Annotated in this window: 102 protein-coding genes (2 of these 102 only partly in view); 46 read left to right on the forward strand and 56 right to left on the reverse strand. The window is 75.0% G+C overall.

Annotation, left to right across the window (positions count from 1 at the left end):
• On the reverse strand, nt 1–846 hold the 5' portion of the coding sequence (locus EKG83_RS29875) for a carbohydrate ABC transporter permease (RefSeq protein WP_211269059.1). Its footprint begins 216 nt before the window's first position; the window shows 846 of its 1,062 coding nt (coding positions 1–846); the start codon lies at nt 844–846; its stop codon lies beyond the left edge, outside the window.
• Nucleotides 833–2,224: an extracellular solute-binding protein gene (locus EKG83_RS29880; RefSeq protein WP_033430213.1), complete on the reverse strand. Its 1,392-nt coding sequence runs from the start codon at nt 2,222–2,224 to the stop codon at nt 833–835. Before EKG83_RS29880 ends, EKG83_RS29875 begins: the two co-directional genes overlap by 14 nt.
• Nucleotides 2,225–2,367: 143 nt before the next feature.
• Between EKG83_RS29880 and EKG83_RS47150 the strand changes: the two genes are divergently transcribed.
• Nucleotides 2,368–2,526: a hypothetical protein gene (locus EKG83_RS47150; RefSeq protein ID WP_170191812.1), complete on the forward strand. Its 159-nt coding sequence runs from the start codon at nt 2,368–2,370 to the stop codon at nt 2,524–2,526.
• Nucleotides 2,527–2,728: 202 nt separating this feature from the next.
• On the opposite strand, the gene EKG83_RS29890 is transcribed toward EKG83_RS47150, so the two are convergent.
• From EKG83_RS29890 to EKG83_RS29900, 3 genes are all read right to left on the reverse strand, one after another.
• Nucleotides 2,729–4,606 (reverse strand): multicopper oxidase family protein, encoded by a 1,878-nt coding sequence (locus EKG83_RS29890; RefSeq protein WP_033430214.1) that lies wholly within the window; start codon nt 4,604–4,606, stop codon nt 2,729–2,731.
• Nucleotides 4,607–4,764: 158 nt separating this feature from the next.
• Nucleotides 4,765–5,616 carry a DUF4082 domain-containing protein gene (locus EKG83_RS29895; RefSeq protein ID WP_033430215.1) on the reverse strand — a complete coding sequence of 284 codons (852 nt, stop codon included), beginning with the start codon at nt 5,614–5,616 and terminating at the stop codon, nt 4,765–4,767.
• 148 nt (nt 5,617–5,764) lie between these two features.
• On the reverse strand, nt 5,765–6,670 hold the full coding sequence (locus tag EKG83_RS29900) for a hypothetical protein (protein WP_153278538.1): 906 nt from the start codon (nt 6,668–6,670) through the stop codon (nt 5,765–5,767).
• Nucleotides 6,671–6,924: 254 nt separating this feature from the next.
• Here EKG83_RS29900 and EKG83_RS29905 point away from each other — a divergent pair, with 254 nt between their 5' ends.
• The 3 genes from EKG83_RS29905 (at nt 6,925) to EKG83_RS29915 (ending at nt 10,455) form a co-directional block, all read left to right on the forward strand.
• A complete protein-coding gene (locus EKG83_RS29905; RefSeq protein WP_063741312.1) occupies nt 6,925–8,448 on the forward strand; it encodes a serine/threonine-protein kinase in 1,524 nt (507 codons plus the stop codon).
• Nucleotides 8,449–8,528: 80 nt separating this feature from the next.
• A complete protein-coding gene (locus EKG83_RS29910; protein WP_033430217.1) occupies nt 8,529–9,089 on the forward strand; it encodes an ArsR/SmtB family transcription factor in 561 nt (186 codons plus the stop codon).
• 4 nt (nt 9,090–9,093) lie between these two features.
• A complete protein-coding gene (locus EKG83_RS29915) occupies nt 9,094–10,455 on the forward strand; it encodes an alpha/beta hydrolase family protein (protein WP_228122275.1) in 1,362 nt (453 codons plus the stop codon).
• A 69-nt stretch (nt 10,456–10,524) separates the two neighbouring features.
• Here EKG83_RS29915 and EKG83_RS29920 read toward each other — a convergent pair whose 3' ends face one another.
• Nucleotides 10,525–11,256 carry an SDR family oxidoreductase gene (locus tag EKG83_RS29920; protein WP_033430218.1) on the reverse strand — a complete coding sequence of 244 codons (732 nt, stop codon included), beginning with the start codon at nt 11,254–11,256 and terminating at the stop codon, nt 10,525–10,527.
• 90 nt (nt 11,257–11,346) lie between these two features.
• On the opposite strand from EKG83_RS29920, the gene EKG83_RS29925 reads away from it, so the two are divergent.
• Nucleotides 11,347–12,093, forward strand: a complete 747-nt coding sequence (locus EKG83_RS29925) for a TetR/AcrR family transcriptional regulator (protein WP_033430219.1) — start codon at nt 11,347–11,349, stop codon at nt 12,091–12,093.
• Nucleotides 12,094–12,159: 66 nt separating this feature from the next.
• Here the strand turns inward: EKG83_RS29925 and EKG83_RS29930 are convergent, their stop codons facing one another.
• The 6 genes from EKG83_RS29930 to EKG83_RS29955 form a co-directional block, all read right to left on the reverse strand.
• Entirely contained in the window at nt 12,160–12,564 is a 405-nt protein-coding gene (locus tag EKG83_RS29930; RefSeq protein WP_033430220.1) for a hypothetical protein, read from the reverse strand.
• 3 nt (nt 12,565–12,567) lie between these two features.
• Entirely contained in the window at nt 12,568–13,152 is a 585-nt protein-coding gene (locus EKG83_RS29935) for a hypothetical protein (protein ID WP_153278539.1), read from the reverse strand.
• Nucleotides 13,153–13,159: 7 nt separating this feature from the next.
• Complete coding sequence (locus EKG83_RS29940; protein WP_033430222.1) at nt 13,160–13,861, reverse strand: WXG100 family type VII secretion target; 702 nt, start codon at nt 13,859–13,861, stop codon at nt 13,160–13,162.
• Nucleotides 13,858–14,181, reverse strand: coding sequence for a type VII secretion target (locus EKG83_RS29945; RefSeq protein WP_322746610.1), 324 nt, complete (start codon nt 14,179–14,181; stop codon nt 13,858–13,860). Before EKG83_RS29945 ends, EKG83_RS29940 begins: the two co-directional genes overlap by 4 nt.
• Nucleotides 14,178–14,681, reverse strand: a complete 504-nt coding sequence (locus EKG83_RS29950; RefSeq protein ID WP_084716289.1) for a YbaB/EbfC family nucleoid-associated protein — start codon at nt 14,679–14,681, stop codon at nt 14,178–14,180. Before EKG83_RS29950 ends, EKG83_RS29945 begins: the two co-directional genes overlap by 4 nt.
• Nucleotides 14,682–14,776: 95 nt before the next feature.
• A complete protein-coding gene (locus tag EKG83_RS29955; RefSeq protein ID WP_051765418.1) occupies nt 14,777–15,619 on the reverse strand; it encodes a DMT family protein in 843 nt (280 codons plus the stop codon).
• A gap of 137 nt (nt 15,620–15,756) precedes the next feature.
• On the opposite strand from EKG83_RS29955, the gene EKG83_RS29960 reads away from it, so the two are divergent.
• The 5 genes from EKG83_RS29960 (at nt 15,757) to EKG83_RS29980 (ending at nt 20,835) form a co-directional block, all read left to right on the forward strand.
• On the forward strand, nt 15,757–16,833 hold the full coding sequence (locus tag EKG83_RS29960) for a hypothetical protein (RefSeq protein WP_033430223.1): 1,077 nt from the start codon (nt 15,757–15,759) through the stop codon (nt 16,831–16,833).
• Entirely contained in the window at nt 16,830–17,408 is a 579-nt protein-coding gene (locus tag EKG83_RS29965; protein ID WP_033430224.1) for a DUF4129 domain-containing protein, read from the forward strand. The genes EKG83_RS29960 and EKG83_RS29965 overlap by 4 nt, the downstream gene beginning before the upstream one ends.
• A gap of 88 nt (nt 17,409–17,496) precedes the next feature.
• Complete coding sequence (locus EKG83_RS29970) at nt 17,497–18,588, forward strand: DUF4350 domain-containing protein (protein WP_033430225.1); 1,092 nt, start codon at nt 17,497–17,499, stop codon at nt 18,586–18,588.
• Nucleotides 18,585–19,550, forward strand: coding sequence for an AAA family ATPase (locus tag EKG83_RS29975; RefSeq protein WP_033430226.1), 966 nt, complete (start codon nt 18,585–18,587; stop codon nt 19,548–19,550). Before EKG83_RS29970 ends, EKG83_RS29975 begins: the two co-directional genes overlap by 4 nt.
• 4 nt (nt 19,551–19,554) lie before the next feature.
• Complete coding sequence (locus EKG83_RS29980) at nt 19,555–20,835, forward strand: DUF58 domain-containing protein (protein WP_033430227.1); 1,281 nt, start codon at nt 19,555–19,557, stop codon at nt 20,833–20,835.
• Here the strand turns inward: EKG83_RS29980 and EKG83_RS29985 are convergent.
• A complete protein-coding gene (locus EKG83_RS29985; protein WP_051765420.1) occupies nt 20,813–21,793 on the reverse strand; it encodes a stage II sporulation protein M in 981 nt (326 codons plus the stop codon). The two genes, EKG83_RS29980 and EKG83_RS29985, sit on opposite strands and share 23 nt — an antisense overlap.
• Nucleotides 21,794–21,826: 33 nt before the next feature.
• On the opposite strand from EKG83_RS29985, the gene EKG83_RS29990 reads away from it, so the two are divergent.
• Entirely contained in the window at nt 21,827–22,618 is a 792-nt protein-coding gene (locus EKG83_RS29990) for an RDD family protein (RefSeq protein WP_051765422.1), read from the forward strand.
• A gap of 171 nt (nt 22,619–22,789) precedes the next feature.
• Here the strand turns inward: EKG83_RS29990 and EKG83_RS29995 are convergent, their stop codons facing one another.
• Together EKG83_RS29995 and EKG83_RS30000 are read right to left on the reverse strand one after the other, a co-directional pair.
• Nucleotides 22,790–23,965: a trypsin-like serine protease gene (locus tag EKG83_RS29995; RefSeq protein WP_033430228.1), complete on the reverse strand. Its 1,176-nt coding sequence runs from the start codon at nt 23,963–23,965 to the stop codon at nt 22,790–22,792.
• Nucleotides 23,966–24,042: 77 nt separating this feature from the next.
• Nucleotides 24,043–26,697 carry an ATP-binding protein gene (locus tag EKG83_RS30000; protein ID WP_051765423.1) on the reverse strand — a complete coding sequence of 885 codons (2,655 nt, stop codon included), beginning with the start codon at nt 26,695–26,697 and terminating at the stop codon, nt 24,043–24,045.
• Nucleotides 26,698–26,849: 152 nt separating this feature from the next.
• Between EKG83_RS30000 and EKG83_RS30005 the strand changes: the two genes are divergently transcribed.
• The gene (locus EKG83_RS30005) at nt 26,850–27,329 is read left to right on the forward strand and encodes a hypothetical protein (protein ID WP_033430229.1); all 480 of its coding nucleotides are present in this window, start codon (nt 26,850–26,852) and stop codon (nt 27,327–27,329) included.
• A gap of 144 nt (nt 27,330–27,473) precedes the next feature.
• Nucleotides 27,474–29,288 carry a glycoside hydrolase family 5 protein gene (locus tag EKG83_RS30010; RefSeq protein WP_228122276.1) on the forward strand — a complete coding sequence of 605 codons (1,815 nt, stop codon included), beginning with the start codon at nt 27,474–27,476 and terminating at the stop codon, nt 29,286–29,288.
• Nucleotides 29,289–29,313: 25 nt separating this feature from the next.
• On the opposite strand, the gene EKG83_RS30015 is transcribed toward EKG83_RS30010, so the two are convergent.
• From EKG83_RS30015 to EKG83_RS30045, 7 genes are all read right to left on the reverse strand, one after another.
• Nucleotides 29,314–29,748 carry a YbaB/EbfC family nucleoid-associated protein gene (locus EKG83_RS30015; RefSeq protein WP_051765425.1) on the reverse strand — a complete coding sequence of 145 codons (435 nt, stop codon included), beginning with the start codon at nt 29,746–29,748 and terminating at the stop codon, nt 29,314–29,316.
• Between the two features lie 211 nt (nt 29,749–29,959).
• Nucleotides 29,960–31,312: an FAD-binding oxidoreductase gene (locus tag EKG83_RS30020; RefSeq protein WP_051765427.1), complete on the reverse strand. Its 1,353-nt coding sequence runs from the start codon at nt 31,310–31,312 to the stop codon at nt 29,960–29,962.
• On the reverse strand, nt 31,305–33,308 hold the full coding sequence (locus EKG83_RS30025) for an ABC transporter ATP-binding protein (RefSeq protein WP_228122277.1): 2,004 nt from the start codon (nt 33,306–33,308) through the stop codon (nt 31,305–31,307). The genes EKG83_RS30020 and EKG83_RS30025 overlap by 8 nt, the downstream gene beginning before the upstream one ends.
• A gap of 23 nt (nt 33,309–33,331) precedes the next feature.
• A complete protein-coding gene (locus EKG83_RS30030; RefSeq protein ID WP_051765429.1) occupies nt 33,332–36,157 on the reverse strand; it encodes a type 2 lanthipeptide synthetase LanM family protein in 2,826 nt (941 codons plus the stop codon).
• Nucleotides 36,158–36,159: 2 nt separating this feature from the next.
• Nucleotides 36,160–36,351: a DUF6229 family protein gene (locus tag EKG83_RS30035; protein ID WP_033430231.1), complete on the reverse strand. Its 192-nt coding sequence runs from the start codon at nt 36,349–36,351 to the stop codon at nt 36,160–36,162.
• Between the two features lie 90 nt (nt 36,352–36,441).
• Nucleotides 36,442–37,197: an AfsR/SARP family transcriptional regulator gene (locus tag EKG83_RS30040; RefSeq protein ID WP_033430232.1), complete on the reverse strand. Its 756-nt coding sequence runs from the start codon at nt 37,195–37,197 to the stop codon at nt 36,442–36,444.
• 114 nt (nt 37,198–37,311) lie between these two features.
• The gene (locus tag EKG83_RS30045) at nt 37,312–38,223 is read right to left on the reverse strand and encodes a LysR family transcriptional regulator (RefSeq protein ID WP_033430233.1); all 912 of its coding nucleotides are present in this window, start codon (nt 38,221–38,223) and stop codon (nt 37,312–37,314) included.
• Between the two features lie 73 nt (nt 38,224–38,296).
• On the opposite strand from EKG83_RS30045, the gene EKG83_RS30050 reads away from it, so the two are divergent.
• Complete coding sequence (locus tag EKG83_RS30050) at nt 38,297–39,199, forward strand: DMT family transporter (protein ID WP_033430234.1); 903 nt, start codon at nt 38,297–38,299, stop codon at nt 39,197–39,199.
• Between the two features lie 199 nt (nt 39,200–39,398).
• Here EKG83_RS30050 and EKG83_RS30055 read toward each other — a convergent pair whose 3' ends face one another.
• Nucleotides 39,399–39,581 (reverse strand): hypothetical protein, encoded by a 183-nt coding sequence (locus EKG83_RS30055; protein WP_033430235.1) that lies wholly within the window; start codon nt 39,579–39,581, stop codon nt 39,399–39,401.
• Between the two features lie 206 nt (nt 39,582–39,787).
• Between EKG83_RS30055 and EKG83_RS30060 the strand changes: the two genes are divergently transcribed.
• The 3 genes from EKG83_RS30060 to EKG83_RS30070 all read left to right on the forward strand — a co-directional run bounded on the left by EKG83_RS30060 (nt 39,788) and on the right by EKG83_RS30070 (nt 42,691).
• Entirely contained in the window at nt 39,788–40,156 is a 369-nt protein-coding gene (locus tag EKG83_RS30060; protein ID WP_153278541.1) for a hypothetical protein, read from the forward strand.
• 73 nt (nt 40,157–40,229) lie between these two features.
• Entirely contained in the window at nt 40,230–41,381 is a 1,152-nt protein-coding gene (locus tag EKG83_RS30065) for a hypothetical protein (RefSeq protein WP_153278542.1), read from the forward strand.
• A gap of 149 nt (nt 41,382–41,530) precedes the next feature.
• The gene (locus tag EKG83_RS30070) at nt 41,531–42,691 is read left to right on the forward strand and encodes a right-handed parallel beta-helix repeat-containing protein (protein WP_228122278.1); all 1,161 of its coding nucleotides are present in this window, start codon (nt 41,531–41,533) and stop codon (nt 42,689–42,691) included.
• Nucleotides 42,692–42,694: 3 nt separating this feature from the next.
• On the opposite strand, the gene EKG83_RS30075 is transcribed toward EKG83_RS30070, so the two are convergent.
• Nucleotides 42,695–43,687, reverse strand: a complete 993-nt coding sequence (locus EKG83_RS30075; RefSeq protein ID WP_033430238.1) for an XRE family transcriptional regulator — start codon at nt 43,685–43,687, stop codon at nt 42,695–42,697.
• Between the two features lie 433 nt (nt 43,688–44,120).
• Between EKG83_RS30075 and EKG83_RS47155 the strand changes: the two genes are divergently transcribed.
• The 3 genes from EKG83_RS47155 (at nt 44,121) to EKG83_RS30090 (ending at nt 47,089) form a co-directional block, all read left to right on the forward strand.
• Nucleotides 44,121–44,651 carry an RICIN domain-containing protein gene (locus tag EKG83_RS47155; protein WP_170191817.1) on the forward strand — a complete coding sequence of 177 codons (531 nt, stop codon included), beginning with the start codon at nt 44,121–44,123 and terminating at the stop codon, nt 44,649–44,651.
• Between the two features lie 308 nt (nt 44,652–44,959).
• The gene (locus EKG83_RS30085; protein WP_211269060.1) at nt 44,960–45,925 is read left to right on the forward strand and encodes an SGNH/GDSL hydrolase family protein; all 966 of its coding nucleotides are present in this window, start codon (nt 44,960–44,962) and stop codon (nt 45,923–45,925) included.
• A gap of 120 nt (nt 45,926–46,045) precedes the next feature.
• Complete coding sequence (locus tag EKG83_RS30090; protein WP_051765433.1) at nt 46,046–47,089, forward strand: LacI family DNA-binding transcriptional regulator; 1,044 nt, start codon at nt 46,046–46,048, stop codon at nt 47,087–47,089.
• A 41-nt stretch (nt 47,090–47,130) separates the two neighbouring features.
• Here the strand turns inward: EKG83_RS30090 and EKG83_RS30095 are convergent, their stop codons facing one another.
• Together EKG83_RS30095 and EKG83_RS30100 are read right to left on the reverse strand one after the other, a co-directional pair.
• Complete coding sequence (locus EKG83_RS30095; RefSeq protein WP_033430240.1) at nt 47,131–47,361, reverse strand: hypothetical protein; 231 nt, start codon at nt 47,359–47,361, stop codon at nt 47,131–47,133.
• Between the two features lie 240 nt (nt 47,362–47,601).
• Nucleotides 47,602–48,153, reverse strand: a complete 552-nt coding sequence (locus EKG83_RS30100) for a cysteine hydrolase family protein (RefSeq protein WP_194282949.1) — start codon at nt 48,151–48,153, stop codon at nt 47,602–47,604.
• Nucleotides 48,154–48,223: 70 nt separating this feature from the next.
• Between EKG83_RS30100 and ligA the strand changes: the two genes are divergently transcribed.
• From ligA to EKG83_RS49205, 3 genes are all read left to right on the forward strand, one after another.
• Nucleotides 48,224–50,215 carry an NAD-dependent DNA ligase LigA gene (gene ligA / locus EKG83_RS30105; protein ID WP_033430307.1) on the forward strand — a complete coding sequence of 664 codons (1,992 nt, stop codon included), beginning with the start codon at nt 48,224–48,226 and terminating at the stop codon, nt 50,213–50,215.
• A gap of 403 nt (nt 50,216–50,618) precedes the next feature.
• Nucleotides 50,619–51,314, forward strand: coding sequence for a response regulator transcription factor (locus EKG83_RS30110; RefSeq protein ID WP_084716293.1), 696 nt, complete (start codon nt 50,619–50,621; stop codon nt 51,312–51,314).
• A complete protein-coding gene (locus tag EKG83_RS49205) occupies nt 51,311–52,561 on the forward strand; it encodes a sensor histidine kinase (protein ID WP_051765435.1) in 1,251 nt (416 codons plus the stop codon). Before EKG83_RS30110 ends, EKG83_RS49205 begins: the two co-directional genes overlap by 4 nt.
• A gap of 398 nt (nt 52,562–52,959) precedes the next feature.
• On the opposite strand, the gene EKG83_RS30120 is transcribed toward EKG83_RS49205, so the two are convergent.
• Entirely contained in the window at nt 52,960–54,450 is a 1,491-nt protein-coding gene (locus EKG83_RS30120) for an aromatic amino acid ammonia-lyase (protein ID WP_051765437.1), read from the reverse strand.
• Between the two features lie 63 nt (nt 54,451–54,513).
• Between EKG83_RS30120 and EKG83_RS30125 the strand changes: the two genes are divergently transcribed.
• Genes EKG83_RS30125 through EKG83_RS30150 form a run of 6 tightly spaced genes read left to right on the forward strand, consistent with a single transcriptional unit; the run spans nt 54,514 to nt 63,361 of the window.
• Nucleotides 54,514–56,064 (forward strand): NAD(P)-binding domain-containing protein, encoded by a 1,551-nt coding sequence (locus EKG83_RS30125; protein WP_033430241.1) that lies wholly within the window; start codon nt 54,514–54,516, stop codon nt 56,062–56,064.
• A complete protein-coding gene (locus EKG83_RS30130) occupies nt 56,051–57,502 on the forward strand; it encodes a class I adenylate-forming enzyme family protein (protein ID WP_211269061.1) in 1,452 nt (483 codons plus the stop codon). Before EKG83_RS30125 ends, EKG83_RS30130 begins: the two co-directional genes overlap by 14 nt.
• 39 nt (nt 57,503–57,541) lie before the next feature.
• A complete protein-coding gene (locus EKG83_RS30135; RefSeq protein ID WP_084716294.1) occupies nt 57,542–59,125 on the forward strand; it encodes an NAD(P)-binding domain-containing protein in 1,584 nt (527 codons plus the stop codon).
• Nucleotides 59,122–60,573: an alpha-hydroxy acid oxidase gene (locus tag EKG83_RS30140; protein ID WP_084716295.1), complete on the forward strand. Its 1,452-nt coding sequence runs from the start codon at nt 59,122–59,124 to the stop codon at nt 60,571–60,573. The genes EKG83_RS30135 and EKG83_RS30140 overlap by 4 nt, the downstream gene beginning before the upstream one ends.
• On the forward strand, nt 60,564–62,075 hold the full coding sequence (locus EKG83_RS30145; RefSeq protein ID WP_063741313.1) for a cytochrome P450: 1,512 nt from the start codon (nt 60,564–60,566) through the stop codon (nt 62,073–62,075). Before EKG83_RS30140 ends, EKG83_RS30145 begins: the two co-directional genes overlap by 10 nt.
• A complete protein-coding gene (locus EKG83_RS30150; protein WP_051765439.1) occupies nt 62,072–63,361 on the forward strand; it encodes a cation:proton antiporter domain-containing protein in 1,290 nt (429 codons plus the stop codon). Before EKG83_RS30145 ends, EKG83_RS30150 begins: the two co-directional genes overlap by 4 nt.
• 29 nt (nt 63,362–63,390) lie before the next feature.
• Here the strand turns inward: EKG83_RS30150 and EKG83_RS30155 are convergent, their stop codons facing one another.
• From EKG83_RS30155 to EKG83_RS30170, 4 genes are all read right to left on the reverse strand, one after another.
• A complete protein-coding gene (locus EKG83_RS30155) occupies nt 63,391–64,275 on the reverse strand; it encodes a helix-turn-helix transcriptional regulator (protein ID WP_033430242.1) in 885 nt (294 codons plus the stop codon).
• A 172-nt stretch (nt 64,276–64,447) separates the two neighbouring features.
• Entirely contained in the window at nt 64,448–65,902 is a 1,455-nt protein-coding gene (locus EKG83_RS30160) for a multicopper oxidase family protein (protein WP_228122279.1), read from the reverse strand.
• Nucleotides 65,903–66,243: 341 nt separating this feature from the next.
• Nucleotides 66,244–66,861: an NAD(P)-dependent oxidoreductase gene (locus EKG83_RS30165; RefSeq protein ID WP_033430243.1), complete on the reverse strand. Its 618-nt coding sequence runs from the start codon at nt 66,859–66,861 to the stop codon at nt 66,244–66,246.
• Nucleotides 66,858–67,772, reverse strand: a complete 915-nt coding sequence (locus tag EKG83_RS30170) for an EamA family transporter (protein ID WP_033430244.1) — start codon at nt 67,770–67,772, stop codon at nt 66,858–66,860. Before EKG83_RS30170 ends, EKG83_RS30165 begins: the two co-directional genes overlap by 4 nt.
• 71 nt (nt 67,773–67,843) lie before the next feature.
• On the opposite strand from EKG83_RS30170, the gene EKG83_RS30175 reads away from it, so the two are divergent.
• Complete coding sequence (locus EKG83_RS30175) at nt 67,844–68,716, forward strand: LysR family transcriptional regulator (RefSeq protein WP_033430245.1); 873 nt, start codon at nt 67,844–67,846, stop codon at nt 68,714–68,716.
• Here the strand turns inward: EKG83_RS30175 and EKG83_RS30180 are convergent.
• A complete protein-coding gene (locus EKG83_RS30180; protein ID WP_033430246.1) occupies nt 68,706–68,900 on the reverse strand; it encodes a hypothetical protein in 195 nt (64 codons plus the stop codon). The two genes, EKG83_RS30175 and EKG83_RS30180, sit on opposite strands and share 11 nt — an antisense overlap.
• A 52-nt stretch (nt 68,901–68,952) precedes the next feature.
• On the reverse strand, nt 68,953–70,803 hold the full coding sequence (locus EKG83_RS30185) for an FAD/NAD(P)-binding protein (RefSeq protein WP_033430247.1): 1,851 nt from the start codon (nt 70,801–70,803) through the stop codon (nt 68,953–68,955).
• A 327-nt stretch (nt 70,804–71,130) separates the two neighbouring features.
• Here EKG83_RS30185 and EKG83_RS30190 point away from each other — a divergent pair, with 327 nt between their 5' ends.
• The gene (locus EKG83_RS30190) at nt 71,131–72,261 is read left to right on the forward strand and encodes an LLM class flavin-dependent oxidoreductase (protein ID WP_033430248.1); all 1,131 of its coding nucleotides are present in this window, start codon (nt 71,131–71,133) and stop codon (nt 72,259–72,261) included.
• Nucleotides 72,258–72,737 carry a GNAT family N-acetyltransferase gene (locus EKG83_RS30195; protein WP_051765444.1) on the forward strand — a complete coding sequence of 160 codons (480 nt, stop codon included), beginning with the start codon at nt 72,258–72,260 and terminating at the stop codon, nt 72,735–72,737. Before EKG83_RS30190 ends, EKG83_RS30195 begins: the two co-directional genes overlap by 4 nt.
• 317 nt (nt 72,738–73,054) lie before the next feature.
• Here EKG83_RS30195 and EKG83_RS30200 read toward each other — a convergent pair whose 3' ends face one another.
• The 4 genes from EKG83_RS30200 to EKG83_RS30215 are packed head-to-tail and all read right to left on the reverse strand — an operon-like array spanning nt 73,055 to nt 78,129.
• A complete protein-coding gene (locus EKG83_RS30200) occupies nt 73,055–74,701 on the reverse strand; it encodes a dipeptide ABC transporter ATP-binding protein (RefSeq protein WP_033430249.1) in 1,647 nt (548 codons plus the stop codon).
• Entirely contained in the window at nt 74,680–75,519 is an 840-nt protein-coding gene (locus EKG83_RS30205) for an ABC transporter permease (RefSeq protein ID WP_033430250.1), read from the reverse strand. Before EKG83_RS30205 ends, EKG83_RS30200 begins: the two co-directional genes overlap by 22 nt.
• Nucleotides 75,516–76,484, reverse strand: coding sequence for an ABC transporter permease (locus tag EKG83_RS30210; protein ID WP_033430251.1), 969 nt, complete (start codon nt 76,482–76,484; stop codon nt 75,516–75,518). The genes EKG83_RS30205 and EKG83_RS30210 overlap by 4 nt, the downstream gene beginning before the upstream one ends.
• Nucleotides 76,485–76,494: 10 nt before the next feature.
• Nucleotides 76,495–78,129: an ABC transporter substrate-binding protein gene (locus tag EKG83_RS30215; protein WP_033430252.1), complete on the reverse strand. Its 1,635-nt coding sequence runs from the start codon at nt 78,127–78,129 to the stop codon at nt 76,495–76,497.
• Nucleotides 78,130–78,239: 110 nt separating this feature from the next.
• On the opposite strand from EKG83_RS30215, the gene EKG83_RS30220 reads away from it, so the two are divergent.
• Nucleotides 78,240–80,519 carry a molybdopterin-dependent oxidoreductase gene (locus tag EKG83_RS30220; RefSeq protein WP_033430253.1) on the forward strand — a complete coding sequence of 760 codons (2,280 nt, stop codon included), beginning with the start codon at nt 78,240–78,242 and terminating at the stop codon, nt 80,517–80,519.
• A 17-nt stretch (nt 80,520–80,536) separates the two neighbouring features.
• Here the strand turns inward: EKG83_RS30220 and EKG83_RS30225 are convergent, their stop codons facing one another.
• The 3 genes from EKG83_RS30225 to EKG83_RS30235 all read right to left on the reverse strand — a co-directional run bounded on the left by EKG83_RS30225 (nt 80,537) and on the right by EKG83_RS30235 (nt 83,903).
• Nucleotides 80,537–81,706: an acyl-CoA dehydrogenase family protein gene (locus EKG83_RS30225; RefSeq protein WP_033430254.1), complete on the reverse strand. Its 1,170-nt coding sequence runs from the start codon at nt 81,704–81,706 to the stop codon at nt 80,537–80,539.
• Nucleotides 81,703–82,920 carry an LLM class flavin-dependent oxidoreductase gene (locus tag EKG83_RS30230; protein WP_033430255.1) on the reverse strand — a complete coding sequence of 406 codons (1,218 nt, stop codon included), beginning with the start codon at nt 82,918–82,920 and terminating at the stop codon, nt 81,703–81,705. Before EKG83_RS30230 ends, EKG83_RS30225 begins: the two co-directional genes overlap by 4 nt.
• An 83-nt stretch (nt 82,921–83,003) precedes the next feature.
• Nucleotides 83,004–83,903 carry a LysR family transcriptional regulator gene (locus EKG83_RS30235; RefSeq protein ID WP_033430256.1) on the reverse strand — a complete coding sequence of 300 codons (900 nt, stop codon included), beginning with the start codon at nt 83,901–83,903 and terminating at the stop codon, nt 83,004–83,006.
• A 183-nt stretch (nt 83,904–84,086) separates the two neighbouring features.
• Between EKG83_RS30235 and EKG83_RS30240 the strand changes: the two genes are divergently transcribed.
• On the forward strand, nt 84,087–84,647 hold the full coding sequence (locus EKG83_RS30240) for a flavin reductase family protein (protein WP_084716296.1): 561 nt from the start codon (nt 84,087–84,089) through the stop codon (nt 84,645–84,647).
• A 259-nt stretch (nt 84,648–84,906) separates the two neighbouring features.
• Here the strand turns inward: EKG83_RS30240 and EKG83_RS30245 are convergent, their stop codons facing one another.
• The 5 genes from EKG83_RS30245 to EKG83_RS30265 form a co-directional block, all read right to left on the reverse strand.
• The gene (locus tag EKG83_RS30245; protein ID WP_051765446.1) at nt 84,907–85,902 is read right to left on the reverse strand and encodes a ketopantoate reductase family protein; all 996 of its coding nucleotides are present in this window, start codon (nt 85,900–85,902) and stop codon (nt 84,907–84,909) included.
• Nucleotides 85,899–86,615, reverse strand: coding sequence for an alpha/beta hydrolase (locus tag EKG83_RS30250; RefSeq protein WP_033430257.1), 717 nt, complete (start codon nt 86,613–86,615; stop codon nt 85,899–85,901). Before EKG83_RS30250 ends, EKG83_RS30245 begins: the two co-directional genes overlap by 4 nt.
• Before the next feature lie 61 nt (nt 86,616–86,676).
• On the reverse strand, nt 86,677–88,017 hold the full coding sequence (locus EKG83_RS30255; RefSeq protein ID WP_084716301.1) for an FAD-binding oxidoreductase: 1,341 nt from the start codon (nt 88,015–88,017) through the stop codon (nt 86,677–86,679).
• On the reverse strand, nt 88,014–88,289 hold the full coding sequence (locus tag EKG83_RS48475) for a hypothetical protein (RefSeq protein WP_033430258.1): 276 nt from the start codon (nt 88,287–88,289) through the stop codon (nt 88,014–88,016). The genes EKG83_RS30255 and EKG83_RS48475 overlap by 4 nt, the downstream gene beginning before the upstream one ends.
• Before the next feature lie 120 nt (nt 88,290–88,409).
• Nucleotides 88,410–89,450, reverse strand: coding sequence for a LacI family DNA-binding transcriptional regulator (locus tag EKG83_RS30265; RefSeq protein ID WP_033430321.1), 1,041 nt, complete (start codon nt 89,448–89,450; stop codon nt 88,410–88,412).
• A 30-nt stretch (nt 89,451–89,480) separates the two neighbouring features.
• Between EKG83_RS30265 and EKG83_RS30270 the strand changes: the two genes are divergently transcribed.
• The gene (locus EKG83_RS30270; protein WP_051765448.1) at nt 89,481–90,668 is read left to right on the forward strand and encodes an MFS transporter; all 1,188 of its coding nucleotides are present in this window, start codon (nt 89,481–89,483) and stop codon (nt 90,666–90,668) included.
• On the opposite strand, the gene EKG83_RS30275 is transcribed toward EKG83_RS30270, so the two are convergent.
• Together EKG83_RS30275 and EKG83_RS30280 are read right to left on the reverse strand one after the other, a co-directional pair.
• Nucleotides 90,619–91,566, reverse strand: a complete 948-nt coding sequence (locus EKG83_RS30275; protein WP_033430259.1) for an LLM class flavin-dependent oxidoreductase — start codon at nt 91,564–91,566, stop codon at nt 90,619–90,621. The two genes, EKG83_RS30270 and EKG83_RS30275, sit on opposite strands and share 50 nt — an antisense overlap.
• A gap of 37 nt (nt 91,567–91,603) precedes the next feature.
• Nucleotides 91,604–92,152, reverse strand: coding sequence for a TetR/AcrR family transcriptional regulator (locus EKG83_RS30280; protein WP_033430260.1), 549 nt, complete (start codon nt 92,150–92,152; stop codon nt 91,604–91,606).
• A gap of 124 nt (nt 92,153–92,276) precedes the next feature.
• Here EKG83_RS30280 and EKG83_RS30285 point away from each other — a divergent pair, with 124 nt between their 5' ends.
• The 4 genes from EKG83_RS30285 (at nt 92,277) to EKG83_RS30300 (ending at nt 95,820) form a co-directional block, all read left to right on the forward strand.
• Nucleotides 92,277–93,092 (forward strand): ABC transporter permease, encoded by an 816-nt coding sequence (locus tag EKG83_RS30285; protein ID WP_033430261.1) that lies wholly within the window; start codon nt 92,277–92,279, stop codon nt 93,090–93,092.
• 25 nt (nt 93,093–93,117) lie between these two features.
• Complete coding sequence (locus EKG83_RS30290) at nt 93,118–94,131, forward strand: taurine ABC transporter substrate-binding protein (RefSeq protein ID WP_033430262.1); 1,014 nt, start codon at nt 93,118–93,120, stop codon at nt 94,129–94,131.
• Nucleotides 94,124–94,891: an ABC transporter ATP-binding protein gene (locus tag EKG83_RS30295; RefSeq protein ID WP_033430263.1), complete on the forward strand. Its 768-nt coding sequence runs from the start codon at nt 94,124–94,126 to the stop codon at nt 94,889–94,891. Before EKG83_RS30290 ends, EKG83_RS30295 begins: the two co-directional genes overlap by 8 nt.
• An 89-nt stretch (nt 94,892–94,980) precedes the next feature.
• On the forward strand, nt 94,981–95,820 hold the full coding sequence (locus tag EKG83_RS30300) for a TauD/TfdA dioxygenase family protein (protein ID WP_033430264.1): 840 nt from the start codon (nt 94,981–94,983) through the stop codon (nt 95,818–95,820).
• A gap of 718 nt (nt 95,821–96,538) precedes the next feature.
• Here EKG83_RS30300 and EKG83_RS30305 read toward each other — a convergent pair.
• Nucleotides 96,539–97,684 carry a carboxylate-amine ligase gene (locus EKG83_RS30305; RefSeq protein WP_051765450.1) on the reverse strand — a complete coding sequence of 382 codons (1,146 nt, stop codon included), beginning with the start codon at nt 97,682–97,684 and terminating at the stop codon, nt 96,539–96,541.
• A 175-nt stretch (nt 97,685–97,859) separates the two neighbouring features.
• A complete protein-coding gene (locus EKG83_RS30310) occupies nt 97,860–98,753 on the reverse strand; it encodes an SDR family oxidoreductase (RefSeq protein WP_033430265.1) in 894 nt (297 codons plus the stop codon).
• Nucleotides 98,754–98,901: 148 nt separating this feature from the next.
• On the opposite strand from EKG83_RS30310, the gene EKG83_RS30315 reads away from it, so the two are divergent.
• Nucleotides 98,902–99,267 carry a hypothetical protein gene (locus EKG83_RS30315; RefSeq protein WP_033430266.1) on the forward strand — a complete coding sequence of 122 codons (366 nt, stop codon included), beginning with the start codon at nt 98,902–98,904 and terminating at the stop codon, nt 99,265–99,267.
• Here the strand turns inward: EKG83_RS30315 and EKG83_RS30320 are convergent.
• On the reverse strand, nt 99,248–100,759 hold the full coding sequence (locus EKG83_RS30320; protein ID WP_153278545.1) for an amidase: 1,512 nt from the start codon (nt 100,757–100,759) through the stop codon (nt 99,248–99,250). The two genes, EKG83_RS30315 and EKG83_RS30320, sit on opposite strands and share 20 nt — an antisense overlap.
• A 224-nt stretch (nt 100,760–100,983) precedes the next feature.
• On the opposite strand from EKG83_RS30320, the gene EKG83_RS30325 reads away from it, so the two are divergent.
• Nucleotides 100,984–102,756 carry an N-acetylglutaminylglutamine amidotransferase gene (locus tag EKG83_RS30325; RefSeq protein WP_033431964.1) on the forward strand — a complete coding sequence of 591 codons (1,773 nt, stop codon included), beginning with the start codon at nt 100,984–100,986 and terminating at the stop codon, nt 102,754–102,756.
• Between the two features lie 7 nt (nt 102,757–102,763).
• Here the strand turns inward: EKG83_RS30325 and EKG83_RS30330 are convergent, their stop codons facing one another.
• Nucleotides 102,764–103,945, reverse strand: coding sequence for an MFS transporter (locus EKG83_RS30330; protein WP_033431965.1), 1,182 nt, complete (start codon nt 103,943–103,945; stop codon nt 102,764–102,766).
• Nucleotides 103,946–104,083: 138 nt separating this feature from the next.
• On the opposite strand from EKG83_RS30330, the gene EKG83_RS30335 reads away from it, so the two are divergent.
• The gene (locus EKG83_RS30335) at nt 104,084–104,539 is read left to right on the forward strand and encodes a MarR family winged helix-turn-helix transcriptional regulator (protein ID WP_033431966.1); all 456 of its coding nucleotides are present in this window, start codon (nt 104,084–104,086) and stop codon (nt 104,537–104,539) included.
• A 211-nt stretch (nt 104,540–104,750) separates the two neighbouring features.
• On the opposite strand, the gene EKG83_RS30340 is transcribed toward EKG83_RS30335, so the two are convergent.
• Genes EKG83_RS30340 through EKG83_RS30350 form a run of 3 tightly spaced genes read right to left on the reverse strand, consistent with a single transcriptional unit; the run spans nt 104,751 to nt 106,981 of the window.
• Nucleotides 104,751–105,260: a hypothetical protein gene (locus tag EKG83_RS30340; RefSeq protein ID WP_033431967.1), complete on the reverse strand. Its 510-nt coding sequence runs from the start codon at nt 105,258–105,260 to the stop codon at nt 104,751–104,753.
• Nucleotides 105,257–106,339, reverse strand: a complete 1,083-nt coding sequence (locus EKG83_RS30345) for a DNA polymerase III subunit beta family protein (RefSeq protein ID WP_033431968.1) — start codon at nt 106,337–106,339, stop codon at nt 105,257–105,259. Before EKG83_RS30345 ends, EKG83_RS30340 begins: the two co-directional genes overlap by 4 nt.
• Nucleotides 106,340–106,372: 33 nt before the next feature.
• Nucleotides 106,373–106,981 carry a TetR/AcrR family transcriptional regulator gene (locus tag EKG83_RS30350; RefSeq protein ID WP_033431969.1) on the reverse strand — a complete coding sequence of 203 codons (609 nt, stop codon included), beginning with the start codon at nt 106,979–106,981 and terminating at the stop codon, nt 106,373–106,375.
• Nucleotides 106,982–107,089: 108 nt separating this feature from the next.
• Here EKG83_RS30350 and EKG83_RS30355 point away from each other — a divergent pair, with 108 nt between their 5' ends.
• On the forward strand, nt 107,090–107,902 hold the full coding sequence (locus tag EKG83_RS30355) for an SDR family NAD(P)-dependent oxidoreductase (protein ID WP_033431970.1): 813 nt from the start codon (nt 107,090–107,092) through the stop codon (nt 107,900–107,902).
• Nucleotides 107,903–107,939: 37 nt separating this feature from the next.
• Here the strand turns inward: EKG83_RS30355 and EKG83_RS30360 are convergent, their stop codons facing one another.
• Nucleotides 107,940–108,752: an SDR family NAD(P)-dependent oxidoreductase gene (locus tag EKG83_RS30360; protein WP_033431971.1), complete on the reverse strand. Its 813-nt coding sequence runs from the start codon at nt 108,750–108,752 to the stop codon at nt 107,940–107,942.
• A 107-nt stretch (nt 108,753–108,859) separates the two neighbouring features.
• Between EKG83_RS30360 and EKG83_RS30365 the strand changes: the two genes are divergently transcribed.
• Nucleotides 108,860–109,270, forward strand: a complete 411-nt coding sequence (locus tag EKG83_RS30365) for a MarR family winged helix-turn-helix transcriptional regulator (RefSeq protein WP_033431972.1) — start codon at nt 108,860–108,862, stop codon at nt 109,268–109,270.
• A 107-nt stretch (nt 109,271–109,377) separates the two neighbouring features.
• Here the strand turns inward: EKG83_RS30365 and EKG83_RS30370 are convergent, their stop codons facing one another.
• Nucleotides 109,378–109,791 carry a DUF2000 domain-containing protein gene (locus tag EKG83_RS30370; protein ID WP_211269140.1) on the reverse strand — a complete coding sequence of 138 codons (414 nt, stop codon included), beginning with the start codon at nt 109,789–109,791 and terminating at the stop codon, nt 109,378–109,380.
• A gap of 50 nt (nt 109,792–109,841) precedes the next feature.
• On the opposite strand from EKG83_RS30370, the gene EKG83_RS30375 reads away from it, so the two are divergent.
• On the forward strand, nt 109,842–110,669 hold the full coding sequence (locus tag EKG83_RS30375; RefSeq protein WP_211269141.1) for an AraC family transcriptional regulator: 828 nt from the start codon (nt 109,842–109,844) through the stop codon (nt 110,667–110,669).
• Between the two features lie 178 nt (nt 110,670–110,847).
• Nucleotides 110,848–114,786, forward strand: the 5' end (the start) of a protein-coding gene (locus EKG83_RS30380; protein WP_051766155.1) for a SpvB/TcaC N-terminal domain-containing protein. The gene runs 4,983 nt beyond the window's last position; the window shows 3,939 of its 8,922 coding nt (coding positions 1–3,939); it begins with the start codon at nt 110,848–110,850; its stop codon lies off the right edge, out of view.

Below are 114,786 nucleotides of genomic sequence, written 5' to 3' on the forward strand. Positions count from 1 at the left end.
CGTGTTGGTCAGCACGTGCCCGCGGATGTGCGGGAACACCACGTCGCGGACGGTCTGCCACCCGCCGGCACCGGCGAGCCGGGCGGTCTCCAGGTGCGAGGGCGGCACCACGGCCAGCGCGGAGGTGTAGAGCAGCATGGAGAACGCCGTGCCGCGCCAGGTGTTGAACACGACCAGGCAGGCCATCGGGTACTCGACCAGCCACGCCGTGCCGGGTCGGTCGAGCAGCAGGCCGAGCGTGCCGCCGTCGCGGCTCAGCACGGCGAACCACAGGTAGGCGACCACGGGGCCGGGCAGGATCCACGCCAGCAGCACGAACCCCTCGGCGGTGCGGCGCAAACCCGGGCGCACCCGGCGCAGCAGCCAGGCGAGCGCGAAGCCCAGGGCGTTCTGCCCGACGACCGCGGAGCCGAGCACGAACAGCGCGGTCAGCCAGAGCGAGTTGGTGAACAGCGGGTCGTCCAGGGCGGTGGTGAAGTTGTCCGCGCCGACCACGCTCGGCGACGCGGCGGCCGGGCCGGTCAGCTGGTAGTCGGTGATGCCGATGTAGAGGGTCCACAGCGCCGGGAAGACCAGGAAGAGGCCGATCAGCAGCAGCGCCGGCGCGACGAAGCCGACCGCCCGCGCGACGCCCAGACCGGTGGGGTCCCGACCGATGGCCGGTGGGGCGGCGAGGGCCGGGCCGGCACGCCCCGAATCGGCGGCCCCCGAGTTGGCGAACCCCGCGTCGGTGAGGCCCGGGCCGTCGCCCCGCGCACCGGTGGGCGCCGGGCCGGCGCGACCCGAATCAGCAGACCCCGGGCCAGCGGCCCCCGGCCCCGCGCGCCCCCGGTCAGCCGACCGCAACGGAGTCCTCGCCGACCGCCTTGACCAGCGCCTCCTGGTACGAGCGCGCGGCGTCGTCCGGGCTGCGGCCCGCCACCACGTCGGCGGTGGCCTGCTGCAACGCGGCCGACACCTTCGGGTAGTCGGCGAGCCCCGGCCGGTACCGGGTGATCGGCAGCACCCGCTGGGCGACGAAGCCCAGCATCGGGTCCCCGGCCAGCACCTCCTCGTTGACGTCGGTGCGCTGGGTGATCTGCGCCCGCCCCGACAGCGACGACTTGACCGCCTCGGCGGAGTTGAGGAACCGCAGGAACTCCCATGCCTGCCCGGGGTAGCGGGTGTTCGGGTTGACCACCCGCACCCCGCCGCCGGACATGCTCACGAAGTCCTGCCCGCCGACCCCGGTCCCCGGTGCGCGCGCCGGGATCAGCGCCCACCCGACGGTGGTGTCGCGGTCGGCCATCTTCGCCACGCCGTTGCGCGGCTCGACCACCGAGCGCCAGAAGTAGTCGCCCTCCAGCAGGATGCCGATCCGGTCCTCGGCGAACAGCTCGAACGACCGCTCCCGCCCCTTGGCCTCCTGCTGGAGGACCGGGTCGCCGAGCCCGTCGCGGTAGATGCGCTGGTACAGCCCGAGGACGTCCTTCACGGCGGCCGTGGCGCCCTGCCACTTGCCGTTGTCGTGCACGAGCGCGCCGGTGCCCGCCAACGCGGGCAGCACGCCCTGCATGGTGGTGGCCTCGCCCATCGCGGTGCCGGCGTTGAGCTGGAGCGGCCACACCCCGGGCAGCGCCTTGAGCCTCGTCGCGGTGGCCAGCACGTCGTCCCAGCTGCGGGGCTGCCAGTCGGTGGGCAGCCCGGCCCGCGCGAACAGCTCCTTGTTGTAGAACAGCACCCGGCCGTCGGTGCCCATGGGCACGCCGTAGCGCCTGCCCTCGAACTCCCCCAGGCCCTGCACGGCGTCCGGGATCCGCCCCCAGCCGTCCCACGCGTCGACTTCGGCACCGCCGACGACCTCGTCGAGCGGCTTGACGTGCCCGGCCTGGGCGAACTCGCCGAGCCAGATGCCGTCCAGCTCGACGACGTCGCCACCGCCGCCGGTCTTGAAGTCCAGCGCGACCTTGGTCTTGTAGTCCTCGTCGCCCGCGCCGTTCTGCTCGAAGCGGACCGTGGCGTTGACGCCCTTGGCCCGCTGCGCCTCGGTGAACCGGGGGATGACCCAGTTGGTGATCCACTCCGCGCCGGCCGCGTTCTTGCCGCCCGCCACCGCGTTGGCGGTGAGCGTCAGCGTGATGTCCTTGGCGTCGGCGTTGCGCGTCGGGTCCGCTTCCCGGTCCTGGCCGAGGCACCCGGCGAGCAGGCCCGCCACCGACAGCAGGACGACCGTTGTCCGCCGCATCCGCGCTCCTCCGCCCCGAGGCCCGCCAGTACGTCACCCACCAACATGGCACTCGGCCCCGGTGAGCGCAGCACCCCGGTCAGCCTTCACCCGTTCGTCCCACGCGGTGCCGGACGGCCTCCTCGAACCCGGCGGCCAGCCGCATGCCGCGCGGGCCGGTGGCCGCCACGGCGCACGGCGGCCGGGGGCGTCGCACGCACCACGACCCGACGCGGAAGTCCCGCACCGAGTACCACCCGCCGTCGATCGGCGAGCCGACCGCGTGGCCGCCGAACGCGGCCGACGACCGCTCGGCGTCCTGAACGGCGCGACCGCTTCCGGCGGTGGAGCCGGGGACGTGGCCGTGGGGCGGGTTCCCGATCGCGGTGGCGCGGCGTGCTCCGGGTCAGCCGGTGTCGAACGGGACGGTGCCCACCACCGCGAGACGGCGGTGGTGGGCACCTGGCGATCCGCGCCCGCGGGTCCTCGGGCCTCTCCCCGGCCGGGACCGCGCGCGGGCGCGGATCAGGCCGCGCTGGAACCGCGGGTGTCCCCGGCGGCCTCGCCGTGGTGGTGGCCGCCGCCGAAGCGGTGGACGTGGAACCGGGCGGCCTCGGCGGGCATGACCACGAAGGGCCGCATCATGCCCTCGTCCTCGTGGTCGAGGATGTGGCAGTGGTACATGAAGTTGCCCGTCGCGGAGTCGAAGCGGCCCGCGATGGACAGCCACTCCCCCGCGTTGACCTGGTAGGTGTCCTTCCAGCCCCGCTCGTGCGGGTCCAGCGGCCTGCCCGGTCCGGGCGCGGGCAGCGGGGTCGCGGTGCCGCCGGTGGCGACGTCGAAGCCCGCGGCCGCGTTGGTCGCCGGGTCCAGCGGGAAGTTGGTGCGGTCGAGGGCCTGGAACCGGCTCAGGTGGACGTGCATCGGGTGCGTCGGGCCGCCGAGGTGGAGGAAGTTCCACACCGCCCACCGGCCGTGGTCGATGAAGACGCTCGTGGTGTCGTCGAACAGGCTCGCGACCCGCTCGAACGTGCGCACCAGCCCGGTGGCCGGGTCGGTGAGCTGGACGATCCCGTCCGCGGGCAGGGTGGCGGGCACCCGTTCGGGGTCGGTGACCTCCTGCATCTCCCACATCTGCGGGTGGCCCTCGCCCGCGGTGCCCGGCGGCACCAGGGCGATGAAGACGTGGTCGTGGTCCTCGGGCACCGTGGTGCCGTGGTGCAGCCGCACGTAGGACGGCGACAGCACCTCCGGCAGCCGGAACGCGTCGTGCCGGGTGCGGTCCTCCACCCGGAACTGCATGATGTCCGGCTCCGGCGCCGCGTTCGGCTGGGCGTTGGTCAGCCGCAGCCGCCTGCCCCGCAGCCGCGAGAAGTCGACCAGCAGGTCGGCCCGCTCGCCCGGGGCGAGGACCAGGCCGCCGTCGGGCAGCGCGGCGGGCACGGGCAGCAGGCCGCTGTCGGTGCCGATCTGGTGCACGGCGTCGTCGTGCGACTCGCCGGTCTCGTCGTCGACCAGGTGCAGCCGGTAGAAGCGCGCGTTCGAGGCGTTGACCACGCGGAAGCGGTACCAGCGGGCCTCGACGTCCAGGTGCGGCCAGATGACCCCGTTGACCAGGGTGAACGGCCCGCTGAACGGCAGGTGCAGCACCTCGCCCGCGGCGGTGGTGACGAACGGGACCTTGTAGAGCAGCTGCCCGGTCGGGTTGCCGTCCGCGTCGGTGTCGAGGTTGCGGTCGGTGATCACCAGCGGCACCTCGTGGTCGCCCGAGGGCAGGTCGAGCGCGGTCTCCTCCTCGTCGCGGATCAAGTACATGCCGACCAGGCCCGCGTGGACGTTGAAGCGGGTGACCGCCATGGCGTGGTCGTGGTACCAGAGCGTGGCCGACCTCTGCACGTTCGGGTACTCCGCGAGCTGCGAGGCGCCCTTGAGCACCGCGTTGTGCGCCCACCCGTCGTTGCCGCCGCCGGTGTGGGCGCCGTGCAGGTGCACCACGTTCCACGACGGCAGGTCGGCCACGCCCTCGATCAGCGACACGCCCTCGGGCAGCGAGCCGTCGGGGTTGCGGAAGCCGGGGCTGTTCTGCGGCGCCGACGCGACCGGCGCCTGCACCGCCACCAGCGGCACCTTCCCGTCGATCTCGTTGGTCCAGGCGACCCGGATGCGGCGGCCGTCGCGCACCTCGATGGTCGGCCCGGGGAAGTGCCCGTCGTAGGCCCACACGGTGGTGGGCGGCAGCTGCGAGTGCAGCCGGACCTCGGTCCGGACCATGGTCACGGTCAGCGAGTCGTGGTGCCACCACAGGTGGGGACGGAGCACCGGCGGGACCCGCAGCGGGTCGAGGAACTTGGTGAGGCCGAACGTGGGGCCCGCGACCGCGGGCCTGGTGATGACGTCGGTCATCGATATCGCCCCCCTGGCGACGTCGAGGGCGCGGCGCCGAGGCGCCGCGCCGTTCTCCCCCTGTGCCGGGCCCCCGGCTCCCCCACCGGGGGAACCCGACACTTCACAAGAACGGCGCGGACCCCGTGGGATACCGACGAGGTGGAAAATTCCCTAGCTCACCCGTTCGTGCGGGTGTGCATGATCGGCCGGACCCAGTAGTTGCTGTTGTTCCAGCTCTGCGTGGGGAAGCCGCCGCCGTAGGAGTAGACGCCGGCGCCCTCGGAGGTGGCGTACGGCGCGGTCGCCATGGCGGCGCTGAAGTAGTCCTCCGTCACGCGGTACCCGCCCGCCGGGGTGAAGTAGGAGACGACGTACTCCTGGCCCGGCACCACCGGGACGGGCGTCGGGAAGTCCACGTCGCTCACGTACCGCTCGGCCGGGGAGACCGCCTCGGCGAGCAGCGTCCCGTCCGCCGACCACAGGTGCGCGGTCAGCGGACCGGTGTGGGTCCCGCGGTGGATGAACGCGCCGACGAGGTACCCGGGGCTGTCGACCCGCACCCGCACGCCCACCTCCACGGGGGCCTGGTCGGGGTCGTCGACCTCCGGCCGGTGGGGCAGCGCCGGCAGGCCCAGCAGGCAGGGGCAGTCGGGGGTGGGGGGTTCAGCCGTGCCGCCGGCGAAGAACCGGAACGGGCCGCGCACCCCGCCCGGGCCGCCGGAGCCCCACGCGCGCAGGTGGTAGGTGACCTCGCCCTCCTCGGTCGGGGTGTAGCGGTAGAGCCACCGCTCCCCCTGGTACTCCGTCGGCAGCCACGTTTGCCCGCCGTCGAAGGTGATGTCGACGGCGGTGACGTCGCCGGACTCGCCGTTGGTGGCGCCCCCGGCGATCAGCAGCGGCACGTCCAGGGCGACCCTGGCGCCGTTGGACGGCGTGTAGCCCCCGGCCACCGGAGCGGCGTGGGCCGTGCCGGTCAGCAGGGTTCCGGTCAGGGTCAGGGCGGACAGGGCGGCGAGGATGCGCTTCACGCCCCCGGGATCGACCTCCCGCCGGGGCCCGTTACACCGTTGATCGCTTCGCCGGACCGCGCTGTGCCGGATGGCGGCGCGGCGCGGTCCGTCCGGCGATCCGCGGTGCCGGGCCCGCGCGGCAGCCGGGCCCGGCACCGCGCGCGGGTCAGTCCCAGGGGTTGGCCGGCTGGTCGTCGATCGCGACCCAGAACCGGCCGACGTCACCGGCGGCCCACCAGCCCCAGCCACCGCCGCCGTCGTGGTGCTCGCCCATCCGGTAGCCCGCGCCGAACCGCGCGGCGCACAGGGCGTCCGCGGTCGCGCGCGAGGTCAGCGCCGTGCCCCGGACCGGCGGGGTCAGCCCCACCTCGCCCGCGGCCCAGCCGTTGTAGAAGTCGAAGGGGATGCCGTCCGGCGCGGCGCGGCCGTCCTGGCGCAGGCACAGCACCGGCAGCCGGGTGGTGACCGCCGTGTCGCCGGCGTAGGCGTCGGTCTTCACGTCGGAGCTGAAGTCGACCAGGTCGCGCCCCCACTCCTTGGTGACCATCGTCCACGTCATGGCGTTGCCGGTGGTGGTGTCCCAGGGGTTGGCCCGCTGGTCGTCGATCGCGACCCACGTGCGCAGCAGGTCGCCCAGGGCCCACCAGCCCCAGCCGCCGTCACCGTCGTGGTGCTCGCCCATCCGGTAGCCGGCGCCGAACTGCGCGGCGCACAGCCCGTCCGCCGCGGCGCGGCTGTAGAGGGCGTAGCCCGGCACGGGCGGGGTCAGCTTCGCCCGGCCGCCGGTCCAGCCCGCGTAGAAGTCGGGCACGACCCCCGCCGGCAGCGGCAGGCCCGCCTTCTCCAGGCACAGCACCGGGAGCGGCGCGTCGCACGGCGTGTCGCCCTCGTAGGCGTTCGTGGAATCGTCCGCGCCGACCAGCACCGGGTCGGCGCCCCACTGGTTGTCCCGGACCGTCCAGGTCATGCCCGCGCAGTCGTCGGCGGCATTCGCGGTGCCGACCGCCCCGGTGGCGCCGGGAATTACCAGCGCGAGCACGCATGCCGCGATGACCTGCCATCTTCGTCGCATGGAATGCACTCCTCGTCCTGTTCCGGTGGAGCACCCTGAAATCCGAAACATAGGGAAAAACCCGCCGGGACCGCAATGCCGCCATTCGCGTCGTCAACCGCCGGGAATAGCCGGAATTATTTCCACCGAGAGGTCATTGACAGAACCCGGGACCGTTCACCGGGTGCCCACCGGGAGAAGGCGTTGCGCCGACCAGGGGCACTGTCGCGCCCGCCCTGCCGCGGGGCCGCGCGGGGCTGCGAGACTCCCCGACCATGCGTGAGGTGGGCAACGGGCGCTACCGGCTGGTCCGCGAGCTGGGCCGGGGTGGCATGGGGGCCGTGTGGCTCGGGCGGGACACCGTGCTCGACCGGGACGTCGCCGTCAAGGAGCTGGTGATCCCCGGCGGCGTGCCCGCCGCCGAGCGGGCGGTCTACCGGGAGCGGGTGCTGCGGGAGGCGCGGATCGCGGGCGGGTTGGCCGACCCGGCCGTGGTCACGGTCCACGACCTGGTCAAGGAGGACGACCAGACCTACATCGTGATGGAGCTGATCCGGGCGCCGACGCTGACCGAGCTGGTCGAGCGAGGCGGTCCGCTCGACGCGCGGGCCGCGGCGCGGCTGGCGGCGCAGCTGCTGTCGGCGCTGGAGGCGGCCCACGAGGCCGGGGTGGTGCACCGGGACGTCAAGCCCGGCAACGTGATGGTGCCCGCCAAGGGGTCGGCGAAGCTGACCGACTTCGGCATCGCCCAGTCGCTCGACGACCCCCGGCTCACCGCCACCGGCTCGCTGATCGGCTCGCCCGCGTACATGTCGCCGGAACGGCTCTCCGGCGGGCCGGCGTCGCCCTCGTGGGACCTGTGGGCGCTGGGCGCGACGCTGTTCTTCGCCACCGAGGGGTACGGGCCGTTCGACCGGGACAGCACGTCGGCGACCATGCTCGCGGTGATGACCGAGCGCCCGCGGCCGCGGTTGACGCCGGGGCCGCTGGCCGAGCTGATCACCGGCCTGCTCGAACCGGACCCGGAGCTGCGCCTGCGGGCGGACCGGGCCCACCGGCTGGTCGAGCGGGCGCTGGCGGCCGACCCGGACCCGACCGCGCGGGTCGACCAGCCGACCGTGCGCACGGCACCGGCGCCGGCGGTTCCGGCACCCGACCGCCGGCGCCGGACGGGCCTGGTCCTGTCCGCGACGCTGACCCCGCTGTTCGTGATCGGCGCGCTGGTCCTGCTGTACGCCACGGTGTTCAAGCCGTACTTCACCCTGGGCGTCCCGGACCCGACGACCACCCCGCCGACCACTTCCGGGACCTCGACCACGTCGTCGTCCGCCCCGCCCACGTCGTCACCGGCCATGCAGCCGGTGCTGACCATCGGCCCCGACGGCGACATCGCGCGCTACGGCCTGGTGACGTCGGAGAACGAGTGCCTGAACTGGCTGCCGGTGAAGGGGGCGCCGAGGATCGGCTCGGAGGTGCGCACCGGCTGCTACGCCCCGCACGACGTGGAGGTGCTGCGCCGCGTCACCGACGACAGCGACCACGACGAGGAGGCGCCGTACCCGCCGGTGGAGGAGCTGACCAGGCGGGTCGTCGCGGAGTGCACGCGGGTCTTCCTGTCGGACAAGGTGCTGGGCGAGGACAAGGAGGCCACCCTGCGGTTCTGGGTCGTCATCCCCACCGCCGAGTCGTGGCGGCTGCGCGTCCAGAGCGGCACCCGCACCTCCGACCGGGCCTCCTACTGCTTCGTCGGCCGGGCGGACGGGGCGAAGCTGACCGAGCCGATCATGACCGAGGACTGATCGGCGAGCACGGCCGGACCGCGCCACCGCCCACCTCCGCCCCGGTTGCAAAGGCGCCTTTGCAAAGCTACCTTTGCACCATGGTCGCCCCGCGCGAGATCACCGACGTCGAAGAGCTGCGGACCCTCGCGCACCCGCTGCGCCAACGGATCCTGCGCCACCTCGGCCAATCCGGGCCGGCCACGGCCAGCACCCTGGGCCGGGCCCTGGGCGAGAGCAGCGGCGCCACCAGCTACCACCTCCGGATGCTCGCCAGGCACTCCTTCGTCGAGGAGGTGCCCGAACGCGCCCACGGGCGCGAGCGGTGGTGGCGGGTGCCCGCGCACGACCTCCGCTTCCCGCGCGCGCCGCGCGACCCGGAGGTGCGCACCCTGCTGGAACAGCTGAACCAGCTCAAGCTGGCCGCCGACCAGGAGTTGTTCGCCGACTTCCTGGCGCGGCGGGACGAGCTGGGCGAGTGGGCCGAGGCGCTGCCGTACTCGCGCGGCTCCGTCCGGGTGACCCTGCCGGAGCTGCGCGAGTTCTTCGACGAGTACATGGCGCTGCTCAAGCGCTACCAGCGACCGGTGGAGGAGACGCCCGCGGGCGCCCGGCAGGTCGCCGTCCGGTTCTTCGCCTTCCCGGTACCCGAACAGGGGTGAGACCGTGTTCCCCGCAAGCACACCGCCGATCCGGCGTGCCCTCGTCCTGCTGTCGTCCCTCCTGGTCCTGTCCGCGCAGCCGGCGCACGCCGCGCCGACGGGGTTGACCGAGCAGGAGATCACCTTCTCCAGCGGTGACCTGGTCCTGCGCGGCACGGTCCTCGCACCGGCCACCCCCGGCCCACCCCGACCCGCCGTGGTGATGGTGCACGGTTCCGGTCGCGTCACGCGGGACGGCTACCGGGCGGAGGCCGAGGCGTTCGCGCGCGCCGGCATCGTGACGCTGGTCTACGACAAGCGCCCCAGGGCGTCCAGGTCCGACGTCGACTTCTCGCTGCTGGCCGACGACGCGCTGGCCGGGGTGCGGGCACTGCGGTCCCGTCCGGACGTCGATCCCGCCCGGACCGGCCTGTGGGGTGTCAGCGAGGGCGGCTGGGTGGCGCCGCTGGCCGCGTCGCGGTCGGCCGACGTGGCGTTCGTCGTCGCGGTCGGGGCGCCCGGCACGTCGCCCGAGCGCCAGCAGTCGTGGAACCTGGTCAACCGGCTGACCGCCGCCGGGGTGTCCGGGTCCCTGGTGGGCACCGTCTCGCGCACCACCCTGGGCCTGCTCGTCGGCGCGGGCCTGTTCCCCGAGGCCGGCTACGACCCGGCGCCGGTGCTGGCCCGGGTCGCCCAGCCGGTGCTGGGGCTGTGGGGAGCCCTCGACCGGGTGATCCCCGGCGCCGAGAGCATGCGCGTCTTCCAGGAGGCGCTGGACCGGGGCGGCAACACCCGCTACGCGCTGCGCGCCGTGCCCGGGGCCGACCACACGATGCGCCTGTCACCGGACGGCTTCCAGCGCGGCGACGAGGTGTCCCCCGAGTACCTGGAACTGGTGGCCTCCTGGGTCAACGGGCGCGCCGTCGAACCGCCCACCGGCCCGCTGCCGCACCAGGAGCGGGCGAGCGCGCCCGTCGAGGCCGGTTCACCCGGCGTGCAGCTCGCCGTCGTCGCGCTGCTGCTGGCCGCGTTCCTCGGTTACGCGTCGAGCGCGGCGGTCAGGCGGTGGCGCGGTCCCGTGCGCCCCGCGCGCTGGGCGGCCACGACCGGCCTGCTGAGCGTGCTCGGGCTGGTCGCCTACCTCGTCCACCTCGCCTCCGGTGGCGCCAGGGACCTCGGCCCGGTGGTGCTGGGGCGCCCGATCCCGTGGCTGGTGCTCCACCTGCTCGCGCTGGCCACCACCGCCGCGACCGCCGCCACGGCCGTCACGTCGTGGCGGGCCCGGTCCGCGCTGTCCCGGGCGCACCGGGTGCGGCTCGCCCTGCTGGTCACCGGCGGCGCGGTGTTCGTGCCGTGGGCGGTCCACTGGGGTCTGCTGGTGCCGTGAGGCGGCGCTCCACCGCCACCGGTCGGGCCGGCACCGGGCAGCCGAGGCGCCCGTTGGACGACGCGCCCGTCAGGCGATGCCGCCGTTGGCGCGCAGCACCTGCCCGTTGACCCAGCGGCCGTCCGGGCCGGCGAGGAACGCCACCACGCGCGCGATGTCCTCCGGGGTGCCGAGCCGTTCCAGCGGCGGCTGCTTGGCCAGGCGCGCCACGGTCTCCTCGTCCTTGCCGTCGAGGAACAGCTCGGTGGCGGTGGGGCCGGGCGCGACCGCGTTGACCGTGATGTCGCGCCCGCGCAGCTCGCGGGCCAGCACCATGGTCATCGCCTCGACCGCGCCCTTGCTGGCGGCGTAGGCGCCGTAGGTGGGGAACTGCAGGCCGACCACGGAGCTGGACAGCATGACCACGGCCCCGCCCGGACGCAGGCGCCGCGCCGCCTCGCGCGCCACGACGAACGTGCCGCGGACGTTGGTGCGGTGCAGGTCGTCGAGGTCGGCCAGGTCCAGTTCGGCGATCGGCGCCAGGGACATCCGGCCCGCCGAGTTGACCACCACGTCGACGCCGCCGAACGCCTCGGTCGCGGTGTCGAACAGCGCGGCGACCGCCCGCTCGTCCGCCACGTCCGCCTGCGCGGCCACGGCCCGGCCGCCGCCGGCGGTGATGTGGTCGACGACCTCGCGCGCGGCGGCCGCGGACCCGGCGTAGCCGACGACGACGGCCTGCCCGGCGGCGGCGAGGGCGGTGGCGATGGCGCGACCGATGCCGCGCGAGGCCCCGGTGACGACTGCTGCCCGTCCGGTCATGGTCCCACTCCCTTGATAGCGACGCTACGTCGATTTCGTTGCGTTGATAAGACCATAGCACAGCTAGCATCGTCGCGTAGCATTGATCTCATGACGGATCAGCCCGACGTGTCCCGGCGCCGTCGGCGCACCGCCGCCGGCCCCGCCGACGACGCCGCCGCGCGCACCGCGCTCGTCGAGGCCGCCGAGCGCCAGTTGGCCGCCTCCCCGGAGGGCGACATCGCCACCAGGGCCGTGTGCGAGGAGGTGGGGGTGACCCAGCCGGTGCTCTACCGGCTCTTCGGGGACAAGCGGGGCCTGCTCGACGCCGTCGCCGACGCGGGTTTCGAGCGGTACGCGCGGCGCAAGGCCGGGCTGGGCGCGACCGCCGACCCGGTCGCCGACCTGTACGCGGGCTGGGACGACCACATGGCCTTCGCCGCCGCGAACCCCGCCGTCTACCAGCTGATGTTCGCGCCGCGGCCGCGGTCGGGCTCGGTCGCCCACCGGCGCGTCCTGGACCTGCTCGAAGCCACCCTGGTGCGGTGCGCGGCCGTCGGGGCGCTGACCACGTCCCCGCGCCTGGCGGCGCAGCTGATCCTGCCCGCCAACGTCGGTGCCGCGCTGAGCCTCATCGCCCAGCCCGCGCTGTTCGACGACCCGGGGTTGTCGCGGCGGACGCGCGACGCGGTCTTCGCGGCCGTGCTGGCCGCCGCGCACGTGCCGGTGGAGACGGACCCCGTGCGCGACGCGGCGCGCCGGCTGCGCTCACAGCTGGCGTTGGCCGGGACCGACGCGCTGGAAGCCGTCGAGGCGGCCCTGCTGGACCGGTGGTTGGAGCGCATCGACCGGCCGTGAGGACCGCGGTCGCCGGCGGTCGCGGTCCGGACGGGCGCGCCTCCGGTCGGGCCGGGGTCGGCCGCGTCAGGGGTGCGTCCGGCCGGTCAGCACGTAGCGGTCCTCCGCCAACTGGTCCGGGTCGACGGCGACCACCCGCTCCCCCTCCGCGGTGACCAGCCGCCACCACTCGTCCGACGCGTCGTCGGGCAGCAGGACGCGCAGGCCGAACCGGTGGCACAGGGCCGCGGCCGCCCGCGCCTCCCCCGGTCCGGGGACCGTGTCGTCGGCGCCGATGTCCAGCCGCCACGGGAAGTCGCCGCCGTCCAGGTCGAGGTAGGTGCAGCTCAGGGTCGCCGGTGGGCCGCCCGCGTCCTCGTACAGCCGGCCGACGTGCACGCCCGCCTGGTCGACCCCGAACACCTCGGACACCGCGCGGCGCAGGTCGGCCGGGTCGGGCAGGCGGTCGAGGAGGAAGCTGTAGCTGACCATGTCTCACTTCCGGTAGTGCGCGTACACGGCATCGGCCCGCTCGAACGCCCCTGGCGGGATCGACGGGTCGCGGGCGACGCTCGCCCGCGCGGCGGCGAGGTCGCCATTGTGCCGGATCAGCGCTTGCAGGGCCTTGTACTCCGACCGGTCCAACCGCACGAAACCGGGACCGTCCACCGGGAACACGGTGCCGCTGGGCTCCACCTTGTAGCGGCGCCCGCCGTCGGTGACGTAGCTGTTGGTGCCGGGGTCCCAGCGCACCCTGCCCGCCTGGATGTCGGCGATGTCCTGCCGCACCGCGTCCCTGACCTCCGGCAGGATGATCGTGTTCTCCGCCTTCGGCGGGCTCTTCGGGCTGACCCGGTTGAGCTGGTGGCGGTCGCTGGGCGGCCGGAGCGCGATCCGGCCCGCCGGGCCGGGCACGGCCGGGTTCGGGTCGGTCGGGGTCGGCACCCCGGTCGGGTCGGTGGGCTCGCCCGCCCTCCTGGCCGCGTCGATGGCCTGGTGCGCGCCCGCCACGCTCCTGCCCGCGCCCGCGCCGCCGACCACCCGCGGCCGCCCGCGGCCGGTCCTGGGTCTGGGTGTCATGGCGGTCCTAGCCGTTGAGGAGCTTCGTCAGGTTGACCATGCTGTTGATCAGGGCGCCCGTGTAGGCGGCGATGCGGCCCGCCCACTTGACCACCGCGGCCGCGATCTGCGGCAGGACCTCCGGGATGGTGAACACGAGCAGCATCTCGCCCGCCCACACGATCACCCGCGCGACGAGGTCCGCGATGAGGTCGCGCACGATCTCGCGGGTCAGCTCCACCAGGCCGCCCGCGCCCTCGGTGGCCTCCGCCATCGCCGCCGCGGTGGCGCCGAGCCCGCCGAGGGCGTCGACGTTGTGGACCATCAGGCCCTGGTAGGAGTCCGCGGCCTCGCCGGCCCAGGACGGCAGGTCCCCGTCCAGGTGGGTGCCCAGGTCGGCGGCCATGGCCGACAGCTCGGTGGCCATGTTCCGCCACGTCGCCGCGTGCGCCCGGACGAGGTCGGGCTTGCCGGTCAGCTCGTCCAGCGCCTCGCGCAGCGGTTCGAAGTACTCCATCGCCCAGCCCAGGCCGTTGGCCAGCAGCGCGCTGAGGGGGTCGATCGCCGCGGCCGCCACCTCGACGCCCGCGTTCACGCCCGCGAGCGCGTCGTCGACCCAGCCCTCCGCCTTGATGGCGTCGACCAGGCCCTCGACGCTGTCGGCCAGGCTCGCCCCGGTCCACGCCTGCCGCGACGACCGCACCGGGGCGACCAGCGACTCCCCGGTCACCGGGTGCCCCCACCGGCCGACCGGACCCGGTCGGCGTTGTCGTCGTCGACGGCCCGGTACTCCGCCGCGGTGGCCCGCAGTTGCCGCACGACCAGCCGGAGGTTGTGCTCCACGCCCGCGACCAGCTCGTCCTGCCGGGCGTGCCGGTCCTCCAGGACGCCGGAGATCCACCCGCACAGCTTCCCGTAGGCCCGGGTGTCACCCCTGATGTGCGCGCCGGCGGACCTCACCGCCGCGAACCGCGCCAGGACCGCCTCGACGTTGGCGGCGTGGGCGCGGATCTGCTCGACGTCGACGTCATATCCCTCGACCACGGTCACCTCTCGTCCAAATAGGACTCGCCGGCGTAGTCCTCGTCGTCCGCACTGCTCGGGGCGGCTGTGCGCGTCGGTGCGGGGCGTGTTGGTGCGGGGCGTGCCGGGGCGGCGGTGCCCTCGGGGGTCGGGGCGCCGCGCAGGTGCCGCCCGACGCTCTCCACGATCGCCCGCCCGGCGGCCGACTCGGCGCCCACGGTGTCCGCGACGATGTCCCGCGACCGGTCGGCCAGCTGGTTCCTGGCGTCGCCGAGCGCGGCCAGGATGGTGCGCGCGACCACGTCGGGCGACACGCGCCCGATCCGGTCGGTCAGCCGCAGGCCCACCAGCGCGCCGGTCGAGTCCACCGTGACCTCGGCGAGCCCGCCGGGATCGCGGGCGGTGACCCGGACGGCCCGCAGCCGCTCGCCCATCTCCCTGGTGTCGGCGGCCAGCTTGTCGATCCGGCCCCGCCACGCGGCCAGCCGTTCCCGGGCGGCGTCCGGGTCGAGGATGTCCTGGTCCATTCCAGCCCACCTGTCATCACGAGGCGTAGCACCGTGATGGCGGAGTGTATTTACGCGGAGGCGGGCGGGAAGGGGAACGCGGCAACTTGGTCCGATCAGCTCCGGGGCGCGGGGCGGGTCCGGTCGGCCATCCGGAGGCGGTGGAACCGCGCGATGGCGGCGATGCCCACCAGCGACACCGCGGCGCTCGCCACCAGCGCGACGCCCGTGCCCGGAGCGGCGCCCCCGGTCTCGTCGAGCAGCACCGCCCCGATCCACGCCGCGACGACCGGGTTCACCACCGTCTGGCCCGCCACCACCAGGTCGGCGGGCCCGCTGGTGTACCCGAGCTGGATCAGCCACGCACCCACCAGGAACGCCACGACCAGACCGGCGACGGACACCCACGGGACGCGCGGCAGGGACGTCGCCACGTCCCGCACGAGCACCGCGACCAGGCCGTAGGAGGCGCCCGCGCCGGCCGCGAACGCCAGGGCGCGCGTCGTCCCGCCGCGGAACAACCCGATGGCGGCGAACGCGCACACCACGCCGGCGACCACCTGACCCGCCCGCAGCACCACCCGGTCGGGGACCTCCGCGGCCACCGCCGAGCCCGCCGCGATCGCGACGAACACCACCACGCCCGCGGTCGCCGCCAGCACCGCCACCGCGAACCCCGGGGTGAACCGGGGCACGTCGATGAGCGCGGTGATCGGCAGCGCCAGGACGGCCAGCGGCGCCACCACGGTCACCGGGGCCAGCGCCAGGGCCAGGACCTGCATCGCCGCGGCGACGACCAGCACCGAGAAGCCAAGCCGCCACCGGCGGTGGCGCACCAGGGTGGTGATCCGGCGCAGGGAGAGGTCGCCGACGTCCTGGACGCCGCTGTGCTGCAGCGCGGCGCCCACCGCGCTGAACGCCGCGCCCAGCAGGGCGCAGAGGACCGCTACCCCGACCACTTGACCAGCGTAGGTCTTGCGCGGCGGGTCCGAGGGGCGAGAAGTGCCGGGGCGGTCGCGGGCCCGCCCGTTGTGGTTCTCGACCGCGACCCGGCGATGTCTACGATGTGCCGACCGATCAGCCAGGGGGGAACCGCATGACCGACACGCCGCCGGGCCCGAGCACGCCTGAACCGCCCACACCGCCCGACGCGCCGGGGCCGCACGTGCCGCCCGACGCGCACCCCCGGCCGGGAGCACCCGACCAGTACGGCACCGGCCAGTACCAGGAGTACGGCCAGTACCAGCAGCACGGCCAGTACGGCCCGCCCCCGGGGTGGCAGGCACCGCCGCAACCCCCCAAGCCCGGCGTCATCCCGTTGCGGCCGTTGAGCTTCAGCGACATCCTCGACGGCTCGTTCGCCACCATGCGCGCCCACCCCAAGCTGGTCTTCGGCGGCTCCGCGGTGGTCGTGGCGATCACCCAGCTGGTCAACCTGCTCCTGCTGTGGCCGGTCTACGACGACCTGACCCTCATGACCGCGTTGGACCCGTACGCCGACTCCCGGGAATCGCTGGAGCAACTGGAGTCCTACTTCTGGTCGACGGCGGTCACCTCCGGCATCGCGCTCCTGATCTCCACCCTCACCACCGTGCTGCTGTCCGGCTTCATCACCGTCGTCGTCGGGCAGGCCGTCGTCGGCAAGCCGATCGGCTTCACCGAGGCGTGGGCGCAGCTGAAGCCCCGCCTGCTGCCGCTGCTGGGCGTGAGCCTGCTCTACACCCTGCTGGTGGTGGTCGGTTTCGCGCTGTGCGTCCTGCCGGGCGTCTGGGTCTGGGTGCTGTTCGCCCTGGTGACCCCGGCCGTGGTGCTGGAGCACGCCTCCGTCGGGCAGTCGCTGAGGCGGTCGCGCGAGCTGGTGCGCGGGGTGTGGTGGCGCACCTTCGGCATCCTGCTGCTCGCGTTCGTCCTCGCGGCCATCGTGTCGTCGATCATCCAGGCCCCGTTCGGCCTGCTCGGCACCGACTTCAGCGCCGCGCTGCGCGGCGAGGTGGTGGCGCCGACGACGACCGCCCTGCTGCTCTCGGCGCTGGGCGGCACGATCGCCGGCGCGGTGGTCTACCCGTTCAGCGCCTCGGTGCAGGTCCTGCTCTACCTCGACCGGCGCATCCGCCGGGAGGGCATGGACATCATGCTGGCGCGTGCCGCCGGTGTGCCGCCGCGGCAGCCGTGAGCCCGGCGGTCGACCGGGACTCCGCGCGCGACGCGGCGGCCCGTGAGCTGGCCGACCCCGGGTACGGCGCGGCGGACGACTCGGTCCTGGTCAAGGTGCTGAACCGGCTGGGCGAGGTGGTCGACGACCTCGGGCGGTCGGGCGGGCCCGGGGTCGTCGGGCTCGTCGCGCTGGTCCTGCTCGCGCTGGCCGTGGCGGTCGTGGTGCGGCGGGGCGTGGGTCCCGTGGCCCGCACCCGGCGACGCGCGCGACCGGTGTTCGCCGGGGAGGACCGGTCCGCGGCCGACCACCGGGCGGCGGCCGAGGAGGCGCTGGCCGCGGGTCGGGTGGCGGACGCGGTGCGCGAGCGGTTCCGGGCCGTCACCAGGGAGCTGGAGGAGCGCGGCGTGCTGGACGCGCGCGTGCAGCGGACGGTCGACGAGGTGGCCGCGGAGGCCGGGCGGGAGCTGCCCGACCGCGCGGCCGACTTCCACGCGGCGGCCCGGGTGTTCGACGACGTCTGGTACGGCGGGCGACCGGCCACGGCCGAGGGCTACCGGGTCGTGGCGGCGCTGGACGAGCGGGTGTCCGCGTGACCGCGGCGGGGCGAGCGGACGACCGCGTGACCGCGACCGGGCGAACGGGCACCCGCGTGATCACAGCGCCGAACGACCGGGTGCCCGCATGACCTCCCCCGCCCAGGACACCTCCACCTCCCCCGACGCCAAGCGGATCTGGCGCGCCGCCAGGGTCCCGCTGGTCATCGCCGCGCTCCTGGGCACCACCGCGATCGCCACCGCCCTGGTGACCGGCACGACCGAGGCCGGCGAGCTGGACCCGCGCTCCTACGAGCCGACCGGCGGCCGGGCGCTGGTCCGGCTGCTGGAGGCCCGCGGCGTGCGCGTGGACCCGGTGACCGAGCTGCCCGACGCCTCCGGCGCCACCGTCCTGGTCACCCACCCCAACCGCCTCGCCCCGGACCGCCTGGCCGGCCTCGGCGCCGCGCACGTCGTCCTCGTCGCGCCGAGCCGCCACCCGGACTTCCGCGTGGTGGGCCGGGACCGGCCCGAGGACCGCGAACCGGGCTGCGACCTGGCCGAGGCGCGGGCCGCGGGCGTGGCCACGACGGGCGGCCTGCTCTACGCCACCGACACCGGGGACCGGTGCTACCGCGACGGTGCCGGCGCCGCGGTGGCGCGCGTCGGCGACACCACCGCGCTGGGGTCCGGGACGCCGCTGACGAACGCCGCGCTCGACGAGCAGGGCAACGCCGCGCTGGCGCTGGGCCTGCTGGGCCGCGACGACGTGCTGCTCTGGTACACCCCGGGCCTGGAGGCGCCGGAACGGACCCGCTCGCTCACCGAGCTGGTGCCGGCGGGCTGGCGCTACGGCGCGCTCCAGCTCGCGATCGCGGTGGTGCTGCTGGCCCTGTGGCGCGGCCGGCGGCTGGGTCCGCTGGTGCCCGAGCCGCTGCCGGTGGTCGTGCGCGCCACCGAGACCACCGAGGGCCGCGCGCGGCTCTACCGCCGCGGCCGGGCCACCGACCACGCGGCGGCGGCGCTGCGGGAGGCGACCGGGCGGCGGCTGCTCCCGCTGCTGGGCCTGCCCGCCGACGCGGACGCCGCCGCCGTGGCCGACCGGGTCGCGCGCCGGACCGGACGATCACCCGAACGGGTCCACGACCTGCTCCGCGGTCCGGCCCCGACCGACGAGACCGCCCTCGTCCGCCTCGCCGACGAGCTGGACGAACTGGAAGAAGAGGTGCGCAGGGGATGACGAGCGCGGAAGTGCCGGTCGAGGCGGCCCGCGAGGCGCTGCGGGCGTTGCGGGTCGAGATCGCCAAGGCGGTCGTCGGCCACGACGCGGCGGTCACCGGGTTGCTCCTCGCGCTGCTGTGCCGGGGCCACGTGCTGCTGGAGGGCGTGCCGGGGGTGGCCAAGACGCTGCTGGTGCGGTCGCTGGCCACCGCGCTGGACCTGGCGTTCGCGCGGGTGCAGTTCACGCCCGACCTGATGCCCGGCGACGTGACCGGCTCGCTGGTGTTCGACCCGGGCGCCGCGGAGTTCTCCTTCCGCGAGGGCCCGGTGTTCACCAACCTGCTGCTGGCCGACGAGGTCAACCGCACGCCGCCGAAGACGCAGTCCGCGCTGCTGGAGGCGATGGAGGAGCGGCAGGTGTCGGTGGAGGGGCGGGCCCGCCCGCTGCCCGACCCGTTCATCGTGGTGGCCACCCAGAACCCGGTGGAGTACGAGGGCACCTACCCGCTGCCCGAGGCCCAGCTCGACCGGTTCCTGCTCAAGCTGACCGTGCCCGCGCCGACCCGGGACGAGGAGGTCGCCGTCCTGCGGCGGCACGCCGACGGGTTCGACCCGCGCGACCTCGGCGCGCTGCGGCGGGTCGCGGGCCCGGAGCACCTGGCGGCCGGGCGGCGCGCGGTGGGGTCGGTGACGGTGCGGCCGGAGGTGATCGGGTACGTGGTGGACGTCTGCCGCGCCACCCGCCACTCCCCCGCGGTGCGGCTGGGCGTCTCGCCGCGCGGCGCCACGGCGCTGCTGGCCACCGCGCGGGCGTGGGCGTGGCTGTCCGGGCGCGACTACGTGACGCCCGACGACGTGAAGGCGTTGGCGCGGCCCACCCTGCGGCACCGGCTGGAGCTGCGGGCGGAGGCCGAGATGGAGGGCGCCACCACCGACGGGGTCCTGGACGGCGTGCTCGCGGCCGTCCCGGTGCCCCGCTGACGCCGTGGCGCTGACCGGCCGCGCGGGGCTGCTGGCCCTGGCCGGCGCACTGGTCGTCGGGCTGCTGCTGCCGTCGTGGGCGGGCATCGGCCTGGTGGCCGCGGTGGTCGTGGCGGGGGTGGCGGTCGACCTGGCGCTGGCGGGTGGCGTGCGGGGCCTGGAGTTCAGCCGGTCCGGCGCCGACCGGGTGCGCCTGGGCGAGGCGGTCGAGGTGGAGCTGGTGGTCGCCAACCCCGGGCCGCGCCGCGTCCGCGGGGTGCTGCGCGACGCCTGGTCGCCCAGCGCCGGGGTGGAGCGGGAGGTGCACGCGCTCGACGTGCCGCCCGGCGGGCGGCGGGCGGTGGTGCTGCGGCTGCGGCCCACCCGGCGCGGCGACCGGTGGGCGCACCGGGTGACCGTGCGCGCGGTCGGCCCGCTGGGGCTGGCCGCGCGGCAGGGCTCGCACGAGGTGCCGTGGGCGGTGCGCGTGCTGCCGCCGTTCCCCAGCCGGCGGCACCTGCCGCCGCTGCTGGCGCGGCTGCGCGAGCTGGACGGGCGGCGCGCGGCCCAGGTGCGGGGCCGGGGCACCGAGTTCGACTCGCTGCGGGAGTACGTGGCAGGCGACGACGTGCGGTCGATCGACTGGCGCGCGTCGGCGCGGTCGGGTGACCTGGTGGTGCGCACCTGGCGGCCCGAGCGCGGCAGGCACGTCGTGCTGGTGCTGGACACCGGGCGGACCTCGGCCGGCCGGGTCGGCGACGCGCCGCGGCTCGACGCGGCCATGGACGCCGCCCTGCTGCTGGGCGCGCTGGCCGGCCGGGCCGGGGACCGGGTCGACCTGCTCGCCCACGACCGGCGGCTGCGCGTGGCCGCGCGCGGGTCGCTGCCCGCGCTGGTCGACGCGATGGCCGACCTCGAACCGGAGCTGGTCGAGTCCGACGCGCGCGCCGTGGTCCGCGAGGTGCTGGGCCGGACCCGGCGGCGGTCGCTGGTGGTGCTGCTGACCGGCCTGGACCCGGCGCCGCTGGAACAGGGGCTGCTGCCCGTGCTGCCGTCGCTGACGAGCAGGCACCAGTTGCTCGTGGCGGCGGTCGCGGACCCCGGGATCGAGCGCATGGCCCGGGGTCGGGGCGACGCGGAGGCCGTGTACGGCGCGGCGGCGGCCGAGCGCGCGTTGGCCGAGCGCGAGCAGGTCAAGGCGCTGCTGCGGCGGCACGGGGTCGAGGTGGTGGACGCGCTGCCCGACGACCTGCCGCGCGCGCTGTGCGAGCGCTACCTGGCGCTCAAGGCCGCCCGGAAGCTGTAGGCGCGGGGGCTTGGGGCGCTTCGGGTCGGCGGCCCAGCGCGAACACGTAGGCCAGGAACGCCACCTCGGCCGCCACGCCGATCGCCACGCGTGCCCACGTGGGCAGCCCGGACGGGGTCACGAACGCCTCGACCACCCCGGACACCAGCAGCACGCAGGTGAGGCCGACGGCCAGCCGGGCGACCGCGCGCCCCTCCGCTGCCAGCGCCGCCGACCGGGTGCGCGGCCCGGGGTCGACCACCGTCCAACCCAGCCGCAGCCCCGCGCCCGCCGCCACGAACACCGCGGTCAGCTCCAGCAGCCCGTGCGGCGTGATCAGCCCCAGGAACACGTCGAACCGGCCGGCCGCCGCCATCAGGCCCGCGCCCACCCCGACGTTGACGACGTTGGTCCACAGCAGGAGCAGCACCGGCACGCCGAACAGCACGCCCAGCACCAGGCACCCGGCGGCGATCCACGCGTTGTTCGTCCACACCTGGAACGCGAACGACGCCGCGGGCGCGCTGGAGTAGTAGGTCTCGAAGTCGCCGCCCGGCCGGGTCAGCTCGCGCACCGCCTCCGGTGCCGCGATCGACGCCTGCACCGCCGGGTCGTTCGCCACCCACGCCGCGACCAGCCCGATCGCCGACAGGCACAGGGCGGCGGTCGCCGTCCACCACGGTGCGGCGCGGCGCAGCTCGGCGGGCAGGCGGCGGGCGAAGAACCGGCCTGCCTCGCGCCACGCCGGGGTGTGCGCGCCCGTGACCGCCGCCCGCGCCCGCAGCACCAGCGCGGTGAGCCGGGCGAGCAGCGCCGGGTCCGGCACGGTCGACCGCGCCACCGACAGGTGCGTGGCCACCCGCTGGTAGAGGGCGACCAGCTCGTCGGCCTCGGCGCCGCGCAGCGACCGGGCGCCCACCAGCCGCGCGAGCCGGTCCCAGTCGCCCTGGTGCCGGGTCACGAAAACGTCGATGTCCACTGCCGACCCCCTCGGTGCTGGACAATAACCGCCATGTCCGACCTCGTGACCGGCGATGCCGTGGTGCTGGAGCTGCGGCCGGCCGGGGTGGCCACCCGCGGCCTGGCGTTCGCGCTCGACGTCCTGCTCCAGGTGGTGGTCCTGGCGGTGCTGCTGCTCCTGCTGCCGTCGGGGCTGTTCGACACCTCCCTGTCGACCGCGCTGACCCTGGTGCTGGTGGTGTGCGTGGTGGTCGGCTACCCGGTGGTGAGCGAGGCGCTGACCCGGGGCCGCACGCTGGGCAAGGTGGTGCTGGGCCTGCGGGTCGTGCGCGACGACGGCGGCCCGGTCCGGTTCCGGCACGCGCTGGTGCGCGGGCTGACCGGGTTCTTCGTGGACTTCTGGGCGCTGGGGCTGGGCGGCGCCGTGGCGCTGGTGGTGGCGCTGGTGTCCAGGCGCGGCCAACGGGTCGGCGACTTCCTGGCTGGCACCGTCGTGATCCGCGAACGCGTGCCGGCCTCGGTGGAGCCGGTGGTGTGGGTGCCGCCGGAGCTGGCCGGGTGGGCGTCGGGCCTGGACCTGTCGCGGCTGCCCGACGACCTGGCCCTGTCGGTGCGCCAGTACCTGGGTCGGGTGGGCGACCTGAGCGGGGACGCGCGCTGGTCGCTGGGACGTGCCCTGGCCGACGAGGTGGGTCGCGCGGTCGGCGCGCCGTGCCCGCCCCACGTGCCGCTGGAGCGGTACCTGTCGGCGGTGCTGGCGGAGCGGCGGGCGCGCCAGTCGCGCGCCGCGGTCCCCGTCGCGCCCGTCGCGGCGCCGGACAACCCGTTCGCGCCGCCGGCCTGAGGGACCGGGGCGGACCACCGGGACTGGTGCGCGCCGGTCTCCCCCGGTTCGGGAGCCGACCGACCGACTCCGGCGCGGCCCGATCCCGGTGGCCTGCTGCCGCCGGCCGCGGTCGACCGGCGGGTCCTCCCCGAACACCGGTCGACCGCGGCCGGCGGCCCGTCCACGTCGTCAGGTGGTGACGACGTCGACCCCCCAGATCCGCGCCGCGGTGGCGAAGTCCTGCCAGAGGAGCTGGTTGCCGCCGGCGCCGGAGATGACGCCCTTGGCGACGATGCCGCTCGCCGTGGGCAGCACGACCGGGCCGCCGCTGTCGCCGTCGCGGGCGGCTTGCGCGCCGTCCTCCTGCCGGGACAGCACCAGGCCGCTGTAGCACTCCCAGTTGCCGTACATGTCGTAGCCGCAGTACGAGCTGTTGCCGGCGTCGACCACGACGTGCCCGCACAGCCACGTGGTGCCCGCGCCCGACGAGCACAGCTCCTCGCCGGTGTAGACGCCCTGCCAGCCGATGACGTGCCCGATGGCGGTGGACGCGCCCACACCGGTGAAGAGCCAGGGGTCGGTGTTGGTGGGGATCATCATCAGGTCCTGGCCGACGTCCTCGTGGCTGACCACGCCGACCACCTGGCCGTGCGTGCCGTTGTACCAGCGCTGGCCGGGGTAGCCGCAGTGGCCGGCGGTCAGCACGTACTCCCGGTTGTCGCGGTCCCTGACGCCGAACCCGGCGGTGCACGTGCGCCAGGCGTCGTTGCTGAGCACGCCACCGCCGTAGAACGGGGACGTGTCGTTGTTCCGGCCGCGCGGCCGGACCCGGTCCTGCGCCACCACCTCGACCGGCACGCCCACGTCCGGCAGGGCGGTGGCGTCCCGGGCCGCGGTGGCGTCGACGCCGACCAGCAGGCCGCTGCCGTCCGGCCGGACCGACACCCGGTGGGCCGGACCGCCCGGGTGGGCCCGGAGGTAGCCCACCACCCGGTCGGACGCCGCGCGCAGCTCGGCCAGGGTGTGCTCGGCGGGCAGCACCTCGACCGGTGCGGTGGCGCGGGCGCTCTCGACCGCCGAGCGCAGGGCGGGCGGCAGCTCGCCCCGGTACCGGAGCCGGACCGACCCCTCGTCCAGCCCGATGTCGGTCAACCCCTCGGCGCCGCCCCGGTCCGCGGCCCGGCGGATCACGTCGGCCGCGGTCCGCGCCCGGTCCTGCGCCCGCACCCTGGCGCGCTGGTCGGGTTGCAGGTGGTCCCACGGCGCGTCCGCGGTGCTGTCGGGTTTCGGCGGGTCGGCGTTCGCGGCGGTCGAGCCGAGCACCAGCGTGCCCGCGCTCAGCACGGCGACCAGGACTCTGCGCATGGTTCCCTCCCCAAGTGCGGCGGAACGGGAGGGGACGCCTCCCGCCCCACCGAGGGTGGGTCCGGTCGCGGGGCCCTTTACGGAAGTGGACGGACCCGGCCGGCCACGAGCCGCCGCAGCTCCTCGGTGGGCGGGAGGCCGAGGTCGGCGTAGAGGGCGAGGGCTTCGCGCGTGACGGCCTCGGCCTCGGCGTCGCCCGTCGCGTGGTGCAGGCGGGCCAGGCCGTCGAGCGCGGTGGCGCGCCCGTAGCGGTTCCCGGCCCGCGACGCCCGGTCGAGCGCCCCGGTGTAGTGGGCGCGGGCCTCCCGGTGCCTGCCCGCCAGGCGCGCCGCGTCGCCGAGGCCGACCAGGGCGGTCGTCGCCAGCTCGACCTCGCCGACCTCCTCGGCGATCCCCAGGGCCCGCCGGAAGTCCCGCTCGGCCTCGGCGGGCTCGCCCAGCCGCAGGTGCAGCTCGCCCAGCCCGCACAGGCCGTCGGTCTCGCCCACCCGGTAGCCGGTGTCCCGGTAGACGGGCATCGCGGCGAGGTGGTGCGCCCGCGCCTCGTCGTGGCGGCCGAGCTTGGTGCAGGTGCTGCCCAGGTTGGTCAGCGAGACGGCGACCCCGACGTGGTTGCCGACGCGCCGGTTGAGGTCCAGGGAGCGCCGGTAGTGGTGGTGCGCCTCCTCCAGGCGGCCCAGCCGTTCCAGGGCCACGCCGAGGTTGTTCAGCGTCCGGCTCTCGCCGAGGTGGTCGCCGGTGCCGCGGTGCACCTCCAGGGCCCGCCGGTGGTGGGCGACCGCGGCCGGGTACTCGCCGAGGTGCAGGTGGACGGTGCCCAGCGCGTACAGGGCGCAGCCCTGCGCGGCCAGGTCGCCGCACCGCCGGGCCAGCGCGAGCGCGTCCAGCAGGTGGTCGCGCGCCTCGGCGTAGTGGCCGCGCCGCCAGGACAGCACGCCCAGCCCCTGCCGCGCCCGCGCCTGGCCGGCGAGGTCGCCGGTGGCGCGGTGCAGGTCCAGTGCGGTGAGGTGGTGCTCCCGCGCCGTGTCGTAGTCGCCGAGCCTGCGGTGCACCACGCCGAGCAGGTTCGCCGCCGTCGCCTCGGCGGAGCGGTCCCCCGCCGCCCGCGCCGCCACCAGCGCCGCGCCGTGCAGGACCACCCCGTCCGCGTAGTGCGCGCAGGTGTCCAGGTAGACCGCGAGGACTTCGGACAGGCGCCCGACGTGGCGCGGGTCGGCCGCCGCCATGGCCAGCAGGTTCGCCCGCTCCCGGTCCAGCCACGCCCGTGCCCCGGCCGTCGGGTCGCCGGTGGTGGGGAACGCCGCGGCGGCCGCGCGCCCGGCGGCCGCCAGGTAGTGGTCGCCCAGGCGCTCGACGGCGGCCCGCCGCTCGTCCTCGGCCAGCTCGGCGACCCGCTCCGAGGCGTAGGAGCGGAGCAGGTCGTGCATGCCGAACCGGTTGTCGGCGTCCTCCTCCACGAGGTGGCCGCGGCACAGGCCGTCCAGCACCCGGCGCGCCACCGGCTCCGGCACGCCCAGCAGCGCGGCTGCGGCCGGTACCCCGAACCGGCGGCACGGCGCGAACCCGAGCAGCCGGAACGCCCGGTCCTCCGCCGCGGACAGGTGCCGGCAGGACCAGGAGAAGACCGCCCGCACCGCGGTGTACTCGTCGTCGCCCGCGGCGAGCAGGTCCAGCCGCCGGGCGTCGTCGGCCAGCTCCGCCGCCAGGTGGGCCAGGGTGACGCGGGGTCGGGCCGTGGCCATCTCGGCGGCGATGCGCAGCGCCAGGGGCAGGTGGGCGCACAGCCCGGCGAGCCGGGCCGCCGCGTCGGGCTCGGCGTCCACCCGGGCGCCGAGCGGGGTGCGCAGCAGGGTGAGGGCTTCCGCGGGGGTGAGCACGTCCACGTTCAGGCGCACCGCGCCGTTGCGGGCGACCAGGCCGGCCAGGGAGTCCCGGCTGGTGATCAGCACCAGGCTGCGGCCCGCGCCCGGGAGCAGGTCGCGGACCTGGACGGTGGAGTGGGCGTTGTCCAGGAGGATCAGCACGCGGCGGTCAGCGAGCAGGGTGCGCCAGCGGGCGGCGCGCTCGGCCCGGTCGTGCGGGACGGCCGCGCCGTCGGGCAGGAGGGAGCGGAGGAGGGTTTCCAGGGCCTCGTCCACGCCGACCGGGCGCTGCGGGTCGTAGCCGCGCAGGTCCAGGTGGAGCTGGCCGTCCGGGAAGTGGGCGGCGACGCGGTGCGCCCAGTGCACGGCGAGGGTCGTCTTGCCCACGCCGGCGGTGCCGGAGACGGCGCAGACGGGTCCCGGGCCGGTGGGGTGGGCGGGGGTGGTCACGAGCCGGTCGAGGGCGGTCAGCTGGTCCTCGCGGCCGGTGAACGCCGGGACGTCGGCGGGCAGTTGGCGGGGCACGGGGACGGGTGGTGGGACCACGGCGGGCGGGGCCGTGGCGGGCTCGGGTGCGGCGGGCGGCCCGCCCACCGCCGTCTCACCCGCACCACCCGTCCCGGCGGCCAGCCACAGCCGGTGGAAGGACTCCACGTCGCCGTTCAGGGTCTCCACGATCAGTTCCAGCAGGCCCCACCTGGGCGGGCCAGGTCCGGCGAAGGCCGCGGCCACCGTGGTGTGGCTGCACCCGACCTCGCGCGCCATCGCGCGCAGGCTCGGCCACCCGGCCCGGTGGTGCAACGCGTGCAGCGCCTCGAACAGGTCGCGGACCGGGCCCGGGGGCAGCTGTGGCCTCGGCAACCCGCCCACTGCGCCTCCCCGACAACGCGTGCGCTCCAGGTTCCTCCGTTCCCCCGAGCCGCGCAAAGGATTGGTCCGGCCAGTTCTGTCCGGTTCCGTCAACCGCACCCCCACCCACCGGACACTCGACCTCACCGACGAACACCGGAAGGGGTCCACCGATGACCGAGAACGCCACCACGCTCGGCCTGGCCGTGCAGGGGTACCTGACCAGGCCGCTGCTGACGTCCGACCCCGCCGTCGCGATGCCGCTGGAGACCCGGCTCGGAGCGTTGCGCGCCGAGGTCGAGCACCTGCGCGGCAAGGGGCTGGTGAGCGACGACCAGCACCGGGCCCTGCTGGCCGCGGTACCGGTCGGCGCCGTTCCCGAGGCGGTGGGTGACCCGCGCGGCGCGCACCCCGTCGGCACCGTGCTGATCACCACCGCCCGCCGGTACCAGCCGCACGTCAGCGCCGCGCACGACGTCGTCGCCGCGCTGGGCGCGGTCACCTCGGCCGCGATCGCCGGGTTCGCGCACAGCGGGCCGCTGGCGGCGCTGGCCTGCGCCTCGGTGGCGTCCGTCCGCGCCATCGCGGACGGGCACAAGCAGGACGGCCACAAGCAGAGCGGGCACAAGCAGTCCGCCGGGCACAAGCGGTGAGCCCGGACCGAGGGACCCGCGGCACGGCGACCTGCTCCGGTGAAGGGACGCCGGCTCTGGCGGGCGGTCCACGACCCTCGCTACGGTGCCCGGGTGAGGTCTGGACCAGTAGCACTCGCCGTCCTGCTGACCGCGGGCACCGCCGTGGCCACCGCGCCCGCCACCGCCGCCCCCGCACCCGACCAGGCCGCCGTCGCGGACTGGACGGGACCGCTGAGCACCCGGGGCCGCTACATCGTCGACGCCAACGGCAACCGGTTCAAGCTCAAGGCCGGCAACTGGCACGGCGCGAGCGGCACGTGGAACGGCTCCGGGGACGTCGACGACCCCGCCAACCACCACGCGGGCGAGCTGGCCCACCAGACGCCGCTCGGCCTGGACCGGGCCCCGCTGGAGCGGATCATCGACGGCTTCGCCGAGCTGGGGCTCAACAGCGTGCGCCTGCCGTTCTCCAACGCCATGGTCCACGACCCGCGCCCCGTCCCCGACCTGCCCGCCAACCCCGACCTGCGCGGCCTGACCCCGCTCCAGGTATATGACCGGGTGGTCGAGCGGCTGACCGCGCGCGGCTTCGCCGTGGTGCTGAACAACCACACGACCACCTCCCGCTGGTGCTGCGGCGTGGACGGCAACGAGCGGTGGAACACCGCGCAGACCGAGCGGCAGTGGCAGGACGACTGGGTGTTCATGGCCCGCCGGTACGCCGCCAACAAGCGGGTGGTCGGCGCCGACCTCTACAACGAGGTGCGGCGCAACGTCACCGACGACCCCAACTGGGGCTGGGGCGACGACCACGACTGGCAGCGCGCCTCCCAGCAGGCCGGCGACCGCATCCTCACCGAGGCCAACCCGGACCTGCTGGTCGTCGTGGAGGGCATCAACTGGACCGGGCTGCCGGTGGACGGGTTCCCGCACGGCAGGCCGACCCTGGAACCGGTGCGCACCCTCTCGCACACGCTCGTCACGTCCGGGAAGCTGGTGTACTCCGCCCACTTCTACGGCTACACCGGCCCCAACCACTCGGGTGCGACCGGCATCGGCGAGACCAGCGACCCGCGCTACCAGGACCTCACCCCGCAGCAGCTGCGCGACGTGGTGCACCGGCAGGCGCTCTACGTCTCGGCCGAGACCGGGAAGCACTTCACCGCGCCGGTGTGGATCAGCGAGTTCGGCGTCGGCGGCCGGGGCAACGGCGACGCGCGGGCGCGCGACTGGTTCGAGCGGTTCGTCGACATCCTGGTCGAGGCCGACGCCGACTTCGCCTACTGGCCGGTCGTGGGCCACCACGCCAACGGCGTCGGCGACGGCTGGTCGCTGCTGGCGTGGGACGCGGCCGGCAACCGGATCGGGGTGGACGACGGCGCCGACTGGCGCGGCCCGGCGTGGCGGCGGCTCGTCGGGGCCGCGGGCCGCACCGGCCAGGTCCCGCAGGCCGAGCGGTGGTCGATGCTGAACCTGGACCACGCGGACTTCCAGGCGTCCAGGGCGGTCCGGGCCATGCCGGACTGGAACCCCGGCGCCCGCAAGGGGGTCTGCCCGGACGGCCAGCGGCTGGCCGGCCTGGCCGACGTCGGCGGGCGGGGGCTGTGCACGGGCTCGGCAGCCGCGCCGCAGGGGTACGTCACGGTGCGCGACGAGTCCTATGTGGACACGGATTGGGCGACCGGGTACACGAAGGTCCAGTGCCCGCGCGACCACTACGTCGTCGGCTACAGCGTCAACGGCGCGGCGTTCTCGGCCGCGCTGTGCGCCCGCTCGGCGGTCCCCCTGGGCTCCGGCGGCCGGACGGTGTGGTTCGACCGGGGCGACAACCGGCCGGCCGGCGACCCCGGCGGCGAGTTCGCGCCCAACCGGTACAAGGGCCAGTGCGCGGCGAACGAGCACGTCGCGGGCATCGCCTACACCGGCCGGATCTTCTCCGACCGGAGCCCCGACGCCCTGTACTGCCGGGCAGGCTGAGGCAGCGCCGGATCAGGGCCGGGCCTCACATGTCCCACACCGACGGCCGCTCGTCGTCCCACTGCTCGTGCACCGCCCGGCGCGGCGGTGGCGCGGCGGGTCCTCCCCCGAACGGCGGCGGTTCGGGGAACCGCCGCCGCGCGTCGGCCACCAGCAGGTGGGTGTCGGGGTCGTCGGTGCCCACCGACTCGGCCAGCACCTGCTGCAACAGGTCGGGGATCTTCGCCTGGGCGCGGCGCACGCAGTCCATGATCTCGGCGGCCAACCGGGGCCCGGACACCGGTCCGGCCGGCTCGGCGAGCACCAGGCCGGTCAGCAGGCCGCCGGCGGAGACGGTGACCCGGACCGACCCGTCGCGCGACGACTCGGTGATCGACAGCCCGGCCAGCCGTTGGTCCAACTCCTGGTGGCGCCGGGCGTTCCCGCTGGTCCGCGCCCGCCAGTCCGCGCTGTCCGACATCGCCGTCCCCCGTCCGAGGAGTACGCCCCAGGGTGGCGCAACCCGGGCGCGCCGGACACCCCGACGGCGGCAAGTTGGGCCCAACGGCCCCCTGGGCGCTGCCGAAGGATGGCGTTGTCGGACCACCCCTCGGTGTGCCGCGATCGCCGCACCGTCGGGTGGAAAACGATTTCCCGTGGAGGTGGCGCCTGGGACTCCTACCGGGTCTTCCTCACCCGAGCGGGATCGACTGGGCGAAGGTGAACGCGCCGGCCGGGTCGTAGCGCGCCTTGACGGCCCGCAACCGGTCGGCGTTGCCCCCGTAGTAGGCCGTCAGCCAGTCCCGGTGCGCCGGGTCGGGGAAGTTCGGGTACACCCCGCCGGTGCCCCACGGGTGGACCAGCGACCACGCCTCGTCCAGCCGGCGCAGCACCTCGTCGCCGCGCCGCTCCGCGCCACCGGGCCCGACGAGCACGGTGTGCTTGAGCAGGAACGCCGGGGTGCGGTGCGGGAACGCGGTGGCGTCCGGGGCGACCCGCCCGTACGCGCCGCGCCAGGGCGTGAACGCCACCTCTCGCAGCTCGCCGAACCGCCGGTCGGCCGTCAGGTGCGCCAGCAGCGCGGCCACCGCGTCGTCGGGCAGGGGGCGGTCGAAGAACTCCGTGCGCGACGTCGACATGCCCGGCCGCGGCGACACCAGCGGGATGGTCGCCGGGTCGCGCGCGACGGCCGAGTGCGGCGTGGCGTGCACCAGCCCGGCCTCGTGGGCGGGCACCACGACCACCTCGGTGTCGCGCGGCACGGGCAGGCGGCCCAGCAGCTCGTCGGCGGCCACGAGGTCGGGCACGGCGCCGACGAGCACCGCCACCGGCTCCTCCTCCGGGTACTCCGGGCACAGCAGCACCAGTTCGACGCCCACCTCGTCCGGCGGGTCCCACGCCTGCCACCACCGGACCAGCCCGGCGGCGCGGGCGAAGTCGAACACGACCCGCAGGTGCGTGCGCGGCCGGGCCGGGGCGGTCCGGAACACCGCCGACACCACCACCCCGAAGTTGCCGCCGCCCGCGCCCCGCAGCGCCCAGAACAGGTCGGCGTGCGCGTCCGCCGAGGCCACCACCACCTCACCCGACGCGAGCACCACCTCCGCCGACACCAGCGCGTCGCAGGTCAGCCCGTGCAGCCGGCCGTGGGCGCCGAACCCGCCGCCCAGGGCCGCGCCGACCACGCCGACCGACGGGCACGACCCCAGCGGCACCACCCGCCCCGCCGGGGCCAGCACCCCGGCCAGCCGCCCGCCGCGCACCCCGCCGCCGACGGTCACCAGGTCCCCGGACACCGACACCGCGTCGGCCGGGGCGAGGTCCAGCAGCAGGCCGGGGGTGCTGGAGTGCCCGGCGTTGCTGTGCCCGCCGCCGCGCACGGCGAACGGCCAGTCCCGGTCGCGGGCCAGGGCCAGGGCGGCGAGCACGTCGTCCGCGCCGGCGCACCGGGCCACCGCGCGGGGCAGCACCTCGCGGGGCCTGCCGATGAACTGGCTGCGCGACAGGTCGTAGCGCGGGTCGCCCGGCACCACCAGTTCAGGCATCCGCGTGCATCCGGCTCTGGAGCGCGTACAGGTCGGCGTAGCGGCCGCCCAGGGCCAGCAACTCCGCGTGCGTGCCCTGCTCGACCAGCTCGCCTTCGTGCAGCAGCAGGATGCGGTCGGCGTGCCGCACGCTCGCCAGCCGGTGCGTGATCAGCACGACGGTCCGGTCCGCGGCCAGCGCCCGCAGCGACTCGTACACCGCGAACTCGGCCTTGGCGTCCAGCGGCGCGGTCGGCTCGTCCCAGATCAGCAGCGGCGCGTCCCGGTAGAGCCCGCGCGCCACGGCCAGCCGCTGCCACTGCCCGCCGGACAGCTCCACGCCGCCCCGGAACTGCTTGGACAGCAGCGTGCGCCACCGCTGCGGCAGCCGCGCCACCACCTCGTCCGCCCCGGACTGCGCCGCCGCCCCGCGCACGCCGCGCCCGTCGGGGTCGGGCCGGTCGTGCCGCCCCACCCGGACGTTGACGTGCGCGGTGTGCGGCCACCGCACCGGGTCCTGGAGCACCATCATCACCCGGTCGGCCACCCGCGCCCGGTCGACCCCGGCGATGTCCCGCCCGGACCACCTGACCTGCCCGGAGGTCGGCGCGTAGAGGCCCGCGACGAGCTTGGCCAGCGTCGTCTTGCCCGACCCGTTCTCGCCGACCAGGGCGATGGTCTCGCCGGGCGCGATGCCGAGCGAGACGTCCCGCACGGCCGCCCGGTCGCTGCCGGGGTAGCGGAACGTCACCCGGTCCAGCGCCACCCGCGACGGGTCGACCGCCACGTCCGCGCCCGTCCGGCGCGACCCGGTGGCGGCGTCCAGGAACTCCCGGTAGTCCGCCACGTACATGCCCTGCTCGACGAGCTGGTTCGCGGCCAGCACCAGGCGGTTGAGCGCGGAGGTGCCCACCCGCACCGCGATCACCGCCGTGCCCGCCACCGCCAGCGGCACCCAGCCGCGCCCGACCAGCAGGCCCAGCACCGCGTAGGTGACGGCCAGGCCGACCCCGGCCAGCGCCCGGCCGACGCCCCGCACCCGGGCCTGCGCGGTGGCCAGGCGCACGTCCTCGTCGCGCAGCGGGTCGGCGGCCACCCGGTACTCGTCCAGCACGAACGGCTCGGCCTGGTAGGCGCGGATCTCGGCGGCCGGCTCCCGCTCGGTGGCCAGCTGGGACACCAGCTGCACGCGCCGGTCCAGCGCCACGGTCCGGCCGACGCTGGCGTAGGCCATCTGCGCGGACCGGTGCACGGCCCACCCGTCGGGGACGACGGCGAGCAGCAGCACGGGCACCAGCAGCGGGTGCAGCGCGGCCAGGCTGCCCACCGCGGCGGCGAGGCCGATCAGGGCGCCGATCAGCTCGACCAGGTTGTCGGCGGCGCGCTCCAGGTAGAACAGGCCGCGGTCGCGGGCCCGGTGCATCCGGTCGTGGAAGGACGCGTCGTCGAACGCGGCCAGGTCCGCGTCCAGGCTCGCCCGGTACAGCTGCTCCTCGGCGAGCCGGCGCACCGCCGGGGTGATCCGGGCGTGCGCCAGGGAGACGCCGACGTCCAGCGCGCCGCGCAGCCCGAAGGCCGCGCCCACCAGCAGCAGTTCCGGCAGCGCCGCGACCACCCGGTCGGCGGTCGGACCGGACTCCAGCAGGTCGGTCAGCACGCCGGTGGTGGCGAACAGGCCGAACGCGGCGGCGAGGCCGGACAGGACCTGGAGGACGGCCACCACGAGCGCCGGGCCGGGCGCGGCGTCCCGGACCAGCCGGAGCACCGGGCGGGTCACGCCGGGCAGGCCGCGCAGCACCCCGCGCCGCTCGACGGCCGAGTCGTCGAGCTGCCAGTGCGGGGTGACCAGGTTGCCGTCGCGCGGGTCGTGACCGGCGGCGGTGTCGTCGGCGGGGACCTGCGGGCCGGGGCCGTCCTCGCCCGCGCCACCCCCACCTCTGCCGCGCCCGGCAGTGCCGCCTCCGCGCCCACCGCCTTCGTCGCGCCCGCCCGCACCGTTCTCATGCGCGCCGTTCACGCGCTCCCCGTCCCCCGGCGCGGTCACCGCGGCCCGTCCCCGAGCAGCAGCACCGAGGGCAGGTCGCTGCCGGGGTGCATCCGCAGCAACTGGTAGGCGATCCCGCCGGAGCCGGACATCATGCTCGGCGAGTACACCTCCCGGGCCAACCCGGTGGTGGGCCCGTGCTCCTCCACGCTCCCGAGCACCGCCGCGTCCAGCCCCTCCCGCGTCACCCCGTCCGGCGCGACCCCCTCGTCGAGCGCCCGCACCAGCAACTCCCACGTGCCCAGGTCGCCGTGGCACAGGGTGTGCGTCCACCCCGTCCCGTCCCGCAGCCCCGACGCGGCGGCCCGGCGCAGCACGTCCGGGTCCGCGGTGGCCAGCCCGATGCCGACCGCCCCGTGGCACCAGGCCGCGACCACCGACCCCGGCTCCCGCGGATCGCGCCACGCCCGCGACCCCGGGTCGTACCAGGTCTCCTCGTACGCCGCCGCCCCGCGCGCCAGCTCGGCGAAAGCACCCTCACCGGTTGCCCCGGCCAGCCGCGCCAGCGCCCAGCCGATGCCGGTCGCCCCGTGGGCGAACCCGCCGATCCCCTCCGGCCACGTCGGCGCCGGCCAGCGCGCCCGGCCGCCCTCCACCTCCGCGTCCCCGGCCAACCGGCGACCGGCCTCGACGGCCAGGTCGGCGTAGCGGGTCTCGCCGGTGCGCTCGGCGAGCAGCAGCAGCGGCACGATCGCGCCCGCCGTGCCGACCACCACGTCCGGCCCCTCGCTCGCGGCGAGCGCGGCGGGCACCTGCCCGGCCAGGAACACCGCGTCCTCCACGGCGGGCAGCCCCAGCCGGTCCAGCACCAGCCAGCACCAGATCTGCGAGCCCAGCCCGATGTAGGAGCCGACCGGGTCGGGGCGGCGCCGGGTGTGCCGCGCCTGGTCGGCCCACCACACCTGGGTGCGGCGGGCGGTGGCCACCGTGCCGGCCAGCAGCTCCTCCACCTCGGCCACCGGGTCCGCGCGGCCCGCCGCGACCTCCCGCCGGTAGGCCGCGAGCAGCACGGCGACGCCGAGCGTGCCGCCGTACAGGTCGGGGGTCAGGGGCGTGGTCTGCCAGCCGGAGCGGTCCAGGATGGGCGCGAACCACGTCGCGGTGCCGTCGGACCCGCGCACCGCCTCGGCGGCCAGTTCGCGCACCAGCCGGGCCGCCAGGGCACGTCGTCGCCCGTCCAGCCCGGTAGCGTCCGGCTCCCCCGCAGCTTCCATCCGCCCCAGCTCCGGCCGCGCGCCCTGGTTGAGGTAGGCGCTGACCAGCGCGGCGTGCGTGATGCGGCGCTCCAGCGCCAGGTCCGCGGTGCGCCAGCGCTCCAGCGCCAGCCGCACCTGGTCGACGCGCGGCCCGCACACCAAACCCCCACCGGTGCGCAGGAATCCCTCCGCCGGGGTCGTGGTGAACACCGGCACGTCCCCCACCAGCAGGTCGGCGACCTCGCCGCGGTGCACCTCGGGCGCCCCGGGGCCGCGGGTGTTGACCGAGTGCCGCGCCAGCAGGGCGCGGGCGCGTTCCTCGGCCGCGGGCTGGTCGTGCAGGCCCGCCGGGTGCCAGAGCATCCTCCCCAGCTCGGCGTATGCCTCCGTGTCGCGCACCACCACGCGGACCACGCAGTCGGCGAACGGGGCCAGCAGCGGCTCCAGCCGGCCCTCCCGGTCCAGGCCGGTGATCCGGGCGGCCATCTCGTCGAACCCGGCCACCACCCGCGGCCAGTGCCGGACCAGCCGGGGGCGCGGGCCGGGCAGGTTGCGGGCCGGCACGGGCGGGCGCGGCACGATCGCCACCCGCGCCTGGTCGGTGCCCGCGCCCACCAGGTCGGGCAGGCCGATCGCGGGCTGCTCGCCGGGCAGGCCGCCCATGGCCGAGCCGTCCACGCCGCGCCACCCCAGGCCACTGCCCCGGCCGGGCAGCAGGCCGGTGCGCAGCACGGTGCCGGTCAGCTGCTCGGCCACCAGGTCGGTGGCCTCGCCCGCGCCCGTCGGCGGGTGCGGCGGGCGGGGCGTGAAGACGCTCTCGCAGTCCACCACCACCGGGACCGGGCCGCACGCGATGATGTTCTCCGCGTGCAGGTCGGTGCCCGAGACCAGGCGCATCACCGCGAGCCAGTGGCCCAGGCCGCGGTAGAACGCGTCCAGCTCGGCGTCGTCGGCGCAGTGGCGGTGCTCGACGTGCTCGGCCCAGCCGTACCCGTCGCCCACCACCGCGCGGGGCACCCGGATCGGCCGGTCGTCGCCCTCGGTGAGCACCGCGAGGAGCCGGGCCAGCTCCCGGTCGACCTCCATGGGCCGCGGCTTGTGGACCACGACGCCGCCCGCGCAGCGCAGCACCGTCACGGTGTGGCCGCCGCGGTGGCTGTCGCCCTGGCCGAACTCGACCTCCCGCAGCTCGCCCGGGTCGGTGCCGAGCAGGTCGCGCAGCAGCGGCCGGTCGGCGGCGAAGCGGCGGGCCAGGGCCAGGGCCGCGCCCAGCCGGTTGTCCACCACGGCGCGCAGCCGGGTGAGCAGGTGCGGGTAGTGGGCGGTCAGGTCGTGCCAGAACGCGGGTTCGGCCGCCCGGCGCAGGAACTCGTCCCAGCGGCCCCGCGGGTCGGGCGCGGTGAGCCGGCCGGTCAGGCGGGCGCCGTGCAGCTCCAGGACCAGGACGCGGACCACCTTGCGGCGCAGGGTTTCCGCGAGTGCGCCGCGGGTGGCGGACAGCAGCGCGCCCGCCTCCGCGGCGCCGAGGTCGGCGACCTCGGCCAGTCGCCCGGCCAGCCGGTCCAGCGCGGGACCGACCAGCCACTCCAGGGTGCGGTCGAGTTCGCCGACCTCGGTTCCCGTCATCGTCAGCAGCAGTAGACGTGGGCTGACGCGGTGCAGGACGAGCACCGGCTGCCGGGCGGGTTGCAGGCCACGATGTCGCCCTCGGCGAACTCGCCGTTGGCGAACAGCGGGCCCGCCGGGTTGTCGAGCTCGTCCAGGCCGGCCCGCCAGCGGGCGACCAGCTCCTCCGCGTCGAGCAGGGTCGCAGCGGTCATGTGCGCTCCTTTCCTCAGGGGAGGCAGGAGTGTAGAAATGCGCTGCACACGGTTGCGCACACGAGCCGTCCCCCCGTCGTGCCCGCCCGGTCACCGGGCCGAGTCCCCGCTGTGCCGAACGGACTCGTACAGCCGCCGGGTGGCCGCGTCGGGCGCCACGCCCAGCTCCCGGTCGAGCACCCGGACCAGCCGGTGGTAGACCGCGACGGCCTCGGCCCGGCGGCCGGAGGCGGCGAGCGCGGCGAGCAGGTGGTGCCACAGCCGCTCCCGCAGCGGGTGCTCCACCACCAGGCCGGCCAGCTCGGGCACCAGCTCCTCGTGCAGCCCCAGCGCGAGCCGCACCCCGGCCAGGTCCTCGATCGCGACGACGCGCTGCTCGTCGAGCACGGTCACGTCCGGCCGCACCAGGTCCGGCACCGGCAGGCCCGCCATCACCTGGCCGCGCCACAGCCCGACCGCGCGGGCCAGGGAGCGGGCCGCCGCCGGGTGCGCGCCGTGCCGCCGCAGGGCGCGGCCCTCCCGCACGAGCCGCTGGAACAGCGTCACGTCGACCCCGTCGGGCGCGGCGGCCAGCAGGTACCCGTCGCGCGAGGTGACGATGGCCGGCTGGTCCGGTCCGGCGGCCCGCAGCAGCCGCCGCAGCTCGGCCAGGTGGTTGCGCACGTTGGCCGCCGCGGAGGGCGGCGGTCGCTCCGGCCACAGCGCCGCCACCAGCTCGTCGAGCGGCAGGGCCCGGTTCGCCCGCACCGCCAGCACCCCGAGCAGCACCCGCACCATCCGCCGCGCCGGGTGCCGCAGCACCTCGCCGGACGACACCGCGGGCCGACCCAGCACCAAGATCGCCATCCGAACCCCCGTCGTGGGTGGAGCGCCCCCCGGCCCTCCCAGTTCAGTCGCACCCCGAGGCACCGGTGTAGCCGGCGGCGCCACGTCGCTGCGGGTCGGCGAAGCGGCGGTGGTTCAGACGAGCTGCCGGAAGCGGTCCGCGGCGGCGACGAGGGCGTCGACGCAGGCGCGGGTGGCGCCGCGGTCGTCGTCCTCGGCCCGGGTGACCGCGCAGATGGTGCGGTTGAGGGCGGGGCGGGTGGCCAGGACGCGCACGCCGTCGGGCACCGAGTCCCGGCCCAGGCGCGGCACCACGGCGGCGCCCACGTTGCCCGCGACGAGCGCGAGCTGGGTGGGGTAGTTGCCGACCGTGCAGGTGATCCGGTTGTCCGCGCCGTGGTGGCGCAGCACGTGCGCGAGCCAGTCGAGGCAGCCGGAACCGGCGCTCCAGCCGATCCACGGCAGGTCGTCCACCTCGGCCAGGTCCACCACCTTGCGGTGCGCCAGCCGGTGGGACGCGGGCAGCACCAGGTCGGCGACGTCGTGCAGCAGGGTGGTGCGGGACGTGGTGCGCGGCACGACCGCGGGCCGGTGCTCCCAGCTGTCCAGCACGGCCACGTCGAGGCCGCCCGCCACCAGCCGCGGCAGGGTCTGCTCGGCCTCGCCCTCCGCCAGCTCGACCACCAGGCCGGGGTGCCGGTCGCGCAGCAGCCCCAGCGCGGGCGGGAGCAGGGCGTGCAGCGTGGTGGGGATGGCGCCGACGCGCACCGTGCCGGTGACGTCCTCGCGCAGCAGTTCCAGCTCGGTGCGGGCCTGCTCGACCTGGGTCAGGATGCGCTCGGCGTGCCGGGCCAGCACGTGCCCGGCGGTGGTGAGCCGGACGCTGCGGCCGTGGGGCTCCAGCAGCCGCTGCCCGGCCTCCCGCTCCAGCTTCGCCAGCTGCTGGGACACCCCGGACGGGGTCACGTGCAGCGCGGACGCCGCCGCGGCGACCGTCCCGTGCGTCGCCACGGCGTGCAGCGCGCGCATCCGCTCCAACCCGAACACGGAAGCGATGCTAACGGGTTCCGTGCACGAACATTCGCTGGTGCTTGGCTGTCGCGCGGTCGAGGCTGGGCCGGTGACCACCACCGGAGCACGTCCCGCGCAGGCGCGCCCCGCGTCGCGGCGCCTCGACCCGACCCTGCTCGCCGTCGCGGGCAGCGTCTGCATCGCGTTGTCGTCGCTGTTCATCAAGGTGTCCGGGACCAGCGGCGGCACCAGCGCGTTCTGGCGCTGCCTGTTGTCGCTGCCGGTGCTGCTGGCGCTGGTGTGGTGGGAGCGCAGGCGCGGGACGGCGCGCCGCCGGGTGCTGCTGCCGCTGCTGGCCGGGATCGGGCTGGGCGTGGACTTCGTGCTGTGGGGCGACGCCATCGGGCTCGTCGGCGCCGGCGTGGCCACGGTGATCCTGTCGGTGCAGGTGGTCATCGTGCCCGCGGTGGCGTTCCTGGTGCACGGGGAGCGGCCGTCGCGGCGGTTCCTGGCGGCCGTGCCGGTGCTGCTGTGCGGCATCGTGCTGGCGGGCGGGCTGGCCGGGACGCCCGCGTTCGGCCCGGACCCGGTGCTGGGCGCGGTGCTCGCCCTGGGCGCGGGCCTCGGCTACTCGGCCTACCTGCTGCTGGTGCGGCACAGCACCGGCCCCGGCGCGCGGGAGCACACGCTGTGCCTGGCCACGGTGTCCGCGGGCGTCGTCGCCGTGGCGATCGGCGTGCCCACCGACCGGCTGGACCTCACGCCGGGCTGGCCGGCCCTCGGGTGGCTGGCGGCGCTCGCGCTGGTCGGCCAGGTCGTCGGCTGGACGCTGATCGGCGCCGCCCTGCCGCGCCTGTCCAGCTCGACCGGCGCGACGCTGATGCTGCTGCAACCGGTGGTCGCGATCCTGCTCGGCGTCGCGCTGCTCGGCGAGCGGCCGAGCGCGCCGCAACTGGCGGGCTGCCTCGTGGTGCTCGGGTCGGTGGCGTTCGTCGGCACGGCGCGGCGCTGAACGCTCTTGAAAGTTATCGGCGGTGTCGTCGGCAACTTTTGGCGAGCCAGCCGAACCTACAGGCATCGCAGCACCTGATTGAGCGACCGCCGCCATCGCTCCCCCATCCTGCTCAACCGCCCGGTTCGCCCCCTTGAACCCGCGCCCGCCCTGCCCTCGGGCACCGGCCCGTTCCCGGCCGTGCCGGTCGTCGGCGGCTTCACGGCAACACCAGCACCACTGGCCTATTGGCGGCATGGGCGTAGGGCTCCAGCTGCATCATCGACGTCATCCAAGCCTCCGGCGGCACCACGACCACGACGACCGCCACTGACACACCCACGAACCCGGGCGGGAGCTGCACGGCGACGTTCCCGCAGAAGGTCACCGCCACCTCCAGCATGGGGGCAACCGGAACTGGCTCAGCCTGACCTGCCGGGCGGGCTGACCACTCGACGCACTCGGAAGGCCCGGGGTCTCCCCTGGGCCTTCCGGCGTGTTCGGAACGCCCGAACACCTGTTCCGAACTTTTCCGAACACCATTTCCCCTGTCATCGCCGCTATCGTCGGTGGCACCGATTCCGACCAGTTCCAAGAGGGGGCAAGTTCATGAGGGTGTCACTGTCGGGCAAATCGGCTGCGATCGCCGCCGGTTTCGTCGTGGCGGCCGGCCTGATGGGCGCGGGGAGCGCGTCGGCGAGGCCCGTTGAAGTCGGACCGCTCGCGCAGGCGTGCACGAACTTCTACATGGGCAGCGGGCACGTCAACCTGTGCAAGACCTGGGTTTGGGACGGCAACGACTACGACGGCAGGTGGTGGGTCAACGGCCCCTCGGACCTCCCCGGGGGCAGTTACCTCCAGCGGCGAGAGGACGGCGGCACGCCGATCAACTCACCGTGGTCGGGCTCTTACAACGACCGGGACGAGGTCCTGTTCAGGGTGTGCAACAGCCTGCTGGGCTGCACCGACTGGTGGTGAACTCCTCGCCACGGTGACGTGGCGCCCGGCACGCCACCGTGAGCGACCCCGAACCGCAAGAGGGGAACACGTTGTGGTACGACGATGGAAATCGGCCGGTTTCCTGGCCTTCTGCGCACTGCTCTCGTCGACGGTGGCCGTCGGACAGGCAGAAGCCCAGGCCGGCAACTGGCAGAACACCTTCACGCTCACCTACGAGCCCACCGCCGAGAAACCCGCTTTCGAAAAGATCGACGTGGGCGAAGTCCTCACTGACGCCAAGTTCCGATTGGACTCGCGACGCTCGTGCGGCGATGCGCTGCGCGGCACGAGGAACGTCAATGCGAAATACTGCTTCGACCGTTCCGACGCCAGTGTGAACAACTGGATCCCACAAGGCGTGTCGCACGTCTCCGACGCATATGACGCCGAGGCGTGGACCGACGCCGAGGGGCGCGTGTGGAAGCCGCTGCTCGTGAGCTGGTACCAGGGCCAGGGCAAGAAAACGCAGTCCCGGATCACGGTGGCCGCGCCGCGGGAAGCAGGCAGGGAGCCGGTGTACGCCCACCTGGATCTGGTCCGCGGGGCCGAACCGAGCAACGTGCCCATCCACGCGGGCGGAATCGCCTGGTACGGCCAGTACGTGTACGTGGTCGACACCTACGTGGGCATCCGGGTCTTCGACCTGGCGGACGTGCGATCCAGGCCGACGGGTGGATACGTGCTGCCCGAAACCGGGATCTGGCGCGCGAAGAACACCCAGGGCACCACCGGGGCGTGCCGGGGGAGGAACCCCAGGCCCCGGTTCTCCTCCCTGTCTGTCGAACGAACGTCCCACCGCATGCTGGTGGGCGAGTTCTGCGGCGACAGGGACAACCACAACCGCAACGGACGCCTGGTCTCCTACCAGGCCACGGGGACCCTGTTGGGCCCGCTCGCGAACGGCGCCCAGGTCAGGCCCACCGGCGCGCTGAACCTGCCGGTGAAGCACGTCCAGGGCGTCGCGTCCGACGGGCGCTGGTACTACCTCAACCAGAGCTACCGCAGGAGGCCACCGCGCAGCGCCCCGCCGAGGATGTACCGCGCCGAGCCGTCGGGGGCGAACCTGGTGGAGCGCGGGCGGACCTCCGGCGCTATCGGCGGTGAGGACCTGTCGCTCGAACGCGGTCGGGGCCTCCTGTGGTCGGTGACCGAGTTCCAGTCGCGCGGTCGCATGATCTACAACGTGTGGAGGGCGGGCTTCTGATCCACCACGAGCCGGCCGGAAAGACCGATCCCGGCCGGCTCTCCCCTCGCTCCGCGGCCCGTCCTGGCGGCGCACCGGGGTCGGGACGAGGCGGTGGGCCGGTCGTTGCTCCCCGGCCTGTTCGGAACACATCCGAACAGCACTTTCCGTTGCCCGCCGACCGGGGATCGAGCGAAGGTCCGCAAGGAGGCCGCACGACGCGCCCGTGGTGCGCCCGACACGTGACCTGGAGGATTGCGATGCGTAGAACGGCGCTGGCGGTCATGCTGGCGTTCGCGGTGCCGGCGGTGGCAGCCGCTCTTCCCGCCGAACCGGGAACGATCGCCCTGGAGTGCACCGACTCGGTTTCGGACGACGACCACATCAACGCGGCGATCTCCGCCAGCCCCGTCGGGGCGGAGATCGTCATCACCGGGCGGTGCTCGATCGACGGTGTGCTCCGCCTGCTCGGTGACCGCTCCTACCGCGGGACGTCCCGTACCGGGACCGTCATCCGGCAGGCGGACGGCGCCAACCTGCCCGCGATGGTCGCCAGCGACTCGTACCTGGACGACTCCGAGTCCTCCGGAGCGCCAGTCACGTTGCGCTCGCTGACCCTGGAGGGCAACCGGGAGGCGAATCCCCGCGCCGGCGACGGACTGGTGCTCAGGTCGTGGGCCTCGGTGGTCGAGGACGTCGTCGTGCTGGGCGCCGCTCGGCACGGGATCCGGCTGACCAACCCGTCAGCGAACGGGACGGCGTTGCGCAACACCCAGGTGAACGGCCGTATCAGCGCCAACCACCTCGTGGAGTCGGGCGGTAGTGGCATCAAGGTGGAGGATCCGGGCAACGCGATCACCGACTGGCAGTTGACCGACAACTGGATCGCCGGTGCCGGCAGAGCGGGGATCGACCTGGACAACACGGCGGGCTGGTACGTCGGGCGCAACCACGTCTACGACGTCCCCGCTGGCGCCATCGCCGCAGAGCGGCTGTTCGGCAGCAGCGTCTCGGACAACTACGTCGAGGACTTCGCCTCGTTCGGCATCAGGACCTCCGTGCAGGGGGAAGCGGCTTCGACGGTGGACAGCAACCGCGTCGTGGGGCCCAGCGGCACCGTGTCCGCGTTCGTCTCGGTGCGGGTCAACTACGGCGCCGCTGCGGTGGCGGTGACGGGCAACACCATCCGCGGTGAGGGCGGGGGGATCGGACTGGACTACCAGGCGGGTGCGGGGACCACTGCTGTGGTCGCCTCCACGGGCAACCTCGTGACCGGTGTGGCCACACCTCGGCGGGCCTCCACGGGCGTGACCGTCAGTGCAGGCGTGTGAACCTCACGCCGGGGGTGAGAGGAGTTCCACCGTGAACTCCTGGTCGGCACGGCCCGTGCACGGGCCGTGCCACAGTTCCGCGCCGTCCTCGGCCCGCTCCTCGCGCAATCCCACGCACAGGTCGGAGTGCACCGGCCGCAACCGGTACCGACCGCCGTCCACGGGGTCCAGGCGGAACAGCTGCCCGTCGCCCGCTTCGCAGTTCGGCCACGGCTCCAGCAGGTTCCGCGCCTCCCCGTGCTCCCGGACGGTGAGGCACCCGATGCCGTGTTCCGGGTGGTGCCACTCGATGTGGACCAGGTCGCGGCGGGCGGGCCGCAGGTACGTGCGCGGCAAGACCTGCGTGCACGCCCCCAGGGCCGCGATCGCCTGGCTGTAGGCGCCGGTGCGGTCGCGGCCCTCGGTGACGCAGCGGTCAGGTGCCGCCGCCGGGTGCAGCAGGGCCCAGCTGCCGACGGCGGTCAGGGGCAGACCCGGGATCGGCACGAACGCGGTGTCGGGGTCCGATGCGGGGGGCGCGCTGCTGATCACCAAGTAGACGCCCGTCAGAGCTGCCACCAGGCACAACACGACCAGCGCCAGCGCCGACGCCCGCCGCCTCGGCGGCGCGGCGGCGACCTCCGGTGCCGCTTGCCCCGCCTCGGGGAACGGCCTCGCCAACTCGGGCGCCCCGGTTTCCGAAGCCGCGGTCGCCGTGCCGAGGGCCAGCTCGTTCCGAACCCTCACCCACTGCCGGACCTCGTCGTCACCGAGCCCGCAGGCACGCACCAACGTCGTGACGAACTCCGCGCGCGGCAGGGTGGCGCGTGCCAGGGCCGTGGCCAACGTGCTGGCCGGCAGGACCTCGCCCAAGGCAGCCGCCTTGCTCTGCACCTGCCGATAGGTCAGTCCCGACCAGATCCGCAGCGCCCGCAGCGCCGCCACGAACTCGGCCGGTGTCCGGGCACCGGCGGGAGAGGGAGCTTCGATCGACTCGTGCCCGGCATCGTCGCTCACACCCCCAGGATGGCGTGACGGCACCGGTACGACCACCAACCGCGATCTCGCGCCCCGGCTCCCACCTCGGAATCACCCGGTAGCAGGATCCCCGTCCGCATTGATGCGGCAGGTGGTGATGCGGACGGCTGCGCGGCGGAAGTGCCGGAAGGGCCTTCGACGCGACTCACCCGCACCGTCCCGTCGGCCCGCGGTCCGGTGGTGGGCCCCTCGCTTACCCGGGCGGGCCCGCCGCACATGCCGACGATGGCGCGGGCGCCGGAACCGGCAGCACCGCCGTAATTCGCGTTCACATCGGTTCGGCACACCGCGAATGCTGTTCCGAACACAGCCGAACAGACGCCGGCCTTGTCGGTGCCGGGGCCAGGCGGCAGCATCGCAGGCAATCAGAACGGGTCCGGCAACCACGATTTCCGAAAACAAGGTGAACCCCATGCACTTACGAGGCACCATCAGCGCCATCGCATTGTTTTTGAGCGCTCCCACCGCGAGCGGTGCCGCCTCGGCCGCACCGCTCGCCGAATCGACCGACGCCACTCCTCCCACGACCCGGGAAGTGATCAAATGGTGGGCGTCGCAGAGCATTTTCGTCATGGACGCGTCGAACTTCGGCGGTCACGGCACCCCGGTCGTGCTCTGGCAGGACACCGGCGGCGGTAACCAGTACTGGGTGACTGAGGGGGCCCGCGAGGGCGGCACCTACCTGCACCCCGCGTACTCCAGCGGGCTGTGCCTCGACTTCAACGGGGAACGGGGTTACGGGAATCCCATCAAGGTCAACGACTGCGATGGCAGCGACTCCCAGCGGTGGTTCTTCTTCTACCACCCGAGCGGAGGGAATGCGATTGCCACGCACAGCGACTACCAGTACTGCATCGACGTACCCGATGCCAATTTCTCGGCAGGTCGGCAGATTCAGCTCTGGGGGTGCAACAACAGGTCGTCACAGCAGTGGCTGAGGTAGCCGACCCACAGTTCGCGCAACCGCGTCGACCGCACCACCTCCGACCGCCCGACCGCAGCGGGCAACCCGTGTTGGGCGGACAAGGTGCCGTCTCGACGCCAAGACCGGGGAGGGTTCCCGCGCAGACCGCCGGTCTCGTGGGGCGGTCTGCACCAACAATCGGAGGAGGAGGTTCGAAAGTTTCGCCAGTACCAACCCTACTACTTGCGCGACAGGGCTTTCTTGACGAGGTCGGACGGCACATCTCATACTCGTCCTGAAATTTTAGAAATCAAGTCCGAATGTTTCAAACCTCTCGGAGATCCACCATGGCCACGACGCTCACCGCCGTCACCGCCCCGGCCAGCAGGGTGGGCCGGGCGGCCTGGCCGCGGTGGGCGGGTACCTGGGCGGCGATGCCGCAGCCCACCGAACCGGGCGACATGCCGCCCCCGCGGTTCACCTGGGACGGGCTGGTCCTGGCCGACACCACCCTGCGCCAGACCGTGCGGGTCTCGGTCGGCGGTGACCGGCTCCGGCTGCGGTTCTCCAACGCCTTCAGCGGCGCGCCGCTGTCGCTGACCGCGATGGCGGTGGCGCTGCCGGAGGGCGATCGGGCCGGGGCGGCGTCAGTCCGGCCGGGCGCGGTGCGCGCCGTCACTTTCCACGGCAGGGGCTCCGCGGTGGTCCCGGTGGGCGCGCATGTCGTGTCCGACCCGGTGGACCTCCCGCTCGCCTCGCGGGCCAACCTGACGGTCACCACCTACCTGGCGCCGGGCCGGGCCTCGGGCGAGATCACCTCGCACCCCGGTTCCCGCACCACCAGCCACCTGCCGGCGGACGACCACGTCACCGTGCCGGACTTGCCCGGCGCCACCCCCACCGACCACTGGTACTTCCTCAGCGGCGTGGAGGTGGAGGCCGCCAGCGGCACCGTGGCGGTGGTGGTCCTGGGCGACTCGCTGACCGACGGCCGCGGCTCCACCACCAACGGCAACGACTGGTGGCCCGACCTGCTCCAGGACCGGCTGCCCGCCGGTGTCGCCGTACTCAACCAGGGCGCGGGCGGCAACCGGGTGCTCAACGACGGCAAGGGCCCCAACGCGCTGGCCCGCCTCGACCGCGACGTGCCGGCGCAGAGCGAGGTGGCGTGGCTGGTGGTGTTCGAGGGCGTCAACGACCCGGCCGGTCACCGGGAGTCGGCGCGGCGGGCGGTCAACGACCGGGTCCGCGCGTCCGGGCGGTTCGACGCGGTGGTCGACTTCGACGCCGCGGCCCGCCGACGAGTGCGGTGACCACCTGCACCTGCACCTCAACCCGGCCGGTCACCGGGCGCCGGCGGCGGCCGTGCCGACCGGCCCGTTCGGCAACGGATCATGACCGCCGTCCCCGGGGCTCCTGGTAGAAGTGCAGCCATGACCTCCACCGGCAACTCGTCCCAGGGCAACTCGGCCACCGGCGTCCCGGGCATCACCATCGCCCGGATCGCCGAGCTGGCGGGCGTGTCGGCGGCGACGGTCTCCAAGGTGATCAACGGGCACGCCGAGGTCGCCGCGCACACCCGCGCCCTGGTGGAGGGCGTGCTCCGCGAGCAGGGCTACCGGCGGCAGAAGAAGGTCAGCAGCTCGCCGCTGGTGGACGTGGTGCTGCACGAGCTGGCGGGCGCGTACTCCATCGAGGTCATCAGGGGCGTCGAGCGGGTCGCCGGCGAGCACGGCCTGACCATCACCCTCACCGAGCTGCACGGCAGGCACACCCCGGGCCGCAGCTGGGTCGACGGCGTGCTGGCCCGCCGGCCCACCGGGGTGATCGCCGTCTTCGCGGGCCCCACCGCCGCGCAGCACGACCAGTTGCGCAGCCGCGACATCCCGGTCGTCCTGGTCGACCCGACCGGGGAACCCGCGCACGGCGTGCCGTCGGTGGGCGCGGAGAACTGGAGCGGCGGCCTGGCGGCCACCCGCCACCTGCTGGAGCTGGGGCACCGGCGCATCGGCGTGATCACGGGCCCGCACGACATGCTGTCCAGCCGGGCCCGCCTGGACGGCTACCGCGCCGCCATGGACGCCGCGGGCGTGCCCGCGGACCCGGACCTGGTCCGCGAGGGCCGCTTCCTCAGCGCCGACGGCCTGCACCACACCCGCGAGCTGCTGCGCCTGCCCGACCCCCCGACCGCGGTCTTCACCTGCAACGAGAGCGAGGCGCTGGGGGTGTACCAGGCCGTGCACGAGGCGGGGTTGCGCATCCCCGACGACCTGAGCGTGGTGGGGTTCGACGACCTGCCGTCCGCGCAGTGGCTGATCCCCGCCCTGACCACCGTCCGGCAGCCGCTGAGCGACATGGCCGCCACCGCCACCGGCATGGTGATCGACCTGGCCCAGGGCAAGGACCTGCCGCAGAACCGGCTGGTGCTGTCGACGGAGCTGGTCGTGCGCGCCAGCACCGCCCCGCCGCGCCGCTGACCGACCCGCACCACCCCCCACGGCGCTCTCGGCCGCCCGGGTCACGGCGCCTCGACCTCCGGTTCGCTTGAGCTCCCGGCGTTGCCGCGGGGCGGGTGCGCCGGGCCGGCGGAGCGGGCCGTGGCGGGCTCCGGGGCGGAGTGGACGCGCCTGGAGGCCCAGGAGTTCATGGCCAACGCGTTGACCCGGGCCGACTCGATCCGCGCGGAGGCGTGGTGCACGTGGCCGACATCGGGGCGGTCGCCGCGACCGCGCTGGTGGAGGACGGGCACGCGGGCCGCGCCTACACCCTGACCGGGCCGCAGGCGCTGACCACGCGCGAGCGGATCGCGGTCCCGGGCGAGGTTCTGGGGTGCGACATCGCGTTCGTCCGGATTGCGCGCGAGCAGGCCGCGCGGTTGGCGGCCATCGGGGCCTCGCGCGAGGACGCCGAGCACGACATCGGCCGGGTCGCCCGGCCCGCACGTTCGCGCAGCGGGCCGCCGGGCACGCCGACCGCTCCCGACGAGCGGCTACCCCCGGCGGGTGAACACGACGTCCGCCGCCGGCCGGAGGCCCAGCGTCCCTCCGGGGTGGACGGCGCCGGCCAGGAGCCGGTTGTGCCGGTCGACGACCTGTTCCGCGGTCAGCCCGGCCCGGGGGTCGCCGTCGGCGGCGGGTGCGTGCCCGTCGCTGACCAGGACGACGTCCAGGCCGTGGCTGAGCGCGGACCGCGCGGTCGCGTCGACGCAGTAGTCGGTGGCCACGCCGGTCAGCACGAGGGTGTCCACGCGCCGCTCGGCGAGCACGGCGGCGAGGTCGGTGCGGTAGAACGCGTCGGTGGCGGTCTTGTCGATCACCACGTCGGTCGGTTCCAGGCACAGGCGCGGGCTGAGCCGCGTGCCCGGGGACGCGGGGTCGAAGTCCGTGCCCGGCGGGCCGACCTGCCGCAGCGCGACGACCGGGGCGCCGGCGCGCCGGGCGGCGCGGGCCAGCGCGGCGATCCGGTCCGCCAGCTCCTCGCCGCGCCACACGAGCGGGAGCAGCAGCTCCTGGACGTCCACGACCACCAGTGCGGTGTTCACGGCCCGTCAGCCTATCGGGGGTCCTCAAGGGGACGTCGGGTTGTCGGTGCGCACCGGTAGCGTGCGCGCCGTGGACGCTGTGGAACGCATTCGGGAACTCGCCGACCAGGTCGTGGTGCTGCGCGACGCCTACTACCGGGGTTCGCCGCTGGTGGCGGACGCGGAGTACGACGCGATCGAGGACGAGTTGCGCGGTCTGGTCGAGGCGAACCCGGAGCTGGCGCCCGACCCGAACCCGCTGGAGCAGGTCGGCGCGCCGGCGGTGCTGCACGCCCCGGTGCGGCACTCGCGCCCGATGCTGTCGCTGGAGAAGGCGACCACGCCCGAGCAGGTCGCCGCGTTCTTCGACCGCTTCCCCGGTCAGCCCGTGGTGGTCATGCCGAAGCTGGACGGCCTGTCGCTGGCCCTGGTCTACGAGGACGGTCGGCTGGCCCGCGCGGTCACCCGCGGGGACGGCACGACCGGTGACGACGTGACCCCGCTGGTGCGGGCGCTGGCCGACGGGGTGCCCGACCGGGTCGACGCGCCGGGGCGGGTGGAGGTGCGCGGCGAAGCGGTGATGCTGCGCTCCACGTTCGCCGCCTACAACGCCGCGCACCCGGACAAGCCGCTGATCAACCCGCGCAACGCGGCGGCGGGCACGCTGCGCGCCAAGGACCCGGCCACGGTCGCGGGCCGGCGCCTGCGGTTCTTCGCGTTCGACCTGGACACCTCCGAGGGCGGCGCCGAGGCCGACCTGGAGCGGGGGTTGCACGCGCTCGGGTTCGCCGTGGCCGACATGGAGCACTGCTCGGACGCCGGGGCGGCGCAGGCGGTGATCTCCGCGATCGAGGCGCGGCGCAACGACCTGGACTACGACCTGGACGGCGCGGTGCTGCGGCTGGCCGACCGCAACGCCTACGCGGCCGCCGGGACGCGGTCGAACTCGCCGCGCGGCGCGCTGGCGTTCAAGTTCGCCGCCGAGGAGAAGACCACGCTGCTGCTCGACGTGGTGTGGGACGTGGGCAAGACGGGCAAGGTCGTCCCGGTCGCCTACCTGGAGCCGGTGTTCGTGGGCGGGACGACGGTCACCCGCGCGACGCTGGCCAACCAGGAGGTGATCCGCGCCCGCGGCGTCCGGATCGGCGACACGGTGCTGGTCCGGCGGGCCGGTGACGTGATCCCGTTCGTGGCCGGGGTGCTCGACGAGTCCAGGCGCACGGGCGCCGAGCGCGAGATCGTGCCGCCGGTGGCGTGCCCGTCGTGCGGGCAGGCGGTGGTCGAGCAGGGCAACAGCCGCGAGCTGTTCTGCACCAACCTCGCCTGCCCGGCGCAGGCGGTGCGCAGGCTCATCCACTGGGCGTCGCGGGCGGCGGCGGACATCGAGGCGGTCGGTCCGGTGTGGATCGAGCGGCTGGCCGAAGCCGGGTTGCTGGAGCACCCGTCGGACTTCTACGCGTTGACCAGGGAGCAGTTGCTGGAGTTCGACCGCATCGGCGAGACCTCGGCGACGCGCATGATCGACTCGATCGCCGCGAGCCGCGGGGTCGGGCTGCGCCGGGCGCTGATCGGGCTGGCGATCCCGATGGCCTCGGAGGGCACCGCCACCCGGCTGTGCCGCGCGGGGTTCGGCTCGCTGGAGGAGGTCGCCGACGCGGGCGAGGAGCGCCTGGTGGCCGTGGAGGACATCGGGCCGAAGGTCGCCGCGTCGCTGATCGAGCACCTGGGCCGGCTGCGGCCCGAGCTGGAGCGGCTGCGGCGGGCCGGGGTGTCGCTGGACGTGCGGGAGGAGGACCTGCCGCCCGTGGTGGCCTCCGACGCGCCGCTGGCCGGGAAGACGGTGGTGGTCACCGGCGCGATCAACGACCCGCGCTCGGGCGAGAAGGTGCCGCGGCCGACCTTCCAGCGGCTGTGCGAGAAGGCCGGCGCGACCACCGCGACGTCGGTGTCGGCCAACACCGACTACCTGATCACCGGGGCGGACGTCGGCGCGAGCAAGCTGACCAAGGCCGGGAAGCTGGGTGTCGAGGTGGTCGACCAGTCGGTGATCTGGCAGCAGCTGATCGACGCCGGGGTCGCGTAGGGGCGGGAACGGCCGGTTCCGCCGTCGGCGGGACCGGCCCGGCGGCCGGAACGGGTCGGGAGTAGCACTTCCGGGGACTTGTCCAGGTCCGAAAGTGCAGAGTGCGAAAAAGGGGCGGGATTTCCGCCGGATGACTTCCCCGGCTCTTCCGCCCGCCCCGGTCGACTAACCGGAAAAGCCAGGTGGGACCCCTTTCTCGAAAGCCCGCTCCCCCACTCCCGGACGCGGGTCGTCGACCCGGCGGACCTTCGGGCGTCTGCGGGATTCCGCCTCACGTGGACCCGGTCGGCGGCAGCCCGATGGGCGTACCCGAGTAATGGGAATACCCGTGTTGCCGGAGCGCGCGGGGACACCGGAAGTAGAACGCTCATAACACTGGCGGACCACCTGGGGTGGGATTGTTATGGGCGTGCAGGGCACGACGGTGTGCCGACCGGCGGACCCCTTCCGGTTGCTCCTGGTCGAGGACGACCGCGAACTGGTGGAGCTGCTGTCCGACGCGTTGCGCGACGAGGGCTACGCCGTGGACGTGGCCACGGACGGCCACCGCGGGCTGCACCTCGGCCTGACCCGCCCCTACGACGTCGTGGTCATCGACCGCGGCCTGCCCGTCCTGGACGGCCTGGACCTGCTGGTGCGCCTGCGGTCGAAGTCGGTGCGGGTGCGGGCGCTGGTGCTCACCGCGCTGGGCACCGTGCACGACCGGGTCGACGGGCTCGACGCGGGCGCCGACGACTACCTGGTCAAGCCCTTCGACCTGGACGAGCTGAGCGCACGGCTGCGGGCGCTGTGCCGGCGGGCCCGGGAGCTGGCCGACGTGCTGCGGATCGGGGCCGGGCACCTGGACCTCGCGCAGCGGGAGGTGGTCCTGGCCGACGGCGACCGGGTGCCGCTGACCCCGCGCGAGTTCGCCCTGCTGCGGGTGCTGGCCACCGACCCGGGCGCGGTGCACACGCGGGCGTCGTTGCGGCGGGAGGTGTTCCACGACGCGCCCGCTCCGTCCATAGTGGACACCTATGTGCACTACCTGCGGTCGAAGCTGGGCCGTTCGGTCGTGCACACCGTGCAGGGGCTGGGTTACCGCCTGGGTGTGCTGTGAGCCCGTCGGGGGCCGACGCCGAGGGCGTGGTGGTCCGGCGGGCCCGGCTGCGGGTCGGCGTGCTGGTGGCGTTGGCGATCACGGTGCTGGTCGGGGCCGTCGGCGGGATCGCCTACGCGGTGATGGCGCACGCCCAGGAGGGGCAGGTGCGGCGCGAGCTGCGCTACAGCACCGACTACGGGACGCCGTCGGCGCCGCCGGGGTGCACGTGGCTGTTCAGCCTCGACGACGCCGGCGTGGTCGACCGCGGGGTGCTGCGGGTGCCGCCGGGGTTCCCGCTGCTCGACGACCTGGACGAGGTGCGGGGGTCGGGCCGCGAGCTGGAGCGGGCGGTCGAGCGCAACGGCACGCGGTACCTGGTGCTGACCCGGCCGGGCGCCGGCGGTGGCGCGGTGCAGGCGGTGTTCGACACGCGCTTCCAGATGGCCGATCGGCGCAACCTGCTGCTCGCGCTGGCCGTCGCGGAGCTGGGCGGCCTGCTCGCGGCGGTGGTGACGGGGCTGCTGGTGGGCGGTCGGGCGGTCGCGCCGCTGGCGGAGGCGCTGGCGCGGCAGCGGCGGTTCGTCACCGACGCCAGCCACGAGCTGCGGACGCCGATCGCCCGCGCCTACACGCGGGTGCAACTGCTGGCCCGACGCGCCGCGGCGGCCGAGCTGCCCGACGAGCACCGGGTCGGGCTGGACCGGTTGGCCGGGTCGATCCGCGGGCTCGGGGACGTGGTGGACGACCTGCTGCTGTCGGCGCGGCTGACCGGCGGCGCGGGGCTCGGTGGCCGGGCGGTGGATTTGGCGGCGGTGGCGGAGGCGGCGGTGGCCGCGGAGGCCGAGCGGGCGGGTGAGCGGCGGATCGGGCTGGCCGTGGTGCGCCCGGCGGGCGCGCTGCTGGTGATTGGGGTGGAGACGGCGTTGCGGCGCGCGGTGGACGAGCTGCTGGCCAACGCGGTCCGCCACACGCCGGCGGGTGGGCGGATCGACGTGCGGTTGGGGCGGGGGCGGGACGGGGGCGTGGAGCTGACCGTCGCGGACACCGGGGAGGGGTTCGACCCGGTGGAGGCGGGGCGGCTGTTCGACCGGTTCCACCGGGGGGCCGGTGGCGTGGGCGGGGCGGAGCGGCGGTTCGGGCTGGGGTTGGCGTTGCTGCGCGAGGTGGTGGAGGGGCACGGGGGCACGGTGGAGGCGACCGGACACCCGGGCCAGGGCGCCCGGTTCACGCTGCGGCTGCCGGCGGCGCAGCCGGCGGGCGGCTGATGGCGGGCGGCTGACGGCGGGCGGTGGGCAGGGCAGGCGGGCAGGCTGCGGGTGGCGGCCGGCGCGTGGGCCAGTGGGCGGGCCGGTGGGCAGGCGGGCGGCGGGCGGCGGGCGGCGCGCGGACAGGCGCGGACAGGCGCGGACCGGCGGGCAGGCAGGTTGCAGGTGACGGGCGGCGCGCGGGCAGGCGGGCGGCGGCGGCGGGCAGGCTGCGGGCGGCCGGCGAGCGGGCGGGCGGGCGGCCAGGCTGCGGGCGGGTGGCGGCGAGCGGCGGCGGCGGCGAGTGGGCAGGCAGGCGGCGAGCGGCGGCGGCGGCGAGCAGGCAGGCAGGCGGCGAGCGGGCTGGCGGGCGGGCCAGCGGGCGGGCAGGCGGTGATTCGGCCCGGCGCCCGACCGGATCACCCCCGCACCCCGGTCACCAACTCCGCGGCCAGTCGGACATCGGCGTCGAGCGGTCGATCCGGGTCGACGGGCGGGATGGCGTCGGCGAGCACGTCCAGCAGCTCGGCGCACCGCGGCGCGGTCGGCCGCCTCCCCCCGACGTGGACGGCCTGGCGCAGGCCCAGGGCGAGCGACCCGCACAGCAACCGCAGCAGCTCCGCGAGGTCGTAGGCGCGCAGGGCGGCCTGGGTGCCCAGCGGCACGACGTCCTGGTTGTGCAGGTTGGTCGGCAGGCTCTGGGTGCTGGCGGGCACGGCGGCGCGGCGGATCTCGGCGACGAAGGCGGTGGTGGCCAGCTGCACGCCCTGCAACCCGTGCTGGCGGCCGGGGCCCGCGGCCAGCATCGGGGGCAGGCCGTTGTTGCGGTGGGGGTCGACGAGCAGGTCGAGCTGCCGTTCGGCGAGGTTGCCCAGGGACGCGGTGACCATGGCCAGCACGTCGGCGGCGAAGGCGGCGGGCTGGCCGAAGAAGTTGCCGCCGTGGGCGACCAGGTCCTCGTCGGGGAAGAACAGGGGGTTGTCGCTGACGCCCGCCAGGTCGGCGTCGACGACGCCGTCGACGTAGCGCAGCGCGTCCTCGGCGGCGCCGAGCAGTTGCGGGGAGCAGCGGATGCTGTAGGGCTCCTGGAGGGCGCGGGTGCCGCCGGGGGTGGTGCCGGACAGGGCGGCGCGCATGCGCTCGGCGACGGTGGCGGCCCCGGGGTGGCCGTAGGCGGTGATCAGGCTCGGGTGCAGGAAGCCGGGGTCGGCGCCCAGGACGTCCACGAGCAGGCAGGTCAGGTCCTGGACCGCGCGGTGCGAGGCGCGGACGCCGCGCAGCGCCAGGGCGGTGGCGGCGGTGGTCACGGAGGTGCCGTTGACCAGGGCCAGCGCGTCGCGGCCGTCGAGGGTGAGCGGGGTGAGGCCGGCGCGGCGCAGGGCCCGGTCGGCGGGCATGCGCTCGCCGTCGACGTAGGCGTGGCCGCGGCCGCGCAGGGCCTGGGTGGCGTAGGCCAGCGGGATGAGGTCGCCGCTGGCGCCGACCGAGCCGTAGCGGGGGACGGCCGGGACGAAGGTGGTGGCGAACATCGCGGCCAGGCCGTCGACGACGTGCGGGGAGACGCCGGACAGGCCCTGGGCCAGTGACCGGGTGCGGATGAGCAGGGTGGCGCGGGTGATGTCGGCGGGCAGGTCGGGGCCCTGGCCCGCGCCGAGGTGTGCCAGGGTGTTGTCGCACTGGTCGGCCTCGTCGGTGCGGCCGGCGAAGCCGACGAGGGCGCCGAACCCGGTCTTGGCGCCGTAGACGGGGCGGTCGTCGTCGGCGAGCACGGTGCGCAGGTGCTCGCGACCGCGGGTGAGGCGGTCCCGGACGTCGGGGCCGACGAGCACGGCCAGCGGTGCGGAGGCGCGGACGAGGTCGTCGCCGCGCAGCGGTGCGCCGAGGTCCACCCGGATGTCGGTCGTGGTCACGCCGCCGACCGTAGGCGGTCGATCTCAGAGGGTTCTGAGATCGCGTGGGTAGCTTCCCGGCACATGGCGCACGACTACCTGATCATCGGGGCCGGGCCGGCCGGGCTGCAGCTCGCCGCCCTGCTGGAGCGCGACGGTCGCGACTACGCCGTCCTGGAGCGCGGCAGCGGGCCGGGCACCTTCTTCACCCGCTACCCGCGGCACCGCACGCTGATCTCGATCAACAAGGTGCACAGCGGGTACGACGACCCCGAGCAGCGGTTGCGGATGGACTGGAACTCGCTGCTGTCCGACGACCCGGAGCTGCTGTTCACCCGCTACTCGCCGCGCTACTTCCCGCACGCCGACGACCTGGTCCGCTACCTGGCCGACTTCGCCGCGGCCACCGGGGTGCGGGCGCACTACGGCGTCGAGGTCACCCGGATCTCCCGCGACGAGCACGGGTTCGCCGTGGTCGACGGCGAGGGCCGGACGTGGCGGGCCGCGCGGCTGGTGATGGCCACCGGGGTCTCGCAGCTGCACGTGCCGCCGATCCCGGGCATCGAGCACGCCGAGCGCTACGACACCTTCGACACCGACCCGGCGTCGTTCACCGACCAGCGGGTGCTGGTGATCGGCAAGGGCAACTCCGGGTTCGAGACCGCGGACTCGCTGGTGGAGCACGCCGCGGTCATCCACGTGGCCGGGCCGCGCTCGGTGAAGCTGGCCTGGCAGACCCACTACGTCGGGCACCTGCGGGCGGTGAACAACAACTTCCTGGACACCTACCAGCTCAAGTCGGAGAACGCCGTGCTCGACGGCACGGTGGAGCGCATCGAGCCCCGGCCCGGCGGCGGGTTCCGGGTGCTGTTCCGCTACGCGCGCACGGTGGAGGCGCTGCGGGAGCTGGAGTACGACCGGATCATCGCCTGCACCGGGTTCCGGTTCGACGCCTCGGTGTTCGACGGGGGCAGCCGCCCCGCGCTGGCGATCGACGACCGGTTCCCGGAGCAGACCCCGGCCTTCGAGTCGACCTCCGTGCCCGACCTGTACTTCGCCGGCACGATCACCCAGCAGCGTGACTTCAAGAAGTCCACCAACGGGTTCATCCACGGCTTCCGCTACGGGGTGCGCGCCCTGCACCGCGTCCTGGGGCAGCGCTACCACGACGCGCCGTGGCCCTCGACCGAGCTGGCGGCCTCGCCGGAGGCGATCGGTGACGCGCTGGTGGCCCGGGTGAACCGGTCCTCGGCGCTGTGGCAGCAGTTCGGGGTCATCGGCGACGTGGTGACCGTCGACGGCGGCGTGGCCCGGTACCAGGAGGAGGTGCCGGTGGCCTACCTCGCCGACGGCGGGCTGGGCCGCGCCGGGCACCGGTTCGTCGCGACGCTGGAGTACGGGCCGGACCACGACACCGTCGACCCGTTCGACATCTCGGTGCCGCGCCCGGCGGAGAACGACGCGACGCACGCCCACGACGCCAGCTACCTGCACCCGGTGGTGCGCTACCACCGCGACGGCGAGCTGGTCGCGACCCACCACCTGGCCGAGAACCTGGACAACCACTGGAACCTGCCCGCGGTGCACCAGCAGCCGCTGGCGGTGTTCGTGAAGGAATGCCTTGCCGGCGGGTGAGGCCGGGCCGTTCCCGCGCGCGGTGCTCGACGCGCTCGGCGCCGCCGCGGACCGGCCCGTGTTCGAGCACGGCGACCGCGCGGTGACCGGCGCGGAGCTGCTGGACCTGGTCGCGCGGGTCGCGGCGGGGCTGCGGGCCGCGGGGCTGGGTCCGGGCGACGGCGTCGGGCTGCTGCTGGGGGTCGACCCGGAGGCGTTCGCGGTGGTCCTGGCCGCGCACGTGGTGGGCGCCCGGGTGGTGGGCGTGCGGCCGGGGCTGCCCGAGGTGCAGGTCCGCCACCTGCTCGGCCTGGACGTCGCCGCGGTGGTCACCGACTCCGGCGCCCGGTACGGGCCGCGCGCGCTGGACGTCGGGGCGCTGTGCGCGACCCGCCCCGAGCCGGGCCCGCTGCGGTTGGCCGGCCGCCCGGACGACGTGGCCCGGCTGATCCACACCAGCGGCAGCACGGGCACGCCCAAGGCGTGCGCGCAGACCTACGCCGCGATGGCGGCGGGGTGGGCCGCGCGGCCCTCGGCGTGGCCGCCGGCGATCCGGGAGCTGGCGCCCCGGCTGGCGCGGCACCTGGTGTTCGGGTCGCTGTCGAGCCAGGTGATGTTCGAGTACGCGGTGCTCGCCGTCGCCGCCGGGGGCACCGCGGTGGTGCCCGACTCCCCCGCGCTGCCCGACGCGGTCGTCCGCCACCGCGCCACCTCCAGCGTGATCACCGTGCCCCGGCTGGCGAAGCTGGTCGCCGCGCAGCGCCGCGACCCGGCCGACCTGTCGTCGTTGCGCGCGCTGATGGTGTCCGGCTCGCCGCTGGCGCCCGACCGGCACCGCGAGGCGCTGGAGGTGCTGGGACCGGTGGTGTTCCACGGCTACGGCCAGACCGAGACCGGCATGATCTCCATGGCCACCCCCACCGACCCGCCCGGTTCGGTGGGCACCCCGCCCCCGGCGGTGACCGTCGAGGTGCGCGACGGGCGCGGCGCGCCGGTGCCCGCGGGCGTCGACGGCGAGCTGTTCGTCCGCACCCCGTCCCAGGCCCGCGGGTACTGGGGCGACCCGGTGGAGTCGGCCGAGGTGTTCACCGGCGGCTGGGTGCGCACCCGCGACCTGGGCCGGCTGGACGCGGCGGGCCGGCTGCACCTGACCGGCCGGATCCGGGACGTGGTGATCGTCAACGCCAACCTGCACCACGCGGGCCCGATCGAGCGGGTCCTGGCCGAGCACCCGGACGTGGCCGAGGCTTACGTGGTCGCGGTGCCCGACGAGGACACCGGCGAGGCGGTGCACGCGTTCGTGGTGCCGACCGCCGGCCGGGTGCCCGACCCGGCGGCGCTGCGCGCCCTGGTGACCGAGCGCCTGGGCGCGGCGTGCGCGCCGGCGCGGGTGACCGCGATCGCCGAGCCGCCGCTGGCACCGAGCGGCAAGCCGGACAAGCGGCTGCTGCCCCGATGAGGCCCGCCGCCGCACCGATGAGACGTTAAGGAGAAGGTCTTGTCCAGCGAGGTTTCCACCGAGTACCTGGTCATCGGCGCCGGTCCGGCGGGGTTGCAGGCGTCCTACCTGCTCTCCCGCGCCGGCCGGGACCACCTGGTGCTGGAGGCCGGTGACGTGCCCGGCGCGTTCTTCACCCGCTTCCCCCGGCACCGCAAGCTGATCTCCATCAACAAGCCCAACACCGGCTGGGACGACCCCGAGCTGAACCTGCGCACCGACTGGAACTCGCTGCTGTCCGACGACCCGGAGCTGCTGTTCACCCGCTACACCCCGCGCTACTTCCCCGACGCCGAGGACATGGTGCGCTACCTGGCCGACTTCGCCGCCAAGCACGACCTGCCGGTCAGGTACGGCACCAGGGTCGTGGAGATCACCCGACCGGGCGACTTCGTCGTGCGCGACCAGCACGGCACCGCCTACCGGGCGCGGCGGCTCGTGGTGGCCACCGGGGTGTCCAAGGCGTACGTGCCGCCGATCGAGGGCGTGGAGCTGGCCGAGCGCTACGACGAGGTGCCGGTGGACCCGGCGGGCTTCACCGGGCAGCGGGTGCTGATCATCGGGCGCGGCAACTCCGCGTTCGAGACCGCCGACAACCTCGTCGAGACCGCCGCGGTGATCCACGTGGTGGGGTCCGGCTCGCTGAAGCTGGCCTGGCAGACCCACTTCGTGGGCCACCTGCGGGCGGTGAACAACAACTTCCTGGACACCTACCAGCTCAAGTCGCAGAACGCGCTGCTCGACGGGCGGGTGCTGGGCATCCGCCGCGACGGCGACGCCCTGCTGGTGCGGGTGTCCTTCGAGCGGGTCGCCGAGGTGGTCAAGGAGATCCGCTACGACCGGGTGATCCTGGCGACCGGGTTCCGGTTCGACGCCTCGATCTTCGCGCCCGAGTGCCGGCCGCGGCTGACCATCAACGACCGGTTCCCCGACCAGACCGCGGCCTGGGAGTCGGTCGACGTGCCCGACCTGTTCTTCGCCGGCACCATCACCCAGGCCAGGGACTTCAAGAAGTCCACCAGCGGGTTCATCCACGGCTTCCGCTACGGGGTGCGGGCGCTGCACCGCATCCTGGAGCACCGCTACCACGGCGTGCCCTGGCCCAGCCGGGAGGTCTCCCCGGTGCCGGGCGCGGTGGTCGACGCCGTCATCGAACGGGTGAACCGCACCTCGGCGCTGTGGCAGATGTTCGGGTTCCTGGCCGACACCGTGCTCGTCGCGCCGGACGGCACCGCCCGCTACGCCGAGGAGGTGCCGGTGGCGCACCTGCACGAGGCGGTCGGGCGGGGCGACTTCGGCGAGGTCGACTCCTACCTGACGGTGACGCTGGAGTACGGCGAAGGACACGACCGGGTGAACCCGTTCGACGTGACCGAGGGCCGGGTGTCCCAGCAGGACACCAGCGGGCTGGACGGCCGCTACCTGCACCCGGTGGTGCGGCACTTCCGCGCCGGGGCGCTGCTGGGCGAGCACCACCTGACCGAGAACCTGGAGAACGAGTGGGACAGCGAGGACGTGCACCGGGCGCCGCTGCTGGCGTTCCTGCGCGCCCGGCTCGCGCCGACCGCCGTGGGCGCCCCGTGAGCAGCGGCCTGGCCGAGCTGCACGACCGGGCCCGCGCCGTGCTCGACCCCGTGCACTACGACTACTACGCGGGCGGGGTCGGCGAGGAGGTCGTGCTCGGCGAGAACGAGGCGGCGTTCCGGCGGCTGGCCCTGCTGCCCCGGGTGCTGCGCGGCAGCACCGCCCGCGACCTCGCCGTCGACCTGCCCGGCGCCCGGTTGGCGGTGCCGGTGCTGGTCGCGCCGACCGCCTTCCACCGGCTGGCCCACCCCGAGGGCGAGCGGGCCACGGCGCGGGCGGCCGCGGCGGCCGGCACGGTGCTGGTCTCGGGCATGGCCTCGACGGTGGCGGTCGACGAGGTGGTGGCGGCGGCGCGGGGCGTGGACCCGGACGCGGCGGTGTGGTTCCAGCTCTACCCGCAGCCCGACGAGGAGGTGACCGCCTGCCTGGTGCGGCGGGCCGAGCGGGCGGGCTGCGCGGCGCTGGTGGTGACCGCCGACTCGCCGGTGTTCGGCCGCCACCGCCGCGACGCCGAGCACGGCTTCCACGACCTGCCGCCGGGGCTGGCCGCGGAGAACATGCGGGACTTGCCGGGGGGACCGCCCGGCGGCACCCGCGACATCGAGATGTCGCCGTCGATCTCGTGGGAGCACCTGGACCGGCTGCGGGCGTCGACGGCGCTGCCGGTGTGGCTCAAGGGGGTGCTGCACCCGGCCGACGCGGTGCTGGCGGTCGGGCACGGGGTGGACGGGATCGTGGTGTCCAACCACGGTGGCCGGCAGTGCGACCTGGTGCCCGCCGCGGTGGAGGCGCTGCCGGCGGTGGTCGACGCGGTGGCCGGCCGGGTGCCGGTGCTGCTCGACGGCGGGGTGCGGGGCGGCGGGGACGTGGCCGTGGCGCTCGCCCTGGGCGCGGCCGCCGTCGGCGTCGGGCGGCCGGTGCTGTGGGGGCTGGCGGCGGCCGGGGAGGCCGGGGTGGCGCGGGTGCTGGAGCTGCTGCGCGACGAGTTCGACCACGTGCTGGCGCTGTGCGGGGGGCGGGGGGTGGGGGACCTGACCCGCGATCTGGTGGTGGTGCGGGGGACCGGGGTGGGCGGGATCGGGACGGCCGGGGCAGGCAGGGCAGGTGCCGGGGGCGGGTCGGCGGCCGACGGGGCCACGAGGCCCAGTGCGGCCGGGGCCGGCGCGGCCGGAGCTGGCGCCGCCGGAGCTGATGCGGCCGGAGCTGGCGCCGCCAGGGCTGGCACGACCGGACCTGACGCGGCCGGACCTGACGCCGCCGGACCTGACGCCACCAGGGCTGGCACGACCGGACCTGACGCCGCCGGACCTAGCGCCGCCGGACCTGACGCCGCCGGAGCTGGCGCGGCCGGAGCTGACGCCACCAGGGCTAACGCCGCCGGACCTGGCACGGCCGAGGCCGGCGGAGCCGGTGTGAGCCGAGCGGGGGTGGGCGTGCGGTGTGGTTGACCGGGGTGCTCGCCGCCGCGGCCGTGCTGACCGCGCCGCGCTGGTTGCCGGGTCGGGTGGTCGCCCTGCGCGGCAAGGTCTTCGAGAAGGTCAACGGCGACGACGCCACCACCTTCCCCAACGCGACCGTCGGCCCGGACCGCTTCCTGGAAATCTACGGCCACCCCGCCGCCAACGGCCGCAGCCGCGGCGCCGGGCTGTCCGACCTGTTCTGGTACTGGCTGTCACCCGGCCCCGAGGTGCACCAGGAGCACCTGGAGGCGGGTCCCCGCTACGACGACGTCGCCCGCACCACCCGCGCGCTGCTCGCGGGCCCCGCCGACGCGCTGGCCGACGCCGCCACCCGCTGCACCGCCCGCGTGCTCGACGAACTCCCACCCCGGCGGGTCACCGCCGTGCGGCTGCGCGACCTGATGCTGCCGGTGTGGGCGGAGTACTTCCACGAGCTCGTCTTCGGCGAACCCTGCACCCGCGCCGCCCGCGACCTGATCGTCGGGCACGCCCGCGACGTGGTGACCTCGCTCAAGTGCACCGGCCTGCGCCACCCCGCCCGCCGCGCCCGGCTGACCCGCTACCTGGCCCGCCGCGTCGCCCTGGGCCACGTGCGGCGGCCGCTGCCCCCCTCGCTGTCCCCCACCGAGCAGGTGCACTACCTCCAGGGCACCTTCTTCAACACCGCCGTGGTCCAGATGTCCGAGGCGATGGCCCACCTGCTGCTCGCCCTGGCGCAGCACCCCGGGGTGACCGCCCGGCTCGCCGACGACCGCTACTTCGCCCGCGTCCTGGACGAGACCTTCCGCCTGTACCCGCTGTTCGGCATCGCCCACCGCATCGCCACCGACGACATCGTGCTCGACGAGCGCACCACCCTGCCCGCCGGCTCGGTGCTGTGCTTCAGCTACCCCGACTACCACGCCACCGGCTACGACCGCCCGGAGGTGTTCGACCCCGACCGCTGGGAGCACGTCCAGGCCCGCACCGCCCACCACATCCCCTTCGGCGTCGCCGCCAACCGGCCGTGCCCGGCGTGGCGGCTGTCGCCACTGGCGCTGCGCGCGGCCACCCGGGAGGTGCTGCGCCGCTTCACCCTCCACTCCACCGCCGGCCACACCCGCTCGCTGCCCAACCGCGGCCCGTGCCTGCTGGTCCGGGCCGACCGGCCACCGCCGCGCGGGCTGGCCGCGCTGGGCGCCCTGCTGCGGGTGCGCGACCGGTGGGAGGACGTGTGGCGCAGCCTGCTCCAGCTCGTGCTCGGCACGGTCATGGTCCTGCACGCCCGCAGGCTCCGCCTGGCCGGGCGCTACTTCGAGGCCCAAGACGACCACGATGCCCAGGGCACCCAAGACACCCGCGACACCCAGGACACCCGCGACACCCAGGACACCCGCGACACCCAGGACACCCGCGACACCCAGGACACCCGCCACGCCCAGGACACCCGCGACACCCAGGGGTGCCCGGTGCGGCACCGACCACCTCACACCCGGGAGAGCACCGAGTGAACCAGATCGAATTCGCGCTGCGGGTCTTCGCCGCGCTGGCCGTCGTCCTCGTCGCCACCACCGTGTGCGGTCGCCTGGCCATGCTGGTCAGGCAACCCCGCGTGGTCGGCGAGATGGTCGCCGGCGTCCTGCTCGGCCCCAGCCTGCTCGGCGCCGTCGCCCCCGGCGCGCAGGCCCAGCTGTTCCCCACCGACGTCAAGGGCGTCCTGTACGTGCTCAGCACCATCGGCCTGACGTTCTACATGTTCCTGGTCGGCTCGTCCCTCGACCACGGCCTGGCCCGCGGCCGCAACATGCGCCGCGCCTCCACGCTCGCCGTCTCCGGCATCGTGCCGACCTTCCTGCTCGGCGCGGGCGCCGCCGCCCTGTTCTTCGGCTCGCTGGCGGTCGAGGGTGCCAGCCGCTGGGAGTTCATGCTCTTCGTCGGCGGCGCCCTGTCGATCACCGCGTTCCCCATGCTCGCCCGCATCCTCCAGGAACGCGGCATCGCCAACACCCCCATCGGCGGCCTCACCCTCGTCGCCGCCGCCATCGACGACGCGGTCGCGTGGGTGCTCCTGGCCATCATCATCGCCGTCGGCGCGGCGGGCAGCCCCGTCGACGCGCTGGACACCGTGGCGGGCGCGGCGCTGTTCGCCCTGGTCATGCTCACCGTCGGCCGCCACCTGTTCCGCAAGCTCGGCGAACGCGTGGAGCGCCAGGGCCGGATGAGCCGCGACACCATGGCGCTGGTCCTGCTCGTCGTCCTCGCGGCCGGCTGGTTCACCGACTACATCGGCGTCTTCTCCGTCTTCGGCGGCTTCATCACCGGCCTGGCCATGCCCCAGTCCCAGGTCGTGCGCCAGGAGCTGCAGACCCGGCTCACCGACCTCAACTCCATCCTGCTGCTCCCGGTGTTCTTCGCCTTCAGCGGCCTGAACACCGAGGTCTCCGGCTTCGGCGCGGGCGGCGCCCTGTGGGTGCCCCTGGTCGTGATCATGGCCGTCGCGTTCGCCGGCAAGTACCTCGGCTGCGCCGCCGTGGTCCGCGCCCAGGGCTTCCCCTGGCGCTACGCCTCCGCCGTCGGCGGCCTGATGAACGCCCGCGGCCTGATGATCCTGGTGTTCATCAACATCGGCCTCGCCCACGGCCTGGTGACCCCGGAGCTGTTCGCCATCCTGGTCGCCGTCGCGATCGTCACCACCGCCGCCGCCATGCCGATCTACCGCGCCTCCCTGCCCGACGACGCGGACCGCGCCGACACCGGCGCCGCACCCACCCCCGTCACCACGTCCAACGCACCGTGACACCCACCGCGGTAGGGCGCACCCGCGCCCTACCGCACCCGGTCGTCCACCTGCTCCGGCCGGTCCACCGTCGCCGCCCAGCTGGCCAGCAACCGCAACCCGTCGTGCGACGCGCCACCCGGCTCCGCGCTGTAGGCGGTCAGCGTCAACCCCGGGTCCGCCGGCAGCGGCATCGACTCGAACGCCAGCTCCAGCACGCCCACCTCCGGGTGGTGGAACCGCTTGGTGCCCGTGTGGTGCAGGTGCACGTTGTGCGTCGCCCACCGCGTCCGGAAGGCGTCGCTGCGCGTGGACAGCTCACCCACCAGGTCGGACAGGTTCCGGTCGTACGGGTCCCGCCCCGCCTCCGTGCGCAGCAGCGCCACCGTCGTGCTCGCCGCGTCGTCCCAGTCCGGGTAGAACTCCGCCGCGCGCGGGTCCAGGAACGCGAACCGCGCCAGGTTCACCGGCCGCCGCCGGTCCGCCTCGAACACCGGCGCGTACAGGGCGCGCGCCAGCCGGTTGGTCGCCAGCAGGTCCAGCCGCCCGTTGCGCACGATCGCCGGCGCGTCGCCCATCGCGTCCAGGATGCGCCGCACCCCCGGCCGCACCCGCTGCGCCGGCTTGCGCCGCCGCGTCGCCGCCGGACCACCCGACGCGCGCGCCAGGTCGAACAGGTGCGCGCGCTCGGCCTCGTCGAGCTGCAACGCCCGCGCCAACGCCTCCAGCACGCCCTCCGACACCCCGGCCAGGTTCCCGCGCTCCAACCGCGTGTAGTACTCCACGCTGACCCCGGCCAGCAGCGCCACCTCCTCCCGGCGCAGGCCCGGAACGCGCCGCGCACCACCGCCGTAGGCGGGCAGGCCGGCCCGCTCCGGGGTGATCCGGGCCCGCCGGGTGGCCAGGAATCGGCGGATGTCATCCCTGTTGTCCACGACCCTCTCCTCCACGCACCCCAGGCTACGACCGCCCCCGCACCGGTGAGAGTCCCTGCCAGTACCCGTTTCCCGCGAAGGGCGGCCGGGGCCGCGGGCCCTGATGGGGGGTGAGATCAGGACCCGCGGCCCCGGCACCGGGGAAAGTGGCTTCACAAGGGGCGAACCCGCCTCAGCGGTGCGCGTGCCCGCCCACCGGGGGCCGGGCCTGCCCACCCGGCTCGACGACGACGAACTGGCCCATCACGCCCGAGTCCTCGTGCCACAGCAGGTGGCAGTGGTACATGTACGGCGTCGACGGGTCCGCGTGCCCGGTGAACCGCACCGCCAACCGCACCGGCACGTTCGGCGGCGCGTACACCGTGTCCTTCCACCCCGCCGACTCCGCCGCCGGGGCCCGACCGCCCACCGACACCACCTGGAACTGCGTGCCGTGCACGTGGAAGTTGTGCGGCACGTCGCTGACGTTGACCACGTCCCACAGCTCGGTGGTGCCCACCGTCACCACGTGGTCCACCCGCGCCAGGTCCATGCGCTCGTCGTTGATCCGGTCCACCCGCATCCGGAACCCCCGCACCGCCACCGCGCCCGCCGGGTCCAGCACCGGCACGTCCACCAGCCGCGCCGGCAACGGCGCCGACGGCCGCAACGACGCCGCCGCCCCCAGGTGCAGCACGTCGAACTCGTCCGCCGCCCCGGTGTCCGCACCGGCCACGCCCAGCTCCTGCGGGTACGAGCGCAGCACCACCTGCTCACCGGCCGACAACCGCACCACCACCTCGGCCCGCTCACCGGGCGTCAGCGTCAGGCGGGCGCGCTTCACCGGCGCCGGCAGCAGACCGCCGTCACCGGCGACCACGTCGAACTCGCGACCGTCCGGGAAACCGAAGCGGTAGCTGCGCGCCGTCGACGCGTTGAGCAACCGCAACCGGGTCAGCTCCGCCGTCACCGCGAACCCCGGCGAAGCGGTGCCGTTGACCAGGATCGTGCTCCCCAGCATCCCGGCACCGCTGCGCGGGCCCTCGACGAACGCCCCACCGCCGCCGAAAGTCCTGTCCTGCACGATCACCGGCACGTCGTCCACGCCGTACTCGCGCGGCAGGTCCAGCGCCGCCTCCTCGTCGTCGTCGACGATCAGCATCCCCGCCAGGCCCCGGTGCACGTGCCGCTCGGTCGCCCCGTGCGGGTGCGGGTGGTACCACAGCGTCGCCGCGGGCTGGTCCACCCGCCACGACGGCGACCACTCGCCACCCGGCTCCACCGTCTGGTGCGGCGTGCCGTCCGCCGACGCGGGCAGCACCATCCCGTGCCAGTGCACCGTCGTCGGCTCGCTCAACCCGTTGCGCACCACGACCCGCACGTCCTCACCGCGCCGCACCCGCAGCGTCGGCCCCAGGAACGACCCGTTGAAGCCCCACGTCTCCGCCTCGCCACCCGGCACGAACGCCGTCCGCCCGGCCTGCGCGACCAGCGAGAACACCCGCCGCCCGCCGACCTGCGCCGACTCGGCCAGTGGCGGCACGCGCAGCGGGTTGCGCACCGGGGCACCGCCGGCCGGACCGGCCGACGACCCGGTGCCGCACCCGGCGGCGGCGAGCGCGCCCGCACCGAGGCTCGCCGCGCCCAACAGCAGGAACGCTCGCCGGTCAAGGCGACGCGGTGGTGGACTGGTCAACTCCGGGCCCTTCGCCGTCGTGGGAACCTTCCGCCCGAGCGGACGGTCCCGACCCGGTCCGGATCGGCGTCCACGTCAGTGCGACAAGACCACTTCAGCGGACCCCGCGGGCCCGTGGGAGGCACTGCGGAGACTAGTACTGGCGTTAACTCCCAGAACTGGCATATCTCCCTTATCGTCCACAGCGACGGAGTTCGCCCACCCCCGCCGGTCCTGCGCGCCGAACCGACACGAACGTGTGCTTTTGACCAGCACTGAAGCGATTGTGAAAGTTCCTCGGATCGAGGACCGCCTCAGTAGCCGACGGTGAAGTGATCGTCGTCACCCGGCTTCTCCAGCTCGTCGACCACGGCCACCGCCAGGTCCTCGGCCGAGATCAGGGACGTGCCGTCCGGGCGGACCAGGAGCGCGGTGGTGCCGCGCCGGTACTCCCCCGTGCGGCGCCCGGGTTCCAGCAGCGCGGGCGGGCTGAGGTAGACCCAGTCGGCCGGGTGCGCCCGGCACGCCTCCAGCTGCGCGGCGCTGGCGGCGGCGATCGCGCGGTACCGCGCGGGCACGTACCGGGGGCTGTCGAGCACGAGCAGGTCGGGGTGCCCCGGTACGCGCAGCGGTGCGGCGCCGCCGACGACGAGGACGCGCGTCCCGGCCGCCGCGGCCGCGTCGAGCAGCGCCGTCGTGGTCGGGACGGCGGTGTGCTCGTGCCCCGGCGCGGGGCGGGTCGCGGCCACCACCGCGTCGGCACCGGCGAAGATCGCGCCCATCCGGTCGACGTCGAGCGCGTCGCCCTCCACCGCGGTTCCCCCGGGCGGCGCCTTCCGGTGCACCGCGACCACGTCGTGGCCCCGGCCCGCGGCCTCGCCCACGACGCGCGAGCCGACCATGCCCGCGGCTCCCACGACGATGATCCTCATCGGGACGTCCTCTCCGGTGCGGTGGAACGGGTGGGTGCGGGCAGCTGCCCCGCGACGATCGCGGCGAGCGAGAGCCCGAACCCCACGAGCTGGACGGTGCCGAGCGCCTGGCCGAGCAGGACCGCGCCGAGCACGGCGGCGACCAGCGGCGAGAGCAGGCCGAGGACCGCCACCGAGGTGACCGGCAGCGAGGTCAGGCCGCGGAACCACAGCACGTAGGCGAACAGCCCGCCGACCAGGCCGAGCCAGAGGTAGCCCAGCGCGGCGGGCGCGTCGATCGCGGGCGGTGCGCCCTCGACCAGGAACGTGACGGGCACCAGGAACGCGCCGCCGGCGGCGAGCTGCCACCCGGCGAACGCCGTGGGGCCCACCCCGGCGGGCCTGCCCCAGCGCTTGGTGAGCGTCACCCCGAGCGCCATCGACGCCGCGCCCGCCAGGCCCGCCGCGATCCCGGCGCCGTCGAGCGCCGCGTCCGGCCCGATCACCACCAGGCCGACGCCGACGACGCCGACCCCGCCCCACAGGAAGCGCCAGGCGGAGAAGGAGTCGCGGAGGACCGCCACCGCCAGCACCGCGACGACCAGCGGCTGGGCCGCGCCCAGGGTCGCGGCCACGCCACCCGGGAGGCGTTCGGCCGCGACGAACAGCAGCGGGAGGAACAACCCGATGTTCAGCACGCCGAGCACGGCGGCCTTGCCCCACCACGCGCCGCGCGGCAGCGTCCGGGTCACCGCCAGGGCGATGAGACCGGCGGGCAGCGCCCGCAGCAGGCCGCCGAACAGCGGGTGCCCCGGCGGGAGGAGCTCGGTGGTGACGACGTAGGTCGTGCCCCACGTCAGCGGGGCGATCGCGGTCAGGGCGGTGCGGGGCAGGTTCCCGCGAGGAAGAACCGGACTTGTCACGGTGTCCATCCCACCCGCGAACGATCAATGAGTCCAATGCATGTTTGTCACCTCATCAATCTGAGTGGATCATCGTTCGGGTGGAACTCCAGCAGCTGCGCTACGTCGTCGCCGTGGCCGAGACGAACAGCTTCACCCGGGCCGCCGAGCGGTGCCTGGTCGTCCAGTCCGCCCTGAGCCACCAGATCGCCCGCCTGGAGCGGGAGCTGGGCGCGCGGCTGTTCGAGCGCACCAGCCGCCGGGTGCGGCTGACGCCGGCCGGCGCGGCGTTCCTGCCCGCCGCCCGCCAGTGCCTGGACGCCGCCGAGCGCGCGGCCGCCGAGGTCGCCGCCGCGGTCGGCGAGGTGCGCGGGCGGCTGGCCCTGGGCACCATCCCCACCGTCACCGCGGTCGACCTCCCGCGGGCGCTGCGCGAGTTCCGCGGCCGGTACCCGCACGTGCGCATCAGCCTGCGCGTGGGCGGCAGCGACGACCTGGTGGCGCAGGTCAAGGAGGGGACCCTGGACGTGGCCTTCCTCGGGCTGCCCACCACCGCGCGGCTCGACGGCGTCGCCTCCTGCGAACTGCTCCGCGACCGGCTCCTCGCCGTGGTCGCGCCGGACCACCCGCTGGCGGGCGAACCGTCGGTCACCCTCCGCCGGCTGGCCGGCGAGGTGTTCGTCGACCTCCCGGCCGGCACCGCCGGCCGCGCCCAGTCCGACCTGGCCTTCGCCGCCGCCGGGCTCGTCCGCGACGTCGCCTTCGAGGTCACCACCGCGGACTTCATCGGCAGGCTCGTCGAGCAGGGCCTGGGCGTCGCCATGCTCCCCGCCGCCTACGCGCCCCAGCTCACCGGCGTGGTCACCGTCGAGGTCGCCGACGCGGCGGCCCGCGTCGAGCACGTCACCTGGAGCGCGTCGGGCCCCACCCCGGCCGCGACCGCGTTCCTCGACGTCCTGGGCATCACCCGGTAGCGCCGACGGGTTCGGGCGGCCGGCGCGGACTCGGGGTGGTGGGTGGCACCACGCCCGAGGCGCCCGCGTAGCCGTAAGCGTGCTCGGCCACGAACAGCGGCACGAGCGCGGCGCCCGAGCCCTGGTGGACCTCCACGCAGGCGTGCCCGACGGACAGCAGGGTGATCGTTTTCTTCCGGGACACCCCGCCGTGCCCGCGACCCGGTGGGCTGTCGCGCTTCCGGGCGCACCACCGGTCAGGCCACCGACTCGTCGGCCACCGACTCGGCCAGGAACCGCAGCACCGCGCGCGCCACCGCGTCGCTCTGCCGGAAGTTGGGCGCGTTCGTGTTGGGCCGCGCGAAAGCCGCGTGGGCCTTGTTCGTCGTGTACGGCCCCACGGCGAACCGCCGCGCGTGCGGCGCCCCGGTGGCGTCCACGATCCGGCTGTCCACCGGGTCGACCAGCACCATGCCGTCCACCTCGGTCACGTCACCGGACGCCGCCAGCGACCGGAGCAGCGGGTCCGCGGTGCGGGACAGCGCGTGCACCGGCAGGCGGGCCTCGATCAGGCCGGTCGCGCGGACCACGTGCGAGGGCACGCCGGGGCTGCCGGCCAGGAACGCACCGCCCTCGGCGCGCACCCACGCGTCGGCGCCCAGGAACCGCACCACGCCGGCGCGGGCCAGGGCCACCAGCTCCTCCAGCCGGTCCGGGGGCGGCCCGCTGGCGAGGGAGTTGAAGAAGTCGGGCCACCAGCCGGTGTCGCCGGTCAGGCGACCGGACGCGGACAGGGCCGCGAACTGGCCGTAGACGCCCAGCAGCGCCAGGAACGCGCCCAGGTCGGCGCTGTACCCCTGGTCGGACCGGCGGGCCACGTCCGCGGTGACGTGGTCCAGCAGGAACTCCTGGAAGTCGTCGGACGAGGCGAACGTCAGGCCGCGCAGCGGGCGGTCCAGCCGCTCGAAGTCGATGCGGTCCTCGTCCGCCGGCACGGCTTCGCGTTCCAGGTCGCGCATCTCCGCGCTGTACCAGTCGAGTTCGGCGAACCGCGCGGAGAACTCCTCCCACGGCAGCCGCACGCGCGACGGGTGCCCGGTGAACAGCTCGCGGTAGTGGCCGTACGCGACGTCCTTCGCCATCAGCGGCCAGGCGTCCCCGCGGAAGTCCACCGGGCCCGGGCGGGCCAGCAGGTCGGCGGCGACGAAGAACCGCGGCGGCTCGGGTGGCGCGCCGCGCAGGCGGTAGCCGGTCTTGGAGTGGTGCGGCGTCCCCCGGCGGGACCCGACGTGCAGGCGTGGTTCGCGGCCGGACGGCAGGTAGCGCAGGGTGCCGTCCACCCGGGTGAACCGCCCGCCGCGGCCCTCGCCCAGCAGCACCGCCAGGTCGATGAACGCCAACCCCATGCCGCGCACCACGACGTCCTCGCCGGCCGGCACGGCGGACAGGTCGGTGTCGGCCGTGTAGTCCGGCGGCAGGTAGGTCAGGCCGTGCGCGGCCGCGTACCGGGCCAGCTCCTCGTGCTCGGGCTCGGCCGCGGTGTCCAGGTGCCCCAGCACGAGCACCACCACGTCGGCCACCAGCGGTTCCGCGCGGCGGGCCAGCCAGACCCGCTGGCGGCCGCGGGCGGACCCGGTGATCCGCACGACCTTGGTCGGGTGGGTGAACACCGAGCTGCCCTCGGGCAGCCACGACACCGCCTGCTCGTGGAACCACCTCAGGTAGGCGCTCTGCACCCGCCTGCTCGGGAACGACGTGGGCACCATCCGCGCCAGCTCGGCCCGCACCGACGGCTCCAGGTCCACGCCCGCCGGGTCGCGCGCCCACTCGGCCAGCGACGGCCCGGGGCGGATCGGGCCCTCGCACGCCACCGACGGGTCGGTGAACATGGTGACGTCCTCGGCCATCGAGTTCATCCGCAGCAGCGGCGACTGGTCGTGGCGCCACACCCGCCCGGCACCGGCGGGGAACGGGTCGACCAGGTCCACCCGCACCGGTCCGCCGAACAGCTCCGGGGCGTTCGCGCCGAGGCGCTCCAGGATGCTCGACGCCCGCGGCCCGGCGCCCACCAGGACGATGCGCGGGTCGTGACGGTGGTGGGCGCTCATGTCAACCGCTCCGGGGCGTGAGGGATCGTTCGGACGTGCCGCGTCCCTCAACGCCGCGCGGGCATCGTAGGCGGGCGCGGGCCCGGCGCGTCAAGGGAGTCCGGTATTTGGACGCCCGTCGAACCCGCGTTGACGATCGCCGGCGCCGCTGCTGCACTGGAGCCGTGGAACCGGTGCGGTTGGTCATCCGCGGCCACATCGACTTCGGTCGGGTGTGGTCCTCCTCCTGTTCGGGCTGAACGAGCCCCGGCCGGCCGCCCCCGCGCGTCTCCCTCAACGCCGTCGGCGTCCCGGTTCCCCCGCACCCACCACCCGGAAGGTACGACCGTGCCCGTTGAGTTCCTGGGGATCGGCGGCACCCACGACGGCTCCGAGACGCACCCGCGCAGCGGGCCGTCGTTCGACAAGGACTACACGCTGCGGCTGGCCCGCGCGCACGAGGAGCACGGCTGGGACCGGGTGCTGTTCGCCTACGGCTCCGGCACGCCCGACCCCGCGCAGGTCGCCGCCTACGTCGCCACCAGGCTGGACAGGCTCCAGATCCTGCTGGCGCACCGGCCCAACGTCTCCTACCCCACCTTCGCCGCCAAGACCTTCGCCACGCTCGACCGGATCAGCGACGGCAGGCTGACCGTGCACTTCATCACCGGCGGCACGGACCACGAGCAGCAGCGCGAAGGCGACTACCTGGGCAAGGACGACCGGTACTCGCGCACCCGCGAGTACATCGGGATCGTCAAGCGGGCGTGGACGTCCCGGGAACCGTTCGACCACGAGGGCGAGCACTACCGGTTCGCCGACTTCGTCAGCGACGTGTTCCCCGTGCAGCAGCCCCGGCCGCGGGTGTCGTTCGGCGGCTCCTCCCCCGCCGCCTACCGGGCGGGCGGCGCGGAGGCGGACATCTACTGCCTGTGGGGCGAACCGCTGGCCGACACGGCCGCGCAGATCGAGGCCGTGCGGCGGGCCGCGCGGGAGGCGGGCCGGTCGGACACCCCGCGCATCCAGGTGGCGTTCCGCCCGATCCTCGGCGCGACCGAGGAACTGGCCTGGGAGAAGGCCCACCGCACGGTGGCCGCCATCACCGCCCGCCGGTCGGGCGGGAAGGACGGGACCCCGCGGCACCAACCGGAGAACACCGGTTCCCAGCGGCTGCTGGAGATCGCCGACCGCGGCGAGCGCTTCGACCGCGCCCTGTGGACGCCCACCGCCGCCGCCACCGGTGGCGCGGGCAACTCCAACGCCCTCGTCGGCACGCCCGAGACCGTCGCGCAGGCCCTGCTGGACTACTACGACCTGGGCGTGGACATCATCTCCGCCCGCGGCTACGACATGCTCGACGACACCATCGACTTCGGCCGCCATGTGATCCCGATCGTGCGCGAGGAGGTCGCCAAGCGCGACCGGGAGCGCGCCGCGCGCGTCCCGGCGTCCCGGCGCCCGGTCGGGGTCGACCGGTGACCGCGGGCACCACCCCGGTGGTCCGCCGGGTCGCCTGGGAGGACCCGGCCACCGCGCCGTTGAAGGAGGAGCTGACCCGGGAGTACGTCTCGCGCTACGGCGAGCAGGCCCGCGGTGAGCTGACCTCGTACGGCCCGGCCGCCTACACCCCGCCGGACGGCACGCTCGTGCTGCTGTTCGAGGGCGACGAGCCGGTGGCGGGCGGCGCGTTCGTGCGCCGCGACGAGCGCACCGCGGAGCTGAAGCGGATCTGGACGGACTCCCGGCACCGGCGGCGCGGGCTGGCCCGCCTGGTGGTCGCCGAGCTGGAGCGCGACGCCGTCGCCTTCGGCTACCGCCGCATCTACCTGACCACCGGCCCGCGCCAGCCCGAGGCCGCCGGCCTCTACCTGGCCACCGGCTACACGCCGCTGTTCGACGTGACCGCCGACCCGCTCACCATCGGCCTCCTGCCGTTCGAGAAGCACCTGGGGTGAAGTCCATGCGCACGCGGTGCCGGTTGATGCTGGCCAGTGTTCTCGCACTGGTCGTCTACGGGTGATCCCCGCCCGGTGGGCGGACCGGGGTACTTCGCCGACCCCGGTCCGCCCCACAGGTGTTCGGGCCGCGGGCGACCCGGACTTCGTCGGCCGCCACCCGCCCGGACCGGGTCGGTGAGCAGGCGGACGTCGCGCGCCAGGTCGAACGCGGGCGGCCCGGAACAGCTCGACGCCGTCCCGCAGGCCCCGGCTGGGCCGTCGTCGCCGAACGAGACGCGGGTGTCGAAGGCGCCGCTTCGGGCGGAACGACGCGGTCACGACGCGGTCACGGCCGGGATCGACTCGACGAGCGCCCGCGTGTAGTCCTCGCGCGGGTGGTCGAAGACGTCCCCGACCGGCCCGCCCTCCACGACCCGACCCCGGTGCATGACCGAGACGGTGTGCGCGACCTGCCGCACCAGCGCCAGGTCGTGCGAGACGAACACGTAGGTCAGCCCCAGCTCGGCCTGCAGCGACAGCAGCACCTCGACGATGCCGGCCTGCACGCTGACGTCGAGCGCCGAGGTCGGCTCGTCCAGCACGACCACGTCCGGGCGCAGCACCAGGGCCCGGGCCAGGGCGACCCGCTGCCGCTGGCCGCCGGACAGGGCGGCGGGACGGCGGGCGAGCAGGTGCGCGCCCAGCCCGACGGAGCCCAGGGCCTCGCGCACGCGCTCCTCCCGCTCCCGGCGGGTGCCGACCCGGTAGCGGTCCAGCGCCTCCCCGACCAGGCGCTGCACCGTCCACGTCGGGTCCAGCGAGGTGAAGGGGTTCTGGTAGACCAGTTGCAGGTGCCTGCGGACCGAGCGCAGCGAGGCGTGCGAGCGGCCCGTCACCCGCTCGCCCGCCACCTCGATGTCGCCGCGGTCGGGCTCCTCCAGGCCGAGCAGCAGGCGGATGGTGGTCGTCTTGCCCGAACCGGACTCCCCCACCAGCGCGTGCGTGGTGCCCGCCGGCACCGAGAACGACACGTCGTCCACCGCGGTCAGCGACCGGCCCTCGACGGTGAACGCCTTGGTGACGCCCCGGACCTCGATCCTGGGCGGCTCGCCGGCCGGCCGTCGCCCGGTGTCGCGCAGGTGCCGGTAGCGGTCGGGGTTGAGCGCGGGCACGTCGGCGTGCAGCCGGCGGGTGTACGCCGAGGCGGGCGAGGTGAACACCGCGGCCGTGGGCCCGGCCTCCCGCACGACGCCGTCCTTGAGCACCACCAGGGAGTCCGCGCGCTCCGCGGCGATCGCCAGGTCGTGGGTGATGAGCAGCAGGCCGATGTCGAGGTCGTGGCGGAGCCGGGTCAGCAGGTCGAGGATGCGCTTCTGGATGGTGGCGTCGAGGGCCGAGGTCGGCTCGTCGGCCACGATCAGCGCCGGCCGCGGCAGCACGGTCAGGCCGATCAGGACGCGCTGGAGCATCCCGCCGGAGAGCTGGTGCGGGTAGGAGTCGTAGACGCGGCGCGGGTCGTCCAACCCCACCTGGGCGAACGTCTCCAGCACCAGCTCGCGGCGCTCGGCCCGACCACCCTCACCCAGCAGGGCGGCGGCCTCCTGCGCCTGGGCGCCGACCGTGCGCACCGGGTTGAGCGAGTTGCCCGGGTCCTGCGGCACGAACCCGATGCGCCGGCCCCGCAGCGCGCGGAACCGCCGCTCGGGCAGCGCCAGCACGTCCTGCCCGTCGAACTCCACCAGCCCGCGGACCCGGCCGACGCCCCGCGGCAGCAGGCGCAGCACCGAGCGGGCGATGGTCGACTTGCCCGAGCCGGACTCGCCGATGAGCGCCAGGGCCTCGCCGCGCCGCAGGGCGAAGCCCACGTCGTTCACGACCTGGTGGTCGCCGTACGCGACGGACAGGCCCGCCACCCGCAGCAGCGCGCCGGTGGCCGGGGGCGCCTCGACGCGGTCGGGGGTCAGTCGGTCTTGCGGAGCCATCGGCTGATCCTGTTCACGGAGAGGACGGTCGCGATCGTGACGAGGGCGGGCGCGTAGACCAGCCAGGGCGCCAGCGGGTAGTCCTTGCCCACCGAGATGAGCAGGCCCCAGTCCGACGCCGGCGGCGGGTCGCCGTAGCCCAGGAACGCCAGCCCGGCGATCACCAGGATCGACAGCCCGAACTGGAGCACGGCCAGGGTCAGCACCGAGCGGGAGGCGTTGGGCAGCACGTGCCGCAGCAGGACGTGCCACCGCGACCCGCCCTGGAGGTAGGCGGCCTCGACGAAGGGCGCGCGGCGGGTCTTGAGCACCTCCGACCTCATCACCCGGGCGAACACGCCGACCGCCGAGACGCCCGTGGCCACGGCGGCGTTGACCGTCTGGAAGCCCAGCGAGCTGACCACCACGACGGCGAGCAGGAACGGCGGGATCGCCAGGAGCACGTCGACCAGCCGGGCCAGCACGGCGTCCGCCCAGCCGCCGGCGAAACCCGAGACGAGCCCGATCAGGCCGCCGACCACGACGCCGATGCCCACCGCGATCAGCGCGCCGGTCACCGAGGAGGCGGTGCCGTGCACGACCCGGGCGAACAGGTCGCGGCCCAGGTGGTCGGTGCCGAACCAGTGGGCGGTGCCCGGCGCGAGGAACTTGTCGGCCGGCACGCCGTTGGCCGGGTCGTGGCCGGTGAACAGGCCGGGCGCCACCGACCAGGCCAGCACGAGCACCAGCACGGCGAACGAGCCGACCACCGAGGGGCGGACCCGGCCGGCGGACCGGCGGGCCCGCGGCCGGGTGGCGGAGACCGCGGACACGCTCACGGCGCGGCCACCCCCGCCCGCGGCTTGGCGCCACCGAGCCGCACCCGCGGGTCGAGCAGCGGGTAGACCAGGTCGGCGGCCAGGTTCACCACCACGAACACCACGGCCGCGAGCGTCACGACCGCCTGGAGCACCGGCAGGTCCTGCGTGGTCACCGAGCGCTGGACGAGGCTGCCGACGCCGGTGCGCCCGAAGATCTGCTCGGTGATCAGGGCGCCGCCCAGCAGCTCGCCGACGGTCAGCGCGACGACCGTCACCACCGGCAGCGACGCCGGTTTGAGCAGGTGCCGCAGGAACAGCCGGGTCCGGCCCAGGCCGCGTGACGTGGCGACCGCCGCGTACTCCTGGCCGGCCTCGTGGTCGAGGTTGGCGATCAGCACCTCGGCCACCTGCGCCGACACCGGGATGCCCAGGGCGATCGCGGCGAAGAACGTAGCCAGGCCGCCCTCGGCGTCGATCACCCGGAACAGGCCCAGCCGGAAGGCGAAGACGTTGATCAGCACCAGGCCGATCACGAAGTTCGGCACCGACAGGAACAGCGACGGGAACGACCTCAGGAAGCCCAACCGCCGGGGCTGGTGCCGCACCGCGAACCCGACCGCGAACGCCAGCACCAGGGCCACCGCCAGCGCCGACAGCGCCAGCACGACCGTCGAGCCCAGCACGTCGCCGATCAGCCGCGTCACCGGCAGGCCCGAGCGGAGCGAGACGCCGAAGTCGCCCACCGCGAACCGGGACAGCGACGCCCACAGCTGCTCGGGCACCGGGCGGTCGAGCCCGTAGTAGGCGACGATCCGGGTGATCTCCTCCTCGGTGAACCCGTTCTGCGGGTTGCGCAGCGTGTTGGTCACCGGGTCGCCGGGCAGCACGCTGATCACCACGAAGGTGAACACGTACGCCAGCAGCACGACGACGACCGCCTGGAGGACGCGCCGCAGCGCGTACTTCGCGTAGTCCCGGTTCACGGCGCCGCCCTCAGCCGAGCCAGGCGGTGTAGTAGTTGGCGTAGGCGATGCCGTTGTAGGTCACGCCGTGGAGCTTCGGCGACTGCAGGTAGACGCGCTGGACGATCTGCGTGAGCGGGACGAAGTAGCCCTGCCGGAGCACGTACCCCTGCAGCTCGTCGAGCAGCGGCGCCCGCGCCTCGACGCTCTGGGCGCGGGCCACCCCGGCGGCCAGCTCGACCAGCTTCGGGTCGCCCTGGCCGAGGCCGAACCAGTTCTCGCCCTTGTTGGCGTCGGTGAGGACACCGGCCACGGTGCCCGCGTCGATGAAGCTCCTGGTGACCTCGTAGGCGGCCACGCTCGGGCTGCCGACCTTGACGCGCTCGCCGTAGGTGACCACGTCGAACGCCTGGATGTCGACCTTGAAGCCGAGTTCGCCGAGCTGCTGGGCGACCAGTTCGTCGACCGCCTTGGAGGTGGCCAGGTAGGGGTTGGCGTACAGGGTCAGCTTGAGCTGCTGCCCGTTCTTGGCGCGGACGCCGTCGGCCCCCTTGGCCCAGCCCGCCTCGTCGAGCAGGCGGTTGGCCCTGCCCGGGTCGTGCGCGAAGTCGGCGCTGCGGTCGGTCGCGCCGGGGACGTTGCTCTGGAACAGCGACTGCGCGGGCAGCCAGCCGTCGGTGTAGACGGTCGAGATGATCTCCTGCCGGTCGATGCCGTGCTGGAGCGCCTGCCGCACCTTGAGGTCGTCGAACGGCGCGACCTTCGTGTTGACCGCGTAGCCGTTGACGAAGCCGAGGTAGCGCGGCGTCGCGGTGGTGAAGCCCTGCTCCTTGAAGGACGCCAGCTCCTGCGGCGACGGGTTGTAGGCGACGTCGGCCTGGCCGGACTGGACGGCGGCGGTGCGCACCGACGGTTCGGCCACGAGCTTGTAGGTGATCGTGTCCAGCCGCGCCGGGCCCCGGTGCCCGAGGGCGGCGGGCGCCCAGTCGTAGTCGGGCCGCTTCCTGAGCACGACGCTGTCGCCCTCCTTCCAGGAGGCCACCACGAACGGGCCGCTGCCGATGTCGTTGGCCAGGTCGGCCTGCTGCTGGGCGGGCAGCGCGATGGTCTTCGGCGAGATCAGGATCGAGCCGTGGTAGCCCAGGGTCGGGATGAAGCCCAGGGTCGGCGCGGTGAAGAACACCCTGACCGTGGCGGCGTCCACGACCTCGGCGTGGTCGTAGGTCTTGGGGAACAGCCCGATCGGGTTGATGCCCCGGGCCGGGTCGCCCTTGGCCCAGATGTCGAGGTTGGCCAGCACCGCCGCGGCGTCCAGCGGGGTGCCGTCGGAGAAGGTGACGCCCTTGCGCAGCCGGAGGGTGAACTCGGTGGCGGCGGGGTTCTGCTCCCAGTTCTCCGCGATCCAGGGGCTGACCTCCCCGTTCTCGTCGACGTAGACGAGCTTGTCGGTGACGTGGCCCCAGATGTGGCCCTGGAAGCTGGAGATGGCGCTGTTGTTGGGTATCCAGGTGTCGCCGAGCGAGTCGATCAGGAACGTGACGTCGCCGCCCTGCCTCGGCGTGCCGGACCCGTCCCCCGCGTTCGCCCCGGCGCCGGGCCCGCACGCGGCGAGCGCGGCTACGGCGGCGAGGCAGGCGATCATCCGTGGGGCGCGGGAGGTCTTCATGGCAGGAAACCTAGAAGCGGGTCCGCCGGGGGGTCCAAGACGAATTGGGGATCGAATCCCATCGAGGAGTCTGATGAACGGGCCGGGCGCCGGCGGTTAGCCTCGGTGCCGTGCAGGAGACCAGCTCCCACTGGGGGACCTACCTGGTCGAGGTGTCCGCCGACGGCCGCGACGTGGTCGCCGCCCGGCCGCACGCCGACGACCCCGACGCCGCGCCGGCGATCGGCAACGTCGTCGACGCCCACCGCCACCGCTCCCGGGTCGCGCGGCCCGCGGTGCGCCGCCGCTGGCTGGAGCGCGGGCCCGGCCCGGACCCCCGGCGCGGCGACGTCGGCGAGGAGTACGTGGAGGTCGACTGGGGCACCGCGCTCGACCTGCTCGCCCGCGAGCTGGACCGGGTGCGGTCGGGGTTCGGCAACCGCGCGATCTTCGGCGGCTCCTACGGCTGGGGCAGCGCCGGGCGGCTGCACCACGCGCAGGGCCAGTTGCACCGGTTCCTCAACTCGATCGGCGGCTACACGCGTTCGGTCAACGACTACAGCCGGGGCGCGAGCGCGGTGCTGCTGCCGCACCTGATCGGCCCGCGCGCCGCCCTGGACCTGCGGTACCGGCCGCCGTCCTGGGCCGACGTCGCCGAGCACACCGACCTGCTGGTCACCTTCGGCGGCGTGCGCCGCTCCAACACGTGGGTGGTGCCCGGCGGCCACGCCCGCCAGGTCACCCCGGGCCTGGCCCGGGCCGCCGCCCGCACCACCCGGGTCGTGTCCCTGTCCGCCCAGCGCGACGACGCCGACCCCGGCGCCGAGTGGGTGGGCGTGATGCCCGGCACGGACACCGCCGTCATGCTCGCCCTGGTCCACGTCCTGGTCGTCGACGGCCTGGCCGACGACGCGTTCCTGGCCACCCACGCCGTCGGGGCCGACGAGGTCCGCCGGTACGTGCTCGGCGAGACCGACGGGGTGCCCAAGACGCCCGAGTGGGCCGCGCGGATCAGCCGCGCGCCCGCGGGGGTGATCCGGGACCTCGCGCACCGCATGGCCGCCGGCCGCACCCTGGTCAACGTCGTCTACGCCCTGCAACGCGGCGAGAACGGCGAGCAGGCCGTGTTCGCGGGCCTCACCCTGGCCGCGTTCCTCGGGCAGGTCGGCCTGCCCGGCGGCGGCTTCGCCCACGGCTTCGGCTCGATGGGCGACTACGGCGTGGGCATCGCCGGCCCGCCGCTGCCGACGTTCCCCCAGGGCCGCAACCCCGTGCCGGACTTCATCCCGTGCGCGCGCATCGGCGACCTCCTGCTGCACCCCGGCGCGGAGATCCCCTACGACGGCGGCCGGCTGCGGCTGCCGCGGGTGAGGCTGGCCTACTGGGCGGGGGGCAACCCGTTCCACCACCACCAGGACCTGCTCCGCCTGCGGCGAGCACTGTCCACGTTGGACACGTTCGTGGTCAACGAGACCCACTGGACGCCGACCGCCCGCCACGCCGACGTGGTCCTGCCCGTGGCGAGCACCCTGGAACGCGACGACGTGGCGGCCGGTGCCGGCGACAGCCGCCTGCGCGCCGTGCCGCGGGCCGTACCGCCCTTCGGGGAGGCGCGCGAGGAGTTCTGGATCTACGCGCGGCTGGCCGAGCGGCTGGGCGCGGACTTCGCCGAGGGGCTGGACTCCCGGCAGTGGCTGGAGCGGATCTACGAGGACTGGCGGGCCGCGCCCGGGTCGCCGCCCGCGCCGCCGTTCGCGCGGTTCTGGCGCGACGGCGGGGTCGAGCTGCCCCGGGAGCCGTACCGCGACCCGGTCTTCACCGCGTTCCGCGCCGACCCGGCGGCGAACCCGCTGGGCACGCCGAGCGGCCGGATCGAGCTGTGCTCGGCGCGGCTGGCCGGTTTCGACCTGCCCGACGTGGCCGGGCACGCGCGGTGGCGGGAACCGACGCAGTGGTGGCGCGCGGGCGGGGAGTACGACCTGCACCTGCTGTGCAACCAGCCGTCGCACCGGCTGCACAGCCAGTTGGACATGGGCGCGGCCAGCCGGTCGACCAAGGTCGCCGGCCGCGAACCGCTGCGCCTGCACCCCTCCGACGCGGCGGCCCGGGGACTCGTCGACGGTGACGTCGCGCTGGTCCGCAGTCCCCGGGGGAGCCTGCTCGCCGGGGTGGTCGTCACCGACGCGCTGCTGCCCGGCGTCGCGCGGATGCACACCGGGGCCTGGTTCGACCCGAGTGCGCCCGAGGTGGCGGACTGCGTCAACGGCAACGTGAACGTGCTGACCCGGGACGTGGCCACGTCGACGTTGACGCAGGCCACGAGCGGTGCGCACGTGCTGGTGGCGGTCAGCAGGTACGACGGGCCCGTGCCACCGGTGCGCGCCTACGAGCCGCCTGTCCTGGTGCGGTGACCGGTGCGGTGACCGGCTCAGACCCCGAGCACGCGCCGCCCGCCGACCAGCAGGGCGACGTCCTCCTGCGGCGGGTGGACGCGGACGCACAGCACGTCCCGCAGGTGCCGTTCCAGCGGGTTGTGCCGGGACAGCGCCGGGTTGCCCAGGGCCGCCACGGCGGTCTGCACGGCCGTCACGACCGCGCGCGCGATCGCCACCTTCACCAGCGGGAGCTGGGGCGCCACCGCCCCGTCCCCGGCCTCCACGCGCAGCAGCGCACCGTGCAGCAGGGTCTCGGCCTGGGCGACCTGGAGGTCGACCTCCCCGGCCACCGACTGGATCCGCTCGGTCGTGGCGATGGGCCTGCCGAGCGCGGCGGGCACCCGGGAGCGGGCGAACTCGGCGAACGCCCGCCGCGCCGCGCGGGCCACCCCGACGTAGAGCGCCAGGTGGCCGAAGCTGCCCGGTCCGGTCACCGCCGCCGGGTCGCGGTAGACGCCGTCCTCACCCCGGGGGATCTCGACGAACGCGTCCGCCGGCAGCTCGACCCCCTCGTAGACGACGTCGTGGGTGTTCGAGGCGCGCAGCCCGAGGTGGTCCCACGTGTCGAGCCACGTGATGCCGGGCGCGTCCGCCGGCACCACCACGTGGCCGACCCGCGGCACACCGGGCTCGTCGACGACCGCCCACACCACGTGGTAGGCCAGGGCCGTGCCGCCGGTGGCGTAGGACTTGTGGCCGTCGAGCACCCAGCCGGACGCGGTGCGCCGGACCGCCGTCCTGGGCAGGCCGCCGCGGGCCGGGGCGCCCAGCTCCGGTTCGGCCCGGATGGCGTTGACGGGCGCCGGTCCGGCGGCCGAGCGCGCCAGCAGGTCGTCGTAGAACGCCTCCGGCCAGTGCGGGTGGGCGGCCTGGGACGCGTGCGCCGCCAGGGTGTTCGCCGCGATCAGCGCCACGGACGGGTCGCCCTCGCCCAGCGCGGCGAGGATGCGCGCGGTGTCGCGCGGGCCCGCGCCCGGACCGCCGTACCGCCCGCCGACGGTGGCGGTGAGCAGGCCGGCCCGGTGGGCGGCGGCCAGGCCGCGCACCGGCACCTCGCCGCTGCGGTCGTACTCGGCCGCGGTGTCGGCCACCTCGGCGGTGACCGCCGCCAGCGCGTCGTCGGTGAGGTCGGGGACGGGCAGCGCCCGCGCGGTGCCCGTCACGCCCGGCCCGCCGTCGCGAAGCGCCGGTAGTCCTCGCCGTAGTTGCCCGGGTGCTCGGCCTGGAGCGTGCCGCGCCGGCCGGTGGCCCTGCGGTGGGCCAGTTCCTGGCGCACCAGCGGGAGCACGTACCGGCCGTAGTCCACGGCGTCGGCGAGCGTGTCGTAGCCCCGGATGCTGACCAGGTCCGCGCCGCGGTCGACGTAGTCCAGGATCGCCGCCGCCACCGTCTCCGGGGAACCCACCAGGGCCGTCGACGCGCCGGCCGCGTTGGTGACGGCCGCGGTGCGGGTCCACAGCGCCCGGTCGTACAACTCGGCCCTCTCCGCGAACGACAGCGCCCGCTGCGAGCCGACGTTCTGGGGCGCGCCCTGCCGGGCGCGCCGATCGCCGTGGGCGGCCTTGCCGAACGTGTCGGCGATCCGGGCGACGTACTCGTGCGCCTTGCGCCAGGCCAGCTCGTCGGTCTTGGCGATGATCGGCCGGAACGTCACCCAGATGCGCGGCAGCGTCGTGCGGCCGGCGGCGCGGGCGATGCCGTGGACGCGCTCGACCTCGGCGCGCAGGTCGTCCAGGGGTTCGCCCCAGAAGCTGAAGATGTCGGCCTTCTCGCCGCCGACGCGGAACGCCTCGTCGGACTGCCCGCCGATGGAGATGGGGATGGGCTTGTCGTGGGGCGCGAAGCCGGGGCCGAAGTCGTCGAACTTGTAGAACTCGCCCTCGTGGCTGAACGGCGCGGGCTCGGTCCAGGCCCGGCGCAGCAGGTCGATGTACTCGGAGGTGCGGGCGTAGCGGCGGTCCTTGGGCAGGTAGTCACCCTGACGGGCCTGCTCGGCGTCGCTGCCGCCGGAGATGAGGTGCACCACGGCCCGGCCCTCGGTGAGCTGGTCCAGCGTCGCCAGCTTCTGGGCGCCGACCAGCGGGAAGGTCGTGTTGGGGCGGAGCGCGACGATGGGCTTGATCCGCTCGGTGAGCTGCCCGACGGCCGAGGCGACGACGAACGAGTCCGCGGTGGTGGAGCCGTACGGGAGCAGCGTGTAGTCGAACCCGCCCTCCTCCAGCGAGCGGACGTAGGTGCGGAAGTACTCCAGGTCGATGCCCCGGGTCGGGACCGGGTCCAGCTCCGTCGACGGGTTCAGGTGCGACAGGCTGATGAACTCCACCTCCGGCGAGGCGGACGCGGGGATCTGCTGGTCGAAGGCCGGTGCGCTGGTCACGTGACGAAACGTAGGTCGGTGCCGGGACGGGCGTCCAAGTCAATTGCGCGATGGGTACCCATAGGTCGGCGTTATCGACCCGGTCACGCGCCGCGGGCGGCGTTGCCCGCGGGCGGGACCAGTTGGAGGTGGGGCCGCTGGGCGAAGAAGTCCACCCCGGCCGACAGCGCGGTCCGCTCCACCTCGGCCGACAGGCCGCGGCGGGCCACCAGGCGCAGGTGGGTCGTGCCCGCGTCGGGCAGGTCGGTGCAGGCGGTCAGGCCCGGCGGGCGGCCGCCCGCGCTGGGCAGCAGCGCCACGCCGAGGCCGGCGCGGACCCCGGCCAGCACGCCCTCCAGCGTGGTGGACTGCGCGATGACCTCGACGTGGCGCCCCTGGCCGGTGAGCAGCGACAGCGCCCGCTCGCGCAGGCCGCACGGCTCCTCGAACGCGATGAGCGGCCACGTCTCGCCGTTCTCGCGGGGCCGCCAGCCGCGCGCGGCGTACCAGACCAGCGGCAGCCGCCCGACCAGGTGCCCGGCGCCCCGGCCGCTGGGGTCGAGCACGAACGCGAAGTCGACGGCGCCCTTGTCCACGGCCTCGGCGAGCTGGGTGGACCGGCCGATCTCGAAGCGGGTGGCGCAGTCGGGGAACGCGGCCCGCAGCGCCCGGATCATCTCCGGCAGGATCTGCTCGGCGCTGTGCTCGGTGGAGCCGACCACGATGGTCCGGTCGGGTTCGGCCTCCAGCCGGCGCAGCGACGCGTCGTGGACCTCGATGATCCGCCGCGCCTCGGCCAGCACCCGCTCGCCCTCGTGGGTGAAGCGCATGTTGCGGCCGTCGCGCTCGAAGAGCTTGCGCTTGAGCCCGCGTTCCAGCAGCCGGACGTGCTGGCTCAGCGCGGGCTGGCTGATGTGGCGCACCGCCGCGGCCTTGCCGAACCCGCCGCACTCGGCGATCGCGACGAGCGTGCGCAGGTGTTCGAGGTCGAGCGAGTTCGTCATGTGCCGATTAGAGCCGATGGGCGCGGGTGCCGAGATCCCCTGACCGGCATGTGGGAAGGTCGGCGGCCGCTCTTGCCAACCCATCACACTCGTCCATGGGAAGTGATCGCGAAAGGCTCTTTGACGCACCGCGCTCCCCGGGTGAAGGTGGGTCGGAGAAGCCGAGGCTGGGAGGAACGCGAGATGAGCCGGCACACCGACGCCCCCGGGCTCGACGAGCACCGCCCGGCCGCCAGGCTCGACGAGCACCCGACCACCACCGGGCAGTCCCTGGACCCCGCGCGGCTGCGCGCGGCCTTCGGCGCCTTCCCCAGCGGTGTGGTCGCGGTCGCCGCGCGGGTCGACGACCGGGTGGTCGGCCTGGCCGCCAGCTCGTTCACCTCGGTGTCGCTGGACCCGCCGCTGGTGTCCTTCTCGATCGCCAACAGCTCCCGGACGTGGCCCGAGCTGCGCCGCGCCGACCAGCTGGGGGTGACCGTCCTGGCCGACCACCACGGCGCGGTCGCCCGGCAGCTCGCGGGTCCCGCGGACGGCCGCTTCGCCGGGCTGGACGTCACCGTCGGCGAGAACGGCGCGGTCACCCTCGCCGATGGCGTGGCCTGGTTCGAGACCACCATCCACCACCACGTCGAGGCGGGCGACCACACCATCGTCCTGCTCCGGCTCCACTCGGCGGCCCACGTGGAGCACTCGCTGCCCCTGGTGTTCCACCGCAGCCGGTTCGGGTTCGACCGGCCGGCTTGACCCGGCGGGCCGGGCTCGCCGCGCCCGGCCCGCCGGCGCCCCGCCTGACCTGGTCCGCGCGGCCTGCTCCGCGCGGCTTGGTCCGCCCGGCCTGCTCCGCCCGGCCTCGTCCGCCCGGCCTGCTCCGCCCGGCCTCGTGCGCCCAGCCTCGTCCGGCCGGCCCGCTCCGCCCAGCCTCGTGCGCCCGGCCTCGTCCGCCCGCCCCGGCCAGCCCGCCCCGGTCCGCCGAGCCCGCTCGGCCTGTCCCGGCCCGCCCGACCTACCTCGCCAGCTGCGGCAGCGTGGCCAGCAGGTCGGCGTCGTCGAGGGAGCGGGCCGCCACGCCCGCCGCCGCGGCCCGGCCGATCCTGGTCAGCACGGCGGCGTTGGCGGGCGCCTCGCGGCCGTGCAGCCGGGCCAGCAGGACGACCTCCCCGTTGAGGAAGTCCGACTCCACGGTGCCGCCGCGGACCAGGCTCTGCCACGTGGACCCGCCACCGCGCTCGTGGCCGGGGACGGGCCGCTGCACCAGCCCGGACAGGTCCAGCGTGCTCTCGCCCAGCAGGTCGGCCACGCGCACGCCGGCCGCGGCGAACACGTCCCTCGCCTCGTCCCGCAGGAGTTCGGCGGCCCGGTCGCGCAGGGCGGTCGGCGGGTACAGCGCGTCCAGCGCGTTGGGCAGGATGGCGATCAGCTTGCCCGCCTTGAACGCGACGACGTCGGGCACGACCTCCAGCGCCAGGCCGGCGTCGGCGAAGTCGGCCGCGACGCCGTCCAGCCGGGGGTCGGTGCCCGCCGGGTAGCGGCCCGCCCAGAACGCCTCGGCGATCGGCGCCGCGGGCGAGACGACCTCACCGGGGACCACGTGGCTGGCCGGTGACCACGTCACCGCGCCGAACACGGTGGCGAAGCGGCGCAGCGCGCTGCGCTCGCTGTCGAGCCCGTTCTGCAGGGTCAGCACCGGCAGCTCGGTGGCCGCCACCCCGCTGCCCACGGGCTGCCACGCCCACGCCGCCAGCGCCGCGTCGGCGTCCTGGGTCTTGGTGGCCAGCACGAGCAGGTCGTCCGGCCGCAACCGCACCTCGTCGGGCCGGCCGACCACGGGCAGCCGCAGCGTCGTGGTGCCGTCCGGGCGGACGTACCGCAGGCCGGTCCCGCGCAGCGCGGCCAGGTGGGCGCCCCTGGCCGCCAGCACGACCTCCCGGCCCGCCAGGTGCAGCTGCGCGGCCGTGGTGGCGCCGACCGCGCCCGCGCCGATCACCACGTAGCGGGTCACGGCAGCTCCACCCGGTCGAGCACGGGCAGGTCGGCGCCGAGCCGGAGCCGTTCCAGGAAGCGGACGACCAGCGCGGCGGCCGTGCGGTGGGTCTGGTTGTTCAGCGCGTCGTGGGCGGTGCCGGCGAGGCTGACCAGCTCGCCGCGCGGCAGGCGGGCGAACCAGGCGCGAACGTCGTCCAGCGCGGCCACCGGGTCGTCCGCGCCGTGCAGGCCGAGCACCGGCAGCGGGAGGGCCGCCGGGTCCGCGCGGTCGGCCCAGTCCGGCGGCGGGGCGGTCCACAGCGCGCCGCGGCGGAAGCCGGTGTCGCCGGCGAGCCGGGCGCGGTGGGTGGGGCAGGTGGTGCGGGCGGCCAGCTCCGCCTCCCAGTCGGGGGCGTCCCCGGTGGTCTGCGTGGCCGGCAGGCCGGCCAGGACCAGGCCGTCCGCGGCCACCGCGCGCTCGGCGACGAGCAGGGCGGCGAACAGGGCGCCGGTGTCGGAACCGACCAGTACGCGCGGCGCGGCGTCGGCCTCGGCCAGGAGCGCCTTGACGGTCGCGGTGGCCGCGGCCGGGTCGCGGGTCGGGTCGTCGAGCACGCGGACGCGGTAGGCGTCGAAGGCCAGCCGCAGGCCCAGGCGCTCGTAGACGCCGGCGTCCTCGCCGCGGCCGGGCAGCACCACGAGGGTGCCGCGGGCGGCGAGGTGGGGTGGGTTGTCGTACGAGGCGGTCATGCGGCACTCCGGGGTGAGGTCGAGAAAAGTCGCATTTGGACGTCCATAACGGACTGAATAACTAGATAGCCTTGCCGGGGTTGAGGATTCCGGCCGGGTCGAACACCGCCTTGATCCGCCGGTGCAGGTCGAGCACCGGGTCACCCAGCTCGGCGGCGAGCCAGGGCCGTTTCAGCGTGCCGACACCGTGCTCGCCGGTGAGCGTGCCGCCCACGGACAGCGCGTGCTCGAAGACCGCCGCGACGGCCAGGTCGACCTGCTCGGGCGGCGCGCTGCCCGCCAGCACGATCGGGTGCAGGTTGCCGTCGCCGACGTGCGCGAACACGAAGATCCGCACCCCGGTCGAGGCCGCGATCCGCTCGACCGCGGCCACCGTCCCGGCGATCTGCGACCGGGGCACGGCGATGTCCTCGATCAGCACCCGGCCATGGCGCTCGACGGCCGGCAACGCGGCCCGCCGGGTGGCGACCAGCCGGTCCGCGACCACCGGGTCGGTGGTGGTCTCGACCGAGGTGGCCAGGGGCCGCAGCACGCGTTCGGCCTCGGCCAGCTCGGCCTCGGCGCCGTGGCCGTCGGTCTGCAGGAGCAGGAAGACCTGCCCCCTGGTGTGCAGGTCACCGCCCTGCGCCTGGTCGATGGCGACGAGGGTGGCCCGGTCGAGCAGTTCGGCGGTGGAGGGCCGCAGCCCGCGGCGCTGCAGCGCGGTCACGGCCGCCACGGCGTCCTCGGCGGTGGCGAAGAACGCGCCGGCCGTGGCGGTCGCGGCGGGCAGCGGGGACAGGCGCAGGGTGGCGCCGACGATCACGCCGAGCGTGCCCTCGGAGCCGACGAGCAGGCCGGTGAGGTCGTACCCGGTGACGCCCTTGACCGTGCGGCGCCCGGTGCGGACCAGCGTGCCGTCGCCCAGCACGGCGTCGACGGCCAGCACGGCGTCCCGGGTCACCCCGTACTTCACGCACCGCAGCCCGCCCGCGTTGGTGGCGATGTTGCCGCCGATGGTGGAGAACGCCGCGCTGGCCGGGTCGGGCGCGTAACGCAGCCCGTGCGCGGCCGCCGCCGCGTCGAGGTCGGCGGTGACCACACCGGGCTCGACCACGGCGATCGCGTCGTCGGGGCGGATCTCCGCGATCCGGTCCAGCCCGGACAGGTCGAGCACGATGGCACCGGCGCCCGCGACCGCGCCGCCCGCCACCCCGGAACCCGCGCCCCTCGGCACGACCGGCACGCCGCGGGCGGCGGCGTAGGAGACGGTGCGCCGCACGTCGTCCACGTCCCGGGCGAAGACCACCAGGTCCGGGAGGCCGTCGGGGACGGTGCCCGAGCGGTCGACCGAGACCCGGGCCAGTTCGGCGGGGTCGGTGGACCACGCCTTGAGGGCGCGGGTCAGCCCGGCGTGGCTCACGGCGCGCCCGTCGCGACCGGGCGGTCCGGCCGGCTCGACCACCGAGACCAGGAGCCCGGGTGGAGGGCCGCGATCCGCAGCGCCGCGGTGGTGACGCCGGAGCCGCGGCACACCGCGACCCCGTCGCCGGGCCGCACGCGCAGCGCGCCGGGGACGTGGCCCGCGGCGTGGGCCGGACGACCGTCCGGGATGTCCGGCCGCCACCGGACGTCGAGCAGGCGGACGTGGGCGATCCGGTCGTGCGGGCCCGCCGCGGAAGTGGTTGCGGTCACCCCCGGAATGCTATGTGCGCCAGGGGTTTCGCACCGCTCGCGATTCCCGATGGGTATCCATCGCCAACCGTGATCCGACGCGCCGGCCCGGGACCGGCCGCCGGGGCGGGGTCGCCGGCCTCACCTGGTGCTGGCCCGCACCGTGACGGCCCAGTCGGCCGCCCGGTCCGGCCCGCGCTCCCCGAGCGCGACCAGGGCGCAGCTCCGCCCCTGGTCGTGCAGCGACTGGGTGACCGTGGTGAGACCTCCGCGCTCCGCGTCCGGCCCGTCGTCCCAGCCGGAGACCGCGACGTCGCCGGGCACGTCCAGGCCGCGGCGGCGGGCGGCGTCCAGCACCGCGAAGGCCAGTTGGTCGCTCATCGCCACCACCGCGTCGGGGTCGCAGGAGTCGAACAGCGCGTCCACCGCGGCGGCGGCCTCGGCGCGGTCGTTGCGGGCCACGACGGCCACCGGCAGCCGGTCCGGGTCGCGGCCCGCCTCCCGGCAGTGGTCGTGCACGCCCAGCAGGCGGTCGCGGGTGACCGGGAACGCCACCCGGCCGGGGTCCGGGCCGACCTCCAGCCGCGGCCTGCGGTCGCGGTCGAAGGGGAAGCTCAGCACGGCCGGCCGCCGGGCGCCGGGGAAGGTGCGCGCGGCCAGCTCGCGGGCGGAGGCCCGGTTGTCGATGCCGACCACCCGCGCGCCCGCGACGGCCGGGCCGCCGTGCACCGCGACGGGCTTGCCCAGCCCGCCCACCACGGCCAGCACCGGGTCGGTGTCGACGGTGGTCCAGACGATGTAGCCGTCGACCGACGCCGAGCGCACCCGGTCGACGTCCTGGTCCGCGCCGGTGGTCGGGATGAGGTTGAGCCCGCTGCCGCGCTCGCGGCAGACCTCGGCCACGCCGGTGAGGAACCGGCGGGCCTGCGGGTCCTCGAAGGCGTAGGCCAGGTGCTCGCCGAGCACGACGCCGATCGCGCCGTTGTGCCGGCGGCGCAGGGACCGCGCGGTCGGGTCCGGCCCCCGGTAGCCCAGGTCGGCGGCGACCGCCAGGACCCGGCGCAGCGTGTCCGGCGCGACCCGGTCCGGCTGGTTGTAGCAGTAGGACACGGTCATCGGCGAGACGCCGCAGCGGCGCGCCACCTCCGCCATGGTGATCCGCGGTGCTCCGGCGCCGGACATGGCCACAGCCTATCTGTGTATCGTTACACAATGCCCGCAACGACACGCGCGCGGACCGGGATCGCCCTCGGGGCGCTCAGCACCGCCTGCTTCGCCTCGGTGACCTCGGAGAACCTGCCGGTCGCGCTGCTGCCGCAGCTCGCGGCCGGGCTGGGCGTGCCGGAACCGGCCGTCGGCCTGCTGATGACCGGGTACGCCGTCGTCGTCGCGGTCACGGTGGTGCCGCTGGTCGCCGCGACCGCCCGCGTCGACCGCCGGACGACCGCCCTGGTCACGGTGGCCGCGGTGGCGGTGTCCAACCTGCTGCTGGCGGTGGCGCCCGGCTACGGCGTGGCGGTGGCCGCCAGGCTGGTCTCGGCCGCGGGCCACGGGGTGTTCTGGTCGGTGGTCGCGCCGGTGGCCGCGCGGCTGCTCGGGCCGGAGCGGGCCGGGCGCGCCACCGCCGTGGTCTTCGCGGGCAACTCGCTCGCCTTCCTGCTCGGCCTCCCGCTCAGCTCGTGGCTCGGCACGGCGCTCGGCTGGCGGGCCACCGCCCTGGTCGTGGCCGGGGTCGCGGCGCTGTCGGCGGTGCTGATCCGGGTCACCGTCGACCCGCTGCCCGCGGAGCCCGCCGCACCCCGGGAACCGGGCGCGGTCCGCTCCCTCGGCGCGGTCAACCTCGCCACCGCCCTGGTGGTGACGGGCCACTTCGCCGCGTTCACCTACATCACCGCGATCATCGCCGACCGCGTGCACCTCACCGGGTCGGCCACCTCGGCCCTGCTGTTCGCCCACGGCGCGGCCGGCCTGGTCGGCCTGGTCCTGGTCGGCCGCCTGGTGGACCGGCGGCCGCAGGCCACCGCCCTGTTCGCCACCGGCGGCGTCGCCGCGTGCATGGTCGCGCTGCTCGTCGCCGGCCCGAGCGCGCCCCTCGCCGGGACCGCGGTCGTGCTGTGGGCCGCGCCGGCGGGCGCGATCGGCGTGGTGCTGCAAGCCGCGGTCCTGCGTGCCGCGCGGACCCGGCAGGACCTCGCGTCCGCGGTCTACGTCGTCGCGTTCCAGGTCGGCATCGCGCTCGGCGCCGTCGTCGGCGGCCTCTGCCTCGACCGCGGCGCCCTGCCCGTGGCGTTGGGCGTCGCGGCGGCGGGCGGTCTCGCCGCGGCCGTCGTCGTCCGCCGCTCCGCCGCCTTCAGAGGAGGGCGGCCAGCCGCTCCGGCGCCTGCCCGGCGGCCGGGATGAGCACGGCGCTGTCCAGGCCCGCCGCGAACAGCTCGTCGAGCCGCGCCCGCACGTCCCCGGGCGTGCCGGCCAGGGCGAGCCGCCGCACCCACTCCTCGGGCAGCCGGCGCGCGAACTCCTCGCGGCTGCCGCACTCCCGGCGCAGCGCCGCGACCCCGTCCGCGAACGGCAGCGGGGCCAGGTGCGGCGCCCAGTCCGGCTCGCCGATCCACGCCAGCCCGTCCCGCACCGCCTCGACCGCCACCGCCCGGTCCTCGTCGACGGCGGCCGCGTTGTAGCCGACCAGCCGGTGCGGCCCGGGCGCGGCGATCCGCCCCAGCGCGGCGCGCACGTACTCCGGGGTGGTCGGCTCGGCCAGCACCGTCCCGTCGGCCTCCCGCCCGGACAGCGCCAGCGACCGCGGCCCGCGCACCCCGGCCAGCACCGGCGGCACGTGCCCCGGCAGGCACGCGGGCTCCAGCCGGACGCCGTCGAGCGCGACGTGCCGCCCCCGCTCGACCACCTCGCCGCGCAGCAGGCCGCGCACCGCGCGCAGGTACTCCTCCAGCAGCCCCAGCGGGCTGTCCGGCCACTCCCCGACCGACCGCATCCACGCGGGCATGCCGTGCCCGATGCCCACGTCCACCCGGCCGGGGAACAGCCGGGCCAGCGTCGCGACCTCCATGGCCGCGAACGCCGCGTTGCGCGCGCCCACGGGCAGCAGCCCGATGCCCACCCGGATCCGGTCGGTCGCCGCCAGCACCGCCGCGGCCTGCGCGATGCCGCCGGCGAAGCCCAGGTCCTCCACCACCCACAGCTCGTCGAACCCCAGCTCGTCGGCGCGGCGCGCGTACGGCAGCACCCGCGCGCCGTCGAGGTCGCGGGGCAGCACGAGCCCGATCGATCCGGCACGGGACACGGCGGCTCCCCTCGACTGGTCCGGACTTGATCATAGGTCAGGCGCGGGCGAGCAGCAGCCGCAGCGCGGGTTCGAAGTCGGCGCGCGTCGGCCGGGTCGGCGACACCAGGGCCTGGTAGAGCAGGCCGTCGAACAGGGCGGTGAGGGCGCGCGCGGTCGGCTCGGCCACGTGCCGGGCGAACACCTCGGTCAGCATCCCGTCCCACGCCGTGCTCGCCGCCCGCAGGCCGGGCCGGCGCAGGGCCGCGCTGTAGAGCTCGTAGGCCAGCACGCTGCCGGCGCGGTGCCGGGTGGCCAGCGATACCAGGAAGTCCGACAGCTCGGTGCACAGATCTGCTTGTGGTGCGAGGGAATCCGCCCAGCGGCGCAGCCGGGCCACGTTGCGCTCGGCCACCAGCCGCACCGCGGCCTCCAGCAGCTCGTCCAGGTCGGCGAAGTGGTAGGTGGTGGACCCCAGCGGCACGCCCGCCTCGGCCGCCGCGGCCCGGTGCGTCAGCGCCGACAGGCCCGACCGGCCGATCACCCGCACCGCCGCCCGGACGATGCGTTCCCGCCTTTCGGGATCACGACGACGTGCCGATGTCATGGAATCGCCTCTCGCACAAGGGGTTCCCGCCGGGGTGTCCACAGAGCGGGAAGGCCGATCAAGCCATGTGTACTTCTGTACATTCACCGCCGTCCCGCTTCCCCGCTTCGGCACGGAGTTTCCCATGGCGCAGAAGGAACCGCGGCGCGCCGCGCTGTCCGCCACGCACTCGGTCCTGGTGCGCGTCGCGGCCGTGCTGGCGCTGCTCGCGATCTGGGAGCTGCTGGTCCTGGCCGAGTTCTGGCCGCCCGCCGTGCTGCCCGGCCCGAAGCAGGTGTGGGACCAGCTCCTCGCCGCCTCCGACAGCGGCAACGGCCAGGGCGGGTACGCCGGGTCCACTGTGGTCGAACGGCTCGGGGTGAGCCTGCGCCGGGTCGGCTACGGCTCGGCCTACGGCATCCTGGTCGGCGTCGGCCTCGGCCTGGTGATGGGCCTGGTGCCGCTGGTCCGCGCGGTGGCCGAGCCGTTCGTGACGTTCCTGCGCGCGCTGCCGCCGCTGGCCTACCTCAGCCTGCTGGTCATCTGGTTCGGCATCGACGAGGAACCCAAGGTCTACCTGCTGGTGGTGGCCGCGTTCCCGCCGGTCGCGGTGGCGACCGCGGCGGCCGTCACCGGGGTGAACCGGCAGTACGTGGAGGCCGCGCACGCGCTGGGCGCGAGCCGGCTCGGCGTGGTCGGCACGGTGCTGCTGCCCGCGTCCGCGCCGGAGATCCTGACCGGCGTGCGGCTGGCCGTGGGCGTGGCCTACAGCTCGGTCGTGGCCGCCGAGACCGTCAACGGCGCGGACGGCATCGGGGGCATGGTCCTCAACGCCCAGCGCTACAACCAGACCGCGGTCGTCCTGCTCGGGCTCGTCGTCATCGGGGTGACCGGGCTGCTCATCGACACCGCCATCCTCGCGCTGCAACGCGCCGTCTCGCCGTGGCGCGGGCGGGCGTGAGCGCCGGAGAACCAGGAGCACAGCCATGTCCGTCAGCCGCAGATCGGTCCTGTCCCTGCTCGCCGCCGCACCGGTGCTGGCCGCGTGCGGGGTCGGCGGGTCGTCGTCCTCCGGCGAGCGCCGCGAGGTCCGCATCGCCTACCAGAACTTCGCCGACAGCACGCTGCTGGTCAAGGACCAGGGCACGCTGGAGAAGGCGCTGCCCGACCACCGGGTCACCTGGACCTCGTTCGACTCCGGCGCGAGCATCAACACCGCGTTCCTCGGCGGCGCCATCGACCTCGCGGTCATCGGCAGCAGCCCGGCCGCGGCCGGGCTCAGCGCGCCGCTGGGCATCCCCTACCAGGTCGTCGAACTGCTCAACGTGATCGGCGACAGCGAGGCCCTGGTGGTGCGCAAGGCGAGTGGCATCACCGACATCAAGGGCCTGGTCGGCCGCAAGGTCGCCGCGCCGTTCAGCTCTACCGCGCACTACAGCCTCCTGGCCGCCTTCGAGCAGGCGGGCGTCGACCCGGCGTCGGTGACCCTGGTGGACCTGGAGCCGCAGAACATCCAGGCCGCCTGGCAGCGCGGCGACATCGACGGCGCGTACGTGTGGACGCCGGTGCTCAGCGTGCTCCAGCAGGACGGCGTCACGCTCACCGACAGCGCCAAGCTCGCCGCCGCGGGCAAGCCGACGCTGACGTTCACCGTGGCGCGCAAGGAGTTCATCGAGCAGAACGGCGACGTGCTGGACAAGTGGCTCGCCGCCACCGACGACGCCATCAAGAAGATCAAGACCGAGCCGCGGGTGGTCGCCGAGGCGGTGGCGCGGCAGATCGGCGCGGGCGTGGACGACGCGCTGTCCCAGCTCAAGCAGAACATCTACCTCGACCACGCCGAGCAGCTCGGCCCCGACTACTTCGGCACGCCCGAGGCGCCCGGCAGGCTCGCCGAGCAGCTGCGGGCCACCGCCGAGTTCCTGCACGGGCAGAAGAAGGTCGACTCGGTGCCGGACCTGGCCGCGTTCCGCTCGGCCCTGCGGGCGCCCCGTGGGTGAGCCGCTGGTCGAGCTGGTCGGCGTCGAGCACCGGTACCGGGCCAAGGGCGCCGACGTGCCCGCGCTCGGACCGCTGGACCTGCGCGTCGACCCGGGTGAGTTCCTGGTCGTGGTCGGCCCCTCCGGGTCGGGCAAGAGCACCTTGCTGCGGCTGGTCAGCGGGTTCGAGCGGCCGTCGACGGGTGAGGTCCGGGTGCTCGGCGGCACGCCCGTGCCGGGGCGGGACGTCGGCACGGTGTTCCAGCAGCCCAGGCTGTTCCCCTGGCAGACCGTGGGCGGCAACATCGGCACCGCGCTGCGCTGGGCCGGCGTGCCGCGCGCCGACCGCCCGCGGCGCACCCGCGAGCTGCTCGACCAGGTGGGTTTGGGCGAGCTGGGCCCGCGCCGCACGTGGGAGGTCTCCGGCGGGCAGCAGCAGCGGGTGGCGATCGCGCGGGCCCTGGCCGCCCGCCCCCGGCTGCTGCTGATGGACGAGCCGTTCGCCGCGCTGGACGCGCTCACCCGCGAGCGGCTCCAGGAGGACGTCCGGTCGCTGACCGGTGGTGAGCGGGGGGTGGTGTTCGTGACGCACAGCGTGGACGAGGCGGTGTACCTGGCGACCCGCGTGGTGGTGCTGTCCGACCGGCCCGGTCGGGTGGCGCTGGACCTGCCCGTGCCGCTGCCGCGCTCCGGCGTGCCGGCCGACGAGCTGCGCGGGTCGGCGGAGTTCGCCGCGCTGCGCGGTGAGGTGGCCGGCGCCGTGCGCGCGGTGGCGGCCTGACCTGGCGGCTTGACCGACCGGCTCGACCGACCGGGCGGCCTGCCCGGGGAGCGGCCCGACCGAGCGGCCCGACCAACGAGGAGGAAGCAGTGGCGCACATCGAACCGCTCACCCCGACCCTCGGCGCCCGGGTGACCGGCGTCGACCTCAACGACGTCCGGTCCGCCGAGGCCGGCGCACCGCTGCGCGCCGCCCTGGTGGAGCACAAGGTGCTGGTGTTCCCCGGCCAGTCCCTGACCCCGACGGCGCACCGCGAGTTCGCCGCCGCCCTGGGCGAGCCGACGCCCGCGCACCCCGTGGTGCCGGGCCTGGACGCCGACCACCCGGAGATCTACGTGCTGGACGCGGGCGACGGCGGCAAGGCCCCGGTGTGGCACACCGACGTCACGTTCATGTCCCGCCCGCCGCTGGGTTCCGTGCTGCGGGCGGTGACCCTGCCGCCGACCGGCGGTGACACGTGCTGGACCGACCTGGAGGCGGCCTACCTGTCGCTGTCCGAGCCGGTGCGCGCGCTGGCCGACCGGCTGACCGCCCTGCACGACGGGCGCAAGGACTTCGAGGAGTACCTGCACGGGCGCCTCGGCGGCGAGGGCAACACGTGGGAGGGCGAGCGGATCCGCTCGCTGGAGCCGGTGGCGCACCCCGTGGTGCGGGTGCACCCCGAGTCGGGCCGGCGCAGCCTGTTCGTCAACCCGGGCTTCACCACGCGGCTGCTGGGCGTGTCGGAGGTGGAGAGCCGGGCGCTGCTGGACGTGTTCTTCGCCGCGGTCGGCAGGCCGGAGTTCACCGTGCGGCACCGGTGGAGCGAGGGCGACGTGGTGGTGTGGGACAACCGGAGCACCGCCCACTACGCGGTGGACGACTACGGCGACCAGCGGCGGGTCATGCACCGGATCACGCTGCGCGGCGACGTGCCGGTGGGGGTGTGAGCGGGTTCGGCGTTGCCGCCCGTCGCGCGATCGCCACCCGTGGGAGCGGTGGGTCGCGCGGCGGGCGCAGTACAGCGGTGTCGATCCGCGGGACGCGCGGGACGCCGGGCGGATGTTCCCTCCCACGGGCGCCACGGGCAGCCCCATCGCTCGCTCCGACGCTGTCGACATTCCCGTTTTCGCGCGCGGGTCCTCGCCGCTCGTCCCGGGGGAACACCCGCGGCCTGGCCGGGGCTTCGACCTCGTGGCCGACGACCGGCGGCATTCCACGAGCGGGTGATCACCTGGTCCGCACGACGTGGCGGGACGTGATCGACGCGGCGACGAGCCGGTGCTCACCAGGGGCGCCGAGCAGCCGAACCGACCCGGGCTGATCTCCGACCCGCACGTCAAGGTGCTGTGCTGCACGGGTTTGACCCGTCGCCTGTTCGTCACCCTCGACATCGGGGAACAGCCCCTCGTCGATCCGCGGGTACGGTCACCCCGCCGGAAGAAGACGGTTCGGCTGAGCACGAACGCGGCCAAGCCCGACGAGAACGCGGCAGGGAACGACGGACGATCGGCACCGACTTCGACATGCTGCCGCGTACCGCGAGTCGGAGGAGGACAGGAGATCGGGAGCAGCAAGCGACCCCGGGACTCTTCCGGTCTTGGTCCGCGGGAACGGGCGGGCGGGACCTGCTCGACGAACCGGCCCACCCGCTCCCACCCCCACACCTCAGGCCGCGGTACCCGGCACGCGCTCCCCGGCCGTGTCGCGGCTCAGCACCGCCACCACGTCCTCCAGCCGCCCGCGCCGCTGGAGGGCCCGCCGCTGCCGCACGGCACCGTTGCCCCCCTGCAGCACCTCGCTCATCAGCGCGTTGACCTCGCGCAGCTCCCCGGTCCGGCGCAGCACCGGCCGGACGTGGCGGACCAGCCCGTGCAGCAGGTGCGCGGCCGGGACCCGGCGGTTGGCGAACAGGTCCACCGCCTCGCCCTCGATCCCGTCGTGGGCCGCGCGCCAGTAGGCCGCCCGCAACGCCTGCTCGCACAGCGGCAGCGCCCGCTCGCCGCGCCGAACCGCCTCCACCGCGGTCACGACCAGGCCCCGCACCAGCGCCGCCAGCAGCACCGACTCCTCCACCGTGGCCGGCACGTCCGAGACCCTGACCTCCACCGTGGGCAGGTGGTCGGAGGGCCGCACGTCCCAGTAGACCATCCCCCGGTCCAGCACCGCGCCGCTGTCGACCAGCATCCCCACCACCGCGTCGTAGTGCTCGGCGGAGGTGAAGTACGGCGGGGCGCCCGAGCACGGCCAGCGGCTCGTCAGCACCGACCGCCAACTGGCGTACCCGGTGTCCACGCCCTGGTGGATCGGCGAGTTGGCGGTCAGCGCCAGCAGCACGGGCAGCCACGGCCGCAGGTGGTTGCACACCTGCACGGCGGTCTCCCGGTCCGGCACCTCGACGTGCACGTGGCAGCCGCACACCCCGTGCTCGGCGGCCAGCATCCCGTAGTCCCGCCCGATCCGGCCGTAGCGCTCGGTGTCGTTGATCGGCTGCCCCATCGGCCCGGCCAGCGGCACGCCGACGGCCAGCAACCCGCCGCCGGCCCGGCGCGCCGCCGCGGTGGCCGCCGACCGCGCCTCCAGCAGGTGCCCGCGCACCTCGTCGAGGGTCCGGCACACCGGGGTGTTGCTCTCCACCTGCACGCGCGTCAGCTCCGGTTGCAGGTCGGCGCCGGAGGCGTTGGCCAGGTCGACGACCTCGCCGGCCACCGGGAGGGGCAGGCCGCCGACCGGGTCGACGACCAGGAACTCCTCCTCGACGCCCACGGTGGGCACGTCGAGGTCGATCAGAACGGGGCGATCGTCGTTGACCATGCTGTCCTCATCGGTCGGTGGTGATGCCCTCCGGGAGTACCGCGCGGGACTTCCGGAGGGCCGCTGGAATACCACTGTCGAGTGCGGACAAACGCTCACGAACGACTGATTGCACGTCCGGCAAATCACACCGTGTCACCGGTTTTCGAGCACTGCCCTCCCCAGGGGCACACGGTCAGGTGAGCAGCTGACCACCCGTGACCCCCAGGACCTCGCCGGTGACGTAGCTGGACTCCGGTGAGGCGAAGAACACGTAGGCCGGGGCCAGCTCGGCCGGCTGGCCCGCCCGTCCCATCGGGGTCTGCTCGCCGAAGGAGTCCACCTTCTCGGCCGGCATGGTGGCCGGGATCAGCGGCGTCCACACCGGACCGGGCGCAACCGAGTTGACCCGGATGCCGCGGCCGGCGAGGTCCTGCGACAGGCCCTTGGTGAAGTTGACGATCGCGGCCTTCGTCGTGGCGTAGTCCAGCAGCTCCGGCGACGGCTGGAACGCCTGGATGGACGAGGTGTTGATGATCGACGAGCCCTCGGGCATGTGCGGTACGGCCGCCTTGCACAGCCAGAACATGGCGTAGACGTTGGTCTTGAGCACCCGGTCGAACTGCTCGGTGGTGATCCCGAGCAGCCCCTCGTCCTGCGACATCTGGTAGGCGGCGTTGTTCACCAGCACCTCGATGCCGCCCAGGTCGGCCAGCGCCCGCTCCACCACGTGCCGGCAGTGCGCCTCGTCCCGGATGTCACCGGGCACGAGCACGGCCCGCCGCCCCGCGTCGCGCACCAGCGCGGCGGTCCGCTCGGCGTCCTCCTGCTCCTCCTCCAGGTAGGACAGCAGCACGTCGGCGCCCTCGCGGGCGAACGCGATCGCCACGGCCCGCCCGATGCCGGAGTCGCCGCCGGTGATGACGGCCCGGCGGCCCTCCAGCCGCCCGCTGCCCCGGTAGCTGTCCTCGCCGTGGTCGGGCGGCGGGTCCATGGCCTCGCCGGTGCCGGGGTGCGCCTGCTGCTGCCCCTCCTGCTGCTCCGGCTCCGGGTGCCGCTGCGCGGTCTGCTCGTCGTACTGGTCCGACATGTCGTGTCGCCTCCCGTGGCGTGGTCCGTGGTGTGACCCGGCCCAGTACCGGTTCCCGGTCCGGCGGGGTTCAACCACCCGCCGGCGTGGTTCGGCCGCGCGGCACCGGGTAGCCACGGGTCGACCGCAGCCGCGTGGAGGAGCCCGCATGAACCGATCCGAGCAGCAGCTGACCCGGCTGGCGACGGCGCACGGCCTGTTCAACCTGGTCGGCGGCCTGTGGCCGGCGGTCAGCGTGCGCGCCTTCGAGCTGGTCTTCGGCCGCAAGACCGACCGCTGGCTGCAGCGCACCACCGGCGGGCTGCTCGCCGGCATCGGCTGGGCCCAGCTGCGGGCCTCCGCCGAGGGCGACTGGCGCCAGGCACGCCGGATCGGCGCCGTGGCCGCGACCACCCTGCTGGCGATCGACCTGCTCTACGTGCCGAAGGGGCGCATCGGCAAGGTGTACCTGGCCGACGCCGCGTGCGAGGCGGCCTGGCTCGCCGCCTGGGCCGTCAAGACCCGCAACCGGTGACCCCGGGCAGCGTGGGCAGGTAGGCGGGTGCGCGGCGCACCGGTGCCGCCCGCTCGAAGGCCGCGGCGAACCGCAGGACCCGCGCGTCCGCGCCGTGGCCGGCCATGAACGACACGCCGATCGGGAGCGGGCCGGCGAAGCCCGCCGGGACGGTGGCGTTCGGGTAGCCGGCGACCGCCGCGGGCTTGGCCGAGCTGAGCCCGAAGGGGTCGCCGGTGTAGTCGGTGCGCCAGGCGGGGCTGTTGGTCGGCGCCATGACCACGTCCAGCCGGTGGGCGGCCAGGACCTCGTCGATCGAGCGGCGGGCCAGGTCGGTGGCGGTGCGGCGCTGCTCGCGGTAGGTCGGGTCGGTGATCGGCGGCGCCTTCTCCGCCTCGTGGAAGAGTTCCTGGCCGAACCTGCTCAGCTCGACCGGGTCGGCCTCGTTGAAGGCGATCAGCTCGGTGAGGGTCTGCGGCACGCCGGGCCGGGTCCTGAGGTACGCCTCCAGGTCGTGCTTGAACTCGGTGACCAGCGCCGACCGCTCGGCCGCGTCGATCCGGTCCAGGTGCGACAGCTCCACCTCGACCACGGTGGCGCCGTTGCGCCGCAGCACGTCCACCGCGGACTCCACCACGCGGTCGGTCTCGGCGCTGAACCCCGCCCTGCGCCACACGCCGACCCGCGCGCCGCGCAGCGCGTCGGGCGTGAGGGCGGCGGCGTAGTCCGCGCCGCCCCCCTCCAGGACGGACATCAGGATCGCGGCGTCGACGACGTGCCGCGCCATCGGGCCGGCCGTGTCCTGGTGGGTCGAGATCGGCACGATGCCGTCACCGCTGACCCGGCCCAGGGTCGGCTTGAACCCCACGACGCCGCTCTGCCCCGCCGGGCTCACGATCGAGCCGTCGGTCTCCGTACCCACCGCGACCTGCGCCAACGACGCCGCCACCGCCGCACCCGAGCCGGACGACGACCCGCACGGGTTGCGATCCAACACGTACGGGTTGTTGGTCTGGCCGCCGACACCCGACCAGCCGGACGTCGACCACGGGGAGCGGAAGTTGCCCCATTCGGACATGTTGGTCTTGCCCAGCACGACCGCGCCGGCCTCGCGCAGGCGCCTGACCAGCTCCGCGTCGTCACGCGGCGGCACCCGCAACGCCCGCGACCCCGCCGTGCCGCCCGAACGCGTGTCGATGTTGTCCTTGAGCAGCACCGGGATGCCGTCCATCAACCCCCGCGCCTGACCGCGCGCCCGCCGCCGGTCGCTCTCCGCCGCCTGCCGCAACGCCTCCGGGTCCACCGCCAGCACCGACCGCACCCCCCGGTCCACGGTGTCGATGCGCCGCAGGTAGGCGCGCGTCAGCTCGACCGAGGTCAACGAACCCGCGTCCATCCGCCGCGCCAACTGCGGGATCGTGGCCGCGTCCAGGTCCGGGAGCGGGTCGGCGGCAGCGGGCACCGCGGGCGCGCCGACGGGCACGGGCGGTGGCGCTGCGAGCGGCAGGAGCATGGCGCATACCTCAAGCCGGCGAGGACCCGGAGTCAACCCGCCGATGGACGTTTCACCTGTGTTTCGGAACACGAAATGTTTGGACACGTTCGTCGCGGGCGACGCGGGCGTCCACGCCGGACGGTTGCGACGCGGCTCTCCCCCGCGCTTGATCAGCCACGATCGGGGTACACCGGGCATCGGGGCCCGTCCCCTCCCTGCCAACCGATGCACCGAGGTGAGCTATGTGCGGAATCGCCGGTGAGGTCGTGACCGGGCGGTCGGACCGCCCGGACCTCGACGCCGTGGAGCGCATGACGCGGACCATGTGGTCGCGCGGACCGGACGGCGCGGGGCACTGGTCGGAGGGGCGGGTGGCGCTCGGGCACCGCCGGCTGTCCATCATCGACCTGTCCGACACCGGCTCCCAGCCCATGGTGGACGACGACCTCGGCCTGGCCGTGGCGTTCAACGGGTGCGTCTACAACTACCGGGAGCTGCGCGCGGAGCTGTCCGACCGGTACCGGTTCACCTCCACCAGCGACACCGAGGTCGTCCTCAAGGCGTACGACCGCTGGGGCGACCGGTTCGTGGAGCACCTGGTCGGCATGTTCGCCATCGCCCTGGTCGACCGGCGGCGCGACCGCGTGCTGCTGGTGCGCGACCGGCTGGGGATCAAGCCGCTGTACGTGGCCGAGGTGGCGGGGCGCACGCGGTTCGCCTCCACCCTGCCCGCGCTGCTGGCCGGCGGCGGGGTGGACACCGGGCTCGACCCGGTGGGCCTGCACCACTACCTGACCTGGCACTCCATCGTGCCCGGCGAGCGCACGGTCCTGCGCGGCGTGCGCAAGGTGCCGCCCGCGACCGTCCGCGTGCTCGAACCGGGCCGGGCACCCCGCGACCACGTCTACTGGCGGCCCTCCTACACCCGGCGGCCGGAGCACGCCGGGTGGACCGGGCAGGACTGGCGGGACGCGGTGCGCGAGGCGCTGCGCACCGCCGTGCGGCGGCGGACCGTGTCCGACGTGGAGGTCGGCGTGCTGCTCTCCGGCGGGCTGGACTCCAGCCTGCTGGTCGCGCTGCTCGCCGAGGAGGGGCACCGGCCCAGCACGTTCAGCATCGGCTTCACCGACCGCGACGGCGTGGAGGGCGACGAGTTCACCTACTCCGACGCCGTCGCGCACAAGTTCGGCACCGACCACCACCAGCTGCGCGTCGACGACGCGGAGCTGGCCCCGGCCGTCGAGCAGGCCGTGGCGTCGATGAGCGAGCCCCTGGGCACCCACGACGTCACCGCCTTCCACCTGGTCTGCCGCGAGGTGTCCCGGCACGTCAAGGTCGTGCAGTCCGGCCAGGGCGCCGACGAGGTCTTCGCCGGCTACCGCTACCACCAGCCCGCGGCCGGCGCGCCGAGGGACCGGGCCGCCGAGGTCTTCCGCGACGCGTTCCACGACCACGACGACCTGGCCCACGTGCTGGCACCGGAGTGGCTGGTGCCGGGCGACCCCAGCGGCGAGCTGGTCGCCCGGCACCTCGGCGCACCCGGCGCGGACACGGCGCTGGACGCCGTGCTGCGGACCGACACCCACCTGCTGATGCCCGACGACCCGGTCAAGCGGGTGGACAACATGGCGATGGCGTGGGGCGTCGAGGCCCGGGTGCCGTTCCTGGACCAGGACCTCGTCGAGCTGGTCGCGGCGTGCCCGCCGGAGCTGAAGTCCGGCCAGGGCGGCAAGTCGGTGCTCAAGGACATCGGGCGCGAACTGCTGCCGCCCGAGGTGGTCGACCGGCCCAAGGGCTACTTCCCCGTGCCGGCCCTCACCCGCCTCGACGGCACCGTGCTCGACCTGCTGGAGGGCGCGCTGCGCTCCCCGGCCGCGCGGCAGCGGGGCGTCCTGCGCCGCGACTACGTCGACGCGCTCCTGGCCGACCCCAACGGCCGCTTCACCAAGGCGCACGGGAACGAGCTGTGGCACGTCGGCGTGCTGGAGATGTGGCTCCAGCGGCTCGGCGTCTGAGGCGGGTTCAGCCGACCGGCACCGGGGCCGCCGCGGCGGCCCCGGTGCGCCGCCGGTCGAGCGAGGCCGCCAGGAACGACAGCAGCAGGGCGCTGCCGGCCAGCAGGGCGCCGACCCAGTTGGGCGCGGTGTAGCCGAGGCCGGCGGTGATGACCAGGCCGCCCAGCCACGCGGCCAGCGCGTTGCCGAGGTTGAAGGCGCCGATGTTGGCCGCCGAGGCCAGGGTGGGCGCGGCGGACGCCTGGTCGAGCACCCACTTCTGCAGCGGCGGGACGGTGGCGAAGCCGAGGGCGCCGATCAGGGCCAGGGTGACCGCCGCGAGGACCTTGTCGTGCGCGGTGAAGGTGAACAGGAGCAGCACCAGCGCGAGGGCGCCCAGCGAGGTGAACAGCATCGGCATCAGCGCGCGGTCGGCGTACCTGCCGCCCACCAGGTTGCCGGCGACCATGCCGAGGCCCAGCAGGACCAGCAGCCAGGTGACCGAGCCTGCGGAGTACCCGGCGACCTCGGTCATCATCGGCGCGATGTAGGTCACCGCGGCGAACACGCCGCCGAAGCCGAGGACGGTCATCGCCATCGCGAGCCAGACCTGGGCGTTGCGGAAGGCGGCGAACTCGGCCCGCACGGTCACCCCCTCCGGGCGCCCGGCCTCCGGCACGAGCCTCGCCACGCCGAGCAGGCCGACCACGCCGAGCGCGGCGACGACCGCGAAGGTGACGCGCCAGCCCGCGGACTGGCCGATCATCGTGCCCGCCGGGACGCCGACGACGTTGGCGACGGTCAGGCCGGTGAACATCAGGGAGATGGCGGACGCCTTCTTCGCCGGGGCGACCAGGTCGGCCGCGACCACCGAGCCGACGCCGAAGAACGCGCCGTGCGCCAGCGAGGCGACGACCCGGCCGAGCAGCATCACGGCGAAGGCGGGCGCCACCGCGGAGAGCGCGTTGCCGACGATGAACAGCCCCATGAGGGACATGAGCATCTTCTTGCGCGACACCCTGGTGCCCAGGACGGTCAGCAGCGGGGCGCCGGCGACGACGCCGAGGGCGTAGCCGGTCACCAGCCAGCCGGCGGTCGGGATGGACACGCCGAATTCGCCGGCGACCTCGGGCAGCACGCCCATGATCACGAACTCGGTGGTGCCGATCCCGAACGCACCGATGGCGAGGGCCAGGAGCGCGAGAGGCATGAGAGGAGCCTTCCCAAGAGCTTGCACCAGACGTTTACAGGCGTCGACAATAGTTGCAGACGCGGGCTAACCGCAAACGCGGGTTGTGCTACTGTGGCGTAGGTCCCCTTGGGTGCACCCCCGGCGAGGAGGCCGTTGATGACCGCACCTGCCATGACGGCGTTGGCCAACGGGTGGTGCGCGCTGTCGGTCCTGCACGGCCGCATCGAGACCCGCGTGGAGCGCGCGCTCCAGGCCGGGCACGACCTGAGCGCGCGCGAGTTCTCCCTGCTCGAAGTGCTCAGCCGCCAGCACAGCGGCGAGGGCGGGCACCTGCAGATGCGCCAGGTCGCCGACGCGGTCGTGCTGAGCCAGAGCGCCACCACGCGGCTGGTGACCAGGCTGGAGGAACGCGGCCTGCTGTCGCGCTACCTGTGCCCCACCGACCGCCGTGGCATCTACACCGACGTGACCGAGGCCGGCCTGGCCCTCCTGGCGGCCGCCCGCCCCACCCACGGCGAGGCGCTGCGCGAAGCCCTGGACGAGGCCCGCCGCGACGACGCCCTGCGGCCGCTGGTGGAGGTCGTGGAAGCGCTCGGGGTCGAGCGGGGGTAGGCGGTCACGCCCGCGCGCCCGGACCGGCCGGGCAGGTGCCGCGCACCCGGACGGGCGGTAACCGCGGCCGGTGGCCCCCGGAGGCGAACCCCGGCAGTGCCCCGGCCACCCTCGGTGCGTCGCCGGGTCGCGTCCCGACCTCATGAGCGGTTCGCGGTCCCGGCGAACCGCACGGTCCCGGTCTTGCCCCCCTAGTTCGACGCCCGGGTGCTCACCCCCGCGCGTTCGCCCCCGGCGCACCGGCCCGCCGCTCGGTGGACCGCCGGTCGATCGCCTCCGCGACCTCCCCGATCGCCCGCCGGATCAGCGTGCCGTACCCGTCGTCGCCCAGGGTGTGCTCGTGGCGCCGCGCGGCGGAGATGTGCTCGCCCGCCGCGGTGAACGAGCCGAGCCGGCGGAAGTTGTCGGCGAGGTTGAGGTGCAGTGACGGGTAGAACGCGGTCACGCTCAGCGTGTCGTGGTGGCGCCGGACTCGCTCGTCGGTGAGCGCGTCGGCGGCGTCGAGCGCGCGGACGTCCCAGACCAGCGCCTCGGCCGGGTCGTCGTAAAGGTCGGCCAGGTAGTGCGCGAGGGTGCAGCGGTGGAAGGGGTCGCCCGCCGGGCCGGTGCGGCGCCAGAGGTCCAGCAGCCGGGTGCGGGCGGCGGTGGGGTCCCCCGCGTGGCCCAGGCCGACGGCTTCGGCGATCTCGGTCATGGTGCGGTCGGAGGTGGCGGAGGTCATCCGGTGGTGCCTTCCTGGTGGGGCGGTTCTTCGGTGCGGACGGGCATGACCAGCGTGGTCAGGTCGCCGTCGTCGGCGGAGCGGACCACCACCGGCTCGTGGGGGCCGGCGATGTCGAGCATCACGTCCGGGCCGACGGCCGCGTTGACCGCCGGGTGCAGGGTGGTGAGGGCGAACTCGATCGCGACCGCCGGGCCGGTGACGGCGGCGGGCACCGACGTCGCGGTCCCCCGCGAGGTGACGGTGACCGCGTCGCCGGGCGCGGAGGTGTCGAGCCGGACCCGGTGGTGGTGCTGCCGCTCCAGGCCGCGCAGCAGCGCGTTGCGGGGGACCACCACGCGGGTGCGCACTTCGGGCAGGGACGCCAGCAGCAGCCGGTGGTCGGGGAAGGGGCCCGGCAGGGTCCGGCACTCGCGGGTGGTCGAGCCGTCGAGGCAGAGGCGCCCGGGTCGGGTGCTCAGGAGCAGTTCGCGCTCACGCCGCGTCCAGGGCAGCACCAGCCGCAGGTCGTCGGCGTCGACGGTCTCCGACCAGCGCGCCCCGGTCGGCCGGGTCGGCACCAGGGTGCGGGTCGACAGGCGGTACCGGTCGGTCGCGGTGAGCACGACGCCGTCGGCGGACACCTCGACGCGGACCCCGTTGAGCACCGGCAGGTCCGGTTCGTGCGTCGTCGCGGTGAGGACCTGCTCCACCGCCGCCGTGAACACCAGCCCGTTGACCCGCGCGGACGGCGAGGGCGCCACCGGGCCCAGCGCGGCCTTGACCGCGGTGGCCGTGTCCCGCGCCCGTCGCGCCCGGTCCGCCAGGGCGGCCACGTGGTCGTCGACGACCCGGGCGGCGTCGCGGGGGTCGGCGGCCAGGACCTCGGCGACCCGCTCCAGCGGCATGTCGACCTCGCGCAGGCGGCGGAGCACCACCGCGCGCTCGACCTGGTCGCGCGCGTAGTAGCGGTAGCCGGACGCGTCGTCCACGGTGGCCGGCCGCAGCAGGCCCGAGTCCGCGTAGAACCGCAGCGCGCTGGCCGTCAGCCCGGTGGCGCGGGCGAACGCGCCGATCGTGAGCAGCTCGGACTTCGACACCGGCCCATCATCGGGTTTCAACCAACTCGAAGGTCAACCCCGGTCGGGGCGGAAGGCGCGCAGCACGGTGTCGACCAGCGCGTCGACGAACTCGTCGTCGAGCGGACCGGAGCGCAGCAGCCACCGCTGGGTGAACGGCGCGTACAGCACGTCGATGATCAGGTCCACGTCGGCGTCGGCGGCGAGCTGCCCGGCGCGCTGGGCGCTGCGCAACCGCTCCGCCTTCGCCGCGCGCATCGGCTTGTCCATCTTCTCCCGGTAGGCGGCGGCGAGGTCGGGGTCGTTGATGATCTCGGTGTTCAGCGCCCGGATCGGGGCCTCGAACGCGGGGTCGGAGAACTCGGCCGCGGTCGCGCGCATGACCGCCTTCAGGTCGGCCTCGACGTCCCCGGTGTCGGGCAGGGCGATGCCACCGCCGTCCGGGGATTCGCTCAGCGCCAGCAGCGAGTCGAAGACGACGGCGCCCTTGGACGACCACCAGCGGTAGATCGTCTGCTTGCCGACGCCGGCGCGCGCGGCGATGGCCTCGATCGTCAGCCTGGCGTACCCGACCTCGGTGATGAGCTCCCGGGTCGCGGTGAGGATCGCGACCCGGGACCGCTCACGGCGGCGGGTGCTGTCGGGCGGGGTTCTCGGCGCCATGGGCGACACCCTATCCGGAACGAGACGGTCCGTCTTGACGAGAGCGCGTCGCCCTGTCAGGGTAGCCATATCGAGACGAACCGTCTCGTCTTAACGAAGGAGCTGCGCATGACGCGCGAACCCCGCACCTGGTTCATCACCGGCGCCTCCCGCGGCCTGGGCCGCGCGTTCGCCGAAGCCGCCCTCGCGGCCGGTGACCGGGTGGTCGGCGTCGCCCGCGACGTCACGCCGCTGGAGGACCTGGTCGAACGCGGGCTGGTCGCCTTCCCCCTCGACGTCTCCGACCGGCAGGCGGTCGTGGCCGGGGTGGAGCGGGCCCGCGCGGCGTTCGGCCGGCTCGACGTCGTGGTCAACAACGCAGGCGGCGTGCTGCTCGGCATGGTCGAGGAGGTCACCGAGGACCAGGCCCGCGCGCACCTGGACACCAACTTCTTCGGCGCCCTGTGGGTGACCCAGGCCGTCGTGCCGCACCTGCGGGCGCAGGGCTCCGGGCACGTCCTTCAGGTCTCGTCGATGGGATCGGCGGGCGGTTTCGCGTCGACCGGGATCTACAGCGCGGGCAAGGCCGCGCTCGACGCCGTGAGCGAGGCGCTGGCGATGGAGGTCGAGCCCTTCGGGATCAAGGTGACCGTCCTCCAGCCCGGCGGGTACGAGACCGGGTTGTTCACGCTCGGGTTGACCACGGCCGAGGAGAACCCCGCGTACGCCCCGCTGCGCGCCCGGCTGAGCGAGGTGTGGGCCGGGTCCGAGGACTGCGACCCGCGGTTGGCGGCGGCGGTGGTGATGCGGGTCGTGGAGCTGGAGGAGCCGCCGAAGCGGGTGGTGCTCGGCGGGGCGGCCTACGACGTGGTCCGGCGGTTGGGCCGGGCCCGGGAGGCGGAGCTGGCCGAGTGGGAGCACTTGAGCCGCCGGGCCGGGTGAGCGGACCCGACCCCTCCGCGGGGCGGGCGGCGGGCGGTCAGGCGGCGTCGAGGTCGCGCACGTCGTGGAACCCGAGCTTGCGGTTCAGCGCGGCCACGAGCCGGGTCGTGGTGCGGCGCGGCAGGAAGCGCGCCGGCCACGTGCTGACGCGGGCGAGGGCGCGGCCGGGGTAGGAGGCCGTGCGGCCGCGGGCGAAGTCGTCGAGGGTCCGGGCGGCGACGGACTCCGGCGAGTCGGTCACCCGCGGGTCCATGACGGCGGTGGTGCCGTCGAAGAAGCCGGTGGCCGTGGCGCCGGGGTGGGCGACCATGACCCGCACGCCGGTGCCGCGGGTCTCCTCGGCCAGGGCTTCGGTGAACGACAGCACGAACGCCTTGGTGGCGGCGTAGCTCGCCTGGTAGGGCATCGGTTGGAAGGCCGCGGTGGAGGCCACGTTGACGATGCCGCCCGCGCCCCGGTCGAGCATGTCCCGCCCGACGAGGCCGGTGAGCGCCATCAGCCCGATCACGTTGAGCCGCACCGAGTCCAGGGCCTGCTCGAACGGGCGACCGAAGAACGGGCCGACCGAGCCCGCGCCCGCGTTGTTCAGCAGCAGGTCCACCCGGTGGCCACGCGCGGCCAACGCGGCCACGAGGGACGCCGGCCCGTCGGGGTCGGCGAGGTCGGCCGGGATCACGTCGACCGCGACCCCGTACCGGCGGGCGGCCGCGGCCACCCGGTCGAGGGCGGCGGCGGAGCGGGCGACGAGCACGAGGTCCGCGCCGCGCCGGGCCAGTTCCAGCGCGTACGCCTCCCCCAGCCCCTTGGACGCGCCGGTGACGACGGCGGTGATGCCCTTGAACGGGTCCACGCGATCCCCCTGATAGTTCGAGACTCGAAGTTGTTGTCGCCACCCTAACAGCTTCGAGGCTCGAAGCAAATTCCTTCGAGCCTCGAACCGGCTGCTACCCTCACGCCATGCGCGAGCTGGAGGCCGTCGTGCGGGCCAACCACGAGGTCTTCATGCTCACCGGCGACCGGATCGCCGCCGTGCTCGCGGACCACGGCCTCACCCAGGCCACCGCGCAGGCGCTGTGGGCGATCGACCCGGACGAGGACCCGCCGTCGATGAAGGCGATGGCCGATCGGCTGCACTGCAACGCCCCGAACCTGTCCTTCGTGACCAACCAGCTCACCGGCCGGGGTCTCGTCGAGCGGGTCGCCGACCCCCGGGACCGGCGCTCGCGCGTCCTGGTGCTGACCGACGAGGGGCGGCGCGTGCGGACCGAGGTCGTGCGGGCGGTCCTGGAGCGCACCCCGTTCGCCGCGCTCGACGACGCGGACCTGAAGGCCCTGGCCACCATCCTGGACCGGGCGCTGCGCGGCTGATCCGGGCGACGTCGAGCACCGCCGTGCACCCCGCCGGGGTGCACGGCGGTGGTGGTGCGGTCGCGCCTGCCGGGAGACACGGCCCTGCGCTGAACCGCCCCACCGCCCTAAGGGTGCATCCGCGCCCCCTTGAGCACCTTGTCCACCGCGTTGCGCGGCCCGTGCACCCCGATCCCCACCAGATCCAGCGCGCCCCCGGGCACGGCCCGCACCGCCGCCCGGTTGTCCACGTCGTTCCCCGTCGAGAACAGGTCCGACGTGAACACCGCCAGCGCCACCCCCCGCGCGACCGCCCGCCCGTGCGCCGCGGTCAGCACCTCCTTCCCCCCGACCAGCACCAGCACCGGCTGCCCCAGCATCGACAGGTACCGGGTCCCGTCCGCGTCCTCGTACGGCTCCCCCACCGCCGAGGGCACCGCCGCGGTCAACCCGCTCGCCAAAAATGCCGTCACGTTCAACGCCTGCCACGGCGCCAGGTCGTCGCGGAGCAGGACGGCGAACTTGGTCTCGAATCGTTCCACCGGCACACCGTCGCCGCCGCACCCCGCCACCGTCTTGTACGTTCTTGACCGTGGGCACCGACATCTCCGCGTGGCGCCCCGCCGTGCCGGGCGTCGTGGAGGTGCTGCACGCCCGCTTCACCGACCACGCCTACCCCGCGCACACGCACGACGCCTGGACGTTGCTGCTGGTCGACTCGGGCACGGTGACCTACGGCCTGGACCACCGCGAGCACGGCGCGCCGCCGGCGTCGGTCACGCTGCTGCCGCCGCACGTCCCGCACGACGGGCGCAACGCCACCGCCGAGGGCTTCCGCAAGCGGGTCCTCTACCTGGACACCCCCGCCCTGGGCGCGGACCTGGTCGGCGCGGCCGTCGACCACCCCGCGTTCGCCGACCCGGCGCTGCGGCTGCGGGTGCACCAGCTGCACGGCGTGCTGCGCGCGGGCGAGGGCCTGGCGGCCGAGGAGCGGCTGGCGCTGGTCGTGGACCGGTTGCGCGCCCACCTCACCCGCCGCTCCCCCGCACCGCCGGACCCACCGCGGCCGGGGCTGGCCCACGAGCTGCGGGACCTGCTGGACGCGCGCGTGACCGACGGCCTGACCCTCGCCGACGCCGCGACCGAGCTGGCGGCCGGGTCGGGGCCGGCGGTCGGGCCGGAGCGGCTGGTCCGGGCGTTCACCCGCGAGTTCGGCATCCCCCCGCACCGCTACCTCACCGGCCGCCGGGTCGACCTGGCGCGGCGGCTGCTGCTCGACGGGGTGCCGCCCGCGCAGGTGGCGCCGGCCGTCGGGTTCTACGACCAGGCGCACCTGACCCGGCACTTCCGCCGGATGCTGGGCACCGCGCCGGGCGCCTACGCGCGGTCGGGCGGCCGGCACCGCCGCGCTGCTCCGTAAGAGTGAAAGCGGCCACCAGAGCATGATCATTCCAACTCACCGTTCCCGCAGCCCTCGCCACGTGACACCGCCGCGCGCCCACCCCCGCACCCACTCTCGGTATACCCCGTTCGGGTAACGGGTTCACGGGCCCCCTCGATCAGGCCGCAGAAGGTTCCACGGGTCGAGGGAGACGCCGATGTCCGGATCCACCGTGCCGCACCGCCGCCCGCGCCCGGGCCGCGGCGGCCTGGTGCTGTTGGCCGTGCTCGCCCTCGTCCTGGCGACGCTGACCCCGCCACCGACCACCACCCCGACACCCGTGCCCGCCTCCGCGGGCTCCGGCTCGGTGACCGCGCCGGACCACCCCGAGGGCGCCGCGTTCAACCCCAACCAGCTCAAGGGGATCGAGGCCGCCGACCCCGGCGCCAACGTCAACCTGGTCTCCGCGCCCGCCGCGAACAACATGGGCGACGCCCGGCTGTCCTACCCGCTGGAGCTGCCGCCCGGCCGGGCCGGGGTGCAGCCGAGCCTGGCCGTGCAGTACGGCTCGGCCGCCGGCAACGGCTGGCTGGGCGTCGGCTGGGACCTGGCGACGCCGGCGATCACCCTGGACACCCGCTGGGGCGTGCCGCGCTACCACGCGGGCCTGGAGACCGAGACCTACCTGCTCAACGGCGAGCAGCTGACGCCCGTCGCGCACCGCGGCGAGCTCCAGGCGCGCACCGCCGAGAAGGTGTTCCACACCAGGGTCGAGGGCCGGTTCGAGCGCATCGTCCGGCACGGCGACAGCCCGGCGAACTACTGGTGGGAGGTCACCGACCGGCAGGGCACCCGGATGGCCTTCGGCGGTGAGCAGGACGCCACCCTCACCGACGCGCAGGGCAACATCGCCACCTGGGCGCTGCGCGAGTCCCGCGACACCAACGGCAACTTCGTGCGCTACCGGCACACCCGGGTCCAGGACGGCGGCGTGGCCAACGCCTCCGTGCCCGGCGTGAACCTCTACCCCAGCCGCATCACCTACACCGGTCACGACGACACCGAGGGCCGCTACTCGGTCACCTTCGTCCGCGACCGCGAGCGCGGTGAGGCGCGTCGCGCCGACGTGCAGATCGACGCCCGCGCCGGGTTCAAGCGGGTCACCGCCGACCTGCTGCGCCGCGTCGAGGTCAGGATCGACGACGAGCTGATCCGCGCCTACGAGCTGGGCTACCGCCCCGGCGCGTTCGCCAAGACCCTGCTCGCCTCGGTGACCCAGTTCGACTCGGACGACCGGCCCTTCACCACCCACACCTTCGACTACTTCGACGACATCCGCGACGGCCAGGGCAACTACCAGGCGTTCGAGCCCGCGACCGCCTGGCAGGTCGCCGACGACGGCCTGGGCGCCGACGTGCGCGACGGCGAGGCCGGCGCGCTCAACGCCAGCACGTCCACCAGCGGCGGCGGCCACCTCTACGTGGGCTACAACCCGGGCTCGGTCAGCAAGTCGAACTCGGCGGGCCTCAAGGTCGGCTACAACGCCGGCTCGTCGGACGGCCTGCTCGCGCTGGCCGACGTCAACGGCGACAACCTGCCGGACAAGGTGTTCCGCTCCGGCGGCGGCATCTTCTACCGCCCCAACCAGTCCGGCCCCACCGGGCAGGCGCGGTTCGGCGACACCGCCATCCCGCTGCCGGGCCTGCCGGGCATCTCCGCCGAGCGCACCAGCTCCGGCACGGTCGGCGTCGAGTCCTACTTCGGCGTGGCCGCCCAGCTCGACTACGTCTCGACCACGACCACCTCGGACCGCTACTTCGCCGACGTCAACGGCGACGGCATCACCGACCTGGTCAACAACGGCGGCGTGCTGTTCGGCCGGCTGGGCGCGGACGGCGTCCCCACCTACAGCGCCAACAGCGCCGACACCGGCGTCCCGGTCGGCCCCGGCACCGCGTCCGGCACCATCGTCGGCGACCAGACCGCCGAGTTCGAGCGGCAGGTCGACACCTTCCCGCTGCTCGACGGCGTGCGCCGCTGGGTGGCGCCGTTCGACGGCACGGTGCGCGTGGACGGCCGGGTCCGCCTGCCGGAGGACAACAGCCCCGAGCGCGCCGCGTACCGCAAGGCCGACGGCGTCCGGGTCGCCATCCAGCACCAGGACACCGAGCTGTGGTCCCAGCGCATCGGGCCGGACGACCACGTCGAGTTCGCGCCCACCGGCGTCGACTCGGTCCAGGTGCACAAGGGCGAGGCCCTGTACTTCCGGGTCCAGTCGGTGCTGGACGGCCGGTTCGACGCCGTGTCGTGGGACCCGCGGGTCCGGTACACGTCCCTGCCCGCGAGCACCGACGTCAACGGCCTGGCCAACGACACCTACCTGGCCTCGCGCGACTTCACCCTGGGCGGGCGGCCCTCGGTCGTCGTGGCGCCGCTGACCGGCACGCTGCACCTGTCCGGCGACGTGACCAAGTCCGGCGCCACCACCGACGACGTGACCGTGGTCGTCACCCGCAACGGCACCGAGGTGGTCAACCGGGCCCTCGCCCGGGGCACCGGCGGCACCGCCCCGATCGACCTCGACATCCCGGTCACCGCCAACGACACCCTGTCGTGGCGGCTCAAGGTCGACTCGCCGATCGACGCGGGCGCGCTGCGCTGGGTGCCGCGGGCCCACTACACCGCAGCCGAGGGCGTGGAGTCCGTGGTCGACGCCAAGGGTCGACCGACGCTGGTCATCACCCCGCCGTACGACCTGGACATGTACCCGGTGTCCACGCTGACCGCGCCGCAGGGCTCCCACACCGCGACGCGGACCGGCACCGTCACCGCCCGGCCCGCCCTGGCGTTCGACTTCGCCGGCGAGGCCAAGGACGCCCGCGTCGTCTTCACCGTCAAGAAGCGCGGCGAGCTGCTGGCCAAGCGCGTGGTCGACATCGTCGACGGCCAGGTGCCGTCGCCCGAGTCGCTCGACGTCACCGCGTCGGTCACCGCGGGCGACGAGCTGTTCTTCGACTTCGCCACCCCGGACACCACGCTGCTGCCGCGCCTGACCGGGCAGTCCGCGTCGGTGAGCTACGACGGCTCGTCGTTCACCGGCGTGCCCAGCGCGCTGCACGCCTCGGCCGAGCAGGGCGCGTTCGCCCAGCCCTACCGCGGCTGGGGCGCCATCGGCTACCAGGGCAACCGCGAGCGGGCCACCGCGCCGATCGTCACCGGCGAGCTGGTGCTGGACGAGAGCTACCGCGACCAGCTCCCGGACGGGCCGACCGAGGCCGACGTGCCCGGCTTCGGCGAGAACCCGTCGGTGGCCAAGCCGCGCATCGTGGTGTTCGCGCCGCTGCCCGCGCAGGACCGCTGGGCCGGCGCGGACGACAACACCTGGGTGGCCGCCGGTTCGGCGTCCAGCTCCCGCCTGGGCCTGGACACCGTCGACGTGGTGACCGACGCCGACCTGGCGGGCGCGACCGCGGTGTCCCGGCGCGGGCGAACCCAGCAGATCTCCACCACCTTCGGCGCGAGCATCCCGGGCGTGCCGATCGGCGCGGGCGCCAGCGTCGCCAAGGGCGAGACCACCGGCCAGGTCGACTTCCTCGACCTCAACGGCGACCGGTTCCCCGACGTGGTCGGCTCGGGCGGCGTGCAGTACTCCGACATGGTCGGCGGCCTCGGCGGCACCAGGGGCAGCCTGGGCGGCGCGGTCCGCGAGTCGGACTCGCTGGCCTACAGCGTGTCGGCCAACGCCGGCAGCCCGGCCCGGACCAGCGGCAACTCCCGCGGCTCGGACGCGCCCAACGGCGGCCGGGCGGCCAACACCGCCAAGTCCGGCGCGGAGATGCCCGCGCTCGGCGTCGGCGGCAACCTCGGCGGCGGCGACTCCGAGACCGGCCACGACCTGATCGACATCAACGGCGACGGCCTGCCGGACAAGGTCTACGACAACGGCGAGGCCGCGCTGAACCTCGGCTACTCGTTCGCGGCGCGCGAGCCGTGGCCGGGCGGCCCGGTGAACTCCGGCGACACCACCAACGGCGGCGTGAACCTGGGCTTCAACACCAGCTACTACGGGTTCGCCGGCGGTGTCTCGGCGGCGCTGGGCACGTCGGTCACCAACGCCACCCTCCAGGACGTGAACGGCGACGGCCTGGCCGACCGC

The sequence above is a fragment of the Saccharothrix syringae genome (assembly GCF_009498035.1).
Taxonomy (GTDB): Bacteria; Actinomycetota; Actinomycetes; order Mycobacteriales; family Pseudonocardiaceae; genus Actinosynnema; species Actinosynnema syringae.

Coding starts and splice junctions, on each gene's coding strand:
- EKG83_RS29880 (WP_033430213.1), bottom strand. CDS start 2,224: ATGCGGCGGACAACGGTCGTCCTGCTGTCGGTGGCGGGCCTGCTCGCC.
- EKG83_RS47150 (WP_170191812.1), top strand. CDS start 2,368: ATGCCGCGCGGGCCGGTGGCCGCCACGGCGCACGGCGGCCGGGGGCGT.
- EKG83_RS29890 (WP_033430214.1), bottom strand. CDS start 4,606: ATGACCGACGTCATCACCAGGCCCGCGGTCGCGGGCCCCACGTTCGGC.
- EKG83_RS29900 (WP_153278538.1), bottom strand. CDS start 6,670: ATGCGACGAAGATGGCAGGTCATCGCGGCATGCGTGCTCGCGCTGGTA.
- EKG83_RS29905 (WP_063741312.1), top strand. CDS start 6,925: ATGCGTGAGGTGGGCAACGGGCGCTACCGGCTGGTCCGCGAGCTGGGC.
- EKG83_RS29910 (WP_033430217.1), top strand. CDS start 8,529: ATGGTCGCCCCGCGCGAGATCACCGACGTCGAAGAGCTGCGGACCCTC.
- EKG83_RS29920 (WP_033430218.1), bottom strand. CDS start 11,256: ATGACCGGACGGGCAGCAGTCGTCACCGGGGCCTCGCGCGGCATCGGT.
- EKG83_RS29925 (WP_033430219.1), top strand. CDS start 11,347: ATGACGGATCAGCCCGACGTGTCCCGGCGCCGTCGGCGCACCGCCGCC.
- EKG83_RS29930 (WP_033430220.1), bottom strand. CDS start 12,564: ATGGTCAGCTACAGCTTCCTCCTCGACCGCCTGCCCGACCCGGCCGAC.
- EKG83_RS29935 (WP_153278539.1), bottom strand. CDS start 13,152: ATGACACCCAGACCCAGGACCGGCCGCGGGCGGCCGCGGGTGGTCGGC.
- EKG83_RS29950 (WP_084716289.1), bottom strand. CDS start 14,681: ATGGACCAGGACATCCTCGACCCGGACGCCGCCCGGGAACGGCTGGCC.
- EKG83_RS29960 (WP_033430223.1), top strand. CDS start 15,757: ATGACCGACACGCCGCCGGGCCCGAGCACGCCTGAACCGCCCACACCG.
- EKG83_RS29970 (WP_033430225.1), top strand. CDS start 17,497: ATGACCTCCCCCGCCCAGGACACCTCCACCTCCCCCGACGCCAAGCGG.
- EKG83_RS29975 (WP_033430226.1), top strand. CDS start 18,585: ATGACGAGCGCGGAAGTGCCGGTCGAGGCGGCCCGCGAGGCGCTGCGG.
- EKG83_RS29990 (WP_051765422.1), top strand. CDS start 21,827: ATGTCCGACCTCGTGACCGGCGATGCCGTGGTGCTGGAGCTGCGGCCG.
- EKG83_RS29995 (WP_033430228.1), bottom strand. CDS start 23,965: ATGCGCAGAGTCCTGGTCGCCGTGCTGAGCGCGGGCACGCTGGTGCTC.
- EKG83_RS30005 (WP_033430229.1), top strand. CDS start 26,850: ATGACCGAGAACGCCACCACGCTCGGCCTGGCCGTGCAGGGGTACCTG.
- EKG83_RS30015 (WP_051765425.1), bottom strand. CDS start 29,748: ATGTCGGACAGCGCGGACTGGCGGGCGCGGACCAGCGGGAACGCCCGG.
- EKG83_RS30020 (WP_051765427.1), bottom strand. CDS start 31,312: ATGCCTGAACTGGTGGTGCCGGGCGACCCGCGCTACGACCTGTCGCGC.
- EKG83_RS30030 (WP_051765429.1), bottom strand. CDS start 36,157: ATGACGGGAACCGAGGTCGGCGAACTCGACCGCACCCTGGAGTGGCTG.
- EKG83_RS30035 (WP_033430231.1), bottom strand. CDS start 36,351: ATGACCGCTGCGACCCTGCTCGACGCGGAGGAGCTGGTCGCCCGCTGG.
- EKG83_RS30040 (WP_033430232.1), bottom strand. CDS start 37,197: ATGGCGATCTTGGTGCTGGGTCGGCCCGCGGTGTCGTCCGGCGAGGTG.
- EKG83_RS30055 (WP_033430235.1), bottom strand. CDS start 39,581: ATGCTGGAGGTGGCGGTGACCTTCTGCGGGAACGTCGCCGTGCAGCTC.
- EKG83_RS30060 (WP_153278541.1), top strand. CDS start 39,788: ATGAGGGTGTCACTGTCGGGCAAATCGGCTGCGATCGCCGCCGGTTTC.
- EKG83_RS47155 (WP_170191817.1), top strand. CDS start 44,121: ATGCACTTACGAGGCACCATCAGCGCCATCGCATTGTTTTTGAGCGCT.
- EKG83_RS30085 (WP_211269060.1), top strand. CDS start 44,960: ATGGCCACGACGCTCACCGCCGTCACCGCCCCGGCCAGCAGGGTGGGC.
- EKG83_RS30090 (WP_051765433.1), top strand. CDS start 46,046: ATGACCTCCACCGGCAACTCGTCCCAGGGCAACTCGGCCACCGGCGTC.
- EKG83_RS30110 (WP_084716293.1), top strand. CDS start 50,619: ATGGGCGTGCAGGGCACGACGGTGTGCCGACCGGCGGACCCCTTCCGG.
- EKG83_RS30125 (WP_033430241.1), top strand. CDS start 54,514: ATGGCGCACGACTACCTGATCATCGGGGCCGGGCCGGCCGGGCTGCAG.
- EKG83_RS30165 (WP_033430243.1), bottom strand. CDS start 66,861: ATGAGGATCATCGTCGTGGGAGCCGCGGGCATGGTCGGCTCGCGCGTC.
- EKG83_RS30170 (WP_033430244.1), bottom strand. CDS start 67,772: ATGGACACCGTGACAAGTCCGGTTCTTCCTCGCGGGAACCTGCCCCGC.
- EKG83_RS30185 (WP_033430247.1), bottom strand. CDS start 70,803: ATGAGCGCCCACCACCGTCACGACCCGCGCATCGTCCTGGTGGGCGCC.
- EKG83_RS30200 (WP_033430249.1), bottom strand. CDS start 74,701: ATGGCTCCGCAAGACCGACTGACCCCCGACCGCGTCGAGGCGCCCCCG.
- EKG83_RS30215 (WP_033430252.1), bottom strand. CDS start 78,129: ATGAAGACCTCCCGCGCCCCACGGATGATCGCCTGCCTCGCCGCCGTA.
- EKG83_RS30235 (WP_033430256.1), bottom strand. CDS start 83,903: ATGACGAACTCGCTCGACCTCGAACACCTGCGCACGCTCGTCGCGATC.
- EKG83_RS30240 (WP_084716296.1), top strand. CDS start 84,087: ATGAGCCGGCACACCGACGCCCCCGGGCTCGACGAGCACCGCCCGGCC.
- EKG83_RS30250 (WP_033430257.1), bottom strand. CDS start 86,615: ATGACCGCCTCGTACGACAACCCACCCCACCTCGCCGCCCGCGGCACC.
- EKG83_RS30265 (WP_033430321.1), bottom strand. CDS start 89,450: ATGTCCGGCGCCGGAGCACCGCGGATCACCATGGCGGAGGTGGCGCGC.
- EKG83_RS30270 (WP_051765448.1), top strand. CDS start 89,481: ATGCCCGCAACGACACGCGCGCGGACCGGGATCGCCCTCGGGGCGCTC.
- EKG83_RS30280 (WP_033430260.1), bottom strand. CDS start 92,152: ATGACATCGGCACGTCGTCGTGATCCCGAAAGGCGGGAACGCATCGTC.
- EKG83_RS30285 (WP_033430261.1), top strand. CDS start 92,277: ATGGCGCAGAAGGAACCGCGGCGCGCCGCGCTGTCCGCCACGCACTCG.
- EKG83_RS30290 (WP_033430262.1), top strand. CDS start 93,118: ATGTCCGTCAGCCGCAGATCGGTCCTGTCCCTGCTCGCCGCCGCACCG.
- EKG83_RS30305 (WP_051765450.1), bottom strand. CDS start 97,684: ATGGTCAACGACGATCGCCCCGTTCTGATCGACCTCGACGTGCCCACC.
- EKG83_RS30310 (WP_033430265.1), bottom strand. CDS start 98,753: ATGTCGGACCAGTACGACGAGCAGACCGCGCAGCGGCACCCGGAGCCG.
- EKG83_RS30315 (WP_033430266.1), top strand. CDS start 98,902: ATGAACCGATCCGAGCAGCAGCTGACCCGGCTGGCGACGGCGCACGGC.
- EKG83_RS30320 (WP_153278545.1), bottom strand. CDS start 100,759: ATGCTCCTGCCGCTCGCAGCGCCACCGCCCGTGCCCGTCGGCGCGCCC.
- EKG83_RS30325 (WP_033431964.1), top strand. CDS start 100,984: ATGTGCGGAATCGCCGGTGAGGTCGTGACCGGGCGGTCGGACCGCCCG.
- EKG83_RS30330 (WP_033431965.1), bottom strand. CDS start 103,945: ATGCCTCTCGCGCTCCTGGCCCTCGCCATCGGTGCGTTCGGGATCGGC.
- EKG83_RS30335 (WP_033431966.1), top strand. CDS start 104,084: ATGACCGCACCTGCCATGACGGCGTTGGCCAACGGGTGGTGCGCGCTG.
- EKG83_RS30340 (WP_033431967.1), bottom strand. CDS start 105,260: ATGACCTCCGCCACCTCCGACCGCACCATGACCGAGATCGCCGAAGCC.
- EKG83_RS30350 (WP_033431969.1), bottom strand. CDS start 106,981: ATGGCGCCGAGAACCCCGCCCGACAGCACCCGCCGCCGTGAGCGGTCC.
- EKG83_RS30355 (WP_033431970.1), top strand. CDS start 107,090: ATGACGCGCGAACCCCGCACCTGGTTCATCACCGGCGCCTCCCGCGGC.
- EKG83_RS30365 (WP_033431972.1), top strand. CDS start 108,860: ATGCGCGAGCTGGAGGCCGTCGTGCGGGCCAACCACGAGGTCTTCATG.